The organism is Streptomyces sp. NPDC008150 (genome assembly GCF_042956945.1).
Classification (GTDB): domain Bacteria; phylum Actinomycetota; class Actinomycetes; order Streptomycetales; family Streptomycetaceae; genus Streptomyces.
On sequence record NZ_JBIBHJ010000012.1, the window covers coordinates 1 to 115343 of the forward strand.

Genomic DNA, 115343 nt, shown 5'->3' on the forward strand with positions numbered 1-115343 from the left:
CACGTCCGCGTCTTCCCCCTCTCCAACTGGACCGAACTCGACGTCTGGCAGTACATCGCCCGCGAGGGGATAACCCTCCCCGAGATCTACTTCGCCCACCGGCGCGAGGTCTTCGACCGCGGCGGCATGTGGCTGACGGCCGGCGAGTGGGGCGGGCCCAAGGACCACGAGACGGTCGTCAAGCGCCAGGTCCGCTACCGCACCGTCGGCGACATGTCCTGCACCGGCGCCGTCGACTCCGACGCCACGACCCTCGACCAGGTCATCGCCGAGATCGCCGCCTCCCGCCTCACCGAGCGCGGCGCCACCCGCGCCGACGACAAACTCTCCGAGGCCGCGATGGAAGACCGCAAGCGCGAGGGGTACTTCTAAAGATGTCCAGCACCACCAGCACCACCAGCACCGCCACCACCGTCCCGCCCGCCGGGACCACGGGTTCCGCCGGCGACACCGTCGACACCCTGCGGTTCGCGACGGCCGGCTCGGTCGACGACGGCAAGTCGACCCTCGTCGGCCGCCTGCTCCACGACTCCAAGTCGGTCCTCACCGACCAGCTCGAAGCCGTCGAACGCGCCTCCGCGAGCCGCGGCCAGGAAGCACCCGACCTCGCCCTCCTCACCGACGGCCTGCGCGCCGAACGCGAACAGGGCATCACCATCGACGTCGCCTACCGCTACTTCGCCACCCCCAGGCGCCGCTTCATCCTCGCCGACACCCCCGGCCACGTGCAGTACACCCGCAACATGGTCACCGGCGCCTCCACCGCGGAGCTCGCGATCATCCTGATCGACGCGCGCAACGGCGTCGTCGAGCAGACCCGGCGGCACGCCGCGGTGGCCGGACTGCTGCGGGTACCGAACGTCGTCGTCGCGGTCAACAAGATGGACCTCGTCGGTTACGAACAGGCCGTGTTCGAGCGCATCGTCGAGGACTTCGCGGGCCACGCGGCCCAGTTGGGCCTGCCCGGCTTCACGCCGATCCCGGTGTCCGCGCTCGTCGGCGACAACGTCGTCGACCGCTCCGCCCACATGGACTGGTACACCGGCCCCCCGCTCCTGGAATTCCTGGAGAGCGTGCCGGTCGGCACCGACCCGGTCGACGCGCCGGCCCGCTTCCCCGTGCAGTACGTGATTCGCGACGGCGACGACCGCCACTACGCCGGCCAGCTCGTCTCCGGCACCCTGCGCGTCGGCGACTCCGTGACCGTGCACCCGTCCGGCGAGACCTCCGTGATCGACGGCCTGGACGTCCTCGGCAGCGAGGTCGCGGCGGCGTACGCGCCGCAGTCGATCAGTGTGCGTCTCGCCGACCAGCGGGACGTGTCGCGCGGCGACATGATCACCGCGGGTGTCGACGCGCCCGCGCTCACCCAGGACGTGCGGGCCGCCGTCTGCCACCTCGCGGACCGGGCACTGCGGGTCGGCGACCGGGTCCTGCTCCGGCACACGACGCGGACCGTCAAGGCGATCGTCAAGGACATCGACGGCGCGGACGAACTCGTCGTCAACGATCTCGGCCGCGTCACCGTGCGCACCGCCGAGCCGCTGGCGCTCGACGAGTACGCGGTGTCGCGCCGTACGGGCGCGTTCCTGCTGATCGACCCAGCGGACGGCGCGACGCTGACCGCCGGGATGGTCGAGTCGGCGTTCGGCGCCGGTTCCTGAACGGCAGGCACCGAACGGCCGGGCCCCCGTTGCCGTCCCTCGCGGACGGACCGGGGGCTCCCGTGTGCCCGGAGCGGGGCGGGGGCGGTGCGGGGCGCGGAGAGCGACGGTCCGGTCACCGTGCGGCGGAGGCGGGTCACGGATCGTCGACAGGACGGTAACGGGGACGGCCGGGGTGCGCGAGGGACCGGCACAGCGGGTAGGCCGCGGGAAGCCGGGGCCGAAGGTCCCGGCCGGAGGCCGTCCGACGACTCTGACGACGGCGCCGTACCATTCCTAAGGTTGAAAGCAGGACAGCCTGCTCTCCATGAACGGACCCGTCGTGCACGAACCCCTCTCGCCCGCCGCCCTCTGGCGCATGGCGCTGCCGCACACCACGGCCGCCGTGCCGGTGGCCCGTGCCCTGGTGCGCACCGCGCTGTCCGAACTCGACCACGCGGCCGACCGCGACACGGCGGAGCTGCTCACGGCCGAGCTGGTCGCCAACGCCGTCGAGCACACCGCCGGTGACGCCCCGATAGAGCTGGTGGTCGAACTGCTGCCCACCGGCTGCCAGGTCGAGGTGCACGACACCGACCCGGCGCCGCCGCACGACCTGACCTGGCCCACCGACCCGAAGCCGGACCTGTGGCAGGAGGGCGGGCGCGGCCTGCTGCTGATCCGCACGCTGAGCGCGTCGTGCGGTCACCGCCCCACCGGGTCGGGCAAGGCGGTGTGGTTCACGCTCCCGGCGGTGCCGTCGCAGCGTCGTCCGCTGTAGCCGCCGCGAGGGCGAGCCGTGAGTGGCGGCGCCCGTAGAGGACGTAGACGAGGGCGCCGGCCACGAGGAACACCGCGAACTGCACCCAGGTCCGCCAGCCCGTCTCGTACATCAGGTACAGGCAGAAGGCCACGCCGAGCACCGGGACCACGGGGTACAGCGGCACCCGGAAGGACCGGGCGAGGTCCGGCTCGCGGCGGCGCAGCGCGATCACCGCGACGTTGACGGCGGCCATGGTGGCGAGCGTGCCGATCGTGCAGAGGTTCACCACGGAGTCCAGCCCGGCGAAGGCCGCGGGCAGCGCGAAGACGACGGCGACGATCACGGTTCCGGAGACGGGCGTCGCGGTCTTCGGGGAGACCCGTTCGAAGACGCGCGGGACGAGACCGTCGCGGGACATCGACAGCAGGATGCGGGTCTGGCCGTACATCACCGCGAGCACCACCGAGGCGATGGCCACGACCGCGCCGAACGCGATGACCGCGCCGCCGGCGGTGGAGCCGGTGACCTCGTTGACCACGTACGACAGCGCGGCGGGCCGGCCGCCGACGGCGTCGCCGCCGATGGCGCCGATCGCGGCGAGGGCGACCGCGCAGTACAGCAGGGTGACCAGGCCGATGCAGACGAGGATGGCGACGGGGATGTCCCGGCGCGGCTTCTTGGCCTCCTCGCCGGCCGTGGTGATCGCGTCGAAGCCGATGTACGAGAAGAAGGCGGCGGTGGTGCCCGCGCCGATGCCGCCGATCCCGGCCGGGGCGAACGGCGTGAGGTTGCCGTCCTCGAAGGCGGAGAACCCGATGGCGCAGAACGCGATCAGGATGGCGATCTTCAGCACGGCCATAGCGGCGGTGGCCCGCGCGCTCTCGCGCACACCGCGCACCAGGAGCACGGCGGCCATGGCGATGACGATCACCGCGGGCAGGTTCACGACGCCGCCGTCCCCGGCCCCGGCGGACAGCGCGGCGGGCAGTTGGTGGCCGGTGAGGCTGTGCAGGAGTTCGTTGACGTACTGGCTCCAGCCGACGGCGACGGCGGACACGGACACGCCGTACTCCAGGAGCAGGCACCAGCCGACGAGGAACGCGGTGGTCTCGCCGAGCCCCGCGTAGGCGAAGGAGTACGAGGAGCCGGAGACGGGGATCGCGCCGCCGAGTTCGGCGAACGCGAAGGCGGTGAGGACGCAGGTGATCGCGGCGAGCACGAACGAGACGACGACCGCGGGGCCGGCCTTGGACACCGAGTCGGACAGGCCGACGAAGATGCCGGTGCCGACGATGGCGCCGACGCCGAAGCAGACGAGCTGGAAGAGGCCCATCGTGCGGCGCAGACCGTGGCCCTCGCGGTCGGCGCCGGACTCGGCGAGGAGGAGCTGGGGGGACTTGAACCGGTGGCCGGACATGCCGGAACCGGACGTGCGGGGGCTGGACATGTGGGGGGCGGTGCTCGTTTCTGGTGGTACGGGTGCGACCGGGTGGGGGGTGCGTGGGGGAGGTCGCGCGGCGGCCGGGCGGGGGTTTCCGGCCGCCGTTCAGGATAGGGCCTGCGGGGTGGCCCGCCGGTGTCAGGCGAGGGTGGCGACCAGGACGGCCTTGATGGTGTGCAGGCGGTTCTCCGCCTGGTCGAAGACGACCGAGTGGGCCGACTCGAAGACCTCGTCGGTGACTTCGAGGCTGTCCACGCCGTGGCTCTCGTGGAGTTCGCGGCCGACCTTCGTGCCCAGGTCGTGGAAGGCGGGCAGGCAGTGCAGGAACTTCACGTCCGGGTTGCCGGTGGCGCGCAGCACGTCCATGGTCACCGCGTACGGGGAGAGCGAGGCGATCCGCTCGTCCCACACCTCCTTGGGCTCGCCCATGGAGACCCAGACGTCGGTGGCGACGAAGTCGGCGCCCGCGACGCCCTCGGCGACGTCCTCGGTGAGGGTGATCCGGGCGCCGCTCTCCGCGGCGAGGGCCTGCGCCCGGTCGACGATCTCCTGGGCGGGCCAGTACGACTTGGGGGCGACCATGCGCACGTCCATGCCGAGCAGGGCACCGGTGACCAGGTACGAGTTGCCCATGTTGAAGCGGGCGTCGCCGAGGTAGGCGAACGCGGTCTCGCGCAGCGGGCGGGTGCCGTGCTCGGTCATGGTGAGGACGTCGGCGAGCATCTGCGTGGGGTGCCAGTCGTCGGTGAGGCCGTTGTAGACGGGGACGCCCGCGTGGGCGCCGAGTTCCTCGACGGCTGCCTGGCTGTCGCCGCGGTACTCGATCGCGTCGAACATGCGGCCGAGCACGCGGGCGGTGTCCTTCACGGACTCCTTGTGCCCGATCTGCGAGCCCGACGGGTCGAGGTAGGTGGTCGACGCGCCCTGGTCGGCGGCGGCGACCTCGAAGGCGCACCGGGTGCGGGTCGAGGTCTTCTCGAAGATCAGGGCGATGTTGCGGCCCTGGAGACGGCGCTGCTCGGTCCCTGCCTTCTTGGCGGCCTTCAGCTCGGCGGCCAGCTCGACCAGACCGCGGAACTCGTCCTCGGTGAAGTCGAGCTCCTTGAGGAAGTGGCGGCCGGCGAGGGCGGTCGGGACTGTCGCCATGGGAGCGCTCCAAGACATACGGGGGCAGGTACGGGGGGATGGAAATTGAAATTATATACGTAGAGCGGCAAATCTATACAGCCCGTCGTCCTCCGCCGTCGCCCTCCGCCCGTCCTCCGCCGCCGCCGCGTGACGTCGCTCACGCCGGGTCCCGCTCGACGGGGCAGCTCATGCAGCGCGGACCGCCGCGTCCGCGCCCCAGTTCGCTGCCGGGGATCTCGATGACCTCGATGCCGCGCTTGCGCAGGTGGGTGTTGGTCGTGGCGTTGCGCTCGTAGGCGACGACCACCCCGGGCTCGACGGCCAGGACGTTGCAGCCGTCGTCCCACTGCTCGCGCTCGGCCGCGTGCACGTCCTGCGTCGCCGTCAGCACGCGGATCTCCTGGAGGCCGAGGGCGGCGGCGATGGCCCGGTGCATGTGCTCGGGCGGATGGTCGGTCACCTTCAACTCCTTTTCCCCCACGCCCGGTTCGATGGTGTAGGAGCGGAGCATGCCGAGGCCCGCGTACTGCGTGAACGTGTCGCCGTCGACCATCGTCATCACCGTGTCGAGGTGCATGAAGGCCCGCCCCTTGGGCATGTCGAGGGCCACGATCGTCTCGGCGGAGCCCGCCGCGAACAGCTTGTGCGCGAGCATCTCGACGGCCTGCGGGGTGGTGCGCTCGCTCATCCCGATGAGGACGGCGCCCCTGCCGATGACCAGGACGTCGCCGCCCTCGATGGTGGACGGATAGGCGGCCTGCCCCTCGGACCACACGTGGAACCTCTCCCGCGCGAACAGCGGGTGGTGCCGGTAGATCGCCTCGAAGTGGACGGTCTCCCGGCGCCGGGCCGGCCACCGCATCGCGTTGACGGAGACGCCGTCGTAGATCCAGGCGGACGTGTCGCGGGTGAACAGGTGGTTGGGCAGCGGCCCGAGCAGGAAGTCGTCCAGGTCCATGACGTGGAAGCGCACGGACGCCGGTTCGGGATGGGCGTCGAGGAACTCCCGTTTGGTCATGCCGCCGACCAGGGCCTCGGCGAGTTCGCCTGCGGGCAGGTTCTCGAAGGCGGCGCGCAGGTGGTCGGTGGCGAGCGGACCGTACTCCTTCTCGTCGAAGACGCGGTCGAGGACCAGGGTGCGGGCCTCGCCGATCTCCAGGGTCTCGGTGAGCAGGTCGCCGAAGAGGTGGACGGCGACGCCCCGGTCGCGCAGCACGTCCGCGAACCCGTCGTGCTCGGCGCGCGCCCGGCGCACCCACAGCAGGTCGTCGAAGAGGAGGGCGTCCTTGTTGGTGGGGGTGAGCCGTTTGAGTTCGAGATCCGGCCGGTGCAGGATCACGCGGCGCAGCCGCCCGGTTTCGGAGTCGACGTGGAATCCCATGGTTCCATCCTGACCACCGGGGGCCGGATTCACCCACGGCTCGCCCGTATCCGCGGGATCCGGCGCCCCTCGGCGCGGTCCGCGCACCCCTCACCATTCTCGTCCCCTTGACGATAAGCGGCACCTCCCCTTATCGTCATAGAGACGAGATCGAACGCCGGGCCGCGCGCCCGCCACCACGGAGAACCGGGGACACCCATGGCCGACATCACCCGCCGTTTCGGCTGGCGCCACCTGCGCGGCGCGCCGACGGCCCACATCCGCCACCACCGCGCGGGCACCCTGGCGCACGACGGCACCGGACTCAGCTTCTGGTACCGGGCGTTGAGCTCCACGCTCTCCGAAATACCCGTCGACGACCGCGAGTTGACGATGACCTTCCACGCCCGGACCTCCGACTTCCAGGACGTCTCCGTACAGGCGACCGTCACCTACCGCGTCAGCGACCCGGCCGTCGCGGCGGCCCGCATCGACTTCTCCGTCGACCCCGACACCGGTGTCTGGCGCGGCGCCCCGCTGGAGCAGCTCGGCACGCTGCTCACCGAGACCGCTCAGCAGCACGCGCTGGAAGTACTCGCCCGCACCTCCCTCGCCGCCGCCCTCGCCGACGGGGTCAGCTCCGTGCGCGAGCGCGTCGCGGCGGGACTCGCGGCCGAACCCCGGCTGCCGGCCACCGGCATCGACGTCGTCGCCGTCCGCGTGGTGGCGCTGCGCCCGGAGCCCGAGGTGGAACGCGCGCTGCGCACCCCCGCCCGCGAACAGATCCAGCAGGAGGCCGACCGCGCCACCTACGAACGCCGGGCCGTCGCCGTCGAGCGCGAACGGGCCATCGCCGAGAACGAGTTGGCCAGCAAAATCGAACTCGCCCGCCGCGAGGAGCAGTTGGTCGACCAGCACGGGACCAACGCCCGCCGGGAGGCCGAGGAGCAGGCCGCGGCCGACGCCGTGCGCGCCGGCGCCGAGGCGGCCCGCGCGGTCCGCCTCGCCGACGCGGAGGCCACGCGCACCGAACGTCTCGCCGAGGCGGAGGCCGCACGTTCCGTACGGCTGGCCAGGGCCGAGGCCGAGGGTGCCCGCGAGGTGGGCGAGGCGCGGGCCCAGGCACAGGCGGCCTGGCTGCGCGTGCACTCCGAGGTCGACGTCGCCACGCTGCACGCGCTCACCGGCACCCGGCTCGCGGAGAACCTGCCGCGCATCGACAGCGTCACCGTCTCCCCCGACGTGCTCACCGGCCTGCTCGCGAAGCTGGGCGGTGCCGACGGCGCCGGGCACGGCGACGGGGACCGGGCGTGAGCCTCGCCCCGCGCGTCGTGCTCGTCCACCGCACCACGGAGTACGAGGAGTTGGTGGCCCGGCACGGCACGCACGGGCAGGCCGCGTTCTTCCTCTCCTCCCGCGGCCGGGACATCGAGGAGGTCGCCCACCGGCACCACCTCGCCCGGCGCGCACTGGCCGAGGTGACGGCCGCGATCCCCCTGACGTTGCGTCAGGCCCTGGTGGAACGTGCCGACCTGGACCGTTTCCTGTTCGCACCGGAGGACGTGGTGGTCGTGGTCGGCCAGGACGGTCTCGTCGCGAACGCCGCCAAGTACCTCGCCGGGCAGCCCGTGGTCGGCATCGACGCCGAACCCGGCCGCAATCCCGGCGTCCTCGTCCGGCACCGGGCGGCCGACGCCGCCGGGCTGCTCCCCGAGGTCGTCGCCGACCGGGTGGCCGTGGCCGGACTGACCATGGTCGAGGCGGTCACCGACGACGCCCAACGGCTGGTCGCGCTCAACGAGATCTACCTCGGCGCCCCCGGCCACCAGACCGCCCGCTACCGCCTGGGGCTCGACGGCGACAGGGGTGCCGTCGAGTCCCAGGCCTCCTCCGGCGTGCTGGTGGGCACCGGCACCGGGGCCACCGGCTGGCTGCGGTCGGTCTGGCAGGAACGCCACAGCGTGCTGCCGCTGCCCGGCCCCGCGGACGACCGGCTGCTGTGGTTCGTCCGCGAGGCGTGGCCCTCCCCCGCCACCGGCACGTCCCTGGTCTCCGGCGACCTCGCCGCGCGGCGGCGGCTGACCGTGACCGTCGAGTCGGAACGCCTGGTCGCCTTCGGGGACGGCATGGAGGCCGACGCCGTCGAACTCACCTGGGGGCAGACGGTCCGGGTCGGGGTGTGCGAGGAGCGGCTGCGGCTGGTGGGGTGAGGAGCGCGGTCCCCGCCGGCCCAGCCCGCGGCCGGGCCCCGCACCCCGCCCTACCCCACCCCACCCCACCCCACCCCGCTCCGGCTCGCGGCACTCCCCGGCGGGCGTCAACTCCCCTGTCACAGACGGGGGTCGACCGGCTCCGACTCCAGGGCGAGGACCGCGAAGACCGCCTCGTGCACACGCCACAGCGGCTCTCCGTCCGCGAGCCGGTCCAGCGCCTCCAGGCCCAGCGCGTACTCCCGGACCGCCAGCGAACGCTTGTGGTTCAGGAAACGCCCGCGCAGCCTGGCCAGGTTCTCCGGCCGGGTGTACTCCGGACCGTAGATGATCCGCAGGTACTCGCGGCCCCGGCACTTGATGCCCGGCTGGACCAGCCGGCCCTTCTCGCCGCGCACCAGCGCGCCGAGCGGCTTGACGACCATGCCCTCGCCGCCCCGCCCCGTCATCTCCAGCCACCAGTCCACGCCCGCCCGTACGGACTCCGGGTCCCCGGTGTCCACGTACAGCCGCCGCGTCGTCCGCAGCAGACCGCTGCCGTCGTGCTCGACCAACCGGTCCAGCAGCGCGAGCTGTTCGTCGTGCGGCAGTCCCGCGAGGCTGCGGCCCTCGGTGGCCAGGAGCTGGAACGGGGCCAGCAGCACGCCGTCCAGACCCTCCGTCCGCCAGCAGTAGCGCCGGTACGCGTCGGTGAACGCGGCCGCGTCGGCGGCCCGTTCGCGCTGCCGGGCCAGCAGGTCCGTCACGTCCACACCTCGCCCGCCGGCCGCCCCGAGCGCGGACAGCACCGCCGGGAACACCGCGCCGGACGCCGCGCCCACCGCCGCGTACTGCGTGCGCAGCAGCCCCTGGGCCTTGAGCGACCACGGCATCAACTCGGCGTCCAGCAGCAGCCAGTCGGTCTCCAGCTCCGCCCACAGCCCCGCCGCGTCGGCCGCCGACCGCAGCCGTCCGAGGATCTCCTCGGTCACCGCCGCGTCGTCGAAGAACGGACGGCCGGTGCGCGTGTACAGCGAACCCGTCGGACCGTCCTCGACGCCGAAGCGCGCCCGCGCGGTCTCCGCGTCCCGGCACACCAGCGCCACCGCCCGCGAACCCATGTGCTTCTCCTCGCACACGACCCGCGCGACCCCGTCCTCGGCGTACTGCCGGAACGCCTCCGCCGGGTGTTCCAGGTAACCCTCCTGGTGCGAGGTCGCGGTGGGCGCCATCGTCGGCGGCAGGTACGGCAGCAGCCGCGGGTCCACCGCGAAGCGGCTCATCACCTCCAGTGCCGCCGCCGCGTTCTCCTCGCGGACGCCGACCCGGCCGGCGTGCCGCGTCTCGACACCGCGCCGCCCGTGCACGTCCGTCAGGTCCAGCGGACGCCCCTCCCGGCCGCCGGGCGCCTCGGTGCGCAGCGGCCGGGCCGGCTCGTACCAGACCTTCTCGGCGTCCACGCCGACGAGTTCGCGCTCCGGCCAGCGCAGCGCGGTGAGCCGGCCGCCGAAGACCGCGCCGGTGTCCAGGCAGATCGTGTTGTTGAGCCAGGTCGCCTCGGGCACGGGGGTGTGCCCGTACACGACCGCGGCACGGCCCCGGTAGTCCTCCGCCCACGGGTAGCGCACGGGCAGGCCGAACTCGTCGGTCTCACCGGTGGTGTCGCCGTACAGCGCATGCGAGCGCACCCGGCCGGACGTGCGGCCGTGGTACTTCTCCGGCAGACCCGCGTGGCACACCACGAGCCTGCCGCCGTCGAGGACGTAGTGGCTGACGAGCCCGTCGATGAACTCCCTCACCTGCGCGCGGAACTCGTCGCTCTCCCGGTCCATCTGCTCGATGGTCTCGGCGAGGCCGTGGGTGTGCTGGACGTTGCGGCCCTTGAGGAAGCGGCCGTACTTGTTCTCGTGGTTGCCGGGCACGCACAGCGCGTTGCCGGAGCCCACCATCGACATCACCCGGCGCAGCACCCCCGGGCTGTCGGGGCCGCGGTCGACGAGGTCGCCCACGAACACGGCGGTCCGGCCCGCCGGGTGTACACCGTCCACGTAGCCCAACTTGGCCAGCAGCGACTCCAGTTCGGAGGCGCAGCCGTGGACGTCGCCGACGATGTCGAACGGGCCGGTGAGGTGCGTCAGGTCGTTGAACCGCCTCTCGGTGACGACGGTGGCGTTCTCCGCCTCCGCGACGCCGCGCAGCACGTGCACCTTGCGGAAGCCCTCACGCTCCAAGTGGCGTACCGAGCGCTTGAGTTCGCGGACGTGGCGCTGCACGACCCGGCGCGGCATGTCGGCCCGGTCGGTGCGGTGCGCGTTGCGTTCGGCGCACACCTCCTCGGGCACGTCGAGCACGACGGCGATCGGCAGCACGTCGTACTTCCGTGCCAGCTCGATCAGTTGACGCCGGCTGTCCTGCTGGACGCTCGTCGCGTCGACGACGGTGCGACGGCCGGCGGCGAGCCGCTTGCCCGCGATGTAGTGCAGCACGTCGAAGGCGTCACGCGTCGCGCTCTGGTCGTTCTCGTCGTCCGAGACGAGCCCTCGGCAGAAGTCCGAGGAGATCACCTCGGTGGGCTTGAAGTGCCGCCGCGCGAAGGTGGACTTGCCGGAGCCGGAGGCACCGATCAGCACGACGAGGGAAAGGTCGGTGACGGGAAGGACACGGCCGGCGGGTGCCGTTTCGGCCGACATACCGGCGGACGTACCGGCGGACGTCCCTGCCTGGCTCCGAGCCTGGCTCCGGGCCTGGGACCCTGCCGGGTTCTCGTCCGCGTTCTCGTCCGGGTTCGGGTGCGTGGTGGTCATGCTGCCTTCTCCTCCCTCTTTCGCTCGTGGTCAGCTGTCGTCGGCCGTGCGTTCCCGCCGTCCGCGGGGGCGAGGGTGAACGCCGCGAGCTGCGTGGGCGGCCCGACCTCCGGGTCGTCCGGGCCCACCGCCACGAACTCGACGTCGTAGCCGTGCCGTTCGGACACCGCCGTCGCCCAGGCACGGAACTCGGCGCGCGTCCACTCGAAGCGGTGGTCGCCGTGCCGGGCGTGCCCCGTGGGCAGCGTCTCCCAACGGACGTTGTACTCGACGTTCGGCGTCGTCACGATCACCGTGCGCGGACGCGCCGAACCGAACACCGCGTACTCCAGCGCGGGCAGCCGCGGCAGGTCGAGGTGCTCGATCACCTCGCTGAGCACGGCCGCGTCGTACCCCTTGAGCCGCTTGTCGTTGTAGACCAGCGAGCCCTGCAACAGCCGGACGCGCGACGCCTGCCGCTCGCCCATCCGGTCCAGCTTGAGCCGCCGGGAGGCGATGGTGAGCGCACGCATCGACACGTCGACACCGACGACCTCGGTGAACAGGGGCTCCTTGAGCAGCGCCTGCACCAACTGGCCCTGCCCGCAGCCGAGGTCGAGCACCCGCCCGGCGCCGGCGGCCCGCAGGGCGTGCAGGATCGCGTCCCGACGGAGCACGGCGAGGGGCGTCGGCCTCCCGGGGGCGTCCGCTGCCTCCGGCGTGCCCTCCGCGGTCGGGGCGGTTTCTGCGTCCTCGGCTGCTGCCACCCCTGCTTCGGCGGTCGTCGCGGCTGCCCGCGCCTGCGGGGTTCCCGTGCCGTCGGACGCCTCGGCCGGGTCCGGGTCCGGTTCGTCGGCGACCGCGTTGTCGATCTGCTCGACCTGCGTGTCGTCCGCCTCCGCCAGGCGCACCAGTTCCAGCCGCTCGGTCGCCTGCCGGGTCAGGGACCAACGGCGGGACAGGTAGCGGTTGGTGATCAGCCGCTGCTCCGGATGCCCGGCCAGCCAGCCCTCGCCCGACCGCAGCAGCTTGTCCACCTCGTCGTCGGAGACCCAGTAGTGCTTGGCGTCGTCGAGCACCGGCAGCAGTACGTACAGATGACGCAGCGCCTCGGCGAGGGTGAGCGTGCGCGACTCCAGCACGAGACTCACGTAGCGCGAGTCGCCCCAGTCGGGGAACTCCGTGTCCAGCGGCACCGGTTCGACGGCGACCGTCCAGCCCAGCGGCTCGAACAGGGCGCGCACCAGCCCGGGACCGCCGCGGGCGGGCAGTGCCGGCACCTCGACGCGCAACGGCAGTGCCCGCGCCGGGAGTTCGGGCCGGGCGGCGCAGACGCCCTTCACCGCGCTGGAGAAGACGTTGCCGAGTGCCACCGCGAGCAGCGAAGAGGCCGCGTACGGGCGGTCGTTGACGTACTGGGCGAGCGCCGCGTCGGGGGCGCCGCCCCGTCCCTTGCCCTTTCCGCGCCGCACCAGCGCCACCGCGTCGATCTCAAGGAGCAACGCGGCCGTGCAGCGGTCGGCGTCGGCCTCGGGGTAGACGACGTGCGCGGTGCCGAAGGAGGTCGAGAACGCCTGCGCCTTGTCGGGATGCTTGTGCAACAGGAAACCGAGGTCGGTGGCGGGGCGCTCCGGGGTGCCTGTGGTGCTGATCGTCAGGAGCATGTGTCCGAGTCTCGCCGTCGCTCCACCCGTTGACCACCGGTTTTCCCCTTTCCGTCAGCCGGTGGCGGGCTTCCAGGCGCTCACCCCGAGCTTGCCCGTCGTGCCGAGGTCGAGGTGCGGGGTCACCATCACGGGCGCGGCGCCGGCCTTCGCCCGGACCTCGACGTACGGCACGTTCACCGCGGTGCCGGAGCCCGTGGTGTTGCGCCACATGATCCCCGCCGTGGCACTCTGACCGGGCGCGAGCGTCACGGGGGCCGGCGGGGCGTCGAAGCCGTCCAGGAGGGCGACGCCCTTTCCGCCCTCGACGACCTTGACGCCGTCCACCGGTTCGCGCCCGTCGTCGAGGAGTGTCAACTGCGGGTAGCCGTCGAGGTGGTAGGGGCTGCTGCCGCAGTTCACCACGGTCAGACCGACGACGCGCAGACCCATCGCGGCGTCCCCGTCGTCGGCGGTGATCCGCACCCCGGACGCTGGACACGGCCCGGCCGCACCCGGCGCCTCGTCCAGGGGGACGCGCGTGACCCCGCTGACGTGGACGCCGACGATCGCCGGCATGCCCGGCACGGCGGACCCGGGACGGACGGTCCCGCGCACCGTGGCGCCCGCCCGCACGGTCACCTTCTCCTTCACCACGGACATCGCCCCGCCCTCACGGTCCGTGAAGGTGAACGTGACCGTGTAGACCATCGCCGAGGTGTCGTGATTGGTGACCTCGTAGACGGCGGACAGGGCGTTCGGAGCGGGCGCGGAGGAATCCCCGGATCCCCCGGATCCCCCCGATCCCCCGGATCCCCCGGATCCCTCGGACTCCCCGCTCCCGGTTTCGCCGGTCGAAGACGCCCCGTACTCGGCGAAGCCGCTGGAGGACAGCGCGTCGGGCCTGACGACGTACGGTGACGGGTCCGGCGTCGAAGCCGCCGCCGACGTCGCCGCGGCGGAGGCGGACGCCGCCGGGGAAGAAGGGACGTCGACCCGCACGATCCTTACGCCGTCGGTCTCCGGGCCGGGAGACGAGCTGCCCGACGGACGCCCGCCCGGCTCCGCCCGCACTCCGGCGGCGTCCGACCCACCGACCCGATCGCTGCCGCACCCGGTGAGGAGCAGCGCACAGGCGAGGGCGGGAAAGAGGGGGAGTACGACGCGGTGGCGCAAGGCTGTTCCTCCGTGGTGGCGGGCGGCGGAAGGACACGGGGGTTCCGGGTGACCGGCCGGCGACTCCGCCCGGCCGGCCACCGATCGGCGGCCCTCACGTGTCAACGGCCCACCACCGTACAGCCGTTCGGATCAAGCGAGCTGCGACTGGACCTGCGCCGAGATGAGTTCCAGGTGGTCGAGGTCGTGCAGGTCGAGCACCTGGAGGTAGATGCGCCGGGCGCCGATCTCCGCGTACCGGCCGATCCTGTCCACGACTTCGGCGGGCGAACCGGCGAGGCCGTTGGCCTTCAGCTCGTCGACGTCGCGGCCGATCACGGCGGCCCGGCGGGCGACTTCCTGGTCGTCACGGCCGACGCAGACGACGAGCGCGTTGGAGTAGACGAGGTCGTCGGCGCCCCGGCCGGCCTCCTCCGCCGCGGCGCGGACCCGCCCGAACTGCCGCTCGCTGTCCTCGACCGAGGCGAACGGGATGTTGAACTCGTCCGCGTACTGGGCGGCGAGCCGCGGCGTGCGGGTCGCCCCGTGCCCGCCGATGAGGACCGGCACCTTGGCCTGCGCCGGCTTCGGCAGCGCGGGCGAGTTGGTCAGGTCGTAGAACTTGCCGTGGAAGTCGAAGGTCTTGCCGGCCCCGGTCGCCCAGAGCCCGGTGACGATGGCGAGCTGCTCCTCCAGACGGCCGATCTTCTCCTTCGGGAAGGGGATGCCGTACGCCGTGTGCTCCTCCTCGAACCAGCCCGCGCCCAGGCCGAGTTCGACACGTCCGCCGGACATCTGGTCGACCTGCGCGACCTGGATGGCGAGGACGCCGGGCAGCCGGAAGGTGCCCGCGGTCATCAGCGTGCCGAGCCGGATCCGCTTCGTCTCGCGGGCGAGCCCGGCGAGGGTGATCCAGGCGTCGGTGGGGCCGGGCAGGCCGTCGGCCGAACCCATGTGGAGGTAGTGGTCCGAGCGGAAGAATGCGTCGAACCCGAGCTCCTCGGTGGCCTTCGCCACGGTGAGCAGGTCGTCGTAGGTGGCCCCCTGCTGGGGCTCGGTGAAGATGCGGAGATCCATGTCTCCATCCTGCACGCTCACTGCCGGGCGGGCCCCACCGCCACCGGCGCCCCCTGCCCGCCGTGCTCGGTGCGCCCGCCGCGCCCGGTGTCCACGGGCGGGTGAATGTCGTCAACCGCGCGCCCGGCCGCCGCCCGCGCCAGTGTCCCGTCCCGGCGGTGATCGTTGGCTCGGGCGGAGCCGGACCGCCCGGCACCCACGCCCGGTTGACCAGCACCGGAGCGTCACCGCAGCGGCCTCCCCGAGGGGGGCCGGGGGCCGAGGAGGCCGTCATGTCCGAAGAATCCGTACCGCAGCAGGGTGGCCCCGCCCAGCCCAAGGGGCTGCTGCAGCAGATGGAGGAACTGATGGCGGCCCTGAACGCGGAGCTGTCCGACCTCGGCGCGGACCTCGGCGCTGCCCCCGGCCCTGATCTCCAGCCGACGGGCGGCGGGGACGCGGGGAGCGCCGGTAACGCGGGAGGGGGCAGGGGGGCGACCGGGGCAGGGGCAGGGGCAGGCTCGGGGGCCGGGGCGTAGGCGGGTTCCCGGTCCCCCAACCGTCCGGGCGGGTCACCCCGGTTCCGGTCCGCCCGGCTCCGCGACGGTTCAGGCTCGCCCCGCCCTGGCTCCGCGACGGTGGACGAATCCGCGCGAGCCTCCGACATCCGCCATCCACCATCCGCGGCGACCCGTCCGCCCGACCGCTCAGCCGATGCGGCCCGGCGCCGCGAGGCCGTCGAGCTCGGTGATCGCGGACGCGGGCAGCACCACGTCCCCCGCCGCGAGGTTCTCTCCGAGGTGGGCCGGGTTGGACGTGCCCGGGATGAGGAGCGTGCCGTCGTAGTGGGCGAGCAGCCAGGCGAGGGCAACCTGGGCGGGCGTGGCGCCGAGTTCCGTCGCCAGGGCCACCACCGTGGGGTTCTCGGTGGCCTTCGGCAGCCCCGGGAAGGCGGAGCCCAGCGGGAAGAACGGCACCCACGCGATGCCGTGCTCGCGGCACAGGTCGAGGACGGGTTCCGCCGAGCGGTCGAGGACGCTGTAGCCGTTCTGCACGCACACGATCCCCGCGGGCAGCGCGGCACGCAGCGTGTCCGCGTCGACGGCGCTCAGGCCGATCCCGCCGAGCTTGCCCTCGTCCCGCAGCGCCGACAGTTCGGCGAGCTGACTGTCGAGGTCGACGCGCTGGTCCCCCTCGGCGATCAGCCCCGGGGGGATGTCGAGCCGACGGAGGTTGACCACCGCGAGCCGTTCGACACCGAGCGCGGTGAGGTTCGCCTCGACCTGGCGGCGCAGTTCCCCGGGACGCTGCGCGGGGACAAGCCCGCCGTCGGGGCCATTGTCCGCGCCCACCTTGCTGACCAGGGCCAGGTCGTCGGGATAGGGCGCCAGGGCGGTGCGGATGCGGTCGTTGCAGATGCCGGCGCCGTAGAACTGCGCGGTGTCGATGTGGTTCACGCCGGCTGCGACCACCGCGCGCAGCACTGCGGTGGCCTCCCTATCGCCGGTCGAGCCCTCCAACTGCATGGCGCCGAAGCCGATGCGTGCGACCGCGTGGTCACCGAGCTTCGCCGTGCCGCCGGGCCGGGCGGGAGAGGGGGTGGGGGTGGGGTCCGAGGGTGAGGAGGAGGACGAGGAGGTCGTCACGGGGGTGCTCCTGACATGGCAGGGATATGTGCGTGCGACAGCGCGGGGAGTGAACGGCGCACGGAGGCACGCGGGAGGGGCCGCCGCCCGGGGAAACAGAATCCGGAGGCTCCTCCGTATCGTCGAGCGTAGCAGAACCGGAGTAACCTCCACTTGATGCCGAACGACGAGATCCCCAAGCCACTGCGCGCCGACGCCGCGCGCAATCGCGCACGCCTGCTCGGCGCCGCGCGCGACGCCTTCGCGTCCGGGCAGGCACAGGTGTCCCTGGAGTCCGTCGCGAAGCAGGCGGGCGTGGGAATCGGCACGTTGTACCGGCACTTCCCGACCCGGGAGGCACTGGTCGAGGCGTTGTACCGCGAGGAGCTGGCCCAACTGTGCTCCGCCGCGGGCGAGTTGCTCGCGGTGGACAGCCCCGAGCGGGCGCTGCGCCGCTGGATGGACCGCTTCGCCGACTACGCCACCGTGAAGCGGGAGATGGCGGACGCCCTGCGCGCCGTGTTCGCCTCCGGCGCGGTGGCGGTGTCCCAGTCGCGCGAGCGGCTCGCCGCGGCGGTGAGCGTCATCCTCGACGCGGGAGCCGCCGCGGGCACCCTGCGCGCCGACGTCCGGGCCGCGGACGTGGTCGCGTCCGTGGTCGGCATGTGCTCGGCGACCGCGCTGCCCGAGGACCGGGAACAACTGGGCCGCATGCTCGACCTGTTGGCGGACGCGGTGCGCCGCGAGGCTACGGAAGCGAACCGGCCGGCCTGACCAGGGGGCCCGCCCCCTCCCCGCCCCTCCCCTCCCCCTCCCCTGTCGTCTCGTCCCGTGCCGCGAGGCGGCGCAGCATTTCCAGGACGCGGTCGCGGGCCTCGTCCGCCGCGTCGATCGCCTCCATGCACTGCCAGTACGTGCTCTCGTCGGCCGCGGCGCTCGCCAGGCCGACCAGCGCCATGCCCACCTCGCCGAGCAGGTCGCCCAGGCATCGGAGGGTCAGCCGGGCGTCCCCCACGTCCGTCAGGCGGGCCGCGCGCAGGTCTCCCGGCCCCAGGTCCGGGCGGTCGAGGGCGCCGCAGCCCCGGCCCGTCAGCTCCGTCAACCCCAGTGCCTCACCGCGCAGTTCGGGTGGGCCGGACACCGCCAGCCTGCTGCCCACGGCCTGCGCGAGTGCCTGCGCCTGCCACACCTCCACCATGATCTCCGCAGCGTCCTCGCTGTCCGCCAGGGCCTGCCTGCTCGCCCTGATGAGCCGCACCGCCTCCATGCGCCGCCCCGTCCGTCCCGGCGCACTTGCGTGCGCCGCCCGCATCGCTTCTTCCGCTACTAAGAGTGAAGCTCGTCGTGAGAAAAAGCCATAGGAAGACGGAAATCTGTGGACAACCCTTCGCTTGTGGAGAGAGACGGAACTCCGGAGAGTGATCGAAGTGCGCGGGCTCGTTCGGTGCGGCCCTCGCACGCCCCCCGAACCGTCACCCGCTCACCCACTCACCCGCTCACCCACTCACCCGCTCACCCGCTCGCCTCTCGCCCCGGCCGACCCCGTCGCCCCCGTCGCCCCCTCACCCGCCCCCGACGGCCGGGAAGCGGGACTCGTTGCGGTCGATCTTCGCGGCGAGGGCCGCCAGGGGGTCGATGGCCAGCACCTCGCACAACTGAAGGAGATAGGCGAGCACGTCGGCCACCTCGTCCGTGACGCGATGGGCCGAGTCGGGTGCGTCCATCACGCGTTGGGACTCCTCCGGCGTCAACCACTGGAAGATCTCGACGAGTTCGGACGCCTCGACGCTCAGCGCCGCGACGAGGTTCTTCGGGGTGTGGTACTGCTGCCAGTTCCGCGCGGCGGCGAACTCCGCGAGCCGGCGTTGCAGGGTGGCCACGTCCAAGGGTTCTGTCACGGATTCAGGTCTACCACCGTCGCTCCCGCCACTCCGGCGGCCCATCCCGCGTCGCTGACCGCGCCGACGCACCGGATGTGGCCGCGTTCGCACATCCGCGCCGCCAGTTCCGCCAGTTCCGTGCGCTGCCGCAGGTCCATGCCACGGTCGAAGCCGTCGGCGAGCACGGTCAGGGTCTGCATCGCCGACGGCACCTCCCCCGCCGGGTCCACCTCCAGCACGCCCGGTCCGGTCAGCAGCACCAACGCCAGTGCGCTGTAACGGAGTTCGCCGTCGCCCAGCCGGTCGAAGGCGGTCCGTACCCCGTCGCCGCGGTCGAGCAGCGCGCGCACCAGGTGTCCTCCGCCGCCCTCCCCCACCAGGTCGGCGACGACGTCGGCCACCGGGCCCGCGCAGCCCGCCCGTACCGCGGCGACGAGTTGCGCGTGCCGGCGTCCGCACTCCGTGCGGGTGCGCCAGAGCACGTCGGCGAGGTTTTCGCAGGTACCCAGGAGCCGGCCGGAGCCGCCGGGGGTGTCGGCCCGCATCCGGCCGGGCAGCGGGTCGCAGGCGAAGACGGAACGCAGGGCGACCACCACCTGCTCGGCTGCGGCGAGGACGTGCCGCTGCCCGTCCGTCTTGCCGGCCACCCGCAGCGGGAGCAGCGCCGTGCCGAGGCGGTCGTCGGGCAGCGGACCGCGGGTCACGGGGGCGGAACCGGCGGTGTGCCAGGCGGCCTGGACGAATCGGCGGCCCGGGTCGCGCAGGGCGGTCTCCAGGAGGACCAGTCCGCCCGCGGTCAACCGCTCGCCGACGACGCGCAGTTCGGGCTCGGCCTGGACGGCGACGTCGAGCCGGACCGGCCCGGCCGGCCCGTCGACGGTGCAGCCGATGCGGAATCCGCGGCGCTGCTGGGCGTCGGGCCGGGCCCGTTCGGGCACGCAGCCGGACGGTTCGGGGAACGCCTCGCCGAGCGGGACGCCGCCGCCGAGGCGCGCCAGTGCCTCGTAGGCGCGCAGTGCGGTGGTCTTGCCGCTGCCGCTGGGGCCGGCGAAGAAGGTGAGCGGGCCCAGCGGGAACACGGCGCCGCGGTGGCCGGCGAAGGCGGACAGCCTGAGTTCGGTGACGCACGGCCGGTCGGGACGGCCCGCGCGGTTGTCCCGCCGTCCCTCGGCGGTTGCCGGGCCGGGGCCGGTGCGGGGCGCCGGGAAGGCGGGCGGCGGCACCGTGGCGACGAACGCCGCGCCGGGCACCGGGGCGGCCGACGGGACGGGGTCCTGCGGGGACGGAGGGGGCGCCGCCGCGGTGGGCGGAGACGCGGCGGGCTCGGGAAGCGCTGGATACGGCACGGCCATGTGCGGACCGTAGGACTCCGCCCGGCCGGTGAACCGTTACGCCTGGCGGCCCTTCCTACGATCGGGGGAACGTACACCCGTCACGGGTGAACGTCCGCCCGCGAGGCGGCACTTCGGGGACACCGTGCCGCCCTCCGCGCGCCTCGCGCGCACCGGGGGCCGCGTCAGTACGCCGAGTCGCCCGCCGCCTGCTCCATGAGGTCGCTGACCTCGGTGTCCGCCGGTGTCAGCAGGAACACGTTGCGGTCGACGCGGTGCATGCCGCTGCCCGTGCCGAAGACGACCCCGGTGCTGAAGTCGAGGACGCGCTTGGCGACGTCCTTCTCCGCTCCCGTCAGGTCGAGCAGCACGGGGATGCCCGCCATGACCGTCTCCGCGACCTCACGGGCATCCGCGAACACGTTCACTCTGAGCACCACGAAACGGCGCCTGGTCTCCGTCGGCGCCTCGGGCAGCGCGCGGTGGCCCACCGCGGACGGCCATGCGTCGCGGCCCCGCAGCGGAACGACCTGGGCGAGTCCCTCCCACTGCTCATCGGTGACGTCGTGGCTGTTCACCGGCTCCCCCCGATCTGCCTCGCTGTTGTCGCCTGCACCAGGCAATTCTTACGCCACATCACCCGTTCGGCCCAACTGCGACACGGCTTGCGACCTGCCGTGTCGCGCCCGAACGCCGATGCGTGCGGCAACCACCGGGCCGCGTCCGAGGGCGTTCGCGCGGCCTGCGGGCCGGCGATCAGAGGCGCCACCTGGGACGAACCGCCGTGCGGCCGGGGCCCGTTCGCGGTTCCGTCCGCAACCGTGCGCGACCGCGATCCGGCAAATGCGCGCGGCGCCGGGGGCGACGGCCCTCGGCACGTGCCGTCGAGGTGTCCGTACGCCCGAACCGCCCGCACTGCCGTACCGCTCGTACTGCCCGTCGTCGTGACCGGGTGCCCGGGTCGCGCTCCCCGGGGCGCAACGACCCTGCTGGGGGCGGGGTCGGCGGCGGATGGACCTATTGTGACGCCATGCAGTCCTACACGATCGGCCAGGCGGCTCGGCTGCTCGGCGTGAGCCCCGACACCGCTCGCCGCTGGGCGGACGCGGGCCGGGTGGCGACCCATCGCGACGAGGGCGGACGCCGGCTCGTCGACGGGAAGGACCTGGCCGCCTTCTCCGTGGAGCTGGCCAGGAGCGGCAACGGCGACGAGGAGGCCTCCGTCACCTCCGTGCGCAACGCGTTCCCGGGGATCGTCACCGCCGTCAAACTCGGCGACGTCGCCGCCCAGGTCGAGATTCAGGCCGGACCGCACCGGTTGGTGTCGCTGCTGACCAGGGAGGCCGTCGAGGAACTCGGCCTGGAGGTCGGCATGGAGGCCACGGCCCGGGTGAAGTCGACGAATGTCCATGTCGACCGTCTCTGACCTCCGGCGCCGCGCGGCACCGCGGCGTCCGCGCACCGGCCGGCGCTGACAGCGGGCGCGCGGGTTCTCACGGGCCGGCCACAGGATGGTCGTCTACATTTCGCGTCGGCGCGGAACGCGTGCACGTGCCGCGGCGGTCCGCCCGCGATGTGTCCGGGTCCGTCGGTACGGGGCGGTACGGGGTGGGCCCTGCGGGCCGGGGACGGGAAAGAGAAGAACTGTGGCAGGTCGAGAGCCGGGCGACGGCGTGGTGCCGGGAGGGTCGGAGGAGCCGGGGGACGGGGAGTCCGCGGACCCCGCGTGTCGTTTCCCCGACGAGGTCTGGCAAAGGTTCCTCTCGGACAGCGAGAGCGCGATCCGGGCGTCCGCCCCGAGGGAGCCCTCCGCGCGGGAACGCGTCGGCGGGAACGCCGTCACGGGCGCGGGCACGGCCGGTGCCACGACGCCCCCGGTGATGCCGCCGTCGCCTCCGCCCGTCTCTCCGCCTCCGGCGCAGCTCCCCGGCTCCTGCGCGGGCGAGCCGGTCGGTGAGCTGTGGCAGCGCGCGGAGTCCGGATCGGCGCCCGCCTGGCGGGAGTTGGACCGCCGGGGCCGACTGCTGCGGGCGGGGCGGCTGCTGGTCGCGGCGGCGGCGGTCGCCACCATGGTCGGGGTGTGGTCGTGGCTGCCGTCGGGCTCCGGGACACCGAGCCGGCACCTGCGCGAGACCGCCGTGCGGCAGACCGTGGAGGCACCCGGCGAGCGGGCCGCCACCCGTACCCTCCCGGCCCAGCTGGCGACCGCGCGGCCGTCGTCCGCCACGTCCGGGCAGGACGGGCGCGTCCGGTCCGGCCGGCGGGCGTCGCAGGGGACGCGCGTGACCGGCGGCTGACGGGACGGGCCGGCCGCCCGGTCCTCAACCCGGGCCGGGGTAGCCGCCGTCCACGCGGATGCCGGTGATGCCGCTGATGTGCCGGGCCCCTCAGCGGTCCTGGGGCAGGACGAGTTGGGGGCCCGTCCGGTCGAGCGGGACGCCGTCGATGCTGACGCCGAGCAGGACGGGTGCCCGGCCGAAGTCGGGGTCGATCTCGGCCCAGGACAGCAGGACCCGGTGGCCGTCGGTGCCGTGGACGGCGATCAGGAAGCGCAGTCGGTCCTTGCGCCGCGCCGGGTCGAAGCCGGGGCCGGCGGCGGAGAGCACGGTGTGCAGCAGCGGTCCGGTGAACCGGTGGTGGCGTGTGCCGCTGGTGGCGCACTCGAAGCTGACCCGTACGTGGTGCTGGGGCCAGGCGAGCAGGTCGTCCACGGACATCCGGGCCGGCCGGGCGACGTCCCCCGTCAGGGCGAGCCGCGCGGGCGGCCGGTCGGCCGCCGGCCCGGAGTCCTCAGTGATGGGCAGTGTCATGCTCCGTCACCTCCCCGGGGACGATACCCGCGGGCCCCGGGTACACAAACGCACATGCGCCACAGGGGACGACTTGGGCCGGTTTCTGCGGCGGGAAGAGGTGGTTCTCGGCCGCATCTGCGGCTCCTCTGCGCTCGCGGGGCCGAGGCCGTGCCGGGCCGGGCCGGGCTGTGCGGCGGGGCGTGAACTTCGCGGAAACGGAAGGAACTTATCCGGCACGTCGCTAGTTTCTACGGTGTTGTAGATATCAGTGGGGCCGCGGTGCGCCGTCGGGGCGGGCCGGGTCCCCGGCGAAGGTATGGAGTTCTCATGGCCCTGTGGGACCGCGTCAAGGAGTCCGCGTCGCAGATGCAGACCCAGCTCGTGGCGAAGAAGAACGACCTGAAGAGCGGGGCGTTCCGCGACGCGAGCATGGCGATGTGCGCGCTCGTCGCCGCCGCCGACGGCACGGTCGACCCGTCCGAGCGGCAGCGCGTGGCCCAGTTGATCGGCACCAACGAGGTCCTGCAGAACTTCCCGGCCGACGACCTGCGCCGCCGTTTCGAGGACAACCTCAACAAGCTGACGGCCGACTTCGCCTTCGGCAAGGTGAGCGTTCTCCAGGAGATCGCCAAGGCAAAGAAGAAGCCTGCCGAGGCGCGTGCCGTCATCCAGATCGGCATCGTCATCGGCGGCGCCGACGGCGACTTCGACAAGACCGAGCAGGCCGTGGTCCGCGAGGCGTGCTTCGCGCTCGACCTGCCGCCGCACGAGTTCGACCTCTGACCGGTCCCCGGCCGGTCCGGCCCTGATCCGTCCCGGACCCGTCCGCGGTCTGTCCGCCGGCCCATCCGGCCCGCCCGGTCCGTTCGGCCGGCCCCCGGTCCGGCCGGCTCCGGCCGGGCGCGGTCCGGTCGCGGCCGGACCCGCCTCCCCGCCCGGCCGTGCCGCGCGGTCCCGCCCGGCGGGCTCCGGGCCGCACCAACTCCGTTCCCAGAGCGGCGTGTTGGTGGTGTGTCACGGGGCGTCGGCGTCGCCCGCCCCGTGCAGCAGGGTGCGCAGCAGGTGTGCGTCGTCCGGTCCCAGTGAGGCGACGAAGCGGACCAGTACGGCCTGCCGGTCGCTCTCCGCGTCGAGCAGTTTGCGCATCTTGCGCGCCGCCAGGCCGGCCTGGTCCGACACCGGCGTCCACACGAAGGACCGGCCCACGCGCTCCCGGGTCACCGCGCCCTTGGCGAGCAGCCGGGTCAGGATGGTGATCACGGTCGTGTAGGCGAGGCCGGCGCCGAGGCACTGCTGGACCCCGCCCGCCGTCACCGGCCCGTCCCCGTCGCGCAGCGCGGCCAGGACCAGGCCCTCCAGCTCGCCCTGCCCCCGTCGGCCCGGACGCCGTCGGTCTTCCGGCACACCCCGACTCCCTTCCGGCGACGGCGACTTCGGAATCGTTCCATCGTAGGTGCGCCGCCCGGTGCACCGGCGGGCCGTCTCGGGACCGCACCGCCGGGGACCAGTGTTGTCGCCGTGTCGTATGGTGCTCGAAATCGTCGGGCAATCGCAGGGTCAAGAAATGTTTGAAGTGCAAAGGATGGGTCAGGGGGTGGGGATGCCGCACAGCGCCCCTCGCCTTCGCCCCTGTCATCGCGGGTGCTTCCCGCACGGCGTCGGACCGGGCCGGTGACCGAGGGCCCGCGGACCACCGCCTCCGCGACCGACAGCCGCTCCGCGTTCTCGCAGTCCCTGCCCCCGGCGTCTCCGGCGGCCGGGCCGACGCCCGTGTCCGGGCAGGGGCACGGGTCCGCGCCCGTGAGCGCCCCGACGCCCGAGTCCGCTCCCGCGCCCCGGCCGGCCAAGCAGCGTGACGCGTTCTTCGACAACGCGAAGTACCTGGCGATCGTGCTGGTCGCGATGGGGCACGCCATGGAGCCCCTGCGCAGCGGCAGCCGGACGGTCACGGCCGTCTACATGTTCGTCTACGCCTTCCACATGCCGGCGTTCATCGTCATCTCCGGTTATTTCTCACGGAACTTCGACGCGAGCCCCGCGAAGATCAAGCGGCTGGTGACCGGGATCGCCGTGCCGTACATCGTCTTCGAGACGGCGTACACGCTCTTCACCCGGTGGACCGACGGTGAGCCCGACCGTGCGATCACCCTGCTCGACCCGCTGTACCTGACGTGGTTCCTGGCGGCGCTGTTCATATGGCGGCTGACCACCCCTGTGTGGCGGATCGTCCGGATGCCGCTGGTGGTCGCGCTGGCCGTGGCGATGCTGGTGACGCTGTCGCCCACGGTCGGCAAGGACCTGGACCTCCAGCGCACCCTCCAGTTCCTGCCCTACTTCGTGCTCGGCCTGATCCTGAAGCCCGCCCACTTCCAGCTCGTCCGCACCCGCCGCGCGCGGATCGCGGCGGTGCCGGTGCTGCTGGCGGGACTGCTCGTGGCGTACTGGGCCGAGCCGCGGATGAACTACAACTGGTTCTTCCACCGCACCGGTGCCGAGAACCTGGGGGCGGCGTCGTGGACGGGCCCGGTGATGACGCTGGCGCTGTTCGGCTGCTCGACCGTCCTGGTGGCCGCCTTCCTGGCGCTTGTGCCCCGGCGCCGTACGTGGTTCACGGCACTGGGGGCCGGCACGCTGTACGGCTACCTGCTGCACGGGTTCGTCATCCAGGCCGCCAACCACTGGCACTGGTCGGCCCACGCGTGGACGCACCGCCCGCTCGGCGAGATCGCGGCGACGCTCGTCGCGGGGTCCGTCGTCACGGTGCTGTGCACCCCGCCGGTGCAGCGTGTCTTCCGTTTCGTGATGGAGCCGCGGATGGACTGGGCGTTCCGGCGCGAGAGCGCGAAGCCGGCGGAACCGGTGAAGCCCGCCGACGCGGCGGGGCCGGCCGGGCCGGCGCGGCCCGCCGGTGCCCGCTGAGGCGGCGCGTACGGCGAACGGCCCCCGTGGTCCCGGCAGTTCGGGACGACGGGGGCCGTTCGCGTTCCGGTCCGGGACCCGGTCCGCTACGCCTGCGCGACCGGGGCGGGGGCGGGGGCGGGCGTCTGCGCGGCCGGTTCCGTCGTGGCGGTGTGCTCGGCGGGGACGACGGTGGCGGGGCGGGCGCCGTCGTCGGTCTTCATCGCGGCGGCCTCGCTCTTGAGGATGCGCATCGACTTGCCCAGCGCGCGGGCGGTGTCGGGCAGCTTCTTGGCGCCGAAGAGGACGATGACCACGATCGCCACGATCAGCAGGTGCCAGGGTTCCAGTCCGTTGCGGAGCATCCCGCCGACCCCTTTCGTCATGTTCCGTGCGCAGCATGTTCCGTGCGCAGGAGGACGGCACGGCAGGGCCGCGGCACGTCCTTCATTGTTGCCTTGTTGCGCAACTGTACAACCATGATGCGGGGAACGGCACCCGCCCCTCAGCGGGTTCCGCGTCACACGCGGGCGGCCTCGCGGCGGTCCCGGTGACCGCGCTCCCAGCGGCGTGAGGCCGCGCGCAGGGCCGTCGCGTACAGCGCGAGGACGACGACGAGCAGCGCGTAGTAGGTGACGGGCAGGGCGGTCAGGCCGAGCAGGGATCCCAGCGGGGAGACCGGCAGCAGCAGGCCGACCGCGCTCAGCCCGAGCGCCGCGAGGCCGACCGCGCCGGGGGTGCCGCGCCGGGCGGTGGGGCGGCCGACGCGCAGCAGGACCATCACCAGGGCCTGGGTGAGCAGGTTCTCGGTGAACCAGCCGGAGTGGAACACGGAGGCGTCGTCGAGGCCGCCGGAACCGCGCGAGGCGAGGAACAGCACGCCGAAGGTAGCGAGGTCGGCGACGGCGTTGATGGCCCCGAACCCACCGATGAGGCGCAGCAGTTCGCGCGGGCGCAGCACGGTGGGGCGGCGCAGCACGGCGGGGTGCGGGCGGTCGTGGGCGAAGGCGAGCTGCGCCACGTCGAAGCACAGGTTCTGGGCGAGGACCTGCGCGGGGAGCATCGGCAGGAACGGCAGCAGCAGGCCGGCCGCGAGCATCGCGATGACGTTGCCGAGGTTGGAGGACAGGGTGACGCGCAGGTAGGTGGCGATGTTGCCGCCCGCGTCCCGTCCGGCGGCGACGGCGTGGCCGACCGCGGTGAGGTCCTTCTCGGCGAGGACGGCGTCGGCGCCCTCGCGGACGGCGGCCACGGCGCCGCGCGGCGCGATGCCCACGTCGGCGGCGCGCAGCGCGGGCAGGTCGTTGACGCCGTCGCCGAGGAACCCGACGGTGTGTCCCGCGGAGCGCAGGGCCGCGGTGATCCTGGCCTTGTGCTCGGGGGCGCAGCGCGCGAAGACGGCGGTGCGGACGGCCGCGGAGGCGAGTTGCGCGTCGTCGAGCCGGTCGACGTCGTCGGCGGTCATGACCTGCCCCGGGTCCACGTCCACGCCGAGGTCGAGGCAGGCCCGTACGGCGGTGCCGGGGTGGTCGCCGGTGAGCACCTTGACGGTGACCCCGCGCTCGCCCAGCACGGTCAGGGCGGGGCCGGCGGTCGGGGCGAGGGCGTCCCGCAGGAGCACCAGCCCCCGGAGGGCGAGCCCGTGCTCGTCTGCGGGGGTGTACGGGCGGGCGCGGGCGGGGCGTTCGGCGAGGGCGACGGCGAGTACCCGGTGGCCGGCCTCGGCACGGTCGGTGGCGAGGGCGAGCAGCCGGGCGTGCTCGGCGGGGTCCAGGGCGCAGCGGTCGAGGACGTTCTCCACGGCCCCCTTGACGACGAGGGTGTGGGTGCCGAGGCGTCCGGGGGTGCGCAGCACGGCGGTGGACAGGCGGCGGGCGGGGTCGAAGGGCACGGCGTCCACACCGTCGTGGGCGCCGCCGGGAACGGGTGCCGCGGCGTCCCGGGCGGTGGCCTGCGCGGCGTCCAGGATCGCCTCGTCGAGGGCGTCCGGGGCGGGGAGGTCGGCGAGCTGGAGGGTCCACCAGGCGTTCGCTGCGGCCCAGTGGAGCACCTCGGGGTCGGGGCGGCCGGCGGCGTCCAGGGCCTCGGCGACGACGGGCCGGTCCTGGGTGAGGGTGCCGGTCTTGTCGACGCACAGGACGTCCATGGCGCCGAGGTCGTGCAGCGCGGGCAGCCGTCGCACGATGACGCGGTGGGTGCGGGCCAGTGCCAGGGCGCCGCGTGCCAGGCACGTGGTGACGATGACGGGCAGCATCTCGGGGGTGAGTCCGACGGCGACGGCTACCGCGAACGGCAGGGTCTCCAGGCCGCGTCCGCGCAGCGCGGCGTTGGCCATGAGGACGAGCGGCGGGGTGAGCAGCATGAAGCGGATGAGGATCCACGAGACGCCGCGCACCGACCGGTCGAAGGCGGACGCGGGACGTCCGGCGGCCGTGCCGGTGGCGTCGCCGCCGGGGTCGTGGGCCGCGGAGAAGCGGGTGCGCGGTCCGGTCTCCAGGACGACGGCCGTCGCGCTGCCGGTGGCGACGCCGCTGCCCTGGAAGCACAGTTGGGGCCGTCCGAACGCCCCGCCGGGCACGCCCCCGCGGACCTCGGCGGGGCCGCGGGCGCGTACCCGGCGGGGCGGGTCGGCGGCGTCCTTCCCGACGGGCGCCGACTCTCCGGTGAGCGCCGCCTGGTGCACGGTGAGGCCGTGGGCGCGCAGCAGCCGTACGTCGGCCGGGACCAGGTCGCCGGGGGCGAGGCGGATCACGTCGCCGGGGACCAGTTCGCCGACCGGGAGTTCCCGTTCGCGCGGGGGTTCGCCCGGTGCCGCGCGGCGCACCACCGTGGCGGTGCCGGAGACCATGTCGCGCAGCGCGGTCGCGGAGCGGTCGGAGCGGTGCTCGCCGGTGGCGCGCAACAGGCAGGACACGGCGACCAGGGCGAGAATCACGCAGGCGGTGCCCCAGGAGGCGACGGCCGCGGAGACCAGGGCGAGGCAGAGCAGCACCGCGGTGAACGGGTCCCGCACGCCGCGCAGGAACAGCCCGGCCCAGGACGCCGTCCCGGCGGCGGGCGCGGTGTTGGGGCCCACCGCGGCCAGGCGCTGTTCGGCCTCCGGCTCGGTCAGGCCACGGGGGCCGGTGCCGAGCCGCCGCAGGACCTCCAGCACGGTGGGCACGTCCTGCTCCCGGGGGCTGTCCCGGACCTGGTCCCCGACCTGCCGGGGGCCGCCCCGGCCCCGGGCCGTTCCGCCGGGCCGTGCGGCGGCGCTCTCAGGCACCGGTACCGCGCAGGACACGTACGGGCGCGGCACTCTCCTCGGCGTCCTCGCCCGCGCGCACGCTGAGCTGGCCGACCATGAGGCGCACGACGGTCACGACCTCGGGGTCGCCGACGAAGTACACCTGGCGGCGGCCCTCGCGGCGGGAGCGGACCAGCCCGGCGAGCTTGAGCTTCGACAGGTGCTGGCTCACGGCGGGCAGCGCGCCGCCCACCCGGTCGGCGAGATGCGTGACGTCGCTCTCGCCCTGGGCCAGCGCCCACATGATGTGCAGCCGCGCCGACGACGCGAGCAGGCCGAAGGCGGCCGCCGCCGCCTCCAGCACCTGTGCCGAGGGGTCCTCGTGGCCACCGCGGTCTGCCGCCACTGCGCTCTCCGTTCCGGCCCGGCCCCGGTTCCGGCGCGGGCATGTGTCTCCTCGCGCCACGGACGCGTCCCGGCGGCCGTGCGCGCGACGGCCCAGTCTAGGCGGGCCCGGCGGGGTGTCCCCCCGCCGTCCGTGAACGCGGACGGCGGGGGCGGCCGCCGCGTCGGGGGGCGGGCCGGCGGTGCCGGAGTCGTGTCAGGAGCCGGTGCCGGGTGCCGGTGTCAGGAGTCGGAGTCCTTCTTGCCCGTCGACACCGCGTACGCCTGCGTCGGGGTCATCGCGACACCGTTGACGCTGACGGTCTTGTACGTGCTGACGGGGGCGCAGGACTTGGAGTCGTCGGCGGTCTGCGCGTGGGCGTTCTGGACGGCCTCGGTGGTGTCGGCCTTGCTGTCGGGGTAGGTCGTGCCGCTGGACCAGTCGGTGCCGATCACCAGGGTCAGCCCGCTGTCCGTGCCCTTCTTGAGGTGCGAGGAGGACAGTCCCAGTGTCTTGGCGACGGTCTGCGCGGCGGACTTGTCGTCGCTGCCGTAGGTGAGCGTCGTCGTCGACGCGGTGGTCGGCGTGTTGCCCGTGGTGGTGTCCGGGCTGTAGCCCTTGTCGAGCAGCGTGTCCGCGATCGTCGCGGCGCGGCCGGTGATGCCGGTGCCGTTCTCGACGGTGACCGCGATCTCGGCGGGGGGCACCGCCGAGGCGGTCGCGGTGGCCGTGGCGGCCTTCGACTTCTTGCCCGAACCGGTGGTCAGCGACTGGTCGTTGACGATCGTCGAGAACAGGCTCTGCGCGCTGGCGGCGACGACGAGCCGGTTGCTGTCGTTGGGGTCGGCGCCGGTCTGCATGGTGGTGAACGTCATGCGCTTGGCGGGGACCTTGTCGAGGTCGGACGCCAGCCCGACCAGTTTCTTGATGCTGCCGAGCCCGTCGTCCACGGTCAGCGCCTTCGTCGCCGCGTCGGCGAGCTTGTAGACGGCGGTCGGGTTGGTGAGGGTGCCGGCGCTCTTGAACTTGCGGATCATCGCGCTGAGGAAGATGTGCTGCGCGTAGGTGCGCCCGAGGTCGCTGCCGTCGCCGAAGCCGTGCCGGGAGCGGACGAACTCCAGGGCGGCGACGCCCTTCAGGGTGTGCGTGCCCTTGGACAGCTTCAGGTGCGAGTAGGTGTCGTACACGTTGTCGCTGACGCACACGGAGACGCCGCCGACCGCGTCCGACATCTTCACGACGCCCGAGAAGTCGACCTGGATGAAGTGGTCGATGGGGATGCCGGTGAGTTTGTGGACGGTGGCGACCTGGCAGGCCGGGCCGTAGGCCAGGGCGCTGTTGATCATGCCGGTGTAGCCGGTCGTGGACTTGCCGGTCTGGGTGTTCTTGCAGGCCGGGACGGTGGTCACGGTGTCGCGCGGGATGCTCATCACGGTGGCGTTGGAACGGTCCGCCGACACGTGCAGCACCATCTCGACGTCGGCGTTCTGCCCGCTCTGCACGCCGGTCTCGGAACAGCCGCCGCCGAGCTTGCAGTCGGTCGAGCTGGTGCGGCCGTCGCTGCCCATCACCAGGATGTTGATGGGGGTCCGGCCGAAGGCGTCGGCCTTCTCCTTGCCCGCGCTGTCGCCGTTGGTGCCGTCGGTGAGCGAGAGGCTGTTGATGTTGCCGTTGAGGTGCTGGTAGAACCACCAGCCGCCGCCCGCGGTGATCAGGACCAGCAGGGACACGGATATGCCGATGGCCCGCAGTACGCGCCGGCGGCGGACGGGCCTGGCCCGGCGTCCGGACTTGTTGCGGGCGCGCCCGCCGCCGGAGCGCGAGCGCGAGGCGGCGCGGGCCGCCGCGCGTCCGCCCGTCGGCCGCTCCTCGCCGGGGCGCCCCGGCCCGTCGGCGTCCCGGTCGCGGTCCGGGCCCTCGCGGTCCGGTGCCTTGCGGCCCGGTGCCTCGCGGGTTCTCGGTCCGGGCATGCCCGGGGGTGCGGGGTGGCCGGTGGCCTGGTGGCGGCGGGTGGCCTGGCCGGCGGAGCCGTCCCACGGGTCGGTCATCGGGCACTCCCAGAAACGGTGGGGCCGTCCAGGCCGTCGGCGCGGCGAACCGGCGTACCCGGCGGTCTTCGGCGGGCACGGCGGGAGCCGCCTCACTTGCTTGGTTGCGCAATATAACAACCCTGACCGGGTTGCCCGGGACTCCCCCGACGGGCGTTCGCGAAATCACCACGACGGGAGACGGCCTGGCGAGGGACCGCGCAGGCCGCGAGGTTACCCGGTGGTCCTGTCGATCCCCTCTGAATGAGGTCCCGGTTCGCTGTCCTTCCTGTGGTCGTCGATCTGTACGGGAACGATCGAAACCGGGATCGGAACGGGCGAATCGAAGCCCTGTTTCCGTCAGGAGGAGACAGTCACACGCTCGTCGGCCCGCGGCTCCCCCGGCGTGCCCGCGGCGGTGTCCCCGGCCGTGTCGGCACGGCCGGCGCGCGGGCCCGGAACCCGCCCGCGTCGCCGCCCCAGCAGACCGGCCGTGACACCCGCCGCGGCGATGACCAGGCAGGTCACGAGGAACACCGTCGAGGAGACGCCGAGCATCGCGAGCCCGGATCCCGCGAGCAGCACGGTCAGCACCCAGCGCAGCGCGCCGCCGGCCACCCGGCTGGAGACGAGGGCACCCGCGACGACCCCGGGGACCGCCCCGATCAGCAGCGTCGCGGCGAGGCCCAACTCGGCGTCGCCGACGAGCAGATGACCGGCCGCCGCCGCGGCGACCATCGGGACGGCCTGCACGAGGTCGGTGCCGACGAGGTGGTTCGCCTTCAGGCGCGGGTGGGCCAGCATCAGCATGACGACGATCAGCGACCCCGAGCCGACCGAGGTCAGGCCGACCATGCCGCCGCCCACCAGGCCGATGAGCAGGGTCGCGACGGGCCGCACGGGCACGTGCGCGTCCTCGGTGTCGTCGGCGGCGCGCCGCCTGTCCAGCCACATGCGGGTGAGCATGCCGACGACCGCGAGCAGCAGGGCGCCGCCGATGACGTACTTCACGCGCTGCTGGAGCACGTCGCCGTCGCCGAGCGCGCGGAGCAGCAGGGCGCCGCCGAACGCGGCCGGGACGGCGGTCGGCAGCAGCCAGCGCACGATGTCCCAGCGGACGGTGCCGGCCCGATGGTGCACGACGGCGCCGAACGGCTTCATGAAGACGGAGGTCGCCAGGTCGCTGCCGATCGCGGCGGTGGGGTTCACGCCGAACACCATCACCATGATCGGTGTCATGAGCGCTCCACCGCCCATGCCGGTCAGGCCCACGGCCAGCCCCACCAGGGCCCCGGCGACGACGATCGGTGCGGAGAAATCCATGCCCGGCACCGTACGGAGCTTCCCTATGGGAAAGGTGTGAAACGGCGGCCGACGGCGGGTCCGGGACCGCCCGCGGGCCCGTTCCGCGGTGCCGTGCCCGGCCGGAGGGATTCATCGAATCCTCACGGGCGAGCCCCGGCGATGAGCGTCCGCAAACACATTTCCCCGGTCGCGCGGGTGACGGACGGCCGCCACCCGGCGCCGGGCGCGGCCGGCCCTGCGGGTACGCTGCGGGTGCCGTTCGGCGTCGCGTCGCAGGTCACGCGGGATCGGCCCGCGCGGCGGCACCCCGGGCGGCCAGGCAGCGAACCGCCTCCGGAGGCACCCCCTTGAGCAAGCGTTCACGTCGCGCCGGCGGCACCCCGGGCGCCAACTCCCCCTCCGCCGCGGCCGGCCGGTGCACGGTCACCGTCTGCCGGGGCTGCTGCTGCGGCACGGACAAGGTGCCCGGCATCGACCACGCGGCCCAACTTCGCGATCTGCGACGGGAGTTGGACGGCATCGCCACGGTGCGTGCCACCGACTGCCTCGACACCTGCGAGCACGCCAACGTGGTCGTCGTGCAGCCCTCTCCGGACGGCCGGCGCGCGGGCGGGCGCCCGGTGTGGCTCGGGCTGGTCAACGACACCGACGCGGCGGCGGACATACGGACCTGGGCGGCGGACGGCGGCCCGGGGCTCGCCGACCCGCCGGGCATCCTCGACCTGTACGTGTTCTCGCCGTCCCGATGGGTGCGGGGAGAGCTGGACGCGCAGGGGTGACGGACGCCCCGGCGGGACGCGTCTACCACCTCCGGCGCACTTCCGCGAGCCCACGCCCGTGGCACTGTCGCTCCGCTTCGAAACCTCTGAGCACGATGTGAATTTTGTTTTTTAAGTCCGTTTCGTCCGTTCTGGAGGGGTGACCCGATAAGGGAATCGCTCCGGAAGGAGGGTGATGGACTGTGATCACCCAAGAGCAGATACCGGCCGTCCTGGGCCATGCCGTCTTCGACAGCGACGGCAACAAGATCGGCGAAGCCAAACACGTCTTTCTCGACGACGCGACCGGCATGCCGGAGTGGGTGAGCGTGAAGACCGGCTGGTTCGGATCCAGCGAGTCCTTCGTCCCCACTCGTGAGGCGGCGCTGGCGGGCGACCACCTGGAGGTGCCCTACGCCAAGGACAAGGTGAAGGGCGCGCCCAACGTCGACATCGACTCGGGCGGCCATCTCTCCGAGGACGAGGAACACCGGCTGTACGACTACTACGGCGTCGCCTGGGACCAGGCGTGGGCCAGGGCCAACCGCCCCGGCGGCGACGGCTGGGCGGCGACACCGGCCGCGGGCGCGGCGGGCGCGGTGGGGGCCGCGGCGGCGACGTCCGGCGACCGGGACACCGGCACGGACCTGGACAAGGACAGGGACGCGACCGGCACGGACGCGGGCATGGACGCCGGCGTGACGGACACCGGCACCGGTGCGGGCGGGTACCGCGGGCTGACCGACGAGGCCGACCTGACGGCCGACGCCGACCTCGCGGCCAGGCCCGGCATGGTCGGGGACATGCCGACGGGCGCCGTCGTGGACGACGACGCCACGATCCGCTCCGGCCTGGACGCGGACGGTTCGATGACCCGTTCCGAGGAACGCATGCGGGTCGGCGTCGAACGCCACGAGGCGGGCCGCGCGCGGCTGCGCAAGTACGTGGTCTCCGAGGAGGTGGAGCAGAGCGTGCCGCTGCGCCACGAGGAGGTCTACGTCGTCCGCGAGCCGATCACGCAGGCGGACCGTGACGCCGCCCTGACCGGGCCGGAGATCATGGAGGCCGAACAGGAGGTCACCCTCTACGAGGAACGGCCCGTGGTGGAGACCGAGGCGGTGGCCGTCGAGCGCGTACGGCTGAGCGTCGAGGAGCACACCGAGACCGAGACCGTCCACGGCCGGGTGCGCAAGGAGCGCATCGACACCGAGGGCATCGAGATGGAGGGCACCGACGAGATCGGCGACGGTGACACGTTCCGCCGGCCGGAGATGCCGTGAGCGGAGCATCCGCGGCCCGGACCTGAGGGAGGTCCCGCGGGGCGGGTGATGGGTGAGAGCAGTCACGACCGCGCGACGGGTGCGTCGTCGGTCGGCGTGCGGGCCGCCGTTCCTGCGGGACGGCGGCCCGCACGTGTGCGCGGGACCCCACGGGGCCGGGGCGTGGGCCGGGCGGCGGGTGCGGGCGGCGGGTGCGGGCGGGACGCGCCCCGCAAGGGGGCTGGGCGGATGTGGCCGGAAGCTGTCAGGGGCGCCTGGGGCGGGACGCGCTCGCCTACTGTCTGGCTCACGTCCCGCTCCCGGCGGACGTTCTCGCGGGTTCTGTCGGCCGGATTCCGTCGGCCGGGTTCTGTCGGTTGTTCCACGCCTGGGGGTGGCCTGTCATGTGCGGCATCGTCGGTCTGATCTCGTACACCGAGGATCTGTCCCGCCGTACGGAGGTCCTCGCCGCGATGCGCGGGGCGCTCGCGCTGCGCGGCCCGGACGCCGTCGGCGAGTGGGTGGCGCCGCGGGCGCTGCTGGTGCCCAGGCGGCTCGCGGTGGTGGACCTGACCGGCGGCAACCAGCCGATGGTGGCCACCGATCCGTCCGGCGCGGCCACGGTGGTGCTCAGCTACACCGGCGAGGTGTTCAACGCGGACGAGCTGCGCGCCGAACTGCGGCGCCGGGGCCACGAGTTCCGCGAACGCAGTGACACCGAGGTGGTGCTGCGCGCCTACCAGGAGTGGGGTGCGGCCTGCGCCGAACGGCTGCGCGGCATGTTCGCCTTCGCGGTCTGGGACGTGCGCACCGAGGAACTGGTGCTGATCCGCGACCGGTTCGGCATCTACCCGCTCTTCTACGCCGACACCCCGGACGGGTTCGCCTTCGGCTCGGAGCCCAAGGCGCTGTTCACGACGGGGGTGGTGGCACCGGTCGTCGACGGCGAAGGGCTGCTCGAAGCACTGTCGTTCACCCCCACCCCGGGCCGCGCCGCGTTCCGCGGTGTGCGCGAGGTCGTGCCCGGCGAGGTGGTGCGCCGCGGGCGCGACGGGCTGCGCCGGCACCGCTACTGGAACTTCACGCCCGCCCCGCACACCGACGACCTGGCCACCACCGAACACCGGGTGCGCGAACTGCTGGAGGAGATCGTCCGCGCGCAGGTCGCCGCCGACGTGCCGATCTCGTCCATGCTCTCGGGCGGCCTCGACTCCAGCGCGGTGTGCGCGCTGGCCGGCCGGGTGCTGGCGGCGGACGGGCGGGCGGAGCCGCTGCGGACGTTCTCCATGGAGTTCGCCTACCACCTCGACAACTTCCGCCCCGACGAGGTGCACGACTCCCCCGACAGCCCGTACGTCGCGAAGATGGCCGCCCATCTGGGCACGGAACACCGCGAGTTGCTGGTCGACCGCGGCCATCTGACCGACCCCGCCGGGCAGTCGGAGGTGGTGCGCGCGATGGAGCGGCCGGTCGCGGGCCTCGACATGTACGTCTCGCTGTACCGGCTCTCGCAGGAGGTCAGGCGGTTCTCCACCGTGACCCTCACCGGCGACGGGTCGGACGAACTCTTCGGCGGCTACCTGTGGTTCCACGACCCGTACTACGTGCGGGCGAAGGGCTTCCCGTGGCTGGGCGCCTCGCACCGGATGGAGTTCCTCACCGGCCTGCTGCGCCGCGACGTCCACGACCGCCTCGACTTCCCCGGCCACGCGGCCGACCGCTACCGCGAGGCGCTCGCCGAAGTCCCCCTGAACGGCGACGAGTCGCCGCGCGAGCGCCGGATGCGCGAGATCACGTACCTCAACATGACCCGGTACCTGCGGGTCATCCTGGACCGCAAGGACCGGCTGGGCATGGCCGCCTCGGTGGAGGGGCGGGTGCCGTTCTGCGACCACGTCCTCGCGGAGTACGTCTACAACGTGCCGTGGGACATGAAGGTCGCCGACGGCCGGGAGAAGAGCCTGCTGCGCGCCGCGGTGCGCGACCTGCTGCCGGACGACGTGCTGCGGCGGCGCAAGTCGCCCTTCCCCACCGTGCAGGACCCGGCCTACCGCACCGCGCTGCGCGAGCAGTTGCGCGCGATCACCGCGGACCGGTCCAACCCGGTCAACGACCTCCTGGAGCCGTCGAGGGTGGCGGCGGTGCTCGACGACCCCTCGTTCGGGCTGCGGGTCGGCGTCACCCGCATGAGCATCGAGGCGGCGGTGCAGCTGCACCACTGGCTCGCCTCCGGCGTCACCGTCGCCCTGTGAGCGGCGGCCCTTCGCCGGACTCCCTGGTGGCACTGCTGACCGGGGCCTGCGTCCGGCACCGCGACCGGGTGGCGGTGGTCCACGCCGGACGCGCCCACCGGTACGCCGAACTCGACGCGGAGTCCGCGCGGATCGCGGCCGGGCTGGCCGCTCGCGGGGTGCGCGCCGGGGACACCGTGGGGCTGCTCGGCCCGCGCGGCTGGTGGCGCTGCGCGGCGGTGCTCGGCGTCTGGCGGGCGGGCGCGGCCGTCAACCCGCTGGACCCCGCGCTGCCGGTGGAGCGGCTCGCGCGGATCGTACGGGCCGCGGGGACCCGCCTGGTGCTGCGCGACCCGGACACCGCGCCCGTGCCGGCGGACGCGGAACAGGTGGCGGTGGACCGGATCGGTGTTGAAGCCGCCGACGGGTCGGGCCAACTCCCGCTCCCGGCCGGCGCGTCGGCGTCGGACGGGCCACTCGCCTACGTGGTGGCGACCTCCGGGTCGACCGGCACGCCCAAGTGCGTCGCCGTGCCGCCCGTGGTCCTCGCGGACCTCGCCGCCTGGCACCGGGACCGCTGGCGGCACCCGGAGCCGCCCCGCACCCTGCACGCCGCCTCCGTCGGGTTCGACGTCGGATTCCAGGAACTGGCGGCCACCTGGGCCGCGGGCGCGGAGCTCGTGGTCGCCGACGACGCGACGCGGTTCGACCCGTTCCGGCTCGCGGAGTTCCTCGCCGAGCGGCGGATCGCGCGCGCGTTCCTGCCGGTCGGGGCGCTGCTCTCCCTCGCGGTGGCCGTCCCGGTGACCGGTCACCGGCCGGAGGCGCTGCGCGAGGTGGTCACGGCGGGCGAACGGCTGGTGGTCAACGCGGAGGTGCGGGCGCTGTTCGCGGGACTCGACGCCGCGCTCGTCAACCAGTACGGGCCCAGCGAGACGCACGTGGTCACCGAGTACCGCCTGCCGCCCGGCGACCCCGACGGCTGGCCGGTGCACCCGCCGCTCGGCACCGCGGCGGTCTCCGCGGAGCTGCTGCGCCTGTCGGCGGACGGCCTGCTGCGCCCGTTCGCGGACGGCGACGAGGCCGAACTGCAGGTCGCGGGGCGGGCGTTGGCGGTCGGGTATCTCGGGGACGACGAGCTGACCGCGCGGCGGTTCCGTCGGCTGCCGCACGTGGACGGCCGGATGCTCCGCGTCTACGCCACCGGGGACCGGGTGCGCCGGGAGGGCGGGCTGCTGCACTTCGTCGGCCGCACCGACGACCAGCTCAAGGTGCGCGGCTACCGCGTGGAACCGGGCGAGGTGGAGGCGGTCCTCGGCCGGGTCCCGGGCGTGCGGCGCGCCGCCGTGGTGGGGCATCGCCGGGGCGGTTCGACCGCCCTGCACGCCTACCTCGTCCTGGGCTCCGGCGGCGACGGCGACGGCACGGTCGACGCGGCACGGCTGCGCGCGGCGTGTGCCGCCGAACTGCCCGACTACATGGTGCCGGTGCGGTTCCTGACGGTCCGTGAACTCCCGCTCACCCGCAACGGAAAGGTCGCCCGAGGTGACATCGGCGCCGCCGCAACAGGAACCGTCCTCCGCTGACCGGGACGCGGACCGCGAACCGGACCTGGTGCCGGGTCCGGACCCGGACCTGGTGCCGCTGTCCGCCGCCCAGGAGGCGATCTGGCTGGAGCAGCTGCTGCACCCCGACGAGGTCAACGGCGGTTTCCTGTCCGTCCTGCTGCGCGGGGAGGTGACGGCCGACCAGGTACGGGCGGCCTGCGCGACGGTGTGCGCGGCGCATCCGCAGACCCGCGCGCTGGTGGTGACGAGGGGCGACGACGTGTTCCTGTCGGTCCGCCCCGTCGCCGAGGTCCTGGAGTTCGAGACGGTGCGGCTGCCGGCCGCCGAGGGCACCGAGCGCGACGCGGCCCGCGCCTGGTACCGCGAACACCGCGCGGGACCGTGGGACCTGACCGTCCGGGCACCGGTCGCGCACGCGCTCCTCGACCACGGCCCCGGTCGCCGCACCCTCGTCCTCGGCGTGCACCACATCGCCTTCGACGGGCGGTCGAAGTTCGTCTTCGCGCGGGCCTTCCTCGCGGCACTGCGGGCCGAACGGCAACACCCGGGAGGGCAGCACCCGGGCACGCCCGCGCCCGCGGCCCCGCGGGCCACGCGTGAGCCCGTCGACGCGGCCGAACTGGACAGCGTGGTCGGGCACTGGCTTGCCGCCGACCTGCCGCGGCTGCCCGGCCTGGCACTGCCGCGCGACGACGCGCCGCCGCGCGCGGCCGGGGCCCCGGTGCTGCCCACGCCGCGCTTCGACCTGTCCGCGACGACCGCCGCGCGGCTGCGCGAGCTGACCGCGCGGGCGGACGTCAGCATGTTCACCGGACTGCTCGCCGGAGTGGCCGCCCTCCTGCACGCCCACGGCAACGACCGCTTCGTGCTGGGCGTCCCGGTGGACACGAGCCTGCCCGGCACCCGGGACCGGATCGGCCTCCAGGTGAACGTGGTGCCGTGCCTGCTCGACGTGCCGCCCGGCACCACGTTCCGCCGGCTGCTCGCGGTGGCCGGGGAGGCACTCGCGACGGTACGGCGCTTCCGGCGGGTGCCGTTCTCGTGGGTACTGCGCGAGCTGCGGCGACGGCACGGCGTCGATGTCACGCGGGGCGCCTTCGACGGGGTCGGGGTGTCGTACCCGTCCGTGGCGGCGGACCTCGGCGAGGTGCCCGGCCTGGACGCGGTGTGGGACTTCTTCGCGCCGAACTCCACCCGCTCCTTCGACCTGATCGTGCAACTGCGGCGCGAGCCGGACGCCGTGTACGGGCGGCTCGACCACGCGGCGTCCGTCCTGTCCCCGGCCGCGGCGGCCCGGTTCACCGACGGGTACGCGCGGCTGCTGGCACGCGCGGTGGAACACCCGGACGCGCCCCTGTCGGCACTGGTCGAGGGCCACGTGACGGCACCGGCCGCCGAAGACCTTCCCGGTCCGGCCCCTCAAGTGCACGGCGGCGTCGCGGAGTTCCAGCCGACGGCGCGCGCGGCGGCACTGTCCCGCCGCGTCGGGCCACTGCGGCTGGAGCTGGCCGACCCGGTCCTGGGACGGCTCGGCGCGTGCGCGTGGCACCCCGACGACCCCCTCGGCCTGTGGCTGGCCCGTCCCGCGCCGGGACTCGCGCTGCGGGTCACCACCGCCGACGGGCGGGTCCTGCCGCGGGGCGTGCCCGGCCGGCTGGGGCACGTGGGCGACCCGCGGCCGGGCACGTTCACGGCGTGGATCGACGGACACGACCGGGTACGGCTGCTGGGCGACGCCGGGCGGGTACGGGACTGGGTGGGGCGCCGGGCGGTGGCGGCCGAGGTGGAGTTCGCGCTGGCCGCGCTGCCGGGGGTGGAACACGCGCACGTCGACCTGGGACGCACGGGGGCGGACGGCACACCCCCCGCACCCCGGGTGCGGCTCACCCTGACCGCCAACACCAACACCCCTGCCGACAACCGCACTTGGCGGCGCACGGTCCGCCGCCACTGGCCGGCGGGGTGGCCGGCCCCGGCCGAGGTGGACCTCGGCGGGACGGCGGCGGCACCCGCCACCTGAGCCCCGGGAGCCGCCGCCCGCCCCGTTACCGGTCCAACAGGCCCAGCAGGTACGCCTGTTCGCGCGCCTCCGGAATGTCGAACGCCCCCACCGACTCGCACAGCCGCAGGGTGTGCCGGCCTCCGTCGCGGACCGCCGCCGCCAGCGACTCCTCGCGGTAGCAGTCGTCCAGGACCGCGTCCGCCGTGGCCGCGTCCACCCCGGCGGCGAGCAACGCCTGCCGCACCGGGGCCAGGTCGGGGCGCAGGCAGTCGTCGACCAGGTGCGGCATCGCACAGGCGACCTCGACGCGCAGCCGGGGGTCGAGCCCGGCCCACAGTTCCCTGAAGAAGTGGACGAAGTAGGCGTGGTGGTGGACCTCGTCGTCGACATGGTCGCCGACCACCGCGCGCACGACCCTGAACACGCCCTCGTCGCGCGGGATCTGCGCCAGGTAGCGCGTCACCACCGTCTCGAAGGCGACCACCTGGAGCAACTGCGCGAGGCGTTCACGGCCGGGCAGGAAGCGCTGCCCGGTCTCCGCGAGGCGGGCCTCGCGGGGCGCGAAGTCGTACGGCAGGACGGGCACGGCGAGGCTCTTCTCGACCTGGCGGACCACGTCCATGCTGAACAGCGCGTGGTAGCCCTCGTCGCAGTAGATCTTGAAGGCGTCCTGCCGGTCGCGGTGGTCGAGGTCGAGGTCGGTCTCGCCGTGCGCGATCATCGCCGCGCCCCGGTTGACCACCTTGGTCTCCAGGTGCGTGGTGAACAGCATGTACTGGTAGAAGTGCTGGGCCAGCAGCGTCCGCCGGGCCGTCTCGCCGATGCCGGCCAGTGCCTCGTGGCGCAGGTGCGGCACCAGGTGCTCGGGGAAGACGTGGAGCCCCGCGTCGAGGTCCTCGTCCAGCATCCGGCGCGGCCGGGAGCGGACGCCGGCGGAGCGGTACCAGTCGGGGGCGAACGGCGCGGTCACGACGCCGCCACCGCGCCGGCCCGCCCGGCTTCCGCCGCCGCCAGCGCGGCGGTCAGGTCCGCCGCGATCACGGTGGCCGCGGGGGCGTCCAGTGCCTCGACGTGCGCGCCGGGGACCGGTATCCGCCCGGTCGGGCCGGTCAACCCCCGCCAGCTCGCCGCCAGTTCGTCCGGATAGCCGGGCGGGTTGTCCCGGCACAGGTAGAGCCGGGTGGGGACGGTGACGGGCACGGGGCGGCACCCGGCGGCCAGGCCGAGCAGTTCGCCCCAGCCGCGCAGCATGGCGGCCGCCTGTCCGGGCGGGGTGCGGCGCAGCGCCGCCGGGTCGACGCCGAGGCGCCGCACCAGCAGCAGTTCGGTGTCGTCGGCGCCCACCACGTCGCTGCCGAACTCCTCGACCCGGGCAGCGAGTTCGTCGAGCAGGTCGCGGCCGAGGGCCAGGCGTTCCGCGTCGTCCGGGGTGCGTCCGGCGAGCGAGTCGACGAGGGCCAGCAGGGCGACGTCGTGGCCGAGTCCGGTGAGCCGGGCGGCGACCGAGTGGGCCAGCACCCCGCCCAGCGACCAGCCGACGAGTGCGATGCGGCGGCCGGGCAGGGCCGCGGCGAGGGCGGTGGCGTAGCGGTCGACGAGCGCGTCGTACGTGGTGTCCTCGGGGTGCGGTCCGGCGGCGCGCTCCAGGCCGACCACGGGGACGGCGGCCGGCAGCCGGGCGAGGAGTTCGTCGTAGCACAGCAGGGTGCCGCCGACCGGGTGCAGCAGGACCACCGTCACCGGGTGTGCGGCATCCGGGGCCGACGCCGGTGCGCCGTCGCGGAGTTGGACGACCACCCCGGGGCCGCCCCGGTGCGCCGCGTCGAGGGCCGCCGCCACGCCGCGCACCGTCGGGGTCTTCATCAGCACCGAGACGGGCAGTTCGCGGCCGGTCTCCTCGCCGATCCGGCCGGCCAGCCGCACGGCGAGCAGCGAGTGGCCGCCGTAGTCGAAGAAGTCGTCGTGGCGGCCGAGTCCGGGCACGCCGAGGAGTTCCTCGAAGAGGGCGGCGACGCACCGCTCGGTCGCGCCGCGCGGCTTCTCGTCGCCGGGGTCCTGCGCGTCCCCGGTGCCGGCCGGAGCGGTCACCGTGGCCGGGTCCACCCGGCCGTCCGGAGCGGGCGGCAACTCGGCGCACAGCACGACGCGTTGCGGTACCAGGTGGGCGGCAACGCGCTGCTGGAGCCGGGCCAGCAGTTCGCGGGCGGCGGGGAGTCCGGTGCCGGGGGCGGGGACCGCGTAGCCGACCCGTTCGCCCGCCTCCTCGGCGACCAGGGCCCGTGCCACGCCGGGCTGCGCGGCGAGCGCGGCCTCGGCGGGGTCGCGCCAGGGCCGGAGCCGGCCGTCGGCGTCGAAGCGGGCCCGTTCGCCGGTCGGCGTCACCTCGCCGGTCTCCGGGTCGCCGGTCCACACCTGCCCGTAGCAGCCCTGCGGCAGGGGCCGCAGCCGCTCGTCCAGTACGTGCCGGCCGGCCGCGCGGCCCAGGGCGAGCACCCGGGCCCGCTCCTCGGACGTCTGCAACTCCGCGTCTCCACAGGTTAGTTGAGGGTCGTCGAGCAGCCCTTCGAGCAGCCGGAGGTACATCGAGGCGAGGCGGGCCGCGGTGGGGCGGGTCAGGCGTTGCGCGCTGTACGCGAAGCTGCCGGTGATCTCGTCCCGGTCGTGCTGGAGGGTCAGGGTGAGGTCGAAGTGGGAGGACTTCCAGGGGAAGGGCAGCGGTTCCACCGTCAGGCCGGGCAGGGTCCAGTCCTGTTCCACCTTGCGGCGGTTGAAGACGAGGGCGACCTGGAAGAGGGGGTTGCGGGAGCCCTCGCGGGCGGGGCGCAGCGCGTCGACGACCGCCTCGAAGGGGGTCTCCTGGTGCTGGAGCGCCTCCAGGACGGTGCGCCGGCCCGCCTTGAGCAGGGCGGCGAAGTCCTGCCCGGGGGTGACCTGTTGGCGCAGTACGACGGTGTTCTGGAAGAACCCCACGGTGTCCAGGAAGCGTTCGTCGGTGCGTCCGCTCATGGGGGTGCCGACCGCGATGTCCTCACTGCCGGTCCAGCGGTGCAGCAGTACCTGGAGGACGGCGTGGAAGACCATGAACTCCGAGACGCGGTGCGTCCGGCACACCTCGGTGAGCCGGTCGGCCACCCGGGCGGGCACCGTGAAGGGCACCCGGTCGCCGGTGAACAGGCCGTGCTCCTCCGGGACGTGTTCCTCCGGCAGCGGCAGGGGCAGCAGGCCCGCCAGGCGGCGCCGCCAGAAGGCGAGCCCCCCGGCGTCGGGCGCGGCGGGGCGTTCCGCGCAGAACCGCGCGTAGGAGTGTTCCGGTCCGGCCGGGTCGAGGAGGGCGGGGTCCTCGTAGGCGCGGTGCAGTTCACCGGCGAGGGTGGTGGCGGAGATCTCGTCGACGACGATGTGGTGGAAGCAGAAGACGAGGGCGTGGTCCTCGGGGGCCGTGCTCACCAGGTCGACCCGCCACAGCGGTCCCCGCACCAGGTCGAAGGGTTCGGCGGCGTGCCGCACCGCCACCATGGCGGCCTCGCGCGGGTCGGCGCCGGGCCGGGCGGTCACGCGGACCCGGACGGGCGCCGCGTCCTCCGCCGTGTGCACCAACTGCCGTACGCCGCCGTCGTGTTCCTCGACGGTCAGCCGCAGCGCGTCGTGTCGCAGGCGCAGCAGGTCCACCGCCCGCTGGAGCCGCAGCGGATCCAGCGGGCCGCGGACGCGCAGCACCACGGGGACGTTGTAGACGGCGCTGTCCGGTGCCAGGCAGTGCAGGAAGTACACGCCCCGTTGCTGGGGCGTCAGGGGCAGCGCGAGGGGCGGGGTGCTCACGCGGTCGTCTCCACTTCCGTCGGGGCCGGGGCGGGGGCCGCGAAGGAACGGCGGCGCACCGCGAGGTAGGAGGCGCTGGAGCCGATGAGGACGACCATCACGGCGAGCAGGACCCGGAAGTCGACGTGCGCGACGAGGACCGCGCTGGTGAACACGGCCAGCACCTGGGGCGTGGTGGCGAGCATGCTGGTGGCGGCGGCCACCCGGCCCTGGAGGTTCGCGGGCGAGTAGCGCTGCACGGAGGTGTAGAGGCCGACGACCGCGCCGGGGATGCCCAGGCCGATCACGACGACGCCGGTCAGGGCGAGGGCGACGCCGGGCAGGATCAGCAGGGCGACGCCGGCCGCCATCAGGGACAGCCCGAACACCGTGAGCAGGGCCTCCTCGCCGGGCGCGAGGTGCTTGAGGAGCCGGGTGGCGAGCACGCCGCCCGCGACGGAGCCGGCGCCCTTGGCGACGGTGAGGACGCCGACGAACGCGGCGCTGCGGTGCAGTCCCTGGTCGGCGACGGCGTAGATGACCGTCTCGATGAACCCGAAGCCGAGCAGGCCGCCCGCCATGGTGAGGCACACCGCGCGCAGCCGGGGGGTGGCGGCGAGGTGCCGCACCCCGGCGGCCAGTGCCTCGGTGCGGCTGCCCGTGGGCGGTTCGGGGTCGGGCTCCTCGACCCGCACCGCGAACACGCACAGGGCGCACACCAGGAACGTCACGGACTCGGTGACGGCCACCACGTGGGCGCCCAGGCGCAGGTAGAGGAAGGCGCCGACGGCGGGGGCGACGAGCATGCCGCCCTCCTGCATGGTGCGCAACAGGGCGTTGGCGCGGCCCAGTTCGTCCTTGTGGACCAGGTTCGTCAGCAGGGCGCTGCCGGCCGCGTTGTGCATGCCGACGCCGAGTCCGACGCCGAACAACACCAGGTACAGCAGCCAGACGCCGCCCTCGTCGTGCACGAACAGCGCCAGCAGCACCCACACGCTGAGCACCAGGTTGAGCAGGACGATCAGCGGGCGGCGGCGGAAGCGGTCCACGACCAGGCCGAGGAAGGGGGCGCCGAGCCGGGGCATGACGTACGCGGCGAAGGCCAGGCCGGCGGCGCCGTTGGAGCCGGTGAGGTCCTTGACCCAGACGCCGACGGCGATCCACAGGGCCGCGTCGCCGAAGATGGAGACGCTGGTGCCGCCGATCCACAGCCGGACGTCACGGCGGCCGCGGGGCGCGGCGGGCGGTGTTGGGGGCGCGGTCTCAGGCGTCGGCACGGCGGCGCTCCAGTTCGTGGGTGAGGGCGGAGATCGTCGGGAGGTCGAACACGTCGGCCGGGGACAGGTCGTGTCCGAGGCGGTCGTGCAGCAGGGCGGCGAGGCGGGCGGCGGTCAGGGAGTCGCCGCCGAGGTCGAAGAAGTCGTCGTCGGGTTCGATGCCGTCGATGCCGAGCACCTCCCGGTAGGCGTCGGCGACGGCGCGGGCGAGCGGTGTCGCGGGGGCCCCGAACGGCGGTTCCGGGGAGGGGAGTCGGGGCTCAGACATAGTTCTCCTTGCGGCGCCAGTCCGGGTCCGGCAGCGCCTGCCGGTCGACCTTGCCGTTCGTGGTGACGGGCAGCTCGTCCACCGGCAGGAAGACCGCGGGGACCATGTGGGCGGGCAGCCGCTCCCGCAGGTGGGCGCGCAGCGCACGGCGTTCCCAGTCGCCCGCGGGCACCACCCAGGCGACCAGGCGCGGGTCGCCGAGGTGGTTGACGCGCAGCGCGACCGCCGCGCGGCGCACGGCGGGGTGGCCCGTGAGGGCGTGCTCGACCTCGCCGGGCTCCACGCGGTGGCCGTGCAGTTTGACCTGGCCGTCGGTGCGCCCGAGGAACTCCACGACGCCGTCGTCCGGGCGCCGCACGGCCAGGTCGCCGCTGCGGTACCAGAGGTCGCCGCGCGCGTCGGGCACGAACCGTTCGGCGGTGCGGGCCGCGTCGCGCCAGTACCCGAGGGCCACGCCGGCGCCGCCGATCCACAGTTCGCCGGGGGTGCCGTCCGGGACGGGGGCGCCCCGCTCGTCCCACAGCCGGACGGCGGTGTTCTGGACGGGCCGTCCCACGGGCACCGAGCGGGGGAACTCCTCGTCGGGGCCGACGCGGTGGCACAGGCTGAAGGTGGTCGCCTCGGTGGGGCCGTAGCCGTTGACGAGCGCGAGGCCGGGGGCGGCGGCGCGCAGCGCGCGCACGTGCGCGGGCGACAGCACGTCCCCGCCGGCCAGCAGGGTGCGCAGGCCGGTGAGGGACTCCGGGGCCTCGTCCACCTGGCGGTGGAAGAGCGCGGCGGTCAGCCACAGCACGGTGATGCCGCGCTCCCGCAGCACCGCGCCCAGCGCGGCGGGGGCGAGGGGGCCGGGCGGGGCGACCTCCAGCCGCGCGCCCGCGAGCAGGGCGCCCCAGATCTCGAACGTCGAGGCATCGAAGGCCACCGGCGCCAGGTGCAGCACCCGGTCCTCCGGGCCGAGTTCGGCGTAGTTCGGGTCGGTCCCCAGGTTGACGACCGCACGGTGCGGGACCATCACGCCCTTGGGGCGGCCGGTGGAGCCGGAGGTGTACATCAGCAGCGCCACGTCCTCGGGGCCCGGTTCCGGCAGCGGCGCGGGCGGACCGGGGGGCGCGGGGGCGTCCGGGGCGACGTGGCGCAGGGCGCGTCCGGCGAGCAGGGCGCGCCCCGTCGCGTCGCACACGGCGACGGCCGCTCCGGCGTCGTCGAGGACGGTGTCCAGCCGGGCGGGCGCCTCCCCCGGGTCGACGGGCAGGCAGACGGCGCCCGCGGCGAGGACGGCGAGCAGGGTGGTGACCAGTGCCGCCGACCGCTCCAGGCAGACCACGACACGGTCGCCCGGGGCCACCCCGGCGGCGCCGAGGGCGCGCGCGAGGGTGTCCGCGCGGTGCCGCAACTCGCCGTAGGTGTACTGGTGTCGGCCGTCGGCGAGGGCGACGTCCCCGGGGGCCGCGGCGGCCCGGCGCCGGAAGGCGGCGGGCACGGAGCCGCGGGCCGCGGCGGAGGCGGCGGACAGGCGCCCCGGCGCGGGCGCCGGGGTAGCAGGCGGCGGCGCGCTCACCGGTCCGGTCCCGGGGCCGCGGCCGTCACCGGCGCGGGGACGGCGGCCGCGCTCGTGGCCGGGACCGCTCCGCGGACGCGGCCCGAACTCCCGTGCGGATGAGCCGGGTTCGACGCCGCGTGGCGGCGGAAGAGGCGCAGCCGGTCCTCACCGGTCCGTTCACGCAGGTCCCGGTCCTCGACGCCCTGGTCCTCCCCGTCGGCGAGGACCAGCAGCCCGACCTTGCCCTCGTGCCGGTTGAGCTGCACCGAGCGGGTGGCCTCGCCCGCCTGCTCCAGCGGGTAGACGGTGGACAGCGCGGGCACGACCATGCCGAGCCGCAGCAGCCGGTTGGCCTCCCACGCCTCGTGGATGTTGGCGCCGTGGCTGCCGATGATCCGCTTCAGCCGCATCCACAGGTAGCGGTTGTCGTAGGAGTGCCGGTAACCGCTGCTGGAGCCGCAGGTGACCACGGTGCCGCCGCGCCGCACCACGTTCACCGAGGTCTCGAAGGTGGCCCGGCCCACGTGCTCGAAGACCACGTGCGGGTCCTCCCCGACCGCGCGCCGCACCGCCGAGCCGAGCGCCTTCCAGGCGGTGCCGGGATCGCTGTCGTCGTCGCCGAGGCCCACCGCGTTGCGGTTGACCACCGCGTGGCAGCCGAGGTCGGTGAGCAGGTCGGCCTTGCTGTCCGAGCCGACCACGCCGACGGCGATCGCGCCCGCCTGCCGGGCCAACTGCACGGCGTACGAGCCTAGTCCGCCGGCCGCACCCCAGATCAGCACCACGTCGCCGGCCTTGATGCGGGCGCCGCGCTCGCCGATCAGCATGCGGTAGGCGGTGCCCAGGCAGAGCGTGTTGCAGGCCGCCTCCTCCCAGGACAGGTGCGGCGGCTTCGGCACGAGCTGGGTGGCGCGCACCACCGCGAAGTCGCCGAAGGCACCGAAGTTGGTCTCGAAGCCCCAGGCGAGCATGGAGTCGGTGAGCATGCCGTCGCGCTGGGCGTCGGGGTCCTGGTCGTCGATGTAGGGCGGGTTGACCACGACGCGGTCGCCCGGCTTCCAGTGCCGTACCGCGCTGCCGACCCGCACGACGACGCCCGACGCGTCGGAGCCGACGACCTGCTGGTCGCGGTCGTGGCGGGCCGCCCAGCCGCCGCGCCGGGCGAACTGCTCCAGAAACCGGAAGGTGGACACCGGCTCGTAGAGCGCGGACCAGACGGTGTTGTAGTTGACGGCCGCCGCCATCACCGCCACCAGCACCTCGTCCGGGGCGAGTTCGGGCATGGGGACCTCGCCGACGTGCAGCGACTCGCGCACGTCCTTGGCGTCCCGGGGCAGCCCGCGGAACAACTCCTCGTCCGCGCGCCGCAGATGGACGGCGCGATAGGACTCCGGGACCGGGCAGGCCAGCAGTTCGCGGGGGCCGGCACCCCGGCGCACCGCGTCAACGAGAAGCTCACTCATCGCTCTCCCGACTGGACGACGTGGGGGACGGTACGGGGCCCGCGGGCCGCAGGGCGGTGCACAACTGCCCGATGGTGGCGCGCACGCGGACCGCCTCGACCATCGCGGGCAGGACGTTGCGGCCGGCCGCGGCGTCGGCGCGCAGGCGGTCCAGCTCGGGCCCCCACGGCGGGCGGTGGACGTCGCGGCTGCCGCCGGTGACGGTGTGCCGCTCCGCCGCGAGCAGGGCGGACTCGGAGGCGCTGGGGGCCGGGTTCCGCACGCCCACGGTGGGGCCGGGGTCGCGGAAGGCGAGTTCCTCGATCTCGCCCTCCAGCCAGCCGCTGCGCACGCACGCGGCCATCCCGCCGCGCGCCTCGATGCGGGCCAGCCACTCGTCCACCTCCCCGCCCACCTCCTCCACCAGTGCCTCGATCACGTGGGAGCCGCCCAACGGGTCGGCGTAGCGGGCGAGATCGGTCTCCTCGGCGAGGATCTGCTGGGTGCGCAGGGCGATCCGGGCGCCCAGCGGCCCGGGGGTCTGGGCGGCCTCGTCGAAGCTGCACACGTGCAGCGACTGGGTGCCGCCGAGAACGGCCGCGACGGCCTGCACGGTGGCGCGCACGATGTTGTTGAGGGGTTCCTGGTAGGCGAGCGCCGAGCCGAACGTGTTGACCTGGGTGCGCAGTTTGAGGGCGCGCGGGTCGCGGGCGCCCCAGCGGTCCCGCATGCGTTCGGCGTACCGGCGGCGGGCCACCCGCAACTTGGCGGCCTCCTTGAGGAGTTCCATGTCGGTGCCGAAGATGAAGCTGAACCGGGCGGCGACGGCCTCCGCGGCGTGACCGCGCGCGACCATGCCGCCCAGGTACTCGTCGACGCTCGCCAGCGCGCAGGCGACCTCCAGGGCGGCGTCCGCGCCGGCCTCGCGGGCGTGACCGCCGGAGACGGACACCGGGTTGACGCCGGGCAGTTCGCGCAGGCAGTGCTCCATGACGTCGAGCGCGTACCGCAGGCTGGTGGGCAGGTCGTACACGTACGCCTTGCGGGCGAGGAACTCCTTGAGCATCTCGTTCTGGAGGGTGCCGCGCAGGGCGGCGGGCGGTACGCCGGTCTCCTCGGCGAGGACGATCCACATGGCGAGCAGCATCGGCGCGGTGGCGTTGATGGTGAACGACACCGACACCCGGTCCAGGGGGATGCCGTCGAAGACCCGGGCCAGGTCGTCGACGGTGGCGACGGACACGCCGGTGCGGCCCACCTCGCCGAGGGCGGCGGGGTCGTCCGGGTCGAGGCCGAGCTGGGTCGGCAGGTCGAAGGCGAGGGACAGGCCGCTCTCGCCCATCTCCAGCAGGTAGGTGAAGCGGGCGTTGGTGGACTCGGCGGTGCACAGGCCCGCGAGCTGGCGCATGGTCCACAGCCGGGTGGTGTACCCGGCCGGATGGATCCCCGCGTCGTAGGGGAACTCCCCCGGTACGCCCATCGCTCAGTCCTCCGGCCCGTTCACGACGAGGTCGTGCACCGACTCGGCGAAGACCGCGACCTCGGGCTCCTCGAAGAGCAGGATCAGCGGGACCTCGGTGTCGAAACGGGTGCGCAGCGCGGCCACGATGCGGGTCGCGACGAACGAGTCCACGCCGAGTTCCAGGAGGTTGGCGTCGCACTCGACGTCGGGCAGGTCCAGCACGGACGCGGTGATCTCGCGCACGGCTGCTTCGACGTCGGCGAGGGTTGCGGTTCCTGTGGCCATGGGCGGATCTCTCTGTCCGGGGCGGATCGCGGGGCGGGCCCGCGCGGGCGGATGGCACGGCGGTACGGGCCGAACGCGGGTGTCCGGTACGGCGGTTGGTGCGGGCGGTGCGCCGGGCCGGGACGCCGGTGGCGGGGGGAAAACCGACGCCGCGGGAGCTCCGGCGCACCGCCCTGTCCGGGAGGGCGGGCGCGGCTACGCGGCCGCGTAGCCGCGTGCCTCCATGAGGAACTGGCCGAGGTGCCCGTCGTGCGGCAGGTACGGGTCCCGCCACCACTGGGGCACCCGGCCGTGCAGGACGGTGCGCACGCCCGGTGACGCGAGGGCCTGCGCGACGAGTCCTTCGCGTCCGGTGAGCAGCGTCAGGGCGAGCGAGTCGTCCAGCGGCGCGATGCCGTCCGCCGGCCGCCAGGGCGCCACCCATACGCAGGGGAAGGGGAGTTCGGTGCCGAGGGCGGGGTGCGCGGTGTCGTCGAGGACGGTCACCGAGGGCCGCAGCGCGACACCGTCGCCGCCCACGGGGGTGAGCGGGCCGTCCGCCCCGTAGTGGCCGGCGGTGAGGTCGGCCGCCCCCGCCGCCGCGCGGTCCCGGGCGGCCCGCAGTCCCGCGGCCTCCGCGGCCGGGCGCACCGGCAGTACGGCACGCCCGTCGGTGACCGGGTGGGCGGGCAGCCGGGCCAGCCGCTCCGCGAGCGCCGCGCCGAGTTCGCGGGGGTCGCCCGAGGTGAACACGGCGGTGGTGTTGGTGCAGCGCACGCCGCCGTCGGAGGCGATCTCCTCCACGAGGTGGTCGAGGACGGCGTCGTCGAGCGGGGTGTCCACCAGGAACTTGCTGCGTCCGGGGCCGCGCACCAGCACCCGCGCGTCGCCGCGCAGCCGTGCCACGGTGGCCTCGCTGCCGTACACGAGGGAGAGGCCGGCCGCCTCGACGAGTGCGTCGGCGGCGGTGTGCGAGCCGGGCAGCAGGCTCGCGCCGTGCGGTTCGAGGCCGGCCGCGAGCAGTGCCCTGACCAGGCGCAGCGGGGTGAACGGGTCGCGGGTGCCGGGACGTACCGCCACCCGGTAGCCCATGGCGAGCGCCTGGAGCCACGCGCCGTGCGTGCCGGGGTGGTTGCTGGGCGCGACCACCCCGAGCACGGTGCCCCGGCGGGCCCAGCGGGCCGTGCCGCCGGTGCCGGACGGGGTCTGCCGGGCGACGACCTCGCCGAGCAGGGCGCAGTCGCCGCCGGTCCGCTCCAGGGCCCGGCGGGCCACCGCGACGGGCACGCCGGAGCCGAGGGCCTGCGCGCGGCAGTACTCCTCGGGGGTCTCCCCGCCGAGGGTGGCCGAGGCGAACAGCTCGCCTGCCTTGGCGAGTTGGGCCGTGCGTTCGTCCTGGGCGACGGGTTCCGCCCGGTGCATGGCCCGCACGGCGAGGCGGGTGGTGAGGGCGGGAGCCTCGTGCACCTCGGCGAGCGGGTCGCCGTGCACGTCGTGCAGCGTCCGGGTGTCGCGCGAGGCGCACTCCCGCCCGTCGCGCAGGACGGGAACGGTGATCACCATGTCAGACCCACTCCTCCAGTGGCGGCCGGGCGGGCCCGCCGTCGGTGTGCGGTTCGGTGCCCTGTCTCGGCACCCGGAACTGGGTGGACTCCGCCTCGGTGACCGGGGCCCCCATCGCGTGGCGCAGCCCGGCGGTCTGGATGGCACGCGGCGGGCAGCCCTCCAGGTAGATGCCGGCGTCGCGGTGCTCGTACATCGCGTTGCCGACCAGGACGACCGCGCCGCGCAGTGCGGGCAGCCGTTCCATGGGGCCGGACAGGATGGTCAACTCCCCCGGATAGGCGAGGAGTTCGGAGCGCAGCAGATGCATCGCGGCGGCGAGCCAGCGGCGGCAGTCGTCGCACGCGGACTCGGCGTGCAGGTGGATGCCCTCGCGGGGCGGCGTGAGGTCGACCGGGGCGCGGCGGATGCCGAACGCCACGTCCTCCACCGGTGTGCCGCGCACGTCGATGTCGGCGAGGTCGATGGGGCCGAGCCCCCGGGCGTGCGCGTCGCGCAGGTAGGCCAGTTCCCAGGAGCCGACGCCCGCGACCGCCGCCATCGTGGTGTCCATGGCGACCGCGTTGCGGGAGGCGGCGACGAGTCCGACGTCCCGAGTGGTGCCCTCCATCGGGTAGTTGTCCTCGATGACGGTCGTCGCGTCGCACACCACCAGGTGCTGCGGGCGCAGTTGGTTGAGGTCCACGAGGGCCTCCTCCACCCCCGCCATGTGCACGATGCGGGTGGTGAATCCGGGGAGCAGCCCGACCAGGTTCTTCATCGCGTTGGTGAGCACCACGCTGGAGTGGGTGCGCAGTTGGGGCGCCCCGATGAAGAAGTCGCAGTCGAGGACGAGGTCCGGGACGGCGATCGGCACGCGCAGCGAGGTGGCGCCGGGCACCTGCACCACGCGCAGCGGCCGGTCGTCGAAGCTGACGACCTTGGCGTGGCGGTGGACGGGCGCGCCGTCGAGGATCTCCTTGAGCACGTGGGTGCGTTCGGCCACGTAGACCTCGGCGCCCCGGGCGGCGGCACGGGCCGCGACCGCGCACAGCAGCTCGGGGCTGGTGCGGAAGCCGGGCTTGCGCTGGAACATGTTCGGCTTGATGACGACGCGGTCACCGCGGCCGACGTCCGCCAGCGGATCGCCGAGCAGGTCGAGCGCCTCGTCGACGGCGGCCTCGGTCGACGTCGTCGCCCGGGTGATGGACACGGCCGTCAGCCCGCTCACGAGCGGCCCGCCGTGTCGTGGCGGGCCGCCCGGTTCCCGTTCAGCTCGGCCATCCCTCGACGACCACGGCGCGCGCGGGGGCTGCCTCGACACCGGCGACCTTGATGGGCAGGGCCATCAGGTGGGCGACCGGGCTGCCGATCTGGTCGAGGTTCTGGATGTTCTCCAGGATCGGGATGCCGGCGCCGAGCAGCCGGCGGTGCACCTGGCCGCTGCGGTCGTCGGGGCGCTCGGTGATGCAGTCCATGCCGACCAGGACGGCGCCGTTGTCGACGGCCCAGTCGGCGGCGGACACGGTCAGGTACGGGGGCTTGTCCCAGTAGTCCTCGCGGCCGAGGTAGCGCAGCGGGTGGTCGGTGCGCACGAGGAGCCGGTCGCCGCGCTGCCACACGTCGCGCAGCGCCTTCTCCAGGTCGTCGCCGGTGACCGGGTCGAGGTCGCGCTTGTCGGACAGGTCGGCGACGCAGGCGCGGCCCACGAGGGTGTCGAGGGGGACCTCGTCGATCTTCTCCCCGTCCTCGAAGAAGTGGAATCCGGACTCCACGTGCGTGCCGTTGTGCGGAAAGATGTGCAGGTCGGAGAAGGTGCGCCCGCCGCCCGCGGGGTCGGATTCCGGGGTCATGGCACGGCGCACACCGAACTTCGGGTACCAGGGCGCGTCGTACGACGGCATCCCCTCGTACCACCCCTGGCTGATGTCGATGACCTTCACGGTCCGCTCCCTCGGTCGACAGGTGAACCGCGTCCCCACGTCGGGGACGCCGGGCGATCTCAGCACGTCAGAACGGGGGTTGGGGGCGCGGGAAGGGAGGTTGGCAGCTTGCTGCCAGCGCCCTGCCGGGGACGCCGCGGGCGTTGTTACGTTTCCGGCGCACGTCGCGGGGTCGTCGCGGCCGGACCTCTCCGGCGGCGCTGCGCGCCGGGTTCCTCAGCCCCGGCGCCGCCCCGCACCACGTACCCGCCCGACCGTCTGGAAGGCTCCCCATGATCGTGGAAATGCGTCCGCGGGCAACCCGAGAAGAGCTGGAGTCCGTCTCCGGAACACTCCGGGAGCACGGGCTCGTCACGGTGTCCGCCGCGGCGGGCGACGCGGCACTGCTCGTCACCGCGACGAGCGGCACGCCGGAACTGGTGTCCGCCCTCGAACAGGCACCGGGGGTCCTGCGGGTCACGGTGATCGCCGGCCAGCAGCGCCTGACGAGCCGGTCGTTCCGCCCGGAGGACACCCAGGTGAAGGTGGGCCCGGCCGGCGAGGCCGTGATCGGCGGACGCGACTTCACCGTGATCGCCGGGCCCTGCGCGGTCGAGAGCCGCGAGCAGATGTTCGCCTCCGGCGAGGCCGTCGTCGCGGGCGGCGCGGCCATGCTGCGCGGCGGCGCGTTCAAGCCGCGGACCTCCCCGTACAGCTTCCAGGGCATGGGGGTCGCGGGCCTCGCGCTGCTCGCGGAGCAGCGCCGGCACACCGGCCTCCCGGTGGTCACCGAGGTCGTCACGCCGGGCGACGTGGAGAGCGTGGCCGAGGAGAGCGACATGCTCCAGATCGGCACCCGCAACATGCAGAACTTCGAACTGCTGCGCGCGGCGGGGGCGTCGGGACGTCCGGTGCTGCTCAAGCGGGGCATGTCGGCGACCGTCGAGGAGTGGCTGCTCGCGGCGGAGTACGTGATGCAGACCGGCAACGGCGACGTCGTGCTGTGCGAGCGCGGCATCCGCAGCTACGAGCGCGCCACCCGCTTCACGCTGGACCTGAGCGCCGTGGCGGAGGCCAAGCGGCTCACCCACCTGCCGGTGATCGTCGACCCGAGCCACAGCACGGGCAAGCCGCACCTGGTCACGCCGATGTCGCTGGCGGCCGCGTCGTGCGGCGCGGACGGGTTGCTGATCGACGTGCACACCGACGCCCGGCACGCGCTGTGCGACGGCGGACAGGCGCTCAGCGCCGAGGAGTTCACCGCGCTGATGACCCGGCTGCGGCCGGTCGCCGAGGCGGTGGGACGCACCCTGCCGGCGGCCGGTTCCCGTTCCCTGGCGCAGGTCTGAGCCGCGCTCCCCACGACCGAGGAGGAAGCATGACGCAGCAGACACCGGACGGCGCCTTCGACGCCGCCCTCTCCCCCGAGGACTTCGTCGCCGCGGCGATGCGCTGGCACTTCTCGCCGGAGACGGGTTCGCCGTACTGGGTGAAGCGGGCGGCGGAGCTGGACTTCGACCCGCTGACCGACGTGCGCACCTGGGCGGACCTGGACCTGTTCCCGGACGTGAGCGAGGAGTGGCGGGACATCTCCGTCGACGACCTGGTGCCCGCCGGGGTGGGCCGCGAGGGCTGGGACTTCCAGGTCTTCGACAGCGGCGGCACCACCGGCCGCCCCAAGCGCATCGTGGAGTCGCAGTCGCGGCGCGACGGCGTGCTGTGGGTGAGCGAGGTGCTCGCCGAGCACGGCGTGCCGGGCGAGGGGCAGGGGCACTGGCTGCACCTGGGTCCGACCGGCCCGCACATCGTGGGCCGCTCGGTGGGCCTGCTGGCCCAACTGCGGCGCACCTTCTGCCACTTCATCGACTTCGACCCGCGCTGGGTGAAGTCCGCGGTGAAGGCGGGGCGCGGCGAGGACGCGGGCCGTTACGTGCGGCACATCCTCGGCCAGGCGCGCGACGTGCTCTCCACCCAGCCGGTGTCGGTGCTGTTCGCGACGCCCCCCGTGCTGGAGGCCATCGCCGCCGACGAGCGCCTGCTCGACCTGGTGCGCGCCAAGGTGCGCGGCATCGTGTGGGCGGGCACCAGTGTCAGCCCCGAGACGCTGCGGGCGCTGGAGGACGAGGTGTTCCCCGACGCCGCGGTGGTGGGCCTGTACGGCAACACCATGATGGGCATCGCGCCGCAGCGCCCGGCCTCGGCGGACTCCCAAGTGACCGACGGCACCTGCGTGTTCGTGCCCTTCCACCCCTTCAGCCGGGTCCGGGTCGTCGATCCGGAGCACCCCACGACCGAGGTCGGCCACGGGGAGCGCGGGCAGGCCCGGATCAGCCTGCTCTCCCGCGACCTGCTGCTGCCCTGGACGCTGGAGCGCGACTCCGTGGTGCGGATCGCGCCGACGGAGTCCTACCCGCAGGACGGCCTCGCCGACATCCGGCCGCTCACCGTGAGCGGCGACGCGACCCCCGTGGAAGGGGTGTACTGACGTGACGCTCCCCGTCGACACCGTCCCCCTCGCGGCACCCGGGACCCTGCCGGGTCCCCTCGACGACGCCGGCCGCGCCGGCCTGCTCGCCACCGTCCGTGCCGCGGTCGCCCGCGCCCGCGAGCTGCACCGCCCGGTGCTGGCGAGCTGGGCCGCGCCGCTCGGCGCGTGCGACCCGGTCGCCGTGTGGAGCCGCGCCCGCCGCGGCACCCCGCGCTCGTTCCTGTGGCAGTCGGCCTGGGACGACGGTCTGGTCGTCGCCCTCGGCACCGCGCAGGACCTGCGCGGGCGCGGCGAGCGGCGGATGGCGTCGGTGCGCGCCGCGTGGGCCCGCACGGCCGCCGGCACGGTCACCGGCGGCACCGCCGTGGCGGGCCTGCCCTCGGGCGAGGGGCCGCTGGCCGTGGGCGGTTTCGCGTTCAGCCCGGACCTCGGACACGAGCAACGGCGGCTGCCGGACGCCCTGTTGTGGGTGCCCGCGCTCCAGATCCGCGCGGCGGGACGCGGCGGCCCGGCCGAACTGCGCCTGAACGCGACGCTGTTGCACGACAGCGACCCGGACCAGGTCGCCGACGCCCTCGGCCACCTGGCGGAGCGCTCGCTGCGGGGCGTCCCGGCGGACGGACTCGTGCCGGTCCTGCCGCAGCCCCGCGCCGGTACCCGCTCCCGGGTCGAACTGCCGGGCGCCGAGGAGTGGAAGGACCTGGTGCGCCGGGCGACCGGGCACATCCGTGAGGGCGGCTTCGAGAAGCTGGTGCTGGCCCGCGAGCTGCGGGTCACGGCCACCGCGCCCTTCGACATCCCGGGCGCCGTGGGACGGCTGCGGGAGTCCAACCCCGGCACCACCGTCTTCGCGTTCGACCACGAGGAGCACACCTTCCTCGGCGCCACCCCCGAGTACCTGGTGCGCGTCGAGGACGGCACCGTGCACGCCCTCGGCCTGGCCGGGACCGCCCCGCGCGGCGCCACCCCGGAGGAGGACCTCGCGCTGGAGCGCGACCTCGTCGGCAGCGCCAAGATCCAGCACGAGCACGACGTCGTCGTCCGGATGCTGCGCGACGCCGTCGGCCGCGCGTGCGCCGAGGTCGACGTGGAGACACCGCCGTCGGTGGTGAAGCTCACCAACGTGCAGCACCTGTCCACCAAGGTCCGCGGGCACCTCGCGGACGGCGCGGACGCGGGCATCCTCGACCTGGTCGAGCTGCTGCACCCGACGCCCGCGCTCGGCGGCCACCCCCGCCGGGCGGCACTGGACTGGCTGGCCGGCCACGAGGGCCTCGACCGGAGCTGGTACGCCGGGGCCGTCGGCTGGGCGGACGCCCGCGGGCAGGGGCAGTTCGGGGTCGCGATCCGCTCAGCGCTCGTCGAGGGCGCCACGGCGTCGCTGTACGCGGGGTGCGGTCTGGTGGCCGACTCCGACCCGGAGGCCGAGTACGCGGAGACGGTCGCGAAACTGCGGCCGATGTCGAACGCGCTGGGCATCGAGTGACCGCCCCCGCGACGGCGCCGGAGACCGACCCGCACACCCCCGCAGACGCCGGGGACCTGCTCGCGCACCGGGTCGCGGAACTGCGCCGCGGACTGGCCGGCCTGGGCTCGGTGGTCGTCGCGTTCTCCGGCGGCGCGGACTCCGCGCTGCTGCTGGCGGCGGCGCTGCGCGAGCTGGGCAGCGACCGGGTGCTCGCCGCGACCGGTGACTCGGCGAGCCTGTCGCGCGCCGAGCGGGACGCCGCGCGGAACGTCACCGCGACCCTGGGGGCACGCCACACGTTCGTCACCACGCGGGAGCTGGAGGTGACCGGGTACCGCGAGAACTCGCGCTCCCGCTGCTGGTTCTGCAAGGACGAGCTGACCGGGCGGCTGACCGCGCTCGCCGCCCGGGAGGGTCTCGCGCACGTCGCCACCGGCACCAACGCGGACGACCTGGCCGACCGGTTCCGTCCGGGCATCCGGGCCGCCGCGGCACGGGGCGTGGTGACGCCGCTGGCCGACGCGGGGCTGACGAAGGCCCAGGTGCGCGAGGTCAGCCGGCGTTGGGGGCTGCCGACGTGGGACAAGCCCGCGTCGCCGTGCCTGTCGAGCCGTGTGGCGTACGGGCTGCCCGTCACCCGGGAGCGGCTGGCCCGCGTCGAGGACGCCGAGCGCGCGCTGCGGGCGGCCCTGGGACGGGCCCGGATCACCTCCCGCGACCTGCGGGTCCGCGACCTCGGCGACCGGGCGCTGGTGCAGGTCGACCTCGGGGCGACGGCGGCCGTACGGGAGTGCGCCGACGCGCTGGACGCCGTGCGGGCGGCCGGGTTCGCCCACGTGGTCGTGGATCCGGGCGGGTTCAGGTCCGGTTCCCTCAACGAGACGACGGAGGCGTGAGCGTGGATCGCGAACAGGTGCGGGAGCTGCTGCGCCGGGTGTCCGAGGGCACCAGCGGCGTCGAGGAGGCGCTGGGCACCCTGACCGCGGGTCCGCTCGCGGGCGGCGACGGTGTGCTGGACCTGGGCTTCGCCCGGCTCGACACCCACCGCGCGCTGCGCACCGGCGACCCCGAGGTCGTCTACGGCGCCGGGAAGCACACCGAGCACGTCCTCACGCTGCTGCGCGAGCTGGCCGCCCGGCCCGGCGGACGCGGGGCCCTGGCGACCCGGCTGTCCGACGAGGCGCTCGACGCGGTGGAGGCGGCGTTCCCGGACACGGTCCGCGCCGACCGGGAGGCGCGCTGCGCCGCGGTGGGCCCCGCGCCGCGCCCGCACGGCGCACGGGTGCTGGTCCTGACGGCCGGCACGACGGACGAGCCCGTGGCCCGCGAAGTCGCCTTCGTGGCAACGGAGTTCGGCTGCACGACGGAGCTCGTGCGGGACGTCGGCGTGGCCGGGCTGCACCGGCTGCTCGCCGTGCGGGACCGGCTGGAGACGGCGGACTGCCTGGTCGTCGTCGCCGGGATGGACGGCGCGCTGCCGAGCGTGGTGTCCGGCCTCGTGTCCGCGCCCGTCGTCGCGGTGCCCACCAGCGTCGGCTACGGGGCCGCCTTCGGCGGGCTCGCCGCCCTGCTGACGATGCTCAACTCCTGCGGTCCGGGCGTCGTGGTGTGCAACATCGACAACGGGTTCGGGGCGGCGGTCGCCGCCGCCCGGATGACCCGGCGCGGCCGTGCGCCGGTGCGGGACCGCGACGCGGACGCCGCGCGAGCCGTGCCGGTGGGCTCGTGAACACGCCGGGCGGGAGCGGCCGTTCCGGGGCCGCGGCACCCGGGCCGCCCGCCCTCGCCGCCTGGTTCGACTGCTCGGCGGGGGTCGCGGGCGACATGCTGCTGGGCGCGCTGCTGGAGGCGGGCGCCCCGCTCGACGCGGTGCGCCGGGCCGTGGACGCCGTGGTGCCCGGCGCGGTGCGGGTGCGCGTCGAACGGGTCGTGCGCGGCGGGCTGTCGGCCACGAAGGCGCACGTCGACACCGAGGAGTCGCCGGCGCACCGCACCTGGCGGGACATCCGCGCGCTGCTGACGGACGCGGTGCTGCCCGAACCGGTGCGCGAGCGGTCCCTCGCGGTGTTCGCGCGGCTCGCGCGGGCCGAGGCCGCCGTGCACGCGATGCCCGCCGAGGACGTGCACTTCCATGAGGTCGGCGCGCTCGACGCGATCGCCGACGTGGTGGGGGTGTGCGCCGCCGTGGACGCGCTGCGGATCACGAGCGTCACCGCGACACCCCCGGCGCTGGGCTCGGGCCGGGTGCGCGCCGCGCACGGTCACCTCCCCGTCCCGGCGCCCGCCGTGCTGCGGCTGCTCGCCGACGCGGGGGCACCCGCGTCCTCGGGCGGCCTCGACTTCGAGGCGGCGACGCCGACCGGCGTCGCCCTGCTGCTCTCGCTGTGCGACGGCTGGGGCGCCCTGCCGCCGCTGCGGCTGCTGGCCGCGGGCTCCGGCGCGGGCACCCGCGACCTGCCCGCGGTGCCCAACGTGGTCCGCGTGGTGCTGGGCACCCCCACGGCCGGCCCGGCGGGCGCGGCCGTACCCGCGCAGGAGGTCGTGGTGAGTGCCAACGTCGACGACCTCGACCCGCGGGTGTGGCCGCACGTGCTGACACGGCTGCTCCAGGCGGGCGCGGCCGACGCGTGGCTCACCCCGATCCTGATGAAGAAGGGCCGGCCCGCCCACACCCTCTCCGCCCTGTGCGCGCCGCCGGTGCTGGAGGCCGTGCGGGAGACGATCACGGCGGAGACTTCCACCATCGGCACGCGCGAGCACCGGGTGGAGAAGCACGCCCTGGAACGGGAGTTCACCGATGTCGACCTGGACGGCGTCCGGGTGCGCGTCAAGGTGGCCCGGCACCGCGGCCGGGCGGTCAACGTCCAGCCCGAGTACGAGGACGTGGCGGGCGCGGCCGACCGGCTCGGCATCCCCGTGAAGACGGCGCTGGCCAGGTCGGTCGCGGCGGCCGAGGCGGTCGCGGGCGAGGAGAGGGGCGAACCGTGGAGAACGTGATCGTGGTCGGGGCGGGCCTCGCGGGGCTGCGCGCCGTGGAGGCGCTGCGGGCGCGGGGGTTCGGCGGTGCGCTGACCCTGGTCGGTGCCGAGCCCCACCCGCCGTACGACCGGCCCCCGTTGTCGAAGGACGTCCTCGCGGGCGCCGCCGACGACACCGCGCTGCCGGTGGACTGGGCGGCGCTGGACTGCGTGTTCCGGCCGGACACGCACGCGACGGGGCTGCGCCCGCACGCGGGGCGCCCCGGCGGTGTCCTCGTCACCACGGCGGGCGAACTGCCGTGGGACGGGCTGGTGCTGGCCACCGGCGCGCACGCCGTGCGGCTGCCCGGCACCGGCCCGCAGCACGTCCTGCGGACCGTCGACGACGCCCGTCGGCTGCGCGCACTGCTGACGCCGGGCGCACGGGTGGTGGTGGTCGGCGCGGGCTGGATCGGCGCCGAGACGGCGGCCACCGCCGCCGCGCGCGGCTGCCGGGTGACGGTGCTGGAGGCGTCGCCGGCTCCGCTGTCGCAGGCGCTGGGCGTCCGGCTCGGCGCGCTGACCGCGCCCTGGTACGCCGAGGCCGGTGTCGCGCTGCGCCTCGGGGTGCGTGTCGCCTCCGTGGACGAGGGCGGACTGACCCTGGCGGACGGCGAGTTCGTGGCCGCGGACGTCGTGGTCACCGGCGTGGGTGCCCGCCCCGGCACCGGCTGGCTGGCCGGGTCGGGGATCGTGACCGGGCCCGGTGTCGTGGTGGACGGCGCGCTGCGCACGTCCCGCCCGGACGTGGTCGCCGCCGGCGACTGCGCGTCCTGGTGGTCCGCCCGCTACGGGCGCCGCACCACCGCCGAGCACTGGGACACGGCGCTGAACGCCCCGGACGTGGCCGCCGCCTCGCTGCTGGGCCAGAACGCCGTGTACGACCCGGTCCCGTACGTGTGGTCCGAGCAGTTCGGCCGCATGCTCCAGTACGCCGGGGACCACACGGGGGCCGACCGCACGGTGCTGCGCGGCACGCCGGACGGGCCCGGCTGGACGGTGCTGTGGCTGCGCGGCGACCGTCTGGAGGCCCTGCTCACCGTGGACCGGCCGCGCGACATGGCGCAGGGCCGCAAGCTCGCCGCCCGCTCCGCGCGCCTGGACACCGCCCTGCTCGCCGACCCGGACGTCCCGCTCACCCGGGCGGCGCTCCCGCCGGACGCGCCCGCCGCTTCTCCCAACGCGCCAGCGCCGTACGCCGGTTCGGCCCGCAACGCCCCCGCACCCGCCCCCGCCCCCGCCCCCGCCCCCGCCCCCGACGCGATTCCGAGGTAACCGCCATGGCTTCCGCCTGCCCCGACGTCCCGCTGGTCGTCCTGCCGTCGAACAACGTCGTGCACTGCCGGACCCGGCCCTCGCCGCCCGTCGCCGACGCGCTGGCGGCGGCCGTCGGCGCGCTGGCCGAACTGCGCGCCGCCCTGCTCGCCCCCGAGGGCGCGGACCGGGCACGGCAGGACGCCGCCCTGGAGGCCGCCCTGGGGAGCGTGTCGCACCTCGCGGCCGTTTCGCGGACGGCGCCGTTCGACACCGGGGGCCTGCGGCCGATCGTGCCCAACCACGAGTACTTCGGCGTCCGTACGGCCGAGGTCGACGACGCCCACCGCACCGCCGAGATCAGCCTGATCGTGCTGCGCGCGCTGACCGACCTGCGCCATGCCCGGATCGACCTGAACGACCGGGCCGCCGAGGTCAGGGCGATGGCGCTGGTGCTGTCCCGGCTCGACGCGGGGCCCGGCGCGCCGGTGCTCGCGCCGGTGCCCGGTCCGGCCGCCGGGGCGCCGGTGGCGGCCGCCGACGACGAGCTGACCCGCTGGGTGATCACCCACCACTTCTACTTCGTGCTGAACCTCGCGGCGGCGACGGCGGTCACGCGCGGCATCGCCGCGATGGCCGACGAGGACCGCGAGGCAGCGACCGCCGCCTTCCGGGACGCCGCGGTGCTGGTGCGCGCCTTCACCGCCGCGATGCTGCACTCCGGGGACATGTCGGCGCCCTGCTACGACGCGAAGGTCCGGCCGACCATGCAGCCCCCGGCGGTCCCCGCGGCGCTCACCGGGCGCACCCAGCCCGAGCACAAGGCGTTCCGCAAGGCCATGCGGCGGCTCGCCGGCACGGAGACCGAGTCGTTCGCCAAGCTCGCCGTCACCGACCCGGAACTCGCGCTCGCGCGCGACGCGCTCCTGGAGGCGGACCTGCACGACCTCGAACGGCACATCGTGGTGACGGCGGCGCTGGTGGGCGACGACCAGTCGATCGTCGCCGCCGACTCGGCGGGCGGCAGCGCCATCGCGATGCTGCGCACCATGCGCCACACCCGCGCCATGTCGTACCGCGAGCTGATGCGGTTCGGCGACCCGGTGGAACTGGCCGTCCAGTGACCCGCACGGGCCTTCTTTCCGCACGCGGCCGGGCCGCGACCTCGCACAGGACGGTGGGACGACCATGACCTCCAGCACCAGCCGCCCGACGGTGGTACTCGTCGACGCGTACGCCAGCGCCCGGTGCCTGGCCCCGGCCTTCCGGGACCGGGGCGTCGACTGCGTGCACCTGCGCAGCACGCCGGACATCCCGGACGTCTACGCGGCGAGCTTCCGCCCGGACGACTTCACCGCCGAGGTGGTGCACGACGGCGACGCCGCCGCCACGGCCGCGGCCCTCGCCGCGCACGCGCCGCTCGGCGTGCTGCCCGGCATCGAGCGTGCGGTCCATCTCGCCGACGAACTGGGCGAGTTGCTCGGCACGCCGGGCAACGGCACCGCGCTCAGCCCCGCCCGGCGGGACAAGTTCCGCATGATCGAGACGGTCAAGGCGGCCGGGGTGCCCGGCACCGAGCAGATCGTGACGGCCGACGCGGACGAACTCCTCGGCTGGTACGCCTCGCAGGCCGGCCGGGTCGTGCTCAAGCCGGTCTCCAGCACCGGCAACGACGGCGTCCACTTCTGCGACAGCGCCGACGAGGTCCGCGCCGCGTTCGCGAAGCTGATCGGCCAGGTCAGCGTGCTCGGCCAGGAGAACCGGACGGTGCTCGCGCAGGAGTACCTGGTGGGCAGCGAGTACATCGTCAACACCGTCAGCCGGGACGGCGCGCACCACGTCACCGACATCTGGAAGATGCACCACATCGGCGCGAACGGGGTGCGCGACCTGCCCGCCGGCGCCGAACTGCTGCCCCGGCACGGGGCGGACCAGGACGCGCTGGTCGAGCACACGCTGCTCGTACTGGACGCGCTCGGCATCGCCAACGGGCCCGCGCACTCGGAGCTGAAGCTGACGCCGAAGGGCGCGCGCCTGGTGGAGACCGGGGCCCGGCTGTGCGGCGCCGACGTGCACGTGCCGACGCTGGCCGCGATCGGCGAGAGCCAGTTGGAATGGACCGTCGAGGCGTACGCCGACCCGGTACGGTTCGCTCAACGGGCCTCCGCCGCATACGAGTTGCCGCGGCATGCCCGGATCGTCAACATGGTGGCGCCGGACGGCGGTGTGCTGGCCGGCTACCCGCGCATGGGCGAACTGCTGGCGCTGGAGAGCTACCACGACGCGGTGTTCCGGGTCCGGCCCGGAGACACGCTCAGCCCGTCCGTGGACGACTGGACGTTCCCGCTGCGGGTGTTCCTCGCCCACGAGTCGGAGAGCGCCGTCGCCCGGGACGCGCTCTCCGCGCGCTGGCTGGACGGCACCGGCTTCTACGCGATCGAAACGGCCCCCCACGGCCCCCTCACTGGAGAGTAAATGTCCTTCCTGCGCCCCCGTTTCAAGGGGGAACGCGCCCTGATCGCCGGCATCGCCATCGATGCGACCGGCTCGGGCATGTACGTCCCCTTCAACCTGATCTTCTTCAGCCACGTGACCGACCTGCCCCTCGCGCAGATAGGTCTGGTCCTCACCGTGACCAGCCTGATCGCGCTCGCCGCGCTGCCGCTGGGCGGCGCGGCGGTGGACCGGTTCGGCGCGCTGAAGGTGCTGATCGTGCTGTACCTGGTGCGGGCGCTGGGCTTCGCCCTGTACCCGCTCGCCCACAACCTGCCCGCGTTCGCGGTGCTCGCGCTGGTCACCGCGGCGGGCACCCGGGCCGCGCCGTCGACCCTCCAGGCGCGGTTCGCCGAACTCCTCTCGGGCACCGACCGGGACCGGATGCAGGCACTCTCCCGCAGCCTCGGCAACGCCGGGCTCGGCGGCGGCACCCTGATCGCGTCGCTGATCATCGCGACCGCCGGGGACCACGGCTACGTCATCGCGGCCTGGCTCAACGCGGGCAGCTTCGTCGTCGCCGCGCTGCTCGCCACCCGTACCCCGGCCAGCCCGCACGCGGACCGCAACAGGCCGTCCAGGAAGGGCGGTTACCGGCTCGTCGCGAAGGACCCCTCATTCCTCCTGCTCGCCCTGTCCAACCTGTCGCTGGCCATCGGCTACACCTCCCTGACGATCCTGCTGCCCGTGTTCGCCATCAAGTGGCTGCACGTTCCGCAGGGCCTCATCGGCAGCGCGTTCATCGTCAACACCGCGCTGTGCGCCACGCTGGGGGTGCCGGTCGCGGCGCTCGCCCGGCGCCGGTTCCGCACCAGGATCGGCATGGCCCAGGCGGGCGCGGGCCTGTTCGTGCTCGCCTTCGTCGGGCAGATCGTCCTCGGCACGGTGCGCCCCGAGAACAACGCGCTGGCCATGACGGTGCTGCTGACCTGCGTCGTCGTCGCCACGTTCGGCGAGCTGGTGCACAGCCCCGCGGCGAGCACCCTGGCCCAGGCGGCGGCCCCGGCCGCGCTGCGCGGTCGCTACCTGGCCGCCTACCAGTCGTCCTGGGCGCTGGCCAACGCCCTGGCGCCGAGCGTGTTCACCGCGCTGGTCTCGCAGGACGGCAGGCTGCCGTGGCTGGTGATCGCGGTCACCGCGGTGCTGGGCGCGTTCATGCTGCGGCTGGCGGAGCGCCGGCTGCCGGCCGACGCCGTGTACTTCGAGCCGCCCGCGGCGAAGGCCGAACCGGCGGAGGCAGAGGCGGCGACCGGTTGACCGCCGCCCCGTCCGCCGTCACGACGGCGGACGTACGCCTCCTCGCGCGACGGCTGTCGGCCGTCGTGGGGGACGCGCACGTCCTGGCCGACGCCGACCTGCGCGCCCCCTACGAACGGGACTTCACCGGCCGCTGGCAGGGCGGTTCACTGCTGGTGGTGCGGCCCGCCGACACCGCGCAGACCGCCGAGGTGCTGCGGCTGTGCGCCGGGGCGGGCGTCGCCGTCGTGCCGCAGGGCGGCAACACCGGGCTCGTCGGCGCCTCCGTGCCGGGCGGGGACGCCCGCGGCGAGGTGCTGCTGTCGCTGCGGCGGCTGGACGGCGTGGGCCCGGTCGACCCCCGGGCCCGTCGGGTGACGGTCGGCGCGGGGGTGACACTGGCCGCGCTTCAGCACCAAGTACGGCCGCACGGGCTGGAGTTCGGCGTCGACCTCGCCTCCCGCGACTCGGCGACGCTGGGCGGCATGGCGGCGACGAACGCCGGCGGCGAGCGGGTCGTGCGGTACGGCACGACCCGCGCCAACGTCGCGGGCGTGGAGGCGGTCACCGCCGACGGGCGGGTCCTCGACCGGCTGGCCGGGCTGCCCAAGGACAACACCGGGTACGACCTGGCCGGCCTCCTCGTCGGCAGCGAGGGCACGCTCGCGGTGCTGACCCGGCTGCGGCTGGTCCTGCGCACCCGTCCGCCCCGGCGTACGGCGGCGCTGCTCGCCGTGGACTCGGTGGCCGCGGCGGTGGCGGCCCTCGAACCGCTGCGGCGCCTGGAGAGCCTGGAACTCGCCGAGTTCTTCACGGCCGACGGTCTCGCGCTGGTCCTCGCGCACGGCTCCCTCCCCGCGCCGTTCCGTACGGCACACCCCGTTTACCTGCTCGTGGAGTGCGCGGCCGCGCACGACCCGACGGAGGAACTCGCCGACGCGGTCGCGCTGTGCGCCGCGCGCGAGGTCGCCGTCGCCACCGACGGGGGCGCCCGGCGGCGGCTGGCCGCCTACCGCGAACGGCACACGGAGGCCGTCAACTCCCTCGGCCCGCCACTGAAGTTCGACGTCACCCTGCCGCTGCCCGAACTGCCGCGCTTCGTCGACGAGTTGCCCGGACTGCTGGCGGGCCGGGCACGTGCCGTCGTCTTCGGGCACCTCGCCGAGGGCAACGTGCACCTCAATCTCGTCGGCGCGGCCCGCTCCGACGAGGAGCCGCTCGCCCGCGCCGTGCTGGGGCGGGTCGCGGACGCGGGCGGTTCCATCAGCGCCGAGCACGGCGTCGGCCGGGCCAAGGCCGCGTACCTCCCCCTCACCCGCGGCGCCGACGACGTCGCCCTGATGCGGGCGGTGAAGGCGGCGTGGGACCCGGCCGGGATCCTCAACCCCGGTGCCATGCTGCCGAGTCCGCCGCCACCGGGCGCGCGTCCCCGGCCCGCCTGACCGACCGCGCGGCGGACGACCGTGCCGTGCGACCTTCCACACGACTGCAAGGAGAACTCACATGGACCGCGAGTCGCTGACGGCGGAATACCTCGGCCGGGTGACCCGGGCCGGGGCCACGGCGGGTGAACTGGTGGGCAGGCTCCCGGAGTCGGAGATGCTCGCCGCCTTCTACAAGGGCACCTTCATGTCCCGCCCGGTCTTCCTCGGCCACGAGGAGCGGGTGCGCGCCTTCCACGACGTCCGCACGGTCCTCGACGCCGTCGAGAGCCTGCCGGAGCTGCTGTTCGGCGGGGACTTCGCCGCGTTCGCGCGGGCCGCCGGGCTCAGCGAACCGCAGGTCGCCGCCGTGGTGCGCGGACGCGGCGCGCGGATGACCCGGCAGGTGCGCGCCGACCTGTTCCTCCAGGACGGCGGTTTCAAGGTGCTGGAGTTCAACATCGGCAGCTCCATCGGCGGCATGGACAACGCCGACCTGTGCCGGGGCCTGCTGGAGCACCCGCTGCTCGCCTCCTTCGCCGAGGAACACCGGCTCGGATACGTGGACACCCTGCGCGAGCAGGTCAACAACGTGCTGGTGGAGTGCGGCTTCGCGCCGGGCGACCGGCCGGTGGTCGCACTGACCGACTGGCCGAGCTACTTCGAGAACGAGGTCGCGTACATGCGTCAGCTGTGCCTGCGCTGGCAGGAGCTGGGCCTTGACGCCCGGCCGTGCCACATAGGGCAGTTGGAGGCACGCAACGGCCGCGTGTACCTCGGCGACGAGCCGGTCGACATCGTCTTCCGGACGTTCGCCATCTCGCAGATCCTCGACGCCCCGGAGCTGCTCGACCCGGTCCTGGACGCCGCCGAGCGCGGCGAGGTGAAGATCTTCACCCCGCTCGACTCGGCCGCGTACGCGAGCAAGGGCAGCCTCGCGATGCTCTCCGACGAGGACACCCGGCCGCTGCTCACCGAGGAGCAGCGGGCGAGCGTCGACCGGCTGCTGCCGTGGACGCGCGCCGTGCGCCCCGGGCAGGTGACGCTGGAGGACGGCGGCCGGGCGGACCTCTTCGACTACGCGGTGGAGAACCGCCGCGAGCTGGTCCTGAAGCCCAACTCCCTCTACGGCAACCGGGGAGTGATCCTCGGCTGGACCCCGGACCTCACCGACGCGGAGTGGCGCGAGCTGCTCGACGCGGCGGTCGGCACCCCGCACATCGTGCAGCGCCGCGTCCGGCCGACTCCCGAGCTGTTCCCGGACGAGAAGGGCGAGCTGCGCCCGTGGAACCTGCTGTGGGGCATGTTCTCCGTGGCCAACGGCTACGGCGGCGCCAACGTGCGTGCCACGGCGGCCGAGTTGGGGGACGTGGTGATGAACCGCGCGCACGGCATCCACTCGGGGCCGTCCCTGTACGAGCTTCCGCCGACGGGGGCCTGACCCCCGCCGCCCGTCCTCCCCGGCCCGAGGCCGGACCGGGCCCGGACCCCGGTCCGGGCCCCGTGCCACACCACCCGCGCGAGAGCGGCCCGTCCCCGGCCGCCTCCGGCAGAGAGCAGCCGCCCCATGTCGCAGGAGACCGACGCCATGCCGCAGGAGAGCTCCACCGTCCGCTTCCCCCGCCACCGCCCGGTGCTCGACCGGATGGCGGGCTACCGCCCGAGCCGGGCCACCGGCGCCCCCGCCGTCCCGCCGGTCGAACTGGCCGCCAACGAGTCGCCCTGGGGGCCGCCCCCCGAGGTCGTCGACGCCATCGGACGGGCGGCGCTGCTGGCGAACCGGTACCCGGACATCGGCTGCACGGAGCTGGTGGCCCGGCTCGCCGAGCGGCTCGGCGTGCCCGAGGAGAGTGTCGCGGTGGGCTGCGGCTCGGTGGGCGTGGCCCAGATGCTGGTGACCGCGATGGCCGAGCCGGGCACCGAAGTCCTGTACGCCTGGCCGTCGTTCGAGGCCTATCCGCTGCTGACCGCGCTGTCGGGCGCCACCCCCGTGGAGGTGCCCCTGCGGGACGGGGCGCACGACCTGACGGCCATGGCGGACGCCGTGACGGAGCGGACCCGGCTGGTCTTCGTCTGCAACCCGAACAACCCGACCGGGACCGTGGTGGACGGGGCGGCGCTGCGGGCGTTCGCCGACCGCGTCCCGGACCACTGCCTGGTGGTGATCGACGAGGCGTACCACGAGTACGTACGCGACCCGGACGCCACCGGCGGTCTCGGGCTGGCCCTGGAGCGGCCCAACGTGGTGGTGCTGCGCACCTTCTCCAAGGCGTACGGCCTGGCCGCCCTGCGGGTGGGCTACCTGGTGGGGCACCCGGTGGTGGCCGGCACCGTCCGCAAGGCGTACCTGCCGTTCAGCGTGAGCTCCCTCGCGCAGGCGGCGGCCGTGGCCGCGCTGGACGCCGAGAAGGAACTGCTGGCACGGGTGGACACCACGGTCGCCGAGCGCACCCGGGTGCGGGACGCGCTGCGGGGGCTCGGGCTGACCGTGCCGCCGAGCGAGGCCAACTTCCTCTGGCTCGAACTGGGCACCCGCTCGGCCGTGTTCGCCGAGCACTGCGGCCGGGCGGGGGTCGTCGTCCGGGCCGTGCCCGGCGCGGGAGTCCGGGCCTCGGTGGGCTCCCCCGCCGAGAACGACGCGCTGCTCGCGGCGGCGGCCGCGTTCGGCGACTGAGTACGCGTCCGGGAACCGGGTCCACGGAACCCGGGAGGCGCCGAACCCCTCTGTCATGAGGCGGGGTTCGGCGCCTTCGCGTTTCCCGCCCCGGCGGGTGCCCGGCGGCCCCCGGGCGGCCCCGGGCGGCCCGGACCGCTGCGGGCGGTGCCGGGCGCCGCCGGGAGGCGGGCCGCCGGGCCGCGTCGGCCGCATCCGGGGCCGGGCGCGCGCGGGGGGACCGTAAGCGGAATCCCGTGGGCGGCCGGTGCGGCGCACCGGCACCGGTCGCTGGACGCGCGTAGATCGTCGGCACGCAAAAGGGGCAGGTCAACGCGGCGCCCACCGCTTCCCGGGCCATTCCCGGCCGCTTTGTGCGGACTTCCGCGGCACAGGGAAAATTAATCCCCGCGGCGCATTTCCAGGTTTGGAACGTGGGAAGTCGGAAAGATCGCGGCGTCCTGTGCGAGACCGGTGCGCCGCCCGGCGACCCCGGAAGCGCTTTCCGCGCCGCGCGGCGCCGGACCCGCCGGATTCCCGCCGGCCCACGATTCCCGGGGCCGCTCCGGCCCGCCGCCGTCACCGTGCCAGTGCGCGACCCGGTAGGGCGGCCCGCCCGCGCGTGCCGCCCCGGGCGCCACCGGGGCGGCCCCGGGCGGCGGCCCGTCCATCCAGCCCCGGCTCGCGGCGATCACACCCGCCTGGAAGCGGCTGCGGGCGTCCAGCCTGTCCATCAGGGCGGCGATGATCCGACGGCACGTCCGCACGGAGACGTTGAGCCGCCGCGCGATGCCCTCGTCGAGATGCCCGTCGGCCAGAAGCTGAAGGACCAGTCTCTCCCGTCCGGTCGGCGTCGGCCCGCCCTCCCCGACGGATGCCGCCCGGTCGTCCGTTCTCTCCGTCAGCACGTCGGCAGCGATCAATGGAATACCTCTCCGAGGCCGCAAGTCCCCCTGGTATCACGCAGGTTGGACGTGCGCCTCCCCCAGTCGGCAAAGAATCCGTTTTGTTTCGACTGATTTCGGGGGCGACCCCCACAACAATTCGCGGAGTCGCTCACCGATTCTCCATAAGGCTGCCTTGCTCATGTCCCGATCGGATACCGGTCCGTTACTCTTCCCCGGCAGACGGTAACGATCACGGCCCGGCGGCTGACCTCGCCCGGCGTGACGCGGAGGGGGACAAGTGGAGCACGCGGGGGAAGAAGAGGAAGGCATACGCCTCAAGGTGCTGGGGGCACTGGAGTGCTGGGACGCGGGAGAGCGGATACCGCTGGGCGGCACGAAGGCCGAACGGGTGCTCGGTTTCCTGCTTCTGTCCCACGGGCGCACCGTCCCGGTCAACCGCCTCGTGGAGGCCGTCTGGGGCGACCGGCCGCCGTCCACCGCCGCCCACCAGATCCGCAAGACCGTCTCGACGCTGCGCCGCACCCTGCCCGGCGGCTCCCGGACCCTGCACACCGACGGCGCCGGCTACCGGGTGCTGGTCGGCCCCGGCCAGCTCGACCTCCTGGACTTCGAGGCGCTGCTCCGCTCGGCCGCCGTCGCCCAGGACGCCGACCGCCCCCGGGAGGCCGCCGCGGCGCTGCGGACCGCGCTGGACCTGTGGCGCGGCCCCGTCCTGGACGGCCTGACCTCCGACGCCCTGGACAGCGCGGCGAACGTCCTGGTGGAGACCCGGCTCTCGGCCGTCGAGCAGTACACACGACTGTGCCTGACGGCCAATCAACTCACCGGCCTGGCAGCGTACTTGCGCCCCCTCGTGGACGCGCACCCGCTGCGCGAGTCGCTGCGCGAACAGCTCATGACGGTGCTGTACCGCACCGGCCGGCACGCCGAGGCGCTGGAGGAGTTCGCCACCGTGCGGCGCCTGCTCGCCGAGGAGCTGGGCGCCGACCCGAGCCCCCAACTGGCCCGCCTGCACGAGGCGATCCTGCGCCGCAGCCCCGAACTGTCCGGCCCCGCGCCCGCCCCGTCCCCGCCCGCGGCGGACCAGGAGACGGACCGCGACCCCGTCCCCGTGCGCTGCACCCTGCCCTACGACCTGCCGGACTTCACCGGCCGCCAGGAGACCGTTCGGCGCGCGCTGGCCGCCCTCGCCGACGACCGGCGCATCGTCACGGTCAACGGCATGGGCGGCACCGGCAAGACGGCGCTGGCGGTGCACGTCGCCAACCGCGCCGCGCCCCGCTACCCGGACGGCCAGCTCTTCCTCGACCTGCACGGCTTCACCCCGGGCCACCAGCCGCTCCAACCCCTGGACGCACTCGACCAGTTGCTGCGCAGCCTGGGGGTGCCCAGCGACCGCATGCCGGAGGAGCTGAGCGGGCGGCAGGCGCTGTGGCGGTCGGTCACCGCGGACCGGCGGCTGCTGGTCGTCCTCGACAACGCGCGGGACGCGGCCCAGATCCAGCCGCTGCTGCCCGGCGCCGGGGGCTCCGCCGCCATCGTCACCAGCCGTACCCGGCTGGTCGAACTGGACGGCGCCGAGTGGCTGTCCGTCGGCAGCCTGTCGATGGAGGAGAGCGTCGAACTCCTCGGCAAGGTACTGACGGTGGAGCACGACGACCCCGAGGCCCGCACCCTGCTCGCGGGGATGTGCGCGGGCCTCCCGCTGGCCCTGCGCATCGCCTCGGCCCGGCTGCGCAACCGCCCCCAGTGGACGGTCCGTTACCTCGTCGACCGGATGCGCACGGAGGCCAGGACCCTCACCGAACTGCGCGTCGGCGAACGCAGCGTCGCCGCCAGCCTCCAGCTCTCGTACGGCGCGATGGGCGAGCGGCACCGGGCCGCGTTCCGGCTGCTGGGCTGGCACCCGGGCACGGACTTCGACGTGCCGAGCGCCGCCGCCCTGCTCGGCACGGACATCGGCGAGGCGGAGTCCCTCCTGGAGGACCTGCTCGACGTCACCCTGCTCGAACAGCAGACCCTGGACCGCTACACCCTGCACGACCTGGTGCGCTGGTTCGCCCGCGACCTGCGCGAGGAACAGCCCACCGCACGCGAGGAACAGGCCGTGCGCCGCCTCCTCGACCACTATCTGCTCGCCCTGGAGCGCGCCTGCGACCTGCTCTTCCCCGGCCGTGCCCCGCACCCCGTGCCGCAGCCCGCCGGCAGCGCCACGGTGCCCCGCTTCGCGTGCGCGGCGGACGCGCTGCGCTGGCTCGACCACGAGTACCCGGCGCTGCGCTCCGCCGCCCAGCTCGCCTACGACACGGGGGCCGACCTGCACGCCGCGTACCTGCCGCGCGGTCTGGCGTTCTACCTCAACCTGCGGGGCTGGTGGACGGAGTTCCGCGACACGGGGACCCTGGCCGTACGGGCCGCCCGGCGCCTCGACGACCCGCTGGTGCTGCGGATCAGCCTGACCAACCTGGCGATGGCGCTGTGGAAACTCGGCGATCTCCAGGGCGCGTTGGCCCATCTCGACGAGGCGCTGGAGCTGGCCGAACGGACGGCGGAGGAACCCGGCGTCGCCGCCTGCCTCAGCCGGATCGGGGTGTGCCTGTCCAGCCTCGGCGCCTACGAGGACGCGCTCGCCCAGCTCGACCGGGCGCTGACCCTGCACCGGCGGCTCGGTTCCCGGCGGGAGGAGGCGGAGGCCCTGGCCAACACCGCGTCCGCGCTCAACGCCCTGGGCCGGCACGAGGAGGCGGCGGAGGCGGCGGAGGCGGCCGTCCGGCTGGACCGCGGCCTCGGCGAGTGCGACCACGAGCTGTACGCCCTGACCGAACTGGCCGTCGCCCACCTCGGCGCGGGCAGGCCGCAGCGGGCGCTGCACGTGCTGTCCGGTGTGCCGGGCGAGCCCGACCGGTTCTCCCAGCCCGGCACCGTCGGCCTGCTCCTGGCCCACCGCGCGGAGGCCTACCAGCGCCTGGGCCGCCCGCTGGAGGCGGAGCTGTGCACGGCGCGGGCCCTGACGATGCTGGACGTGAGCGGGGCGATCCGGCGGGCCGAGATCAAGAACGTCCTCGGCCGTGTCCACCACCAACGCGGCGACCACAGCGAGGCGTTGGAGCTGCACCGCGGTGCCCTGGTCCGTTCGTCGGCCATGGGTCTGCGGCTGGAGACGGGCCGCGCGCACGCGGGGGTCGCCGCCGCCGCGGACGCCCTCGGCGACCCGGCGACCGCGCTGTCGTCCCGCGAGGCCGCCCGCCGCATCTTCGACGACCTCGGGGTTCCGGGATGAGCGGCCGGGCGGCGCGCGGTGCCGCGCCCGCCCGGTCCCGGCGGGGCTACTTGTGCACGACGTTCGGCCCGGCCTCGGACGCCACGACGGCGGACGCGGAGCCTGCGGACGCGGCCGGGAACGCGACCAGCGCCGCGGCCGTGGCCACGCCGCTCAGCAGGAGGAGTGCGCGAACGACCACCTTGTTCATCTCTGTGTCCTGTTCTCTCGCTGGCGCGGGCTGGCCGGCCCCGCGACACGGGCGTCGGAGGGGGCGGTTCGAACCGCCCCGGAGACCCGCACGCACGGGTCACCGCCCAGGGGTCGTCCGGCCCTCCCCCCAGGGCGCGGCTCACTATGTACGACCCGGTTCCCGATCGGTTCCCGCCCGACTACCCGACGCGACCGACCGGACACGCGGAGCGCTCGCCGCGCCGCCCGGAAGTGCGAAAACGCCGCGCGCACGGGCCCGTTGACGAGGGACCGGCCCCGGGACCGGGCGGGCGGGGCAGCCGCGGAGGCCGAACCGGCTCTGTTCGGGGACCTGTTGGCCGACCGGGCGCACGGCGAGGCGCGACGCGGGAGTCCGGCCGCGCGCCGCGCGTGACCGTCCCCGTCCGGGCGCGGGCCCCCGCCGGGACCGGCGCGGCGCCGCCATGTGGGGCGGGCACATGAGCCCCGCGGCAGGAGCGGTGCGCGCCACCATGTCGGCGGCCCGCGGGCGACTTCTACCGTCCCCTCCGTCAGCAATCGCGCCGCCGCCGGAGTCCGCCGCAGTTGTTCCCGCGGTGTCCGGTGCGCCCGCTGTGCCCAGGGCAGCGGTCGCACCGGAACAGGGACGGGCCGGTACGGCAACCACCCGCCAGGAGCCGGCCCCATGCCCACGACCCCCGTGAACCCGACGCGCCCACCCGCGGCCCCGGCCGCCGCCCGCCCCCGCCGCACCGGAGCCCTCGCCGCCCTCGCGGCCCTCGCGGCCGGCGCCCTCCTCGCCACCGGCTGCGCGCAGGCCGGCACCGCAGGATCCGACGCGGGCGGTGACGGCGGCAAGGGCGCCGCCCCCGTCCGGGTGGGCCTGGTCTACTCGAAGACCGGTCTGCTCGCCGCGTACGGCAAGCAGTACGCGGACGGCTTCCGGGCCGGCCTCGACCACGCGACCCACGGCACCGGCAAGGTGAACGGGCACGCCATCGTCGTCACCGAGCGGGACGACGCGGGCGACGCGTCCAAGGCCGTCGCCGCCGGCAAGGACCTGATCGGCAAGGGCGCGAAGATCCTCGCGGGCAGCACCGACTCCGGCATCGCGCTCCAGATGGCCCCACTCGCCGCCCAGAACAAGGTGCTGTTCCTCGACGGCCCGGCCGCCACCGACGCCCTGACCGGCATCAACTCCTACACGTTCCGCTCCGGCCGGCAGTCCTACCAGGACACCCTGACGGCCGCCGCGATGCTCGGCGACGCCAAGGGCAAGAAGGTCACCGTGCTCGCGCAGGACTCCACCTTCGGCAAGGCCAACGTGGACGCCGTGAAGGCGGTCATCGGCGGCGAGGGCGCCAAGGTGTCCTCCGTGCTCGCCCCGCCCGCCGCCACCGACCTGACCCCGTTCGCCCGGCAGGTCAGGGCCGCGAAACCCGACCTGGTGTTCGTGGCGTGGGCCGGCTCAACCGCGCCCGCCCTGTGGACCGCCCTCGACCAGCAGGGCGTCCTGACCTCGGCGAAGGTCACCACCGGTCTGGCCGGCACCGCGTCGTACCCGGTGTTCGGGGCCGGCGGCCGGAAGATCACCTTTCTCGCGCACTACTTCCCGGGCGCCGCGGGCACGGCCGCCGAGAAGGCCATGATCACGTCGGTGCGGGCGGCGGGCGGCACCCCCGACCTGTTCACCCCGGACGGCTTCACCGCGGCCCAGATGGTCGTGCGGGCCGTCGAGGGCAGCGCCACCGACACCTCCGTGATGGTGAAGTCCCTGGAGGGCTGGACCTTCCAGGGCGTCAAGGGCGAGCAGCAGATCCGCGCCGAGGACCACGCGATGCTCCAGCCCATGTTCCAGGCCAAGTTGACCGGCAGCGGCAAGAGCGCCGCACCCGAACTGGTCCGGACGCTGCCGCGGGGCGAGGTGGCCCCGCCCGTCCAGCCGATGGCGGGCTGAACCGTGCCGGTGACACCTTCGGCACGGCCGACGGGACCGGCCCGTTCCGGCGGCGCCGCGGCCGGCCCCGTTCTCGCCCTGGAGAACGTCGGCTGGAGCGTCGGCGGGGCGACCATCCTCCAGGACGTCTCCCTCGACGTCCGGGAGGGCGAGTTCCTCGCCTTCATCGGGCCCAACGGGGCAGGAAAGACAAGCCTGTTCAACCTCGTCAGCGGGCTCGTCCCGGCCACCGCGGGCCGGGTCGTGCTGGACGGCGCCGACATCACGGCCGAGCCCCCGCACGCCCGCGCGCGGCGCGGCCTCGGCCGTACCTTCCAGACCTCCAGCCTGTGGCCCGCGTCGAGCGTCGCCGAGCACGTCCGGCTCGCCGCGCAGGCGGCGGCCGGCGGCTCGTACCGGATCTGGCGGCGGGCCGCCCGCTTCCGGGACGAGGTCGACGACGTGCTCGCCCGCACCGGCCTGGCGCACCGCGCCGACACCCCCGCACAGGCCCTTTCGCACGGTGAGAAAAGGAAGTTGGAGCTCGCCGTGCTGCTCGTCGGCGAACCCCGGCTGATCCTCCTCGACGAACCGATGGCGGGGGTCAGCGCCGAGGAGGTCCCCGCGCTGTGCGAACTGATCCGCACCCTGCACCGCGACGAGGGCCGCACCGTGCTCATGGTCGAGCACCACATGGACGTCCTGCTGGGCCTGGCCGACCGGCTCGCCGTGATGCACCACGGCAGCCTGCTCGCGCTGGACACCCCCGAGGCCGTCACCGCGGACCCGACCGTCCAGCAGGCCTACCTGGGGGAGAAACTGTGAGCGGCGACGGCGAACCCCTGCTGGCCGTACGCGGACTGCGGGTCCTGATCGGCGGGCGGCACATCCTGCACGGCGTCGACCTGGACGTCGCCCCGCACGGTGTCACCGCCCTGCTCGGCCGCAACGGCGCGGGCAAGACGACGACCGTGCGGGGCATCCTGGGGCTCGTGCCGCGCACGGGCAGTGTGCGCCTGGCCGGCGAGGAGACCGTGGGCCTGCCCACCCACGCGGTCGTGCGGCGCGGCATCGGCTACGCGCCCGAGGACCGGGGCGTGTTCGCCGGTCTGACGGTCGCCGAGAACCTGCGGCTGGCCGAACGCGGCGAGGGCCGGCCCGACTATCCGCTCGTCCACGAACTCTTTCCCGAACTGCGCGCTCGCGCCCACCAGTTGGCGGGAACGCTCTCCGGCGGCCAGCAGCAGATGGTGGCCATCGGACGCACCCTCCTGAACGGCAACCGGCTGATCGTCGCCGACGAGCCGACCAAGGGGCTCGCCCCCAGGGTCGTCACCGAGGTGGCGCGGGTACTGGAACGCGCCGCCGAGGCCGTCCCGGTGCTGCTCGTCGAGCAGAACCTCGCCATGGTCCGCCGGCTGGCCACGCACTGCGTGGTCCTCGCCGACGGCCGGACGGCCCACCAAGGCCCTGCCGCCGGCCTGCTCGGCGACGCGGAGGCCACCCGCCGCCTCCTGGGCGTCGGCCGCGCCGCCCCACCCGTACCGACGCCCGCGGCCCCCTCGACGGGCGCCACCGGCAAGGAGGCCGATGCCTGATGGACACCGTCGTCCTGCTCACCCTCACCGGACTCGGCCTGGGCGCGCTGTACTTCCTCGTCGCGTCCGGCCTCTCCCTCATCTTCGGACTGATGGACGTGCTCAACTTCGCCCACGGCGCCCTGCTCTCGGCCGGGGCGTACGGCACCTGGTGGGCGGCCTCCGGTCATCTGCCCGGCGCGGGCGCCGGCGGGTTCGGGTTCGTGTGGGCGGTCCTGTTCGGCACGGCCGTCGGCACGGTGGCCGCGGTGGTGCTCGAACTCGCCGTCGTACGGCCCCTGTACACCCGCCCGCGCGAGCAGGTGCTCGCCACGGTCGGCGTCTCGCTCGCGGTGCCCGCGCTGCTCTCCGGGATCTGGGGCACCGACGCCCTGACCTTCCCCGGGCCCCGGGCGCTGAAGGACACCGTGGGGATGCTCGGCGCGGAGGTGCCCGCCAACCGGTTCGTGCTGATCGCCGCGGCGGTCGTGGTCTGGGCGGCGCTGAAGCTGTTCCTCGACCGCACCCGGCACGGCCTCGTGGTCCGCGCGGGTGTCGAGGACCGGGCCATGGTGACCGCGCTCGGCATCGACGTCCGCACGGCGTTCACCCTGGTCTTCGCGATCGGCGGCGCCGCGGCGGCACTCGGCGGAGCGCTCGGCGGGCTGTACTTCGGCTCGGTCGACCCGCGCCAGGGCACCTCGCTGCTGATCTTCGCGTTCGTCGTCGTGGTCACCGGCGGCATGGGCTCGGTGAGCGGCGCGGCCGTCGCGTCCGTCGTCATCGGCCTGGTCCAGCAGTTCACCAACTACTACACCGCCGCCGGACTCGGCGACCTCGCCGTCGTCGTCCTGCTCGCCGCCCTGTTGCTGGTGCGCCCGCGCGGTCTCACCGGGAGGCTCGCATGAGCGGCACCGTCACCGACAGCCGGCCGTTCGACCCGATCGGCGCCGTCACGGGCCACCGTCCCGGGGGTGCCGGCGGCGGCAGGGGCGGCGGCTCCCCGGGCCGGCGGCTGCTGCTGCGCGCCTGGCCCGTCGCCCTGTTCGCCCTCCTCTTCGTGCTGCCGTACAGCGCGGTCGAGGTACCGGGCCTGCTGGACGGCCCCGTGGGCAGTCCGGGAAGTCTCCAACTCCTGTCCCTCTGCCTGCTGTTCGGGGCGCTGGCCAGCGGCTACGACCTCCTCCTCGGCCGCACCGGGCTGCTGTCCTTCGGCCACGCGCTGTATTTCGCGGCGGGCAGTTACGCCACCAACATCGTGATGCGGGAGTCCGGGCTGCCGTTCGCCCTGTCCGCCGTGCTCGGCCTGGTCTTCGGTGTCGCCCTCGCGCTGGTGCTGGGCTCGGTGAGCCTGCGGGTCACGGGCATCGGCTTCTCGATGGTGACGCTCGCCTTCGCGCAGGCGGCCTCCATCCTGGTCTCCCGCGACCCGGGCGGCCGCACCGGCGGGGAGGAGGGCCGCGCGGTCGACGCGGACCGGCTGCCCCCCGCCCTCGTCGGCATCGGCAACACCGCGAACCTGTACTGGATCACGCTCGCGTTCCTCGCGCTCACCCTGGCCGTCGTGCACTGGACGACGCACTCGCCGACCGGCCGGGTGTGGGAGGGCATCAGGGAGAACGAACGCCGCGTCGAGGTGCTCGGGCTGCGGCCCTACGGCTTCAAGCTGGTCGCGTTCGTCGTGGCGGGCGGGCTCGCGGCGCTCGGCGGGGTCGTGCACCTGCTGCTGACCGGGGGTTCCACCCCGCACACCACCAGCTCCGACTTCACGCTGTCGCTCCTGGTGATGGTCGTCCTCGGCGGCTCCGGCACCCGCTGGGGCCCGATGCTGGGCGGCATCCTCTACACGTGGGCGGACCAGCGGCTCGGGGACGTCGCCAACTCGGCCGCGGTGGCGGGCCTGCCCGGCGTGCTGCGTGTCCCGCTGAGCCAACCGCTGTTCCTGCTGGGCGTGTTGTTCGTGGTCGTGGTGGGCGTCCTGCCCGGCGGTCTCGCGGCCCTGCCGGGCCGGGTCCGCGCGGCCCGCGCGTCGTCCTCCGCCCGGCGCGGGGACGGTGACGCCGGGGCCGGGGCCCCCGACAATGACGGCCGGGAGGTCCCGCGCGCCGGCGGACCCGGCCCGGACGGAGCCCCGCCCGGGGCCACCGCCCCCGTGCCACCACCCGGCTCCCCCTCCGAGACGACGGAAAGGCGTACGCCGTGACCACCGCCGACACCGCACCCCCGGCCGCCCCCACCGGGCCCGAGCCGCTGCCCTTCGAGGAACTGCGCGTCCCCGTGCCCGGCGGCGACCTCGCCGTCCTGCGCTGGCCCGCCGCGGCCCCGGGGGCGCCCACCGTGCTAGCCCTGCACGGCATCACCGCCAACGGCCTGTCCTGGGGCCCGGTCGCCCGCCACCTCGCGGGCCGCGCCACCCTCGTCGCCCCGGACCTGCGGGGACGGGCGGGCAGCGCGGGGCTGCCCGGCCCGTACGGCATCGCGGCGCACGCCGACGACACGGCCGTGCTGGCGGACGCGCTCGGGCTGCGGACCCCCGTACTGGCCGGGCACTCGATGGGCGCGTTCACGGCCGCGCTGGCCGCGGTGCGGCACCCGGGACGCTTCGGCCGGGTGCTGCTCGTGGACGGCGGCATCGGGTTCCCGGCGCCCACCCACCTCTCCCCCGACGAGCTGATGACGGCGGTCATCGGCCCGGCCATGGACCGGCTGTCGACGACCTTCCGCGACCGGGCCGCCTACCGCTCGTTCTGGCAGGTCCACCCGGCGTTCGCGGGCGGGTGGACACCGGAGGTCGAGGCGTACATACAACGCGACCTGGTGGGCGAGGAGCCGGAGATGCGCTCCTCCTGCCGCCTGGACGCGGTCCGCACCGACGGGGTGGGCCTCTTCGACCGGGAGGTACTGGCAGCGGTACGCCAACTCCCCTCCCCCACCACCCTGTTGTGGGCGGAACGCGGTCTGATGGACGAGCCGCAGGGCCTGTACGACGAGGAACGCCTCGCGGTCGCGGAAGGCACCCGGATCACTCCGCTGCGCGCCCCCGGCACCAACCACTACACGGTGCTCACGGGCGAGAGCGGCGCGGCGACGGTCGCGAGCCTGCTGCTGGAGGCCGCCGACGGGGGCTGACGGGGCAGCCGGACGGGAGCTGACGGGGCAGCCGGACGGGAGCGCGGGTGCGCCGGCCGAGCGGCCGACGGGAGTTTGGGTGCGGCGGCGGCCGACCGGTCGCCGCACCCGGACTCAGTGCCGCAACTCCCGCAGCCGCAGCGCTAGTTGCAGTTCCAGCGCCCGGTCCGGACAGTTCCAGTCCGGGCCCAGGAGTGCCTCGATGCGGTCCAGGCGCTGGACCACCGTGTTGACGTGGACGTGGAGTTCGTCCTTGGCACGGGTCAGGCTGCCGCCCGCGCCGAAGTACGCGACGAGGGTGCGGACCAGTTCGGTGCCGCGCCGGGAGTCGTACTCCAGGAGCGGTCCGAGCGTGCCGTCCACGAAGCCGCCGACGTCCCGGCCGTCGCCCAGCACCACGCCCAGGAAGCCGAGTTCGGCGGCGGCGGCACCGTCGCCGTGGCGGCCCAGCACGTGCAGCGCGCGCAGGCAGCGCACCGCCTCTGCGTGCGCGTCGGCGATGGCCACGGGCCCGCAGACGGGACCGGCGGCGCCCACGGTGACCCGCGTGCCCGTCAGGTGGGCGAGCTGGACGGCGGCGGCACGGGCCGCCCTGCCGGGGCGCTGCCGCCCGTCGGCGGTCAGCAACAGCACGACGTGGCCCGCGTGTTCGGCGCCGACGCTGCCGGCGGGGGCCCCGAAGAGGTGACGCACGGCGGCCGACGCGAGGCGTGCCCGTGCCTCCGGTTCGGTGTCGGCGACCAGCACCAGGTGCGGGCGGTCCAGGTCGACGCCGAGGCGCCGTCCCCGGTCGGCGAGCAGCACCGGGTTGGCGCGGCCCGAGCCGGTCAGCAGGTCGGTGACGAGTTCGCCGCGCACCCTGTTCTCGGTCTCGGCGACGGTGCGCCGCATCAGCATGAGCAGGCCCGTCACGACGCCCGCGCGCTCGAACATCCGCCGGTCGGCGTCCTCCAGGGGGCGCGCCCGGTGCAGCACCATGATGGCGAGCAGCTCCTGCCCGGCGAGCACGGCGCAGATCCACCGCCCCGAACGGGCCACGGCACGGGCGGTCGTACGGGACTCCTCGGCGGCCGCGACCAGCCAGCCGGCGTCCATCGAGTCGGCGGCGAACGGCCCGCCGTCGTGCCGCACGGCGGCGAGCGGCCGTCCGGCCGGGTCGTGCACGGTCAGCGCCCCGTCGAGCAGTCCCGCCACCGAGGCGGCGACGTCGCGCACGTCGCCGCCGCGCAGGACCAGGTCGGTGAGCCGGTCGTGGGCCCGCTCCGCGCGCTGCACCGCCGCGGCCTGCGCACGCACCACCTCGTTGGCACCGGCCAGTTCGGCGAGCGCCGCCCGGGTGTCGTCGAGCGCGCGGGCCGTGTCGATGGCGATCGCGGCGTGCGCGGCGAGGGACGACAGCAGGGCGACCTCGTCGGGGCTGAACGAGCGGGGCGTGCGGTCGGCGGCGAACAGCACCCCGATCACCTTGCGGTCCCCGCCGTGCACGGACCCGAGCAGCAGCGGCACGCCGAGGATCGCGACCAGTCCCTCGTCGAAGACACCCGCATTGATGGTGCGGGTGTGCCGGAAGCGTTCGTCCGTGCGGTAGTCGCCGGTGGCGTACGGGCGGGTGGTCTGGGCGACCAACCCCCCGAGCCCCTCGCCGAGTTCGAGCCGCAGGTTCTGGAAGACCGGGGACACCGAGCCGTCCGTGACCCGCATGTACGTGTCCCCCGCCTCCTCGTCGGGCAGCGTCAGGTACGCGGTGTCGGTGCCGAGCAGCATGCGGGCCCGGCGGACGATGGCCTTGAGCACCTCGTCGAGGTCGCGGGAGGCGGCGAGGTCGCCGGCGGTGTCGAAGAGGGCGGTGAGTTCGAGTTCGCGGCGGCGGTGCGCGCGCAGCGAACTGCGCACCCGCAGCGCGGTGGCGACGGCCCGCTCGGTCTCCGCGAGGTCGGCCCCGTCCACACCGGCCGCCCGCGCCTCGGCGGTGACGGCGCCGAGGGCCTCGGCCGGGGCGCCGGAGGCGAGGAGGTCGAGGAGGCGGCGCAGGTGCGGGGCGGCGGTCGCCGGGACCGAGTCGCCGCCCGAGCCGGATCCGGTGCCGGAGGGGGGCGCCGTGCCGGTGCGGGGCGCGGCGGGGGGCCCGGTGGTCCCGGCCGGGGCGGAGGCGCCGTCGTCCGAGGCGGTACCGCGCTCGGCAGCCGTGCCCGCGCCCGTCCCGGCGGCCGTCTCCGCGGCCGTGCTCGCGTCCATCTCCGCCTCCGCCTCCCGTGTCGCCGTCGGTGACGGACCGACCCGCCGGGGCGCAACCCTGCCAGCCGGACGGCCCGCCGTCACCCCTCGTGAGCAGGCGTCTTCGCCTTCCCTTCACCCGCCGTTGCGGTCAACGGGCGGTCCACGCACCGTCCATGGGCAGCGAGGCCCCGCTGACCGACCCGGCGTACGGGCCGCACAGCCACAGCACGGCCGCGCCGACCTCCTCCGGCTCGATCAGCCGCTTGACGGCGCTGCGTTCGAGCAGCACCTTCTCCAGCACCTCCTCCGGCGGGAGGCCGTGGGCGCGGGCCTGGTCGGAGATCTGGCCCTCGACGAGCGGGGTGCGGACGTAACCGGGGTTCACGCAGTTGCTGGTGACGCCGTGCGGCGCGCCCTCCAACGCGACCACCTTGCTCAGGCCCTCCAGGCCGTGCTTGGCGGCGACGTACGCGGACTTGTAGAGGCTGGCGCGCAGCCCGTGCACGGAGGAGATGTTGACCACCCGGCCCCAGCCGCGCTCGTACATGCCCGGGAGGGTCCGGCGCAGGATGCGGAACGGGGCCTCCAGCATGACCCGTTGGATCAGCGCGAACCGTTCGGGCGGGAACTCGTGCACGGGCGCGACGTGTTGGAGCCCGGCGTTGTTGACGACGATGTCGACATCGGCGCAGGGCAGCGCGTCCACGCGCTCCGTGTCGGAGAGGTCGACGGTGAGGGCGGTACCGCCGACGAGGGAGGCCACCTCGTGCGCGCCGTCCTTGTCGACGTCGACGACCAGCACGCGGGCGCCGGCGGCGGCGAGCGCCACCGCGCAGGCCCGGCCGATGCCGCTCGCCGCGCCGGTGACCATGGCGGTGCGACCGGTCAGGAAGCGCTCGCCGGTGCGAACCGGCCCGGTGTCGGCGGCGGGCGGGAGGGGGGCGGCGTGCGAGGCCGGGGCGTCCGTCCGGGGGGCGGTGCCCGGACTCGGTGTGCTCTCCATGGCCGTCACCGTAGGAAGGGGGGCCCTCCCGTCACACATGGACGGCCCACACATTCCCCCGCCCGGCCATGGTGTCCCCACCCATGGGTCGCGCCTCCCCGGCCGCCGGAGCGTCCGGCGCACGGGACGGCCCGCCCCTCCCTCCCGGGGCCACTTCCGGACAACGGCCGGGATGCACACATCCGCGTGCGCCCGATGGCGCGCGTCCACATGTCGGGCGCCGCGGACCTCCCCCTAACGTCCTGCTTCGGCGAACGGCGGGCCGCCCCTCCCCCTCCCGAGCCGCGGCCGTGTCCGGGCGGGACCCCGGGCACGGCCACCGTCCGCCGCGCGAAGCTCCGCACACACCCCGCACCGCCCGACCCGAGCCGCACCACCGGCCGCCCCGCCCGCCGCCGCCCGGCGTGCCGGGCCCGCCGGGCGTCTCGCACACCCCGGAGGTACCCGTGCGTCCACTCCTCCCGACTCCCCACGGCGGCAGCCCCCGTGCGGGCCGACTCGCCCGCCTCGCCCGACTCGCCCGCAGAACGGCCCTGTTCGCCGCGTCCGGCCTCCTCGCCGCCGTGGCCGGCACCGCCGCGCTCTCCCAACCGGCCACGGCGGCAACGGGATTGACGCAGGTGACCGGCTTCGGCTCCAACCCCGGCAACCTGTCGATGTACGCGTATGTCCCCGCCGGCCTCCCGGCGGACGCACCGCTCGTGGTGGCCCTGCACGGCTGCACGCAGACGGCCAACGACTACTACACGAACTCGGGCTGGACGAAGTTCGCGGACCAGTACGGCTTCGCGGTCGTCTTCCCGCAGACCGGCTCCGCCAACAACTCCCTCTCCTGCTTCACCTGGTTCGACCCGGCGGACGACACGCGCGGCAAGGGAGAGGCCGCCTCCGTCGTGCAGATGGTGACGAAAGCCGAGTCGCTGTACGGCTCGGACGCGGACCGGGTGTTCGTGACGGGCCTGTCGGCGGGCGGGGGCATGACGGCCGACCTGCTGGCCGCCTACCCGGACGTGTTCGCGGGCGGCTCGGTCGACTCCGGCCTGCCCGCCCAGTGCGCGACCACCCAGACCGCGGCGTCCACCTGCCAGTACGGCAGTCTCAACCTGACGGCGGCGCAGTGGGGCGACAAGGTCCGAGCGCAGTACCCGGGTTACGGCGGTCCGTGGCCGCGCGTGGCGATCTGGCAGGGCACGTCGGACTACACGGTGCAGTCGGTGAACGGGACCGAACTGCGCGACCAGTGGACCAATGTGCACGGCATCCCGCAGACCCCGTCCAGCACCACGAGCCTGCCCGGCGGCACGACGCTCACCAGTTACAACGACGCGTCGGGCCGCCCGGCCGTGCAGCTCTACCAGATCAGCGGCATGGGCCACGGCCTCGCGGTGGACCCCGGCTCGGGCCCGGAGCAGTGCGGCACGACGGCCGCGTACTTCCTCGACACGATCTGCTCCAGCTACTACACGGCGAAGTTCTGGGGCCTCGACCAGGCCGGGGGCGGCGGCACCGACCCGGGTGACGGCGGCGGCACAACCCTCCCCGCCCCGACGGGACTTGCGGCAGGAACGATCACCAACACATCCGTCGCCCTGAGCTGGTCGGCGACCCAGGGCGCCGCCTCCTACCGCGTCTACCGCAACGGCACCCAGGTGGGCACCCCGACCGGCACGACGTTCACCGACACGGGCCTGACGGCGGCGACGACCTACTCGTACACGGTGGCGGCGGTCGGCTCCAACGGCACGGCGGGCCCGGCCTCCTCGGCACTGTCGGCCACCACGACCGGCTTCACGGCGACCTGCTCGACGGCCACCAACTACGCCCACGTCGCGGCGGGCCGGGCCCACACGAGCGGCGGCTACACGTACGCCAACGGCTCGAACCAGAACATGGGCCTCTACAACGTCTTCGTCACCCACACCCTGAAGCAGACGGCTGCGGGGTACTGGGTCCTGGCGGACTCGGGCTGCTGACAGGGCTGCTGACTGCCGCCGGGCCGACGCCGCTCACACGCGTCGCCCCGGCGGCAGGTCGATCTCCGCCCGCACGGTCTTGCCGACGGGCACCCGCGGCACCACCTCCCACCGGTCGGCGACCGCCTCGACGAGCAACAGCCCCCGCCCACCGTCCGCACCGGCCTCCGGCATCCTCAACTCCCCGGACTCCGGAGGCAGTCGCTCAGCCCGCGCGTCCGACACGGCAACGGCAACGGCAACGGCAAGCGTGCGCGGCGCAAGACACACCGACAGCTCGAAGTCCCGCCCGGCAACCCGCCCGTGCGTCACCGCGTTGGCGACCAGCTCCCCGACGACCAGCGCGACGGCATCGGAAGCTGCGACCCGTACGGCACCCCCCAGTCGTCCAGCCGCTGCAACGCGAGATGCCGCGCGAGCCGCGCCCCGAGCGGGGTGGAACTGAACCGCTGCGTGAACACACGCACGGTGGCCTCAAACTGGGCCGCCGAGGGCCCTGCGGGAATTGACGTCATGCCCCCATGTCACCGCCCGCCCCACCAGACGCTCCAGCTCAGCCACCCGTACGCGGGCGGGCGTACGGGTGACGGGCACGACCGGCCGAAGAGACTAATTCACAGTTGCCACACAGCACTGTACGAAGCACTTGAACCGCCTTGCCCCGCATGACAGTTGCCCCCTAGCATAAGCTTCACGATCGCGAATCAACTGTTGTTCCAGTGCATCGGGGGCCTGGCGTGACGTTGCTGATGGCGGTTGCGGCGCTCTGGGGCGTGCTGCAACTGTTCACCCTCTCCTGGTCAACACGTTCGGTGCGCCTGCCGACCGTGCTCCTGGCGCTCGCGCTGGGGGTGTACGGATGCGGCACCGCGACAGCCCTCGTGGAGCTGGCCTATACACGCCTGTACGCCCATCAGTCGGGGCACTCACTGGCAGACGTGGTGAACACCACCAGCTACACGGTGGCACCCTGGGTGGAGGAACTCCTCAAGGTCTCACCGCTGTTGCTGGCCGGGCTGAGCCTCAAGGTGCGCCGCCAATGGGGGTTGGCCGACTTCACGGTCCTGGGTGCGGCGCTGGGAGGCGGCTTCGGCCTCCTGGAAGGGGTACTGCGGTACAGCCTCGACGCGAGCCGGGCGCTGCCCCGCGACGGCGGCTGGATCATCCCGGACAGCCTGTCACCGCCCTACGTTCCCGGACTCGGCCAGGTGTTGACCTCCTGGCTCCCCGCACCGTTCAGCCAGCTCGACATGACGGGGCCGCCCGTCACGCAGACCTTCACCCACCTGGTGTGGACCGCCACGGCCGGCTTCGGCATCGGGCTGCTGTGGCGCACGCGAGGCCCGCGGCGCCTGCTCGCCGCGATTCCGTTCATGGCCGCCGCCGCGCACCACACCCTGAACAACTACGTCGTCCAGAACCCCGGCAGCCCGGCCGCCACGCACTGGCTGGCCCCGATCGACCAACGAGCCTGGGCCGCGCCTCTCGTGTGCCTGGCCCTCGCCACACTCGTGGACCTGCGCGCGATCAACCACGGCAAGCGGACCCTGCCGGGCATCCTGCTCACCCAGGAGCGCGCCGACCGCGACAGTGTGGCCGCTCTGCTGCGCTACGCGGCCCGGCGTCCGCCGTGGAGCCTGCTGATCGCCCTGCGTTACGTGAAGTTACGGCGGTCCCTGCTGTACGCGAGGATGCACGGCTGCCCGTCGGAAACGGAGGAGTTACGCCGGACGGTCGCCGACATCACCGCCCGGATCGACGAGTCCGACAACGAACGATCCTGGCGGGAGCTGGACATCCGCGCCCTGCTCAAGTCGGCCCGTCGCGGGCGTGGTTGGCGAGGCAGTCGGTGGCTCTTCCTCGTCCCGTGCGCGCTGGCGGTGCCGTCGCTGCTGTTCCTGGTCGTGGGGTCGTTCACCTCCACCGCCGGTCTCCAGAAGTTCTTCAGCACGGGCTCCGGCCCGAAGATCCTCATGTGGTGCGGTGTCGCCGCCCTGGCATGGATCGCCTACCTGCTCACCACTTTGCTGCGCACCTGGCGGACGGTCTCGGCCCTGCCCACGGCGGAACCGCTCGCAGCCCACCGCTTCCGCCTCGCGACCGCACTCGGCTCCGCGACCACCGGCACCTTCCTCCTCTGGCGCGGGCTGGCCCCAACGGGGCCCGCTGGCAGAGCGATTCAGACGTTCCACCTGCTCGACGCCCTGGACTCCTTCCTCGTCTACCTCGGCTTCGCGCTCCTCCTGCTGTCCCTGCTGGCGCTGTTCCCTCCCGGCGGCTTCGCGCTGGCCGGCGGCGGGGCGATCGGCGCCCTCCTCGGCGACACGGCGGCCACGGCCGCGGTGCTGGGCACAGCGGGCCTCGTACTCATGGGCCTGGGAGCGTCGAACGGCTCCGGCTCCGACTACAACGCCTGGCCCAGGAACAAGCGCAAGGGGCGCGTGCAACCGGAGCACCGCGCGGACATCCGCGGTGACGAGGGGAAGAATCTCGGCGGCAGGAGCGAGGCGCACACCATCCAGAAGCATGCCGAAAAGACCATTAAGGACATGCGCACCCGCCTCCGGCTAGAGACTGATCTGGAGGCCGTCTCACGTTACGTCGACGTTGATTCGGCACAGGATTTCACCGACCGAACGCTGGCCACCAGAAAGAATCAGCGAAAGATCTCCACCTGGCTCGCGAAAGGAGGAAGGGGGCCATTGGAACTGAAGGCAAGATTCGAGAGAACCGGCCTCCGCCTCACCCGTTACAATTTCACTCACGGATTGCCCACCGAGTGGGTCAACGGAGTCCAAGTAGTCCTGAAGAGTGACCCCACCGCCGCTTCCGGATACCGCGTCCTCACCTCATACCCCACTCCTTGAGCAACTCTCTTTGGAGCGTCCGATGAATCACGAGACTCCCTCGTGGCAGCGCTTTTATGAACTTTCCGATCTTCTGGAGGCTTACGCCAGCGCCGACTTCACCTTCGCAGACACCGCCGAAGTCGCAGGCCCCGGCTTGGCCTCCTACCTCAGGATCGCCGCTCGGGAGCCATCCCGCGCCTCGAAAGCCATTGAGCAGATCGACGATCTCCTCTCCGTCGGGCTCTTCTCGGAGGAAATCGCGGAGGACGTCGAAACCATGCCACACATTCGCCCCCCACTCGGCTCCAGTGTCGAGGATTGCCTGCGCATCGCAAGAAGACACCTCGTTCGACTCCTGCAAGACCCGTCACAAATCCCCCCAGCGCACCCCCAGACCTCCTGGGAATGGCACGAGCGATTCCCGCGGCTGGGACAATTGCTTGGCGCCTATTTCAATCAGGAATTCTCCTCCTTCTACACCACTCGCGACGAGGCCCTGAACGAATATATCGACGAAAGCTGGCCGGAGGACAGCCTCATGGCGGCGCAGGAGATCGGCGAACTGCTCACCATGGTGACCTCGGACCGTGAACTCGCTCGGGCTGCTTCCGCCCTGGGGCTCGCCCTCCTCCCACCGGACGGCATGACACTCCGCCAGTGGCTGCAAACCGTCCGCGAAAAGATCCTCGGGCACGGACGGCCAGTAGCGGTCGCCAAGGAAGGATCGTGAAACCGGAGCAGCGGCCTCCACCGTCGACGACAGACTCGTCTGCCGCGAGTGGGACGACGGGGCTGCGGGGAAGGGCAGAACACGGCGTTCAGCTTCATCGTCGAGGAGCATCTGCTGCTGCGCAGGACCGGCGGCGCGGAAGTTAGGCACGAGCAGATCGGGCACTAGGTCGAGATCGCGGAACTGCGCAACGTCGAGATGCAGGTGATGCCGGTCGTGCGGGAAGGCATGCGGGGCTGCAAGGGCACATGCAGCATGCGGAACTCCCGAGAACAGGTGGTTCGGTTACTGCGAGGGCCAGTTCGCGGTCGTTGCCGCCTGCGGGGGCCCGCTTCCTCGCGTACGCGGCGCAAGCCTGACCCCTCCGGGTACCCGTTCCGGCGTACCGTCCTTCTGACGTCGTCCCCCGGAACAGGAGCACTGCCATGCGCCTCTACGCCCAGACCCCGGCACGTCGGGGCCGTCAGGTTCTGGCGGACCTGATCGCGCTGTTTCTGATCTACGTCGCCGTGCGGCTGGCGATGGCCGTGCACGACGCGATCATGAAGCTGGCCGAGCCGGGCCGCCAGGCCGAGAGCGCGGGCAACAACCTCTCCGGCAGCCTGAACGACGCCGGTGACGCCGCCTCGAAGGTGCCGTTCGTCGGGGACTCGCTGAAGAAGCCGCTCAAGTCGGCCGCCGAGGCGGGCGACGGGCTGTCCGACGCGGGCAGGTCGATCCAGGACACCGTGGGCCACCTGGCCACCCTCGTCACGGTCGCCCTGATCGTGCTTCCCGTGCTGTTCATCCTGCTGCTGTGGCTGCCGCCGCGCCTGCACTGGATGCGGCGGGCCGCCGTCACCCGGCGCCTCGCGGAGAGCGACGGCGGTGCCGACCTGCTGGCGCTGCGCGCCCTCACCGGGTCGCGGCGCAAGCTCATGGCCGTCCCGTCCCCGCCCGGCGGCCTCGCGGACGCCTGGCGGCGGGGCGACGAGCAGGTCATCGCCGACCTCGCGGCGGTCGGGCTCAGGCAGGCGGGACTGCGCGCGTAGGCCGCGAGCACGTGCGCGAAGGGGCCCGGCCGCCGATCGTCGGCCGGGCCCCGCCGCGTCAACCCCCGCTTGCCCGGGGCCCGTTGATCAGACCCGGTCAGCCGCGATCAGCAGGTACTGGAAGGAACCGTCCTTGTAGGAGTTGATGAACGCCTCCTCGATGCCGGTGACGAGCGACGAGGTGGCCCTCAGCTCCCAGTACGGCAGCGTCGCCTCGGTCAGGTCGACGACCGCCTGCGGTACGAGCCGGTTGTCGGCCATGGCCTTCATGTACTCGCGGCGCGAGTGGATGTTGCACTCGAAGTGCGCGTTGATCTGCGACACCCACTTCGAGGGCTGGCCGTAACGCGGGTTCCAGCAGCCGGTGATGGTGACGTACCGGCCGCCGACGCGCAGGAAGCGGGAGTGCTCGGCGAAGAGGTCCTCCAGGTCGACGTACATGCTGGACTCGTTGTTCCACGAGCCGGCGACGGACCCCGTCTCGAAGGGGGTGGCGAGCATGTTGCACACCCGGGCCCGGACGTGGTCCTGGATGCCGAGTTCCGCGGCCCGCCGGTTGGCGAACTCGGCCTGCTTGGCCGACAGCGTCACGCCCTCGACGTCGCACCCGAACCGCTGGTGCGCCATGACCGACGAACCGCCCCGCCCGCAGCCCGCGTCCACGAGCGTGTCGTCGCGCCCGATGGTGCCGAGGTGGTCGAGGAGGACGTCGCTCTGGGCCGACTCCAGGCGGTGCAGTTCGGCGACGAGCCGCTGTTCGTACCCGCTGTCGTTCTCGTTGCCGAGCGCCGCGTGGTCGATGTCGCCGATGCCGTAGTGATGGTGGTAGAGGCCGTCGACGTCGCCGAGCCGAAGGTTCACCGGACGGGCCTCCCCGTCCCAGTAGCGCGCGATGTCTCCCTGGTAGGGAGACGCGGGCGAGGGGACGGTGACGGAGGTGCGAGTGGTGAAGTCGGTGCTGGTCAAGTGGAGTTCGCTCCTTACCAGAAGTCGGGCAGGCTGTAGCGGTAGGTGTTGGTGCGGTGCCAGTAGTGGTTGCCGTCGACCCAGGCGGCCACCCCGCGCAGGAAGCGCGCCATGACCGGTACGGGGAAGGCGGCGGCCAGGTCGGCGGCCTCGGACTCGAAGGTGTGCATGAGTTCGTTGTGGACGTCGACCGCCTTGAGATAGGCGTCCCGTTCGGAGAGGCCCTCCTGTTCGGCGATCACCACGGGCAGGTTCAGGTGCCGGCCCGGACTGTCGAGCTCCTTGGTGTAGGAGTACAGGTCGTTCACGATGGTGGTGGCGTTGCCGGCGAGCGCGATCACGCGTTGCACGGCCGCCTGGGCGTGCAGGTCGGCGGGGAGTTCGTAGCCGCCGACGGTGTCCGTGATCGTGGGACAGGGGCGGAAGTTGTTGAACTGGCGCATGGCCAGGTACTCCCACACCTCGGGCACGTGGTCGGTCTCGGCCCACGCGGCCTCGGCGAGGTAGCCGAGGTGGAGGCGGGCCATGTCGTGGCGGTAGCGGTCGGCCTGTGAGTGGCCGGCCTGGCGGCAGAAGTACTCCATGGCGGAGCGGTAGGCGCGCCGCGGGCCGTCCGAGAGGAGGGACGCGGCCCACGCGGGCTGGTACTCCTCGGTGGTGTGCACCGCGTCGAGGGCGGTGTGGGCCAGCAGGAGCCGGCCGCCGAGCCCGACGGGCGAGCCGCCGTGGTCCTCGCAGTAGCAGTCGTCGACGGCGTTCTCGGCGACCATCAGCCGGGTGGCGACCATGACGTGCTCGACGGTGGGGGCGTCGGGGTGGCAGGCGACCATGTAGCGGCCGACGGAGAACCCGTCGAACTGGTCCTCCCATTCGGGCGGGAACGCCTGTACCTCGTCCACCGCCCACGCCTTGATCTGCCTGCTCACCTCCGCCACCCGGGCGGGATCGGGCTCGGCGACGGGGTGGTAGTAGAGGCCGGGGACGGCCTTGCCGTCGGACCCGTCCGGCACCCCCTCCTCAACCGGCTTGTCCGGTAAGGCAGTCGGCGCCGAGGCGTCGGGGCCGGGGGGCGCGGCGGGCGGGTCGGGTCGTCCCGGACGCAGACTCTCCGTGCCCAGGCCGCTGGGGCCGCGCAGGATGCGTTCCATGACGGGGTCGAGGAGTTGGCCGGGTTCGGGCATCCGTCGCTCCTTGGCGAGAAGGGGTGAGGGGGCGGCGACGCGTCGCACGGTCCGGGAGCGCGAGCCGGGGGCGCGGTCCGTGGCGCGAACGGGGGGCGGAGCCGCTAGCCGCGCCGCCCGGCGATCTGCACGTTCTCCAGGACGCCCAGCGCGTCCGGCAGCAGGACCGCGGCGGAGAAGTAGGTGCTGACCAGGTAGGAGACGATCGCCTGTTCGTTGAGGCCCATGAAGCGGACGGACACGCCCGGTTCGTACTCCTCCACGAGGCCGGTCTTGCGCAGCCCGACGACGCCCTGGTTGTCCTCGCCGACACGCATGGCGAGGATGGAGCTGGTGTTCTCGCGGGTGATGGGGATCTTGTTGCACGGCAGGATCGGCACCCCGCGCCAGGCCGGGACCTGTTGGCCGCCGAGGTCGACGTGGTCCGGGTAGAGCCCGTACTCGCTGAAGCCCCGGCCGATGGCCGCGATGGTCCGGGAATGGGCGAGGAAGAACTTGGTGCCGCGCCGGCGGCAGAGCAGTTCGTCCATGTCGTCGGGGGTGGGCGCGCCGGAGTGGGGCTGGATGCGCTGCTTGAAGGCGACGTTGTGGAGCAGCCCGAACTCGCGGTTGTTGATCAGCTCGTGCTCCTGGCGCTCCCGCAACGCCTCGACGGTGAGCCGGAGTTGTTCCTTTGTCTGGTCCATGGGGCCGTTGAAGAGGTCGGCGACCCGGGTGTGGACGCGCAACACCGTTTGCGCGACGGCGAGTTCGTACTCACGGGGATGGAGTTCGTAGTCGACGAAGGTATGCGGGATGTCGGGTTCGCCCGTGTGTCCGGCCGCGAGCGCGATCTCGGCCTCGCCGTGGTGGGTCTGCCGGCGCTCTCCGAGCGAGGCGTAGCGCCGAAGGTGGTCCCGCAGCCCCGGTGATCTGTCCAGTACGGCGGTGAACTCGGTGCGGGACAGCGTGAGCAGGGTGCCCGCGGTCTCGGCCGTGGCCGTGCTGTCCCAGGTGGCGTCCGGGTCGAGCAGCGTGTGCTCCCCGAAGTGGCCGCCGTCGGCGAGCGTCGCCACGGCGACCTCGTCGCCGTACTTGCCGACGGAGGTCTGGCCGATGCGGCCGTGGGCGATCAGGTTGATCTGCCCGGCGGGGGCGCTCCGTTCGGCGATCACTTCGCCCGCGCGGAAGTCGCGCTGCACACAGCGGTCGGCGAGTGCCGTGAGCACGTCGTCGTCCTCGAAGCCGCGCAGGATGGCCAGTTCGCCGAGTTCGCGCGGGATCACCCGGACCTCGGCGCCGTTCTGGACGAACTCGACCCGCCCGTCGCCGACGGCGTAGGACAGCCGGCGGTTCACCCGGTAGGCGCCGCCCTCGGCCTCCACCCAGGGGAGCATGCGCAGCAGCCACCGGGAGGTGATCTCCTGCATCTGGGGTGCGGACTTGGTGGTCGTGGCGAGGTTGCGGGCGGCGGCGGTACTGAGGCTCGTCTGGGGCCGTTCCGGCTCCACTTGCGTTTCCGGGCTGGTCTCAACGGTCATCGAGCGAGGTCTCCTTGCGCAGGCGCCGTCCGGCGCACGAACGCCGGCCGGTCAAAGAGAATGCAGTCGGACGGACCGCGTACGACCGTCCCGACACCCGAGGAACCTAACCGGGCCGCGACCCAACTCGCCCGGGAGAACAGCGGGGTTACCTCGTTGCGGGGATGTTGGGTGCCCGCAGGTTTATCCCGTCCCGAGGGTCGACTGCGAGCCATTGTCGTGGAGAGCCGCCGCTCCGGGGCTCCCTCCGGGCGCACTCCGGACAGAATTGACTGACGGGTCGTCGGATGAGTCCGGGACCGGTCCGCCGGGAACCCGGGGGGATGCCGGACGTGCCGGCGTGAGGGCTGGATCGACAGCGGCCACCGAAACCGTCGGTGGCCGCCGGTGACCGCGGGCGGGGCTGATCGGGGGGGCGCCATGCACGATGCGGAACATGTCACGGCCGAACGGATCGCGGAGCCTGCTCAGCACGGGCTCTCCGCATACGGATGGGTGTTCGTACGGGGTGAGCAGATCGCCCCGGAGCAGGACAGCTCGCCGCTGCGGAGCGAGTCCTGTGACGCCTGGGGAACTCTGCCCCTCGACCCCTACGCGCCACCGGGGACGGGCCGGTACCGGCGCTACGGCAGGTGGGTCTGGCTGGGGAGTTCACTCAAGGGGGCGTTCCGCGGCACTCTCCGCCCGGCCCCCCACCGCCCGTACCGACAGGCACGCGAGTTCAACGCGCTCGCGGGGGACACCGACCGCGAGTTCCCGCCACTGCCGCAGCAGATCCGCGAAAGTCCCCTGGTGCGAAGGTTGTTGTACTTCGATCTGGCCGCCGCGGGAGCGTGGCAGGGCCGCTGGAGGGTGGATGTGCACATGGTGCGCATCGCGCCCGATCCGGAGGGGTCGGGTCAGCCGGCCCCGGAAGGAGTGCACCGGGACGGGCTCGACGTCATCGGCATCCACCTCATCGAGGTCAGCGGCCTGGAGGGCGGGGTGAGCAGCGTCTTCGACGCCGCGGGCAAGGAGGTCGCGACGGTCCGGCTGCGCCACCACCTGGACTCGCTGCTTGTCGACGACCGCCGTCTGTGGCACTTCACGAGCGCCCTCCGGGCAGCCGCACCGGGCACCCCGCCCGACGCACAACCCACCACCCGGCCGACCGGCCGACGCACCGCGCAGCCCGTCGCCGGACCCACCACCGGGTGGCGAGACGTGCTGCTGGTAGGACTGCAACGGTCGGACCGTGCCACTGAAGCTCATCCCGGGAGGACTTGACGCACACTCAGGGTTCGCCATTACCGACCGTGACCGATTGCTCATGATCTGCTCGCTTTGTGCTACCGTGCCAGCTTCGGTCGACCGGGCCCGGCTCCCCCAGAAGTTCGGCGTCCGGCCTCCGGGCCTCGCCGACCGAAGGCAAAAGTGCCTACGGGGCGGGCGAGTTGAGTCCTGACCCGAGAACAGCACCAAGCCGAAGTCCGACACGACACAGGGATCGTTGGCTCACCACATGAGTAGTTCGCCGAGCGCGTTCGAGGAACTGGGAGTCCGTCAGGAACAGGCTCGACCGTGGGACAGGAAGACTCTGATCACCTGTCTCAACCAGGGCCTGGAAATGGCGCACGAGCAGAATCTTCCGCTGAGCTGGCTGACCGACGCAGCGTACGGTTTCACCTGCGACCATGTCTGGGAAGAGACGCTCCGCCCTCGCGTGCCCGGCGTCCCGGGCGGTCCCGCCTGCGGACCCGACGACGCCATCTCGACCGCGGGACAGGCGCTGGCCATCGCGCTGGTGGCCATCGCCGAACGGCAACACAGACATCGGGCGGTCACGGAAGACACCCTGCGGCGGTGCCTGAACGCCGGCGTCCTGAGTGGCGAGGCGCAGGACCTGGTCACCTACTTCCACTCCGAGAGCACCCGCGACCTGGGACGGGCCGTGGAGTCGGAGGCCGCGCTGCGGACACTGGCGGCCCGGGGTGGGCGGATGTCGCCCTCCGCCGTGAAGGGGCTGGTGCACCTGTGGCGCAGGGCCGGCCGGTTCCGCGACATCGAGGCCGCCCTCGAAACCCTGCCGGCCGGCCCGGTGCGTTCGCGCCTGGCCGGAGACCTGTGGTGGTCGCAGGCCCGGTTCGACCTGGCCGACGACAGCTACCTCGCGGCCCGGGACGCGGCCTGGCAGCAGGGAACCGTCGGCGAGTCCGCCCTCTCCGAAAGCTGTCGAGCGTTCGCCGCCGGGTTCGGGGACCGCGATGCGGCGCTGCGGACAGCCGATTCGGCGGCGGAACTGCTGGCCGCGGTGGACATCCGCTGGGCCGGTTTGCAGGTCTCGTTGGGGAGGCTGCTGGCCGCCGCCGGTTCCGACCCCGGCCTGGGCGAACGCTGTGAGGATCTGGCCCGCGCCGCCCGGTCCGCGGGTCTCAGTTCCAGCGCCGCCTACGTCGAACTGGTCCGCGGGTTCGACGGGGCGGTACGCCAGGACTCGGAGGCTCTGTCCACCGCACGCAAGAACCTCCTCGCACACACCGAGGTGGGCGCCGCCGGAGCGAGGCAGTTTGGCTATCTGCTGGACATCATCGGCTTCTGGCAGACCGCTGACCTGCCAACACCCACGGTCCCCGGCTCTACCGCCGAGTGGATCGACGGCGTCGGGACGACCGCCGACCGATGGCGCGAAACGGTCCGACGACGCCGTGCACCAACGGCCCGTCACTGACGCCCCCGGCCCACACAGCACTCTGCACACAGCACACAGCACACAGCGGCAACGACGATGCAGGGAACGGCTCTTCGGCCATGGCTCGGGCGGAGACGAGAGAAGAAGGAGTTCCACCCACCATGGCCCGCTACACACAGCTCACACCCCCCGACGTACGGCGCATCTGCCACGGTTACGGGCTGGAGGCCGACCGCCTGGAACCCATCGACGGCGGCATGGCCAACTCCAGCTATGTGGTGGCGGCCGGTCAACAACGTTACGTGCTAACGGTTTTGGACAACCACACCTTCGCCTCCGCCAAGAGTCTCTCCCAACTGCTGTGCCAGCTGGGAGAGAGGGACCTGTCACCGATCCCACTGACGGCCACGGTCCCCGGCTCGGGCCGAAGCACGGGCACGGGCATGGGGAGCAGCATGGTGACCAGTCATCGCGGACGTCCCGTACTGCTCAAACCCTATGTGGAAGGCGCGTGTTGGGACACACTGTCCGCCGGGCTCCTGTCACGGACGGGGGCCGCCATGGCCGCCGTCCACAGTCTGCCGCCGGACAGCCTCGACGTGCCTCACCAGGGGCGCCGGCTGACCGCGGAGGCCCGCCGCCGCTGTCGGGACTTCACCGACCGGGAGTTCGCCTCGTGGCTGCTCGACGAGTGGGACCGCGTCACGTCCTTCACCGAGCGGGAGGTGAAGGCGACCCTGGTGCACGGTGACCTGTTTCCCGACAACATCGTCGTGACCGCCGACGACGAGGTGGTGTTCCTCGACTGGGAGACCGCGTCGCTCGACGACCCGCTGATCGACCTGGGCATGGCCGTGGTCGGGCTGTGCCGGAACGAGGACGGGGTCTTCTCGCCGGAGATGGTGCGCAGCCTGGTGGCGGGTTACACGGGCGCGGCACCGTCGGCCGACGTGGACTCCGCGGCGCTGCGCGACGCCTCCGTGTACGCGGCGATCGTCATCGCCTACCACCGCTACGTACGCCACCACATCACGCACCCGTCCCCGGCGAAGCAGGATCTCTACCGCGAGGTCCGTCCGCTGGTCGAGGCCGTGCGGGCGCACTGGCCCGCCGACCTGCCCACCGGGGCGGACAGCCGGGTCAGCGCCGTCGTGTGAAGGACAGCGCGTCGGCCGTCTCGGCAACCCTGGTCATCTGCTGGAACAGGTGGGCCTTCGCCGGGTCGGGAAACCTCACGTGGTGCCGGTTGTATCGGTGGAACGCGATGATCAGCGCCGCGTACTCGACGGCGGAGGGCAGCCGTCGCAGGTCGGACTCCGTCAGGTCCACCACCTGCCGGTAACCCGCGACGAACGTCTCGGCCCGCGCAGGTGACAACCCCTCCCCCTCCCGGGCGTGGCCGACCAGGGCCATGCCGACGTCGAGGAGCTGGTCGTCGACCGTCGCCGTCTCCCAGTCCAGGACGGCCAGGGTCCCGTCGGGGCGTACGACGATGTTGTCGGCGTGGAAGTCGCCGTGGACGAACCCGCACCTGGCGTCGTCGGCCGGTCCCTCGGCCGCCGTTCCTCCGAGACGGTCCAGGCGCGCCGTCAGCCAGTGCGCGAACCGCCTGTCGGGGAAGGTTCCCACGGCCCGGAGATGGTCGGCCGAGAGGCGGCGGGTGGCGACCGGCAGGGCCAGTCCCGCGGTGGGAATCCCGTGCAGTTCGCCGAGCAGACGCCCCGCCGCGCGCAGGGACTCGGGCGGCAGCGCGGGCAGGGTCCGTCCCGACAACCAGCGCTTGAGGATCACGGGGCGCCCGTGCGTCTCGGTGACACGGCCACCGTCGAGGGTGGGCACCAGTTCACTGGTGGGTGCGCCCCGCCGTAACAACTCCTCGGTGAGCGCGGCGAGTCGGGCCGCGCCGTCCGCCCCGTGGTTGTCGAGGACGGTCAGGACGAACCGGCCGTCGGGCGAGGTCGCGAGGAAGCTGGAGTTGGCCATCCCCCCGTCCATAGGCACGAGTTCGAGGGCGGTGAGCCCGTACCGCGCCTCGATCAGCGGGAGATCGAGGTCGGCGGCGGTGGTGTAGGAAGCCATGTCCGTATTATCCGGGCGCGTACGGGATACGGCGGCGACGTCCCGCGACCAGGGCCGCCCAGCGGTCGGCGGTCCGCCCGGGCCCGTCGATCCAGTCCGAACGGGGCAGTTCGCGGACCGCTCCCGGTACGGGTCCGGGTCCGTCGGTCATGAAGTGGGACAGCTCGACCAGGTAGGCGAACTCCGCCCCGCGCACGCAGCTTCGCAGCTGTTCCCGGGCGGTCGTGGCCAGCCGGTCGTCCTCCGCGACCGCGGCGTGGAAGCAGGCGGCGAGGCGCGCGTACGCGGCCGACGACGTCAGGCCGCTCGCCTGCGCCTGTGCCACCACCGCCTCCGCCCGTTCCGGCAGCGCCTCGTCCGTTCCCGCGTCACGCAGCAGTTCGGCGATGTCCACCTGCACCGTGGCCCAGCGGATGTCGGCCTGCCGCAGCATGGCCCGCGCCCTGTCGATCTGTTCCTGCGCCCTGCCGCGGTCCTCGAACGCCGCGGCGAACGCCAGGCACGCCTGGCTCAGTGCCGCCTCGCCCCGCAGCCCCAGGGACTCCGCCTCGTCGCGTGCGGAAGCGTACGCGGAACAGGAGGCCGCGATGTCGCCCTGGGTCCACCACAGGTCTCCGAGCACCCGGAGCCTGCGGCCGTCCGGTCCGAGGACCTCGGCAGCCTCAAGGACCTCGGGGAAGCGTCCCAGGCGCCTGCTGAGGTGCACCAGACCGCGTGCGGCGCGCTGCGAGAGCCGGCCGCCCGCCAGGGCCACCCGGCGCATACCGGCGGCGGAGTCCTCCAGGCGGCCGAGGTCGCGGGCGCACTCGGCCAGGTGGTACTGGGCCAGTTCCTCCGCCCCGGACGGCAACAGGCCGGAACCCAGGGCGCGTTCCAGCAGGTCGGCCGTCTGCTGCCGGTGGACGTGCTGGCGGCTGGCCGTCGCGTGCAGGACCGCCGCCAGGGCCTCGGCGGGCGTCGCGATCCGCGCGGGGTCGACGTCGAGGTCGATCGGCTCCCAGACGGAGTCCTCGACGTAGGAGAACGCGGCGGCGGTCAGCCAGCCGGGGTCCAGGTGATGGTCGCGGGCAAGTCGCAGCCCCTGGCGCAGGCAGGCCAGCAGAAGTCCGCGCCGGCCCTGCGGCCCGGCCGCGCCGAGTTCCTTCCCGAGCGCGTCGAAGGCGCGCCGTGCCGCACGGTGCCAGTCGGCGTCGCTCCACCGGTCCGCGCTGTCGGCGTCCGTGTTGCGGATCGCGTCGCGCACCAGGGCGTGCAGGTGGAACGGCCACGGGGCGGACGGGTTCTGGTCGATGAAGGGCCTGTCGATCAGTTGCAGGGCGGGCGAGTCCCGGTCGTAGCCCGCGGCGGCCGTGGCCAGTTCGACCGAGAAGGAGTCCAGCAGGCTCACCGCCCGCAGCACCTGGCGTTCCTCCACCGACAGGTCACGGAAGGTACGCGCAACGAGGGCGGGGAAGTCGAAGTTGAACTCGTCGGGGCTCGGACTGCCGCCGCGCTGCCCGTACAGGTCGAGGAAGCGCATGACCGCCAGGTCCAGGAACAGGGGCAGCCCGCCCGACCGCTGGACCACCAACTGCCGGGTCTCGCCGTCCATCAGGGGTTCCCCGTGGGCGGTCAGCCGACGGCACAGGTAGCTCTCGCAGTCGTGCGCCGACAGGTATCCGACGCGGTGCTGGCGCGGGTCCTGGTCCGTCCCCGGGGCCAGCAGCGGCCAGGCCCGCGGGCCGGCCCAGTCGAGCTGGCCCTCCAGCCTGGCCTCGTCCCACTGGAGCCTGTTGCGTCCGGTCACCACGAAGAGCGCGTTGGGCATGAGCCACACCACCCGCTGCACCAGGCGTTCCAGCTCCCGGTGGCTGCGGTCGCCGACGTCCTCGAACGTGTCGAGGAACACCACGGGCAACGCGGCCTGTTTGGCGGGCAGGCAGGACAGGTCCCAGGCGAGCAGGTGGGCGTAGTAGCTGAGCGTCTCCAGGTCGGGCTCCGCCTCCAGCAGGTCCGCCAGGCGACGGCACCGGGCCAGTGCGCGCACCTCCTGCCAGTGCTCCCGCAGGGCCCGTACGACGGTGCGCAGCCCCTGGCCCACGACACTGCCGACGGTGCCCGGCATCAGCAGGGCCTGCGCCAGGTCCGACAGGGCCGACTCGACCTGGGACGGCAGGGTCACCGTGCCGGAGAGGCGGTTGAGGAGCCGGCTGCCGCGCAGGTGTTCCGCCAGCGACTGCCCGGGGTGGTTGGCCTCCCACCAGCGGCGCAGCGCCAGGTCGAAGGCGGGCATCGGCCGCCCAAGCTGTGCCACGGAGAGCCGCAGCGCCAGTATCAGCGCCTCGAAGTCGTTGCCCGCCTGACGCGACAGGTCGATCCGTACGGGGAGCAGCCGCACGCCGAGCTCGGGAAGGGGCTGCCACTGCGGAGGCCCCGTGCTGCCGTCGGCGAGCTTCTGCGCGGCACTGCGGGAGAGCATGGTCTTGCCGATGCCGCCCACACCGTAGAAGACCAGTGTGTTGCGGCGGGGCTCCTCCAGGTCCTGGACGTCGAACCCGGGGGTCGTCATCGCGGAGAGGCAGCTCGCCACGCTCCGGGCGACGGCGTTCCACTCGTCCTCCCGGTCCGAGAAGACCTCCTCCGCGGACAGGTCGTGATGGTTGGAACGGAACAGTGCGCGCAGATCCGAACGCGTCATCTCTTCCCCCGAGTTGGTCCCAGTCGTTCGCCAGTCGTTCGCCGGTCGCTCGTCAGTCGATCTCCAGTCGATCCCGAGTCGACCCGAGCCGGTCCGAGTCGGTCCCGTGGTGCACGTCCCTGCCCACTCTCGACCGGGTCGGACAACGGGCGCAACAGCGCCTCCCGGCTGTGTCCTGAATGGGCACCGGTTGGCGGGGACGCGGCCTGAAGCAGCGGCACGCAGGAGGCCGGAAAATGACAAACGGCTTACTGTGCAACCAAGTTGAGTGGGCGTCAGGGGGGCTAGAAGGCGTACCGGATGCGCAGCCAGGGTGCGTGTGCGGCGATGAGTTCCCGCATGCGGGCGAGTGACTTCCGCTTGACGTCCTGTGCGTACCGGACGTTGAGCGCGCCGTTCTGGGAGCGCTTCGCCTCCTGGGCCCCGGGCTGCCACAGGACGTCCTCGGCCCGGGGGTGCCAGCCGAGGTTGACCTCGTGGAGCGCCCGGTTGTGGGTGAGCATGATGATCTCGGCGGCGGCCTGCTCCTTCACGCGTGCGGGCAGGACGTCGTCGAGGTGGGTGAGCAGTTCGGCCCAGTCCCGCTGCCAGCCCGGGCGCAGGACGACGGGCGAGAGGTTGAAGTGGACCTCGTACCCGGCGTCGAGGAAGTCCGCGGCGGCGGCGATCCGTTCGTCGACGGGACTGGTGCGGATGTCCAACAGCCGTACGTCGTCGGCCGGCATGACGGAGAACCGTACGCGGGTGCGCCCCTGGGGGTCGTAGCCGAGCAGGTCGGGGTTGACGAACTTGGTGGCGAACGATGCTTTGGCGGTCGGCAGTTGACGGAACGCGGCGACCAGGTCCGCGGTGTTGTCGCAGACCAGGGCGTCGACGGAACAGTCGCCGTTCTCGCCGATGTCGTAGACCCACGCGTCCGGATCGCACTGGTTGGGCTCGGACTTGGGCCCCTGGGCGCGCACATGGCGTTGGACGTGGGCGACGATCGCCTCGATGTTGGTGAACAGCGTGATGGGGTTGGCGAATCCCTTGCGGCGCGGAACGTAGCAGTAGGCGCAGGCCATCGCACAGCCGTTGGAGGCGCCGGGGGCGATCCAGTCGGCGGACCTGCCGTTGGGCCGGGTGGCGAGGGAGTGCTTGACGCCGAGGACGAGCGTCTCGGTCTTGACCCGCACCCACCGGGCCACGTTGCCGTCGTTGCCGTGCAGGGACGGAATCAGCCAGTGGCTGTCGACCTCGGTGAGGCGCACTCCGCCGGGGCGCCCGTCCGCCCCCTCCGGCCGCCCCGCCCCCGTCAACCGCGCCATGATCTGCCGGCCGCGCGGGGTGTCGAGGGCGGCAGGCTCGGCGTAGACCTCGCGGACGTCGAGCATGCGGCGGGCGCGGGGGCTGTCACGGAAGGGCTGGGACGGCGCGGCGGGCAGCGGGGCGGCGGCCTCCGACCATGCGAAGAGCGCCTGCTGCTCGGGTTCGGCGCCCCCACCGCCGCCCGCCCCGTGAGGCACCTCCGCCCCATGGGGCACCTCCGCCCCGCCGGACGCTTCCGCCCGCGAACTGTCCTTCACCTGGAACTCCCGCCCTCCTTCCCCGACCTCTTGCGCAGGGACTCCGGCCGGTGAACGGCCCGGCGGCCGGAGTTGTCACTCTCGACCTCGTACTGGGGCTCGTCGGCGGACGCGTCGACGGTGCGCCCGGCCACCTCCGCGCGGCCGGTGACCTTCTTCTTCACCTCGCCGGGGACGGTGTGCCCGTGACTGCCCCAGGAGACCCGGTCGCCCTTCCTGAGCTTCTTGTCCTTGGCCATGACGGATACGCCTTCCATCGGGGGCTTGCGGCCCGGGGCCGCCGAGGCACCGCCGACCGGCGACGCCCTCTGCCCTTCCAATGTCCCGCCGACCAGGAGATGACGCATGCGGGAGCGGGACGGGGCGCCCCTGTGGGCAGAGGGCCAGAAACGTCAACATGAATGTACGCAGAATCGCTGTGCATATTGTTGACAATCTCGTAGCGTGCTCGACGCCTTGATCCCGAGGCAGGCAAAGCTACTTGGCGCTCAACGAGGAGACTCCATGCAGCGACTCTCGACGTCCTCCGGACGCACCGCGCTTTTTTCCCCCCCGCAAGAGTCCAGGAAGGACGCGCCCCTGCCCGCAAGCGCCTCCTGCGCGGTATGGCGATCGCCGGCTCCCTCGCCCTGACGGCGGTCGTGACGCCGGCCTCGTTCGCGGTCGCGTCCCCCGCGCACGAGCGGGGCCATGTTGTGGACGCTCAGGACGCGGCGCTGGCGTTCGACAGGAGCGCCTACACGCCGATCACCGTCACGGTCGACGGCCAGCCGGTCAACGTTCGCTGGTACAAGGAACTCTGCTACGTCGCAACCCGGTCGCCGCCGCCGCGCAGCAGCCCGGGATGGGCGGGACCACCACCATCGGCAACACCCGTTGCGGCTACGAGTCCATGAACGTGTTCGTGCCCGAGAGTGCCTTCGGGGACCAGCGGGCGCCCATCTACTTCGCCGTGAAGAACTCGGGGTGGATGGCCAGTTACCTCAAGGCCAGCGTCACCGCCGGTGCCTCCTGCAACAGTTCGACGAGCAACGTGGGCGCGGCGCTGAAGGCCGGTTACGTCTTCGTGGACGTCGCCAACCGCAGCCGCGGGCTGGTGGGCGCGGACGGTTCGTCGCCGGGCAAGGCCCCGGCCGCGGTGGTCGACGCGAAGGCGGCGGTGCGCTACCTGCGTCTCAACGACGCCGCCATGCCGGGCAGTGCCGAGCGGATCGTCGTCAACGGCACCAGCGGCGGCGGCGCGCTCTCCTCCGCCCTGGGCGCCTCCGGCAACGACAGCCAGTGCGACCCGTACCTCGCGGCGATCGGCGCGGCCGGCATCGACGCGGCGGGGCGCAGCACGCTGCGGGACGACGTGTTCGCGGTGAACCTCCAGATCGCCCACGTCTTCGTGGACAGCGACGAGGTCACCGGGATCATCGACTGGTCCGAGGCGGGCCGGGGTGACGCCCTGTACGACCTCGCCACGTTCACACTCGGACACGAGGACACCTCGCCGAGGTCCTCACCGGCTACGGAACCGCCGTCGACCTCGACGTGATCCGCGCATGGTGGTCGGTCCGCAGCCTGCAGGCGGTGCGCTGGCTGGCCGAGCACGGCTTCGACCCTTTCGCACCGGGGTGCGAGGTGGACGTGCTGAGGTCCCGGACGTGAGGAAGCACGACACATCTGACGAATCGTCAGGCACCGTCGGGTCTACGCCCTCCGCCTCACGCTGACGACGATCTCGGCCATCAGCGTCAGGATGGTCAGCACCACCCAGCACACCAGGCCGAGCAGCCCGGACGCGAGCACGTAGACCGAGTTGTAGTCCATGCACGCGAAGAGGGGCGAGCAGTGGAGGGTCCGCGGGTCCGGCGCGGGCCCCGTCGTCTGCCAGCCGATGACGACGAAGAACCCGCAGACGACGGCCGCGGTGGACAGCGCGATCCACCGCAGCCGTCGGCTCCCCCACCAGGTCGGGATCCATCCCACGAGGAGCACCGCGGGCAGGACGAAGACCCAGTCGGGCACTATTCCGGCCTGCACGCTGCGTCATCTCCTACGGGCCCTACAAGCCCTATGGTCCTTCGGGAAAACTCACGGAAAGAGGGACCTTCGGTCATGCCCCGATCCCCCGAAAGCCTAGGAGAACAAGCCCGCCGAACAAGATCCGCGCACATTCCTTGACCCGCCCATGAGGAAGCCATGACCGCATCCGGCGAACCACCGGACACGGCCACCGCCCCTTCCCTATCGATCAGTTGACGAAGTCGCTTTCCCTGTAGGCCAGTTGACGAGGTCGCTCTTGTAGAAGACGCTCGCCTCGAAGTGGTCGGTGTCGGCGGTCTGCCTGGAGGAGTGGCCGAAGGCGAGTCGCGAGGCACCCGAGACCATCCAGATCGCCGCTCCCTGGGGCTCACGGCCGTTGAGCGAGGCACCGGCGCCGGTCGCGAACTTGTCTTAGTACGCGCCGCCGGTCGCGTTCAGGTCAAGGGTCACCAGGTATGGAGGAACCGTGGCCGAACCCCTGGATCATGGAGGCGCCCAGGACGTTGCCGGCCAGGTCCGTCCGGGAGATCCTAGGAGGTCCGGTTCGGGACGCCGTACAGGAGGTACGCGAACCGGCCGCAGAGCGCGATGCCCTGGAAGAGGTCGGCGTCGGTCAGGCCGAGTTCGGTCGTTGTTGGGGATCGCGCGCTCGGCGATCCGGTTGTCCTGGCCCAGCCGTCCCGCGACGGCGTCCGCCATCGAGAACACCGCGATGCGCCAGACGCGGTCGGCGGGCTCCTTGCGTCGCGTAACGGACCAGGAGGCGGTTGGCGTACGGGTCGATCGCGGGCCGCGGGAGCTTGGCGAAACTGTCGATCATTTGGGCGTGGAGCCGGCCGGCGCCGGCGCGCTGCCATACCTGTGGATCGAGGGCGGCGACTCCGACGAACGGCGCGGGCGAGACGCTCGCGCGCTTCCGGTACGCGGACGGGATGGTTCTGAAGTACACGGATCCCGACACCCCCATCTGGAACCGGACCCCTACAGGTCGCCGTTGTGGCCCGCGCTGGTGCCCACCCGGTGCTGGGCGAAGTACATCTGCGCTTTGACGTGGTCGTACGCGAAGGACTGCATCGCCCAGTACGGCTGGTGGAGGAAGTGGCCGACGTCCAGTCGAGCGATTGATCTCAGCCGCACGGACGACGGGCGCGATGCGGCGCCCCGGGGGCTCGCCGCCCGGGCGCGGACCACACAGACGCTCCCGCACGCCGTGCTCCGTGTCGTCGACCGTGCAAGCGCATCGCCGTCCATGAATTCGGCCATGTCCCGGGCGGGGTGGGCGCCCCGGGCGGCCTGCCCGCTCCCGCGGGGAGTGGGCAGGCCGTCTCTCACGCCGCTGCCTCCCCCGCGGCCGTCGGCCCCTGTCCGACCGCGCTCAGCAGCGCCAGCGGGGTGGCCGCCGCCCACGCCTGGGGCGAGCAGGAGTGCGGATAGGGGACGGGGGTGGGGTGCTCGTCGCGGCCGTAGCCGGCCATCACTTCCGGCAGCCGCCAGTCGTGGAGCGCGGCGGCGTCGACCAGGCCGCGGGCTAGGGTGTGTGCCTCCGCCGTCAGCCCGGCCTTCGCCAGGCCGAGCGCGACGATCGCGTTGTCGTGCGGCCAGATGCTGCCGCGGTGGTACGACAGCGGGTGGTACGGGCGCTGACCGGAGGCGAGCGTGCGGATTCCCCAGCCGGAGAAGAAGTCCGACCGCATCAGCCTGCGGCCGGTCGTGGCGGCCAGGGCGGGCGGGAGTATCCCCGACCAGAGCAGGTGTCCCGCGTCGGAGGCCAGCGCGTCCACCTGCCGGCCCTCGCCGTCCAGGGCGAGCGCCGGGAACTCTTCGTCCGCCATCCAGAAGTGGCGGGTGAACCGGTCCCGCAGTTCGGCCGCCTCGGCCTCCAGCAGGTCGGCGAACGCCGGGTCGTCCCAGACGGTGCGGGACAGACGGGCCGTGCGGACGAGCGCGTCGTACGCGTAGCCCTGCGCCTCGGCGACGGCGATGTCCCCCGTCGCTGGGGTGCCGTCGCGGAAGCAGATCGCGCCCGCGGAGTCCTTCCAGTTCTGGTTGACCAGTCCCCCGTGGGCGTCGCCCGACCGGTAGACCAGGTACCCGTGGTCGCGCAGTCCGCCGTCGGTGAGGAGCCACCCCACGGCGGCCCTGGCGTGGGGCTCCAGAGCGCGGGCCAGGGCGTCGCCCGCGACGTCGGTGTAGGCGGCGAGCAGGACGAGGAACAGCGGGGTGGAGTCCACCGAGCCGTAGTAGCGGCCGTACGGGATCTGGCCGAAGTGCGCCAGTTCGCCGTGCCGTATCTCGTGCGCGATCTTGCCCGGCTGCTCGACGCGGGTCTCCTCGTGCGCCGTGCCCTGGACCGCCGCGAGGGCGGGCAGGGTGGCGGCGGCCAGTTCCGGGGCGTAGGGCAGGGCGAACAGCGAGGTGAGCAGCGAGTCGCGGCCGAACAGCGTCAGGAACCACGGGATGCCGGCGCCGGGCGGGCGCAGTGCCTCGCCGTCCGCTCCCGCGGCCGGGACGCGCAGGGACTCCAGGTCGGCCAGTCCCTGGCGGCAGGCGTGCTCCAGCTCGGGCCACGATGTCGCGGGCCGGTGGGCGACGTGCAGCGGTCCGGCCGGGGGCAGCGGGCGCGCGGCGGGGTGTTCGGGCCGTGCGGTCAGGGTGATCGTCGTCTGCTCGCCGGGCTGGAGCTTCAGCTCCCACCGCAGGTGCAGCCGGGTCGAGCCGGGTGCCTGGTCCACGGTGTCGGCGGGGGGCGCGCCCGTGATGTGCGTGCCGACCCGCCACGTGTCGCGCGTGCGCGTGAGGACGGCGCCCTCCGCCGAGCACGTGACCGCGTGGACGGCGCCGGGGGTGTCGTAGTGCCGGTCGTCGCCGCGCAGTTCGAACTGGTCGGCGAAGTCGGCGTCGGCCTCCAGGGTGAGGGCGACGCGGATGTCCGCAGCACTGTTGGAGCGGACGAGGAGCCGCTCGCGCAGGACCCCGTCGCTGACTTCCTGGCGCCGCCACAGGGTGTACCGCGGGGGCTCGTCACGGGTGCCCGGCGGGGTGAGGACGGCGGTGTCGCCGTCCGCGGTGAGCCGGGTGAGGGGGGCGCCGTCCGCGGTGAGCAGCCACCTGCTGAGGTGGCGCGTGTCGTGCTGGAAGAGGCCGTCGGGCGACGTGCCCCGGTGTCCGTGGATGTCGCCCGCCGCGTCGAGTGCCGCGAACGTGCCGTCGTGGACGAGGAGCCGCCGGTCGGTCGGGTCGGTCATACGAACTGCTCTTCCTGGAGGAGGTCCAAGGTCAGGGCGGCCGTCCAGCTGAAGTCGCGGATGCCGCGCCCCTCGCCGGTGAAGGGGTCGACGTACTCCGCGAAGCCGCTGGTGACGGCGGCGTTGCCAAGCCGTTCGCGCAGGGCCGCCGCCGCCGCGTCCTCGCCCCGGGCCAGCAGCCCGCGGTACACCAGCCAGGCGGTGTTGAACCAGGCCGGCCCGCGCCAGTAGCGGGACGGGTCGAACTCGGCGCTCTCCAGGTCGAAGCTGGGCGGCAGCACGGTCGTCGCGAGGCGGAAGTGCGGTCCGCGCACGGTGTCCAGCAGGACGTCGGCGACGGGCGCCGGCAGTCCGGGCAGCAGCAGCGGCACGAGTCCGGAGATGCTGCGGCCGGGCAGCGGAGCGGGCCCGCCCCCGGCGTTGAGGTCGCGGGCCGCGAACAGGCCCTGGTCCGGGTCCCACAGGCGGTCGACGAGGATGCGGGTGAGGTGTTCCGCGCGGTGCAGGTGGGCCAGCGGGTCCGCGTGCAGCTCACTGGCGATGTGGGCGAGGGCGTACTCGGAGGCGATGAGCAGCGTGTTGAAGCAGGGGTCCTCGACGGCGAACCCGTGCGGGCCCGCGTCGTCGTAGCCGCTGTCGCGGTACTGGGTGGCGAGCCGCACGTAGCGCCCGTAGTCGAGGTCGGTGGGGCGGTCGGCGGCGGCGCTGTGGTCCAGGTCGGCGCGCCGGTAGTCGGCGGGCGGGACGGGATGTACCCGGCTGAGCGGCGCGTCCCACACGGGGCTGTTGTCCAGCCCCGCCTCCCACGGGTGGACGATGGCCGCGAGCCCGGCGCCGCCGAGGTCGCGTGCGTCGAGGAGGTACCGGTGCCAGGCGGCGAGGCGCGGGTAGAGGCGGGCGAGGAAGTCCCGGCGTCGCGACTCTCGGGGAGCGGCGAGGTGGACGTGCCAGGCGGCGAGCGCGTGGACGGGCGGCTGGACGATGCCGGAGGTGTGCTGTCCCGCCGGTGCGCCCCGCTCGTGGCCGTCGGTGGTGGAGCGCCAGAAGTCGGGGCTCGGGAAGTAGGCGTCGTGCGGGACCGCGGGGCTGAACACGATGTGCGGCAGCCGTCCGTCGCCCCACTGGGCGCTCATCAGGTGTTCGAGTTCGCTCTGGGCACGGCGGGGCGAGAGGTGGCGTAGACCGAGCGCGATGAACGCGGAGTCCCAGGACCACTGGTGGGGGTAGAGCGAGCGGGAGGGGACGGTGAACCGGCCCTGCCAGTTGCGCAGCAGGACCCGTACGGCGGCGGCGCGCACCGCCGCGCGGGACGACGGCGAACCGTCGGTCGCGGGCGGGGCGCCGAGGGCGGCGAGGCTCATCGGGCGGCTCGCCGCAGGAAGGCCGGGATCGAGCGGACGGCTTCGACCGGGTCGCCGGTCAGCCGGCACTCGGCGGCCAGGTAACCGTCGTATCCGGCGGAGCGCAGCGCACCGAGCCAGGCGGGCCAGTCGAGGTGGCCGGCGCCGGGCTGGAAGCGGTTGGAGTCGGAGACCTGAGCGTGCCCGATGTACGGGGCGTACTCCAGAATGGCCGCGGCGGGGTCGGCCTCCTCGATGTTCATGTGGTACGCGTCGATGCCGATCCGGACGGAGTCCAGGCCGACTTCGCGGATCAGGTCGGCCGCCTGTTCCAGGCGGTTGACCATGTGGTCCTCGTAGCGGTTGAGCGGTTCCAGGAAGAGGGTGACTCCTTCGGCGCCGGCGTGCTCGCCCAGCTCGGTCAGCCCGGACAGCAGGATCTCGCGCTCCTCCTCCTCGCCGCGCGGCGGCTCGAAGGGCGGCAGGCGGCGGGAGAACATGCCGTAGCTGGCGGGGGTTTGGGCACCGAGGCCGCCCAACTCGCCGATGACGGTGAGCTGGGACTTCATCTGGTCGATGGCGTCGCGGCGCAGGTCGGCGTCGAAGGCGCCGAAGAAGTGCAGCATCTCGACGCACACGGTGGGCATGACGACGCCGTCGGCGAGCGCGCGGCGCAGTTCGGGCAGGCGCGACGCGAAGTGCAGGTCGCCCTTGGCGCGCAGTTCGACGGCGTCGTAGCCGACCTCCTGGGCGAACTCCCACTTCTGCTGGAGGGTTTCGCCGGGCAGGAGCTGTTCCTGGCAGGCCGTCTTGAGGATGTCGTGCGGCATGGAGGGGCTCCTCAGAATTCCAGGACAACCTGGAGGGCGTCGGCGGGGTGCTCGTCGAGAAGGACGTACGCGTCGGCGGCGTCCGCGGCCGGAACGACGTGGCTGACAAGGGACTTGACGTCCACTTCGCCGTCGGCGACCAGGCGCAGGAAGGTCCGCTGCAACCGTTCGACGTCCCATCGGCCAATCAACTGGGGCGGGACTCCGCCGATTTGGGAGCACACGATCTGGGCGCGGTTGTGGTGGAACTCGTCGCCGAGTCGCAGTCCGGCGCCGTCGCCCTGGTAGAAGCCGGAGGCGACGACGCGTCCGGCGACGGCGACCGAGCGCAGTGCCGTGTGCAGGGCGGGGTAGGCGCCGCTGATCTCGATGGCGACGTCCGCGCCGCGGCCCCCGGTGCGCTCACGGATGGTCTCGGCGACCGCGTCAGTGCGGGCGTTCAGGGTGTGGTGGGCGCCGTACTCGTGTGCCTTCGCGAGGCGGACGTCGAGGGCGTCGACGGCGGTGACCCGGGCGCCGTTGAGGCGGGCGAGACGGGTGGCGAGGAGGCCGATGACGCCCTGTCCGAAGACGGCGACGTCCTCGCCGAGGTGGATGTCGGCGGCGAGGACCGCGTTGTGGGCGATGGCGCCGACGCGGGCGAAGGCCCCGGCCAAGGGTTCGAGGCCGTCGGGCAGACCGTGGTGGCGCATGCGCTCCACGGGCACGATGCCCTCACTGCGGTGGCCCCAGATGCCCCAGACCAGCTGGCCGGGCTCGGGCACGCCGTCGGTTCCGGCGAGCTCCGGGGAGACCTCCGTGACCTCGCCCACTTCGCTGTAGCCCCAGCCCGCGACGGGGTACTCGATGCCGGCCGCCCCGTCGCGGAACAGGCGGGCCTCGGGGTCCCAGGTGCGGGTGAGGTAGGGGTTCGTACCTCGGTAGGCGGTCAGTTCGGTCCCGGCGGAGATGCCCGAGTACCGCGTGCGGACCCGTATGTGACCCGGCGGCAGAGGGCTTGTCTCGCAGGCGGCGACCTCCACTTGGCGGGGGCCGGTGAACTGAACGACGGATTCCACGGGGCAGCTCCGAACTACTTTCGCTTCATTGGCAGTCACCCGAAGGCGACTTATGGCGAAGGTATCCCAGACTTAAGTCTTGTCAACAGGCAAAAGTGATGCTGTGATGCGTCGAGTACGCACACAGCACCTGTACACGGCACCTGTTAGGACGGCACATGGCGAACTGGTTGCGGCGATCGAGGACGATCGCCGCGGGAGCTGCCGCGGCGCTTGCCGCCTCGCTCCTCGGAGGGTGCGCCGCGCAGAGTTCCGGCGCCCACGACCGCAGCATCACCGTGTGGTCGCTGGAGAACCTCGCGCCCCGCATGGCGGCGACCAAGAAGATCGTCGCCAGGTTCGAGGCGTCCTCGGGGATCCACGTCAAACTCGTGGGAGTGGACGAGAACCAGTTGCCCCAACTGATCATGTCCGCCGCCGCGGCAGGCGACCTCCCCGACGTGATCGGCGGCGTCTCGCTGGCCTCGACGTGGCAGATGTACACCAACGGTCTGCTCAACACGAAGGCCACCGCCCAGGTCGTCGATGCCCTGGGCAAGGGCACGTTCAACAGCAACGCGCTGCGCCTGACCAACGACGACGGCAAGCAGATCGCGGTGCCGAGCGACTCCTGGATGCAGATCGTCGCCTACCGCAAGGACCTCTTCGCGAAGAAGGGCCTGTCGGCGCCCGATTCGTACGGCGCCCTGCTGAAGGCGGCCAGGACGCTCGACAAGGGCGATATGAGCGGCATGTCGCTCGCGAGCGACCCCAACGACGTCTTCACCCAGCAGAGCTTCGAGGACATCGCCCTCGCCGGCGGCTGCCAACTCGTCGACGACACCGGCAAGGTGACGCTGAACAGCAAGTCCTGCGAGCGCGCCTTCGCCACCTACGGCAAGCTGTCCGGCACCTACGGACCGGCCGGCACCCAGACCGTGGACACCACCCGCGACACCTACTTCGCGGGCCGCTCGGGCATGGTCGTCTGGTCCTCCATGCTGCTGGACGAACTCGCCGGACTGCGCTCGGACGCGGAACCGAGCTGCGACGCCTGCAAGGACGACACGGGCTGGCTGTCGAAGAACAGCGGCATCGTCACGGACCTGGGCGACGGCAGCGGCAAGGACTCCGCCCAGTTCGGCGAGGTGTCCTCCTGGACCATCACCCGCGACGCGGAGACCGGGGCCTCGAAGAAGTTCGTCGACTACCTGATGAGCGGCGGCTACCAGGACTGGTTCGGCATGGCCCCCGAGGGCAAGATCCCCGTCCGCGAGGGCACCGCCGACGACCCGCAGAAGTACCGCACTGCGTGGATGCACAGCAAGATCGGCGTGGACCACCGGGTGGCCTTCGACAAGGCGTACCCCAAGTCGCTGCTGAACCAACTAGCCGACGGCGTCAGCAACATGAAGCGCTGGGGCATCGAACAGGGCCAGGGAGCCCTCGTCGGCGCCACCAACGGTGAACTGCCCGTCGCCAAGGCCGCCGCCGACCTCGCCGCCGGCCAGGTCTCCGCCGACCAGGCCGTGCAAGAGGCGTACGACGAGGTCGACTCCCTCAGCAAGTCCCTCCGGTGACCAGGCCCCGACGCCCGCACCACCCCCACGAACGGCACCCGCACACACGCACCACCAGCGACAGAGGAACTCCATGAGCACCGACGCGGGCGCGACGAGGCGCCGCCAACTCACCCTTTCCCAACGGCAGAACAGGGCCGGACTCGGCTTCGTCTCCCCCACCCTGCTCATCGTGGTGGTCGCGGTCGTCCTGCCCATCGCCTGGACCGTCCTGCTCGCCTTCCAGCACGCCAAGCTCGTCGACATCCAGGGCATGAGCTTCCTCGGCCACTGGAGCCTGGACAACTTCGACGCGGTCTTCACCTCGCCCGGCTTCTGGCAGTCGCTGTGGACGACCCTCGCCTACACGGTCGGCGGCACCGCGGGCTCCATCCTGCTCGGCCTGACAGCGGCGCTCGCCCTGCGGCGCCCCTTCCGGGGCCGGGCGGTCCTGCGCGGCGCGATGCTGCTGCCCTACGTGGCCCCGGTCGTCGCGGTCGCCTTCGTCTGGGAGGTCGCCCTCAGCCCGCAGTACGGCATCGTGAACGCGTGGGGCACCAAGTTCCTCGGCTGGGACCGGCCCATCGCGTTCCTGACCGCCCGCTCCTACGAACTCCCGGGCGTCCACTGGCACATCCCGCTCGCGCTGTTCACCGTCATCGCCTTCGAGACGTGGCGCTACTTCCCGTTCGCCTTCCTCTTCCTGCTCGCCCGGCTGCAAGCGGTGCCGGACGGCCTGGAGGAAGCGGCCGTCGTGGACGGCGCCACCCCCACGCAGCGGTTCCGCCACATCCTGCTCCCCCAACTAATGCCGGTCATCGCCCTGTTGTCGGTGCTGCGCTTCATCATGACGTTCAACAAGTTCGACGACGTGTACCTGTTGACCGGCGGCGGATCGGGCACGGACGTCGTCGCGGTACGCGTGTACGACTTCCTCACCGCCCGCTACGACATCGGCGCCGCCGCCGCGCAGGCCCTGGTCCTCGCCGTCATCCTCATGGCGCTGCTCGGTGTGTATTTCGCGTTCTTCGCGAAGAAGGTGCAGGAGGAAGCCTGATGCCCAGCCGCGCCCACGTCGAGGAACGCACCTTCGCGATCCTGCGGTGGGTGGTGATCGCCTTCCTGGCCGTCATCACCATCGTGCCCTTCTACTACATGCTCCTGCTGTCGGTGAAGCCGATCGACCAGCTCATCGTCGACCCGTCCAAGCTCTGGGTGTCCCTGTCCGACATCACCCTGGACACCTACCGGCAGGTGCTGAAGCCGACCTCCGCCGGCGGCCAGGGCTTCCTGCGCATGCTCGGCAACTCGGCCGTCGTCGCGCTCGTCACGATCGCCCTGACGCTGCTGGTCTCCGTACCCGGCGCCTACGCCGTCGCCCGCCTGAAGTTCTTCGGACACCGGCAGATCAGCGCCCTGTTCCTCGCGGTCTACCTCTTCCCCGCCACCCTGCTCGCCGTCCCCCTCTTCGTCATCTTCGCGAAGATCGGCCTGCAGGGAAGCCTGGTCGGCCTGGCCGTCGTCTACATCGCGCAGACGGTCCCGGTCTCCATCTACATGCTGAAGAACTACTTCGTCACGATCCCGTACAGCATCGAGGAGGCCGCGGCCCTCGACGGCTGCGGCAGACTGCGCACCCTGCGCTCGGTGGTGCTGCCCTTGGCCGCGCCCTCCCTCATGGCGACCGGTCTGTACGTGTTCATGATCGCCTGGAACGAGTTCCTGTTCGCCCTGCTCTTCCTCGCGGCGAACCCCGACAAGTGGACGGTGTCGCTGGGACTTCAGCAGCTCGCCGGGGGCATCGAGACCCCCAAGACCGTTCTCATGGCCGGGTCGGTGGTCCTGACC

The 115343-nt window shown here is 73.5% G+C and carries 92 protein-coding genes and 3 pseudogenes (1 of these 95 running past the window's edge); 47 read left to right on the plus strand and 48 right to left on the minus strand.

Annotated features, from left to right (window positions below; all coding sequences use genetic code 11):
- From ACFZA0_RS26420 to ACFZA0_RS26430, 3 genes are all read left to right on the plus strand, one after another.
- A partial coding sequence (locus ACFZA0_RS26420) for a phosphoadenosine phosphosulfate reductase family protein (RefSeq protein ID WP_391021396.1) occupies window positions 1-372 on the plus strand: 372 nt, incomplete at its 5' end.
- A 2-nt stretch (window positions 373-374) separates the two neighbouring features.
- On the plus strand, window positions 375-1664 hold the full coding sequence (locus ACFZA0_RS26425; protein WP_391021398.1) for a GTP-binding protein: 1290 nt from the start codon (window positions 375-377) through the stop codon (window positions 1662-1664).
- 307 nt (window positions 1665-1971) lie between these two features.
- Window positions 1972-2424, plus strand: a complete 453-nt coding sequence (locus ACFZA0_RS26430; protein WP_391021400.1) for an ATP-binding protein — start codon at window positions 1972-1974, stop codon at window positions 2422-2424.
- Here the strand turns inward: ACFZA0_RS26430 and ACFZA0_RS26435 are convergent.
- The 3 genes from ACFZA0_RS26435 to ACFZA0_RS26445 form a co-directional block, all read right to left on the minus strand.
- Window positions 2384-3823 (minus strand): amino acid permease, encoded by a 1440-nt coding sequence (locus ACFZA0_RS26435; RefSeq protein ID WP_391021823.1) that lies wholly within the window; start codon window positions 3821-3823, stop codon window positions 2384-2386. The genes ACFZA0_RS26430 and ACFZA0_RS26435 overlap by 41 nt on opposite strands.
- A gap of 162 nt (window positions 3824-3985) precedes the next feature.
- Entirely contained in the window at window positions 3986-4993 is a 1008-nt protein-coding gene (gene argF, locus ACFZA0_RS26440; protein WP_391021402.1) for an ornithine carbamoyltransferase, read from the minus strand.
- Between the two features lie 139 nt (window positions 4994-5132).
- Window positions 5133-6356, minus strand: coding sequence for an arginine deiminase (locus tag ACFZA0_RS26445; RefSeq protein WP_391021404.1), 1224 nt, complete (start codon window positions 6354-6356; stop codon window positions 5133-5135).
- 198 nt (window positions 6357-6554) lie between these two features.
- Between ACFZA0_RS26445 and ACFZA0_RS26450 the strand changes: the two genes are divergently transcribed.
- Window positions 6555-7649, plus strand: coding sequence for an SPFH domain-containing protein (locus tag ACFZA0_RS26450; RefSeq protein WP_391021406.1), 1095 nt, complete (start codon window positions 6555-6557; stop codon window positions 7647-7649).
- Window positions 7646-8545, plus strand: coding sequence for a hypothetical protein (locus ACFZA0_RS26455; RefSeq protein WP_391021408.1), 900 nt, complete (start codon window positions 7646-7648; stop codon window positions 8543-8545). The genes ACFZA0_RS26450 and ACFZA0_RS26455 overlap by 4 nt, the downstream gene beginning before the upstream one ends.
- 119 nt (window positions 8546-8664) lie before the next feature.
- On the opposite strand, the gene ACFZA0_RS26460 is transcribed toward ACFZA0_RS26455, so the two are convergent.
- From ACFZA0_RS26460 to ACFZA0_RS26475, 4 genes are all read right to left on the minus strand, one after another.
- Window positions 8665-11214, minus strand: a complete 2550-nt coding sequence (locus ACFZA0_RS26460; protein ID WP_391021825.1) for a polynucleotide kinase-phosphatase — start codon at window positions 11212-11214, stop codon at window positions 8665-8667.
- A 110-nt stretch (window positions 11215-11324) separates the two neighbouring features.
- Window positions 11325-12971 carry a 3' terminal RNA ribose 2'-O-methyltransferase Hen1 gene (locus ACFZA0_RS26465; RefSeq protein ID WP_391021410.1) on the minus strand — a complete coding sequence of 549 codons (1647 nt, stop codon included), beginning with the start codon at window positions 12969-12971 and terminating at the stop codon, window positions 11325-11327.
- Between the two features lie 54 nt (window positions 12972-13025).
- Window positions 13026-13952, minus strand: coding sequence for a DUF4232 domain-containing protein (locus ACFZA0_RS26470; protein ID WP_391021412.1), 927 nt, complete (start codon window positions 13950-13952; stop codon window positions 13026-13028).
- A gap of 306 nt (window positions 13953-14258) precedes the next feature.
- Entirely contained in the window at window positions 14259-15182 is a 924-nt protein-coding gene (locus ACFZA0_RS26475) for a TIGR03560 family F420-dependent LLM class oxidoreductase (RefSeq protein WP_391021415.1), read from the minus strand.
- Between the two features lie 272 nt (window positions 15183-15454).
- Here ACFZA0_RS26475 and ACFZA0_RS26480 point away from each other — a divergent pair, with 272 nt between their 5' ends.
- Window positions 15455-15700 (plus strand): hypothetical protein, encoded by a 246-nt coding sequence (locus ACFZA0_RS26480; RefSeq protein WP_391021840.1) that lies wholly within the window; start codon window positions 15455-15457, stop codon window positions 15698-15700.
- A gap of 168 nt (window positions 15701-15868) precedes the next feature.
- Here ACFZA0_RS26480 and ACFZA0_RS26485 read toward each other — a convergent pair whose 3' ends face one another.
- Window positions 15869-16807 carry an aldo/keto reductase gene (locus ACFZA0_RS26485; protein ID WP_391021417.1) on the minus strand — a complete coding sequence of 313 codons (939 nt, stop codon included), beginning with the start codon at window positions 16805-16807 and terminating at the stop codon, window positions 15869-15871.
- A gap of 156 nt (window positions 16808-16963) precedes the next feature.
- Here ACFZA0_RS26485 and ACFZA0_RS26490 point away from each other — a divergent pair, with 156 nt between their 5' ends.
- On the plus strand, window positions 16964-17560 hold the full coding sequence (locus ACFZA0_RS26490) for a TetR family transcriptional regulator (protein ID WP_391021419.1): 597 nt from the start codon (window positions 16964-16966) through the stop codon (window positions 17558-17560).
- Here the strand turns inward: ACFZA0_RS26490 and ACFZA0_RS26495 are convergent.
- From ACFZA0_RS26495 to ACFZA0_RS26510, 4 genes are all read right to left on the minus strand, one after another.
- Window positions 17535-18053: a DUF6099 family protein gene (locus ACFZA0_RS26495; protein WP_391021421.1), complete on the minus strand. Its 519-nt coding sequence runs from the start codon at window positions 18051-18053 to the stop codon at window positions 17535-17537. The genes ACFZA0_RS26490 and ACFZA0_RS26495 overlap by 26 nt on opposite strands.
- 295 nt (window positions 18054-18348) lie before the next feature.
- Window positions 18349-18684, minus strand: a complete 336-nt coding sequence (locus ACFZA0_RS26500; protein WP_391021424.1) for a MazG-like family protein — start codon at window positions 18682-18684, stop codon at window positions 18349-18351.
- Window positions 18681-20018 (minus strand): ATP-binding protein, encoded by a 1338-nt coding sequence (locus tag ACFZA0_RS26505; protein WP_391021426.1) that lies wholly within the window; start codon window positions 20016-20018, stop codon window positions 18681-18683. Before ACFZA0_RS26505 ends, ACFZA0_RS26500 begins: the two co-directional genes overlap by 4 nt.
- Before the next feature lie 164 nt (window positions 20019-20182).
- Window positions 20183-20575 (minus strand): cell division protein SepF, encoded by a 393-nt coding sequence (locus ACFZA0_RS26510; protein WP_391021428.1) that lies wholly within the window; start codon window positions 20573-20575, stop codon window positions 20183-20185.
- Window positions 20576-21027: 452 nt separating this feature from the next.
- On the opposite strand from ACFZA0_RS26510, the gene ACFZA0_RS26515 reads away from it, so the two are divergent.
- Both ACFZA0_RS26515 and ACFZA0_RS26520 read left to right on the plus strand, forming a co-directional pair.
- Entirely contained in the window at window positions 21028-21423 is a 396-nt protein-coding gene (locus tag ACFZA0_RS26515) for a TOBE domain-containing protein (RefSeq protein WP_391021430.1), read from the plus strand.
- A 220-nt stretch (window positions 21424-21643) separates the two neighbouring features.
- Complete coding sequence (locus ACFZA0_RS26520; RefSeq protein WP_391021432.1) at window positions 21644-22294, plus strand: hypothetical protein; 651 nt, start codon at window positions 21644-21646, stop codon at window positions 22292-22294.
- Between the two features lie 90 nt (window positions 22295-22384).
- On the opposite strand, the gene ACFZA0_RS26525 is transcribed toward ACFZA0_RS26520, so the two are convergent.
- On the minus strand, window positions 22385-22807 hold the full coding sequence (locus ACFZA0_RS26525) for a molybdopterin-dependent oxidoreductase (RefSeq protein WP_391021434.1): 423 nt from the start codon (window positions 22805-22807) through the stop codon (window positions 22385-22387).
- A 309-nt stretch (window positions 22808-23116) separates the two neighbouring features.
- Between ACFZA0_RS26525 and ACFZA0_RS26530 the strand changes: the two genes are divergently transcribed.
- Complete coding sequence (locus tag ACFZA0_RS26530; RefSeq protein WP_391021436.1) at window positions 23117-23572, plus strand: TerB family tellurite resistance protein; 456 nt, start codon at window positions 23117-23119, stop codon at window positions 23570-23572.
- A gap of 231 nt (window positions 23573-23803) precedes the next feature.
- Here ACFZA0_RS26530 and ACFZA0_RS26535 read toward each other — a convergent pair whose 3' ends face one another.
- Window positions 23804-24193 (minus strand): BlaI/MecI/CopY family transcriptional regulator, encoded by a 390-nt coding sequence (locus ACFZA0_RS26535; protein ID WP_391021438.1) that lies wholly within the window; start codon window positions 24191-24193, stop codon window positions 23804-23806.
- Window positions 24194-24589: 396 nt separating this feature from the next.
- Between ACFZA0_RS26535 and ACFZA0_RS26540 the strand changes: the two genes are divergently transcribed.
- Window positions 24590-25708, plus strand: a complete 1119-nt coding sequence (locus tag ACFZA0_RS26540) for an acyltransferase family protein (RefSeq protein ID WP_391021440.1) — start codon at window positions 24590-24592, stop codon at window positions 25706-25708.
- 86 nt (window positions 25709-25794) lie between these two features.
- On the opposite strand, the gene tatA is transcribed toward ACFZA0_RS26540, so the two are convergent.
- The 5 genes from tatA to ACFZA0_RS26565 form a co-directional block, all read right to left on the minus strand.
- On the minus strand, window positions 25795-26052 hold the full coding sequence (tatA, locus tag ACFZA0_RS26545) for a Sec-independent protein translocase subunit TatA (protein WP_391021442.1): 258 nt from the start codon (window positions 26050-26052) through the stop codon (window positions 25795-25797).
- Window positions 26053-26207: 155 nt separating this feature from the next.
- A complete protein-coding gene (gene mgtA, locus ACFZA0_RS26550; protein ID WP_391021444.1) occupies window positions 26208-28952 on the minus strand; it encodes a magnesium-translocating P-type ATPase in 2745 nt (914 codons plus the stop codon).
- Window positions 28945-29319: a metalloregulator ArsR/SmtB family transcription factor gene (locus tag ACFZA0_RS26555; protein WP_391021446.1), complete on the minus strand. Its 375-nt coding sequence runs from the start codon at window positions 29317-29319 to the stop codon at window positions 28945-28947. The genes mgtA and ACFZA0_RS26555 overlap by 8 nt, the downstream gene beginning before the upstream one ends.
- A gap of 221 nt (window positions 29320-29540) precedes the next feature.
- Complete coding sequence (locus tag ACFZA0_RS26560; protein ID WP_391021448.1) at window positions 29541-31346, minus strand: LCP family protein; 1806 nt, start codon at window positions 31344-31346, stop codon at window positions 29541-29543.
- A gap of 339 nt (window positions 31347-31685) precedes the next feature.
- Window positions 31686-32648, minus strand: a complete 963-nt coding sequence (locus ACFZA0_RS26565; protein ID WP_391021450.1) for a TSUP family transporter — start codon at window positions 32646-32648, stop codon at window positions 31686-31688.
- A 329-nt stretch (window positions 32649-32977) separates the two neighbouring features.
- On the opposite strand from ACFZA0_RS26565, the gene ACFZA0_RS26570 reads away from it, so the two are divergent.
- The 5 genes from ACFZA0_RS26570 (at window position 32978) to ACFZA0_RS26590 (ending at window position 40466) form a co-directional block, all read left to right on the plus strand.
- Entirely contained in the window at window positions 32978-33409 is a 432-nt protein-coding gene (locus tag ACFZA0_RS26570; protein ID WP_391021452.1) for a (2Fe-2S) ferredoxin domain-containing protein, read from the plus strand.
- Between the two features lie 182 nt (window positions 33410-33591).
- Window positions 33592-34668, plus strand: coding sequence for a DUF2382 domain-containing protein (locus ACFZA0_RS26575; RefSeq protein WP_391021454.1), 1077 nt, complete (start codon window positions 33592-33594; stop codon window positions 34666-34668).
- Between the two features lie 383 nt (window positions 34669-35051).
- Window positions 35052-36899, plus strand: a complete 1848-nt coding sequence (gene asnB / locus ACFZA0_RS26580; RefSeq protein ID WP_391021456.1) for an asparagine synthase (glutamine-hydrolyzing) — start codon at window positions 35052-35054, stop codon at window positions 36897-36899.
- On the plus strand, window positions 36896-38464 hold the full coding sequence (locus ACFZA0_RS26585) for an AMP-binding protein (RefSeq protein ID WP_391021458.1): 1569 nt from the start codon (window positions 36896-36898) through the stop codon (window positions 38462-38464). The genes asnB and ACFZA0_RS26585 overlap by 4 nt, the downstream gene beginning before the upstream one ends.
- Window positions 38424-40466: a condensation domain-containing protein gene (locus tag ACFZA0_RS26590; protein WP_391021460.1), complete on the plus strand. Its 2043-nt coding sequence runs from the start codon at window positions 38424-38426 to the stop codon at window positions 40464-40466. The genes ACFZA0_RS26585 and ACFZA0_RS26590 overlap by 41 nt, the downstream gene beginning before the upstream one ends.
- Window positions 40467-40491: 25 nt before the next feature.
- On the opposite strand, the gene ACFZA0_RS26595 is transcribed toward ACFZA0_RS26590, so the two are convergent.
- The 11 genes from ACFZA0_RS26595 to ACFZA0_RS26645 all read right to left on the minus strand — a co-directional run bounded on the left by ACFZA0_RS26595 (window position 40492) and on the right by ACFZA0_RS26645 (window position 53984).
- The gene (locus tag ACFZA0_RS26595) at window positions 40492-41418 is read right to left on the minus strand and encodes a diiron oxygenase (RefSeq protein WP_391021462.1); all 927 of its coding nucleotides are present in this window, start codon (window positions 41416-41418) and stop codon (window positions 40492-40494) included.
- Window positions 41415-44267, minus strand: coding sequence for an alpha/beta fold hydrolase (locus ACFZA0_RS26600; RefSeq protein WP_391021464.1), 2853 nt, complete (start codon window positions 44265-44267; stop codon window positions 41415-41417). The genes ACFZA0_RS26595 and ACFZA0_RS26600 overlap by 4 nt, the downstream gene beginning before the upstream one ends.
- A complete protein-coding gene (locus tag ACFZA0_RS26605; RefSeq protein ID WP_391021466.1) occupies window positions 44264-45523 on the minus strand; it encodes an MFS transporter in 1260 nt (419 codons plus the stop codon). Before ACFZA0_RS26605 ends, ACFZA0_RS26600 begins: the two co-directional genes overlap by 4 nt.
- Window positions 45510-45791, minus strand: coding sequence for a phosphopantetheine-binding protein (locus tag ACFZA0_RS26610; RefSeq protein WP_391021468.1), 282 nt, complete (start codon window positions 45789-45791; stop codon window positions 45510-45512). The genes ACFZA0_RS26605 and ACFZA0_RS26610 overlap by 14 nt, the downstream gene beginning before the upstream one ends.
- Window positions 45784-47349 (minus strand): amino acid adenylation domain-containing protein, encoded by a 1566-nt coding sequence (locus ACFZA0_RS26615; RefSeq protein WP_391021470.1) that lies wholly within the window; start codon window positions 47347-47349, stop codon window positions 45784-45786. Before ACFZA0_RS26615 ends, ACFZA0_RS26610 begins: the two co-directional genes overlap by 8 nt.
- Window positions 47346-48794, minus strand: a complete 1449-nt coding sequence (ccrA, locus tag ACFZA0_RS26620; RefSeq protein WP_391021472.1) for a crotonyl-CoA carboxylase/reductase — start codon at window positions 48792-48794, stop codon at window positions 47346-47348. Before ccrA ends, ACFZA0_RS26615 begins: the two co-directional genes overlap by 4 nt.
- Entirely contained in the window at window positions 48787-50253 is a 1467-nt protein-coding gene (locus ACFZA0_RS26625) for a methylmalonyl-CoA mutase family protein (protein WP_391021474.1), read from the minus strand. Before ACFZA0_RS26625 ends, ccrA begins: the two co-directional genes overlap by 8 nt.
- 3 nt (window positions 50254-50256) lie before the next feature.
- Window positions 50257-50520 (minus strand): phosphopantetheine-binding protein, encoded by a 264-nt coding sequence (locus ACFZA0_RS26630; RefSeq protein ID WP_391021476.1) that lies wholly within the window; start codon window positions 50518-50520, stop codon window positions 50257-50259.
- Window positions 50521-50715: 195 nt separating this feature from the next.
- Window positions 50716-52062 carry an aldehyde dehydrogenase family protein gene (locus ACFZA0_RS26635; RefSeq protein WP_391021478.1) on the minus strand — a complete coding sequence of 449 codons (1347 nt, stop codon included), beginning with the start codon at window positions 52060-52062 and terminating at the stop codon, window positions 50716-50718.
- 1 nt (window position 52063) lies between these two features.
- On the minus strand, window positions 52064-53272 hold the full coding sequence (locus tag ACFZA0_RS26640) for a DUF362 domain-containing protein (RefSeq protein ID WP_391021480.1): 1209 nt from the start codon (window positions 53270-53272) through the stop codon (window positions 52064-52066).
- 40 nt (window positions 53273-53312) lie between these two features.
- Window positions 53313-53984: a cyclase family protein gene (locus ACFZA0_RS26645; RefSeq protein WP_391021482.1), complete on the minus strand. Its 672-nt coding sequence runs from the start codon at window positions 53982-53984 to the stop codon at window positions 53313-53315.
- Window positions 53985-54268: 284 nt separating this feature from the next.
- Between ACFZA0_RS26645 and aroF the strand changes: the two genes are divergently transcribed.
- From aroF to hisC, 13 genes are all read left to right on the plus strand, one after another.
- Entirely contained in the window at window positions 54269-55312 is a 1044-nt protein-coding gene (aroF, locus tag ACFZA0_RS26650) for a 3-deoxy-7-phosphoheptulonate synthase (RefSeq protein ID WP_391021484.1), read from the plus strand.
- A gap of 29 nt (window positions 55313-55341) precedes the next feature.
- Entirely contained in the window at window positions 55342-56448 is a 1107-nt protein-coding gene (locus ACFZA0_RS26655) for a phenazine biosynthesis protein (protein ID WP_391021486.1), read from the plus strand.
- Window position 56449: 1 nt separating this feature from the next.
- Complete coding sequence (locus tag ACFZA0_RS26660; protein ID WP_391021488.1) at window positions 56450-57937, plus strand: isochorismate synthase; 1488 nt, start codon at window positions 56450-56452, stop codon at window positions 57935-57937.
- The gene (larE, locus tag ACFZA0_RS26665) at window positions 57934-58815 is read left to right on the plus strand and encodes an ATP-dependent sacrificial sulfur transferase LarE (protein WP_391021490.1); all 882 of its coding nucleotides are present in this window, start codon (window positions 57934-57936) and stop codon (window positions 58813-58815) included. Before ACFZA0_RS26660 ends, larE begins: the two co-directional genes overlap by 4 nt.
- Window positions 58812-59648: a nickel pincer cofactor biosynthesis protein LarB gene (gene larB, locus ACFZA0_RS26670; RefSeq protein WP_391021492.1), complete on the plus strand. Its 837-nt coding sequence runs from the start codon at window positions 58812-58814 to the stop codon at window positions 59646-59648. Before larE ends, larB begins: the two co-directional genes overlap by 4 nt.
- Complete coding sequence (larC, locus tag ACFZA0_RS26675) at window positions 59645-60916, plus strand: nickel pincer cofactor biosynthesis protein LarC (protein ID WP_391021494.1); 1272 nt, start codon at window positions 59645-59647, stop codon at window positions 60914-60916. Before larB ends, larC begins: the two co-directional genes overlap by 4 nt.
- Window positions 60913-62211 (plus strand): FAD-dependent oxidoreductase, encoded by a 1299-nt coding sequence (locus ACFZA0_RS26680; protein WP_391021827.1) that lies wholly within the window; start codon window positions 60913-60915, stop codon window positions 62209-62211. Before larC ends, ACFZA0_RS26680 begins: the two co-directional genes overlap by 4 nt.
- A 5-nt stretch (window positions 62212-62216) precedes the next feature.
- Window positions 62217-63314, plus strand: a complete 1098-nt coding sequence (locus ACFZA0_RS26685; RefSeq protein ID WP_391021496.1) for a hypothetical protein — start codon at window positions 62217-62219, stop codon at window positions 63312-63314.
- A gap of 64 nt (window positions 63315-63378) precedes the next feature.
- The gene (locus tag ACFZA0_RS26690; RefSeq protein ID WP_391021498.1) at window positions 63379-64665 is read left to right on the plus strand and encodes an ATP-grasp domain-containing protein; all 1287 of its coding nucleotides are present in this window, start codon (window positions 63379-63381) and stop codon (window positions 64663-64665) included.
- The gene (locus ACFZA0_RS26695) at window positions 64666-65940 is read left to right on the plus strand and encodes an MFS transporter (protein WP_391021501.1); all 1275 of its coding nucleotides are present in this window, start codon (window positions 64666-64668) and stop codon (window positions 65938-65940) included. It abuts the gene before it with no gap.
- The gene (locus tag ACFZA0_RS26700; RefSeq protein ID WP_391021503.1) at window positions 65937-67361 is read left to right on the plus strand and encodes an FAD-linked oxidase C-terminal domain-containing protein; all 1425 of its coding nucleotides are present in this window, start codon (window positions 65937-65939) and stop codon (window positions 67359-67361) included. The genes ACFZA0_RS26695 and ACFZA0_RS26700 overlap by 4 nt, the downstream gene beginning before the upstream one ends.
- 61 nt (window positions 67362-67422) lie before the next feature.
- Window positions 67423-68781, plus strand: coding sequence for a hypothetical protein (locus ACFZA0_RS26705; RefSeq protein WP_391021505.1), 1359 nt, complete (start codon window positions 67423-67425; stop codon window positions 68779-68781).
- Between the two features lie 126 nt (window positions 68782-68907).
- Entirely contained in the window at window positions 68908-70014 is a 1107-nt protein-coding gene (hisC, locus tag ACFZA0_RS26710; RefSeq protein WP_391021507.1) for a histidinol-phosphate transaminase, read from the plus strand.
- 380 nt (window positions 70015-70394) lie between these two features.
- Here hisC and ACFZA0_RS26715 read toward each other — a convergent pair whose 3' ends face one another.
- Window positions 70395-70916 (minus strand): LuxR C-terminal-related transcriptional regulator, encoded by a 522-nt coding sequence (locus ACFZA0_RS26715; protein WP_391021510.1) that lies wholly within the window; start codon window positions 70914-70916, stop codon window positions 70395-70397.
- Between the two features lie 262 nt (window positions 70917-71178).
- On the opposite strand from ACFZA0_RS26715, the gene ACFZA0_RS26720 reads away from it, so the two are divergent.
- Window positions 71179-74181: a BTAD domain-containing putative transcriptional regulator gene (locus ACFZA0_RS26720; protein WP_391021512.1), complete on the plus strand. Its 3003-nt coding sequence runs from the start codon at window positions 71179-71181 to the stop codon at window positions 74179-74181.
- Between the two features lie 46 nt (window positions 74182-74227).
- Here the strand turns inward: ACFZA0_RS26720 and ACFZA0_RS26725 are convergent, their stop codons facing one another.
- Window positions 74228-74371 carry a hypothetical protein gene (locus tag ACFZA0_RS26725; RefSeq protein WP_391021514.1) on the minus strand — a complete coding sequence of 48 codons (144 nt, stop codon included), beginning with the start codon at window positions 74369-74371 and terminating at the stop codon, window positions 74228-74230.
- A 666-nt stretch (window positions 74372-75037) separates the two neighbouring features.
- Between ACFZA0_RS26725 and ACFZA0_RS26730 the strand changes: the two genes are divergently transcribed.
- The 6 genes from ACFZA0_RS26730 to ACFZA0_RS26755 are packed head-to-tail and all read left to right on the plus strand — an operon-like array spanning window position 75038 to window position 80994.
- Window positions 75038-76309 (plus strand): ABC transporter substrate-binding protein, encoded by a 1272-nt coding sequence (locus ACFZA0_RS26730; protein ID WP_391021516.1) that lies wholly within the window; start codon window positions 75038-75040, stop codon window positions 76307-76309.
- Between the two features lie 9 nt (window positions 76310-76318).
- Entirely contained in the window at window positions 76319-77113 is a 795-nt protein-coding gene (locus ACFZA0_RS26735) for an ATP-binding cassette domain-containing protein (RefSeq protein ID WP_391021829.1), read from the plus strand.
- Window positions 77110-77886 (plus strand): ATP-binding cassette domain-containing protein, encoded by a 777-nt coding sequence (locus tag ACFZA0_RS26740; RefSeq protein ID WP_391021518.1) that lies wholly within the window; start codon window positions 77110-77112, stop codon window positions 77884-77886. Before ACFZA0_RS26735 ends, ACFZA0_RS26740 begins: the two co-directional genes overlap by 4 nt.
- Window positions 77886-78773, plus strand: coding sequence for a branched-chain amino acid ABC transporter permease (locus ACFZA0_RS26745; RefSeq protein ID WP_391021520.1), 888 nt, complete (start codon window positions 77886-77888; stop codon window positions 78771-78773). Before ACFZA0_RS26740 ends, ACFZA0_RS26745 begins: the two co-directional genes overlap by 1 nt.
- Window positions 78770-80068 (plus strand): branched-chain amino acid ABC transporter permease, encoded by a 1299-nt coding sequence (locus ACFZA0_RS26750; protein WP_391021522.1) that lies wholly within the window; start codon window positions 78770-78772, stop codon window positions 80066-80068. The genes ACFZA0_RS26745 and ACFZA0_RS26750 overlap by 4 nt, the downstream gene beginning before the upstream one ends.
- A complete protein-coding gene (locus ACFZA0_RS26755) occupies window positions 80065-80994 on the plus strand; it encodes an alpha/beta fold hydrolase (RefSeq protein ID WP_391021525.1) in 930 nt (309 codons plus the stop codon). The genes ACFZA0_RS26750 and ACFZA0_RS26755 overlap by 4 nt, the downstream gene beginning before the upstream one ends.
- A 114-nt stretch (window positions 80995-81108) precedes the next feature.
- On the opposite strand, the gene ACFZA0_RS26760 is transcribed toward ACFZA0_RS26755, so the two are convergent.
- Entirely contained in the window at window positions 81109-83229 is a 2121-nt protein-coding gene (locus ACFZA0_RS26760; RefSeq protein ID WP_391021527.1) for a GAF domain-containing protein, read from the minus strand.
- 130 nt (window positions 83230-83359) lie between these two features.
- On the minus strand, window positions 83360-84214 hold the full coding sequence (locus ACFZA0_RS26765) for a 3-hydroxybutyrate dehydrogenase (protein ID WP_391021529.1): 855 nt from the start codon (window positions 84212-84214) through the stop codon (window positions 83360-83362).
- 446 nt (window positions 84215-84660) lie between these two features.
- Here ACFZA0_RS26765 and ACFZA0_RS26770 point away from each other — a divergent pair, with 446 nt between their 5' ends.
- On the plus strand, window positions 84661-86187 hold the full coding sequence (locus tag ACFZA0_RS26770; protein ID WP_391021531.1) for a PHB depolymerase family esterase: 1527 nt from the start codon (window positions 84661-84663) through the stop codon (window positions 86185-86187).
- 33 nt (window positions 86188-86220) lie between these two features.
- Here the strand turns inward: ACFZA0_RS26770 and ACFZA0_RS26775 are convergent.
- Window positions 86221-86702 (minus strand): annotated as a pseudogene (locus ACFZA0_RS26775) (ATP-binding protein).
- Window positions 86703-86924: 222 nt separating this feature from the next.
- Between ACFZA0_RS26775 and ACFZA0_RS26780 the strand changes: the two are divergent.
- The 3 genes from ACFZA0_RS26780 (at window position 86925) to ACFZA0_RS26790 (ending at window position 90797) form a co-directional block, all read left to right on the plus strand.
- Complete coding sequence (locus ACFZA0_RS26780; protein ID WP_391021533.1) at window positions 86925-89054, plus strand: RNase A-like domain-containing protein; 2130 nt, start codon at window positions 86925-86927, stop codon at window positions 89052-89054.
- A 22-nt stretch (window positions 89055-89076) separates the two neighbouring features.
- Window positions 89077-89766, plus strand: a complete 690-nt coding sequence (locus ACFZA0_RS26785; RefSeq protein WP_391021535.1) for a contact-dependent growth inhibition system immunity protein — start codon at window positions 89077-89079, stop codon at window positions 89764-89766.
- Between the two features lie 425 nt (window positions 89767-90191).
- Entirely contained in the window at window positions 90192-90797 is a 606-nt protein-coding gene (locus tag ACFZA0_RS26790; RefSeq protein WP_391021537.1) for a hypothetical protein, read from the plus strand.
- Between the two features lie 87 nt (window positions 90798-90884).
- Here the strand turns inward: ACFZA0_RS26790 and ACFZA0_RS26795 are convergent, their stop codons facing one another.
- From ACFZA0_RS26795 to ACFZA0_RS26805, 3 genes and pseudogenes are all read right to left on the minus strand, one after another.
- Complete coding sequence (locus ACFZA0_RS26795) at window positions 90885-91763, minus strand: geranyl diphosphate 2-C-methyltransferase (protein WP_391021539.1); 879 nt, start codon at window positions 91761-91763, stop codon at window positions 90885-90887.
- 14 nt (window positions 91764-91777) lie between these two features.
- Window positions 91778-93040 (minus strand): annotated as a pseudogene (locus tag ACFZA0_RS26800) (family 2 encapsulin nanocompartment cargo protein terpene cyclase); the annotation flags it as partial.
- An 8-nt stretch (window positions 93041-93048) separates the two neighbouring features.
- Window positions 93049-94464 (minus strand): family 2B encapsulin nanocompartment shell protein, encoded by a 1416-nt coding sequence (locus tag ACFZA0_RS26805; protein ID WP_391021541.1) that lies wholly within the window; start codon window positions 94462-94464, stop codon window positions 93049-93051.
- Window positions 94465-94884: 420 nt separating this feature from the next.
- Here ACFZA0_RS26805 and ACFZA0_RS26810 point away from each other — a divergent pair, with 420 nt between their 5' ends.
- The 3 genes from ACFZA0_RS26810 (at window position 94885) to ACFZA0_RS26820 (ending at window position 98289) form a co-directional block, all read left to right on the plus strand.
- Window positions 94885-95730, plus strand: coding sequence for a 2OG-Fe dioxygenase family protein (locus ACFZA0_RS26810; protein ID WP_391021543.1), 846 nt, complete (start codon window positions 94885-94887; stop codon window positions 95728-95730).
- A 235-nt stretch (window positions 95731-95965) separates the two neighbouring features.
- The gene (locus ACFZA0_RS26815; RefSeq protein WP_391021546.1) at window positions 95966-97171 is read left to right on the plus strand and encodes a hypothetical protein; all 1206 of its coding nucleotides are present in this window, start codon (window positions 95966-95968) and stop codon (window positions 97169-97171) included.
- Window positions 97172-97293: 122 nt separating this feature from the next.
- Window positions 97294-98289 (plus strand): phosphotransferase, encoded by a 996-nt coding sequence (locus ACFZA0_RS26820; RefSeq protein ID WP_391021548.1) that lies wholly within the window; start codon window positions 97294-97296, stop codon window positions 98287-98289.
- On the opposite strand, the gene ACFZA0_RS26825 is transcribed toward ACFZA0_RS26820, so the two are convergent.
- From ACFZA0_RS26825 to ACFZA0_RS26840, 4 genes are all read right to left on the minus strand, one after another.
- Window positions 98273-99211 carry a phosphotransferase gene (locus tag ACFZA0_RS26825; RefSeq protein WP_391021550.1) on the minus strand — a complete coding sequence of 313 codons (939 nt, stop codon included), beginning with the start codon at window positions 99209-99211 and terminating at the stop codon, window positions 98273-98275. The genes ACFZA0_RS26820 and ACFZA0_RS26825 overlap by 17 nt on opposite strands.
- Before the next feature lie 7 nt (window positions 99212-99218).
- Window positions 99219-101888: an ATP/GTP-binding protein gene (locus tag ACFZA0_RS26830; RefSeq protein ID WP_391021552.1), complete on the minus strand. Its 2670-nt coding sequence runs from the start codon at window positions 101886-101888 to the stop codon at window positions 99219-99221.
- Window positions 101889-102172: 284 nt separating this feature from the next.
- A complete protein-coding gene (locus ACFZA0_RS26835) occupies window positions 102173-103393 on the minus strand; it encodes a spore photoproduct lyase family protein (RefSeq protein WP_391021831.1) in 1221 nt (406 codons plus the stop codon).
- 56 nt (window positions 103394-103449) lie between these two features.
- Entirely contained in the window at window positions 103450-103692 is a 243-nt protein-coding gene (locus ACFZA0_RS26840; RefSeq protein WP_391021555.1) for an HVA1 family protein, read from the minus strand.
- A 731-nt stretch (window positions 103693-104423) separates the two neighbouring features.
- Here ACFZA0_RS26840 and ACFZA0_RS26845 point away from each other — a divergent pair.
- Window positions 104424-105106 (plus strand): annotated as a pseudogene (locus ACFZA0_RS26845) (phosphotransferase).
- Between the two features lie 42 nt (window positions 105107-105148).
- On the opposite strand, the gene ACFZA0_RS26850 reads toward ACFZA0_RS26845, so the two are convergent.
- From ACFZA0_RS26850 to ACFZA0_RS26875, 6 genes are all read right to left on the minus strand, one after another.
- Entirely contained in the window at window positions 105149-105481 is a 333-nt protein-coding gene (locus tag ACFZA0_RS26850) for a hypothetical protein (protein WP_391021557.1), read from the minus strand.
- Window positions 105482-106465: 984 nt separating this feature from the next.
- Window positions 106466-106621: a hypothetical protein gene (locus tag ACFZA0_RS26855; RefSeq protein ID WP_391021559.1), complete on the minus strand. Its 156-nt coding sequence runs from the start codon at window positions 106619-106621 to the stop codon at window positions 106466-106468.
- Window positions 106622-106812: 191 nt separating this feature from the next.
- Window positions 106813-108729: a glycogen debranching N-terminal domain-containing protein gene (locus ACFZA0_RS26860; RefSeq protein ID WP_391021561.1), complete on the minus strand. Its 1917-nt coding sequence runs from the start codon at window positions 108727-108729 to the stop codon at window positions 106813-106815.
- Window positions 108726-110090, minus strand: a complete 1365-nt coding sequence (locus ACFZA0_RS26865) for a hypothetical protein (RefSeq protein ID WP_391021563.1) — start codon at window positions 110088-110090, stop codon at window positions 108726-108728. Before ACFZA0_RS26865 ends, ACFZA0_RS26860 begins: the two co-directional genes overlap by 4 nt.
- The gene (locus tag ACFZA0_RS26870) at window positions 110087-110887 is read right to left on the minus strand and encodes a TIM barrel protein (RefSeq protein ID WP_391021833.1); all 801 of its coding nucleotides are present in this window, start codon (window positions 110885-110887) and stop codon (window positions 110087-110089) included. Before ACFZA0_RS26870 ends, ACFZA0_RS26865 begins: the two co-directional genes overlap by 4 nt.
- A 23-nt stretch (window positions 110888-110910) precedes the next feature.
- On the minus strand, window positions 110911-111957 hold the full coding sequence (locus ACFZA0_RS26875; protein WP_391021565.1) for a zinc-binding dehydrogenase: 1047 nt from the start codon (window positions 111955-111957) through the stop codon (window positions 110911-110913).
- A 158-nt stretch (window positions 111958-112115) separates the two neighbouring features.
- Here ACFZA0_RS26875 and ACFZA0_RS26880 point away from each other — a divergent pair, with 158 nt between their 5' ends.
- The 3 genes from ACFZA0_RS26880 to ACFZA0_RS26890 form a co-directional block, all read left to right on the plus strand.
- Window positions 112116-113516 (plus strand): extracellular solute-binding protein, encoded by a 1401-nt coding sequence (locus ACFZA0_RS26880; protein ID WP_391021567.1) that lies wholly within the window; start codon window positions 112116-112118, stop codon window positions 113514-113516.
- A gap of 73 nt (window positions 113517-113589) precedes the next feature.
- The gene (locus ACFZA0_RS26885) at window positions 113590-114552 is read left to right on the plus strand and encodes an ABC transporter permease subunit (protein ID WP_391021569.1); all 963 of its coding nucleotides are present in this window, start codon (window positions 113590-113592) and stop codon (window positions 114550-114552) included.
- Window positions 114552-115343, plus strand: partial view of an ABC transporter permease subunit gene (locus ACFZA0_RS26890; protein ID WP_391021571.1) — the 5' portion only. 78 nt of this gene lie beyond the right edge of the window; only the first 792 of its 870 coding nucleotides appear in the window; its start codon is at window positions 114552-114554; its stop codon lies off the right edge, out of view. Before ACFZA0_RS26885 ends, ACFZA0_RS26890 begins: the two co-directional genes overlap by 1 nt.

Excerpts from the sequence above, each read along its gene's own strand:
- ACFZA0_RS26860 (WP_391021561.1), bottom strand. The coding sequence starts at position 108,729 with ATGACCGACCCGACCGACCGGCGGCTCCTCGTCCACGACGGCACGTTC.
- ACFZA0_RS26805 (WP_391021541.1), bottom strand. The coding sequence starts at position 94,464 with ATGACCGTTGAGACCAGCCCGGAAACGCAAGTGGAGCCGGAACGGCCC.
- ACFZA0_RS26820 (WP_391021548.1), top strand. The coding sequence starts at position 97,294 with ATGGCCCGCTACACACAGCTCACACCCCCCGACGTACGGCGCATCTGC.
- ACFZA0_RS26505 (WP_391021426.1), bottom strand. The coding sequence starts at position 20,018 with ATGGCCGTGCCGTATCCAGCGCTTCCCGAGCCCGCCGCGTCTCCGCCC.
- ACFZA0_RS26830 (WP_391021552.1), bottom strand. The coding sequence starts at position 101,888 with ATGACGCGTTCGGATCTGCGCGCACTGTTCCGTTCCAACCATCACGAC.
- argF (WP_391021402.1), bottom strand. The coding sequence starts at position 4,993 with ATGGCGACAGTCCCGACCGCCCTCGCCGGCCGCCACTTCCTCAAGGAG.
- ACFZA0_RS26790 (WP_391021537.1), top strand. The coding sequence starts at position 90,192 with ATGCGCCTCTACGCCCAGACCCCGGCACGTCGGGGCCGTCAGGTTCTG.
- tatA (WP_391021442.1), bottom strand. The coding sequence starts at position 26,052 with ATGCTCCGCAACGGACTGGAACCCTGGCACCTGCTGATCGTGGCGATC.
- ccrA (WP_391021472.1), bottom strand. The coding sequence starts at position 48,794 with ATGAGTGAGCTTCTCGTTGACGCGGTGCGCCGGGGTGCCGGCCCCCGC.
- ACFZA0_RS26430 (WP_391021400.1), top strand. The coding sequence starts at position 1,972 with ATGAACGGACCCGTCGTGCACGAACCCCTCTCGCCCGCCGCCCTCTGG.
- ACFZA0_RS26685 (WP_391021496.1), top strand. The coding sequence starts at position 62,217 with ATGGCTTCCGCCTGCCCCGACGTCCCGCTGGTCGTCCTGCCGTCGAAC.
- ACFZA0_RS26760 (WP_391021527.1), bottom strand. The coding sequence starts at position 83,229 with ATGGACGCGAGCACGGCCGCGGAGACGGCCGCCGGGACGGGCGCGGGC.
- ACFZA0_RS26435 (WP_391021823.1), bottom strand. The coding sequence starts at position 3,823 with ATGTCCGGCCACCGGTTCAAGTCCCCCCAGCTCCTCCTCGCCGAGTCC.
- ACFZA0_RS26815 (WP_391021546.1), top strand. The coding sequence starts at position 95,966 with ATGAGTAGTTCGCCGAGCGCGTTCGAGGAACTGGGAGTCCGTCAGGAA.
- ACFZA0_RS26865 (WP_391021563.1), bottom strand. The coding sequence starts at position 110,090 with ATGAGCCTCGCCGCCCTCGGCGCCCCGCCCGCGACCGACGGTTCGCCG.
- ACFZA0_RS26635 (WP_391021478.1), bottom strand. The coding sequence starts at position 52,062 with ATGGTGATCACCGTTCCCGTCCTGCGCGACGGGCGGGAGTGCGCCTCG.
- ACFZA0_RS26880 (WP_391021567.1), top strand. The coding sequence starts at position 112,116 with ATGGCGAACTGGTTGCGGCGATCGAGGACGATCGCCGCGGGAGCTGCC.
- ACFZA0_RS26785 (WP_391021535.1), top strand. The coding sequence starts at position 89,077 with ATGAATCACGAGACTCCCTCGTGGCAGCGCTTTTATGAACTTTCCGAT.
- aroF (WP_391021484.1), top strand. The coding sequence starts at position 54,269 with ATGCGTCCGCGGGCAACCCGAGAAGAGCTGGAGTCCGTCTCCGGAACA.
- ACFZA0_RS26885 (WP_391021569.1), top strand. The coding sequence starts at position 113,590 with ATGAGCACCGACGCGGGCGCGACGAGGCGCCGCCAACTCACCCTTTCC.
- ACFZA0_RS26840 (WP_391021555.1), bottom strand. The coding sequence starts at position 103,692 with ATGGCCAAGGACAAGAAGCTCAGGAAGGGCGACCGGGTCTCCTGGGGC.
- ACFZA0_RS26705 (WP_391021505.1), top strand. The coding sequence starts at position 67,423 with ATGGACCGCGAGTCGCTGACGGCGGAATACCTCGGCCGGGTGACCCGG.
- ACFZA0_RS26445 (WP_391021404.1), bottom strand. The coding sequence starts at position 6,356 with ATGGGATTCCACGTCGACTCCGAAACCGGGCGGCTGCGCCGCGTGATC.
- ACFZA0_RS26465 (WP_391021410.1), bottom strand. The coding sequence starts at position 12,971 with ATGCTCCTGACGATCAGCACCACAGGCACCCCGGAGCGCCCCGCCACC.
- ACFZA0_RS26565 (WP_391021450.1), bottom strand. The coding sequence starts at position 32,648 with ATGGATTTCTCCGCACCGATCGTCGTCGCCGGGGCCCTGGTGGGGCTG.
- ACFZA0_RS26725 (WP_391021514.1), bottom strand. The coding sequence starts at position 74,371 with ATGAACAAGGTGGTCGTTCGCGCACTCCTCCTGCTGAGCGGCGTGGCC.
- ACFZA0_RS26810 (WP_391021543.1), top strand. The coding sequence starts at position 94,885 with ATGCACGATGCGGAACATGTCACGGCCGAACGGATCGCGGAGCCTGCT.
- ACFZA0_RS26690 (WP_391021498.1), top strand. The coding sequence starts at position 63,379 with ATGACCTCCAGCACCAGCCGCCCGACGGTGGTACTCGTCGACGCGTAC.
- ACFZA0_RS26745 (WP_391021520.1), top strand. The coding sequence starts at position 77,886 with ATGGACACCGTCGTCCTGCTCACCCTCACCGGACTCGGCCTGGGCGCG.
- ACFZA0_RS26630 (WP_391021476.1), bottom strand. The coding sequence starts at position 50,520 with ATGGCCACAGGAACCGCAACCCTCGCCGACGTCGAAGCAGCCGTGCGC.
- ACFZA0_RS26475 (WP_391021415.1), bottom strand. The coding sequence starts at position 15,182 with ATGGATCTCCGCATCTTCACCGAGCCCCAGCAGGGGGCCACCTACGAC.
- ACFZA0_RS26490 (WP_391021419.1), top strand. The coding sequence starts at position 16,964 with ATGCCGAACGACGAGATCCCCAAGCCACTGCGCGCCGACGCCGCGCGC.
- ACFZA0_RS26655 (WP_391021486.1), top strand. The coding sequence starts at position 55,342 with ATGACGCAGCAGACACCGGACGGCGCCTTCGACGCCGCCCTCTCCCCC.
- ACFZA0_RS26525 (WP_391021434.1), bottom strand. The coding sequence starts at position 22,807 with ATGACACTGCCCATCACTGAGGACTCCGGGCCGGCGGCCGACCGGCCG.
- ACFZA0_RS26825 (WP_391021550.1), bottom strand. The coding sequence starts at position 99,211 with ATGGCTTCCTACACCACCGCCGCCGACCTCGATCTCCCGCTGATCGAG.
- ACFZA0_RS26765 (WP_391021529.1), bottom strand. The coding sequence starts at position 84,214 with ATGGAGAGCACACCGAGTCCGGGCACCGCCCCCCGGACGGACGCCCCG.
- ACFZA0_RS26425 (WP_391021398.1), top strand. The coding sequence starts at position 375 with ATGTCCAGCACCACCAGCACCACCAGCACCGCCACCACCGTCCCGCCC.
- hisC (WP_391021507.1), top strand. The coding sequence starts at position 68,908 with ATGTCGCAGGAGACCGACGCCATGCCGCAGGAGAGCTCCACCGTCCGC.
- ACFZA0_RS26560 (WP_391021448.1), bottom strand. The coding sequence starts at position 31,346 with ATGACCGACCCGTGGGACGGCTCCGCCGGCCAGGCCACCCGCCGCCAC.
- ACFZA0_RS26695 (WP_391021501.1), top strand. The coding sequence starts at position 64,666 with ATGTCCTTCCTGCGCCCCCGTTTCAAGGGGGAACGCGCCCTGATCGCC.
- ACFZA0_RS26450 (WP_391021406.1), top strand. The coding sequence starts at position 6,555 with ATGGCCGACATCACCCGCCGTTTCGGCTGGCGCCACCTGCGCGGCGCG.
- ACFZA0_RS26730 (WP_391021516.1), top strand. The coding sequence starts at position 75,038 with ATGCCCACGACCCCCGTGAACCCGACGCGCCCACCCGCGGCCCCGGCC.
- asnB (WP_391021456.1), top strand. The coding sequence starts at position 35,052 with ATGTGCGGCATCGTCGGTCTGATCTCGTACACCGAGGATCTGTCCCGC.
- ACFZA0_RS26625 (WP_391021474.1), bottom strand. The coding sequence starts at position 50,253 with ATGGGCGTACCGGGGGAGTTCCCCTACGACGCGGGGATCCATCCGGCC.
- ACFZA0_RS26530 (WP_391021436.1), top strand. The coding sequence starts at position 23,117 with ATGGCCCTGTGGGACCGCGTCAAGGAGTCCGCGTCGCAGATGCAGACC.
- ACFZA0_RS26460 (WP_391021825.1), bottom strand. The coding sequence starts at position 11,214 with ATGTCGGCCGAAACGGCACCCGCCGGCCGTGTCCTTCCCGTCACCGAC.
- ACFZA0_RS26515 (WP_391021430.1), top strand. The coding sequence starts at position 21,028 with ATGCAGTCCTACACGATCGGCCAGGCGGCTCGGCTGCTCGGCGTGAGC.
- ACFZA0_RS26610 (WP_391021468.1), bottom strand. The coding sequence starts at position 45,791 with ATGTCTGAGCCCCGACTCCCCTCCCCGGAACCGCCGTTCGGGGCCCCC.
- ACFZA0_RS26750 (WP_391021522.1), top strand. The coding sequence starts at position 78,770 with ATGAGCGGCACCGTCACCGACAGCCGGCCGTTCGACCCGATCGGCGCC.
- ACFZA0_RS26495 (WP_391021421.1), bottom strand. The coding sequence starts at position 18,053 with ATGGAGGCGGTGCGGCTCATCAGGGCGAGCAGGCAGGCCCTGGCGGAC.
- ACFZA0_RS26480 (WP_391021840.1), top strand. The coding sequence starts at position 15,455 with ATGTCCGAAGAATCCGTACCGCAGCAGGGTGGCCCCGCCCAGCCCAAG.